Annotated in this window: 98 protein-coding genes, 5 tRNA genes, 2 pseudogenes and 1 riboswitch (2 of these 106 cut by a window edge); of the genes and pseudogenes, 70 read left to right on the top strand and 35 right to left on the bottom strand. The window is 72.0% G+C overall.

All coding sequences use genetic code 11. The features are described from left to right. The 3 genes in view from M3677_RS04205 to M3677_RS04195 are tightly spaced (at most 46 nt apart) and all read right to left on the bottom strand, a layout consistent with a single transcriptional unit that may run on beyond the window. Positions 1 to 459: the 5' portion of an ABC transporter ATP-binding protein gene (locus M3677_RS04205; RefSeq protein WP_251159855.1), read on the bottom strand. The gene continues 312 nt to the left of window position 1, outside the view; the window shows 459 of its 771 coding nt (coding positions 1-459); its start codon is at positions 457 to 459; the stop codon falls past the left edge of the window. Continuing rightward, the gene (locus M3677_RS04200) at positions 459 to 1283 is read right to left on the bottom strand and encodes an ABC transporter permease (RefSeq protein WP_209683593.1); all 825 of its coding nucleotides are present in this window, start codon (positions 1281 to 1283) and stop codon (positions 459 to 461) included. Before M3677_RS04200 ends, M3677_RS04205 begins: the two co-directional genes overlap by 1 nt. A 46-nt stretch (positions 1284 to 1329) precedes the next feature. Beyond that, a complete protein-coding gene (locus M3677_RS04195) occupies positions 1330 to 2025 on the bottom strand; it encodes an NTP transferase domain-containing protein (RefSeq protein ID WP_066652912.1) in 696 nt (231 codons plus the stop codon). Between the two features lie 333 nt (positions 2026 to 2358). Between M3677_RS04195 and M3677_RS04190 the strand changes: the two genes are divergently transcribed. The 3 genes from M3677_RS04190 (at position 2359) to M3677_RS04180 (ending at position 5705) form a co-directional block, all read left to right on the top strand. Then, entirely contained in the window at positions 2359 to 3705 is a 1347-nt protein-coding gene (locus tag M3677_RS04190) for an ABC transporter ATP-binding protein (RefSeq protein ID WP_251159854.1), read from the top strand. Then, positions 3681 to 5252, top strand: coding sequence for an ABC transporter permease (locus M3677_RS04185; protein ID WP_251159853.1), 1572 nt, complete (start codon positions 3681 to 3683; stop codon positions 5250 to 5252). The genes M3677_RS04190 and M3677_RS04185 overlap by 25 nt, the downstream gene beginning before the upstream one ends. Before the next feature lie 192 nt (positions 5253 to 5444). Further along, complete coding sequence (locus M3677_RS04180; protein ID WP_144411249.1) at positions 5445 to 5705, top strand: DUF3039 domain-containing protein; 261 nt, start codon at positions 5445 to 5447, stop codon at positions 5703 to 5705. Positions 5706 to 5709: 4 nt separating this feature from the next. On the opposite strand, the pseudogene M3677_RS04175 reads toward M3677_RS04180, so the two are convergent. Further along, positions 5710 to 7008: pseudogene (locus M3677_RS04175) on the bottom strand (nicotinate phosphoribosyltransferase); the annotation flags it as partial. Between the two features lie 154 nt (positions 7009 to 7162). Between M3677_RS04175 and murI the strand changes: the two are divergent. Genes murI through rdgB form a run of 3 tightly spaced genes read left to right on the top strand, consistent with a single transcriptional unit; the run spans position 7163 to position 9326 of the window. Continuing rightward, the gene (gene murI, locus M3677_RS04170; protein WP_066652917.1) at positions 7163 to 8008 is read left to right on the top strand and encodes a glutamate racemase; all 846 of its coding nucleotides are present in this window, start codon (positions 7163 to 7165) and stop codon (positions 8006 to 8008) included. Continuing rightward, positions 8005 to 8736: a ribonuclease PH gene (rph, locus tag M3677_RS04165; protein ID WP_066652919.1), complete on the top strand. Its 732-nt coding sequence runs from the start codon at positions 8005 to 8007 to the stop codon at positions 8734 to 8736. The genes murI and rph overlap by 4 nt, the downstream gene beginning before the upstream one ends. Beyond that, positions 8733 to 9326, top strand: a complete 594-nt coding sequence (gene rdgB, locus M3677_RS04160; protein ID WP_251159852.1) for an RdgB/HAM1 family non-canonical purine NTP pyrophosphatase — start codon at positions 8733 to 8735, stop codon at positions 9324 to 9326. Before rph ends, rdgB begins: the two co-directional genes overlap by 4 nt. A 190-nt stretch (positions 9327 to 9516) precedes the next feature. On the opposite strand, the gene M3677_RS04155 is transcribed toward rdgB, so the two are convergent. The 3 genes from M3677_RS04155 to M3677_RS04145 all read right to left on the bottom strand — a co-directional run bounded on the left by M3677_RS04155 (position 9517) and on the right by M3677_RS04145 (position 11884). After that, positions 9517 to 10257, bottom strand: coding sequence for a DedA family protein (locus M3677_RS04155; protein ID WP_066652928.1), 741 nt, complete (start codon positions 10255 to 10257; stop codon positions 9517 to 9519). Positions 10258 to 10375: 118 nt separating this feature from the next. Continuing rightward, positions 10376 to 10456, bottom strand: a tRNA-Leu gene (locus M3677_RS04150). Positions 10457 to 10522: 66 nt separating this feature from the next. Beyond that, a complete protein-coding gene (locus M3677_RS04145; protein ID WP_066652930.1) occupies positions 10523 to 11884 on the bottom strand; it encodes an MFS transporter in 1362 nt (453 codons plus the stop codon). Positions 11885 to 11937: 53 nt separating this feature from the next. Between M3677_RS04145 and mnmA the strand changes: the two genes are divergently transcribed. The 10 genes from mnmA (at position 11938) to M3677_RS04095 (ending at position 25709) form a co-directional block, all read left to right on the top strand. Further along, positions 11938 to 13044 (top strand): tRNA 2-thiouridine(34) synthase MnmA, encoded by a 1107-nt coding sequence (mnmA, locus tag M3677_RS04140; protein ID WP_209683573.1) that lies wholly within the window; start codon positions 11938 to 11940, stop codon positions 13042 to 13044. 127 nt (positions 13045 to 13171) lie between these two features. Next, complete coding sequence (gene ligA / locus M3677_RS04135; protein ID WP_209683570.1) at positions 13172 to 15562, top strand: NAD-dependent DNA ligase LigA; 2391 nt, start codon at positions 13172 to 13174, stop codon at positions 15560 to 15562. A 229-nt stretch (positions 15563 to 15791) separates the two neighbouring features. Next, positions 15792 to 17231 (top strand): alpha/beta hydrolase, encoded by a 1440-nt coding sequence (locus M3677_RS04130; protein WP_209683567.1) that lies wholly within the window; start codon positions 15792 to 15794, stop codon positions 17229 to 17231. Positions 17232 to 17347: 116 nt separating this feature from the next. After that, positions 17348 to 19756, top strand: a complete 2409-nt coding sequence (locus tag M3677_RS04125) for a transglycosylase domain-containing protein (RefSeq protein WP_251159851.1) — start codon at positions 17348 to 17350, stop codon at positions 19754 to 19756. Positions 19757 to 19919: 163 nt separating this feature from the next. After that, positions 19920 to 20219 carry an Asp-tRNA(Asn)/Glu-tRNA(Gln) amidotransferase subunit GatC gene (gatC, locus tag M3677_RS04120; protein ID WP_058728900.1) on the top strand — a complete coding sequence of 100 codons (300 nt, stop codon included), beginning with the start codon at positions 19920 to 19922 and terminating at the stop codon, positions 20217 to 20219. Continuing rightward, entirely contained in the window at positions 20216 to 21763 is a 1548-nt protein-coding gene (gatA, locus tag M3677_RS04115) for an Asp-tRNA(Asn)/Glu-tRNA(Gln) amidotransferase subunit GatA (protein WP_251159850.1), read from the top strand. Before gatC ends, gatA begins: the two co-directional genes overlap by 4 nt. After that, positions 21763 to 23268 carry an Asp-tRNA(Asn)/Glu-tRNA(Gln) amidotransferase subunit GatB gene (gene gatB / locus M3677_RS04110; RefSeq protein WP_066652943.1) on the top strand — a complete coding sequence of 502 codons (1506 nt, stop codon included), beginning with the start codon at positions 21763 to 21765 and terminating at the stop codon, positions 23266 to 23268. Before gatA ends, gatB begins: the two co-directional genes overlap by 1 nt. Positions 23269 to 23338: 70 nt before the next feature. Next, complete coding sequence (locus tag M3677_RS04105; protein ID WP_251159849.1) at positions 23339 to 24424, top strand: type III polyketide synthase; 1086 nt, start codon at positions 23339 to 23341, stop codon at positions 24422 to 24424. Beyond that, on the top strand, positions 24421 to 25167 hold the full coding sequence (locus M3677_RS04100; protein ID WP_308201964.1) for a methyltransferase domain-containing protein: 747 nt from the start codon (positions 24421 to 24423) through the stop codon (positions 25165 to 25167). Before M3677_RS04105 ends, M3677_RS04100 begins: the two co-directional genes overlap by 4 nt. A gap of 35 nt (positions 25168 to 25202) precedes the next feature. Next, complete coding sequence (locus M3677_RS04095) at positions 25203 to 25709, top strand: hypothetical protein (RefSeq protein ID WP_066652955.1); 507 nt, start codon at positions 25203 to 25205, stop codon at positions 25707 to 25709. Positions 25710 to 25748: 39 nt separating this feature from the next. On the opposite strand, the gene M3677_RS04090 is transcribed toward M3677_RS04095, so the two are convergent. After that, the gene (locus M3677_RS04090; protein WP_066652958.1) at positions 25749 to 26801 is read right to left on the bottom strand and encodes a zinc-dependent alcohol dehydrogenase family protein; all 1053 of its coding nucleotides are present in this window, start codon (positions 26799 to 26801) and stop codon (positions 25749 to 25751) included. Between the two features lie 95 nt (positions 26802 to 26896). On the opposite strand from M3677_RS04090, the gene M3677_RS04085 reads away from it, so the two are divergent. The 8 genes from M3677_RS04085 to M3677_RS18320 all read left to right on the top strand — a co-directional run bounded on the left by M3677_RS04085 (position 26897) and on the right by M3677_RS18320 (position 35834). Then, positions 26897 to 27829 (top strand): DUF3097 domain-containing protein, encoded by a 933-nt coding sequence (locus M3677_RS04085; RefSeq protein ID WP_251154738.1) that lies wholly within the window; start codon positions 26897 to 26899, stop codon positions 27827 to 27829. A 685-nt stretch (positions 27830 to 28514) separates the two neighbouring features. After that, complete coding sequence (locus M3677_RS04080; RefSeq protein WP_066652971.1) at positions 28515 to 29168, top strand: spermidine/putrescine ABC transporter substrate-binding protein; 654 nt, start codon at positions 28515 to 28517, stop codon at positions 29166 to 29168. A 124-nt stretch (positions 29169 to 29292) separates the two neighbouring features. Then, positions 29293 to 29694: a DUF3054 domain-containing protein gene (locus M3677_RS04075; RefSeq protein ID WP_209683558.1), complete on the top strand. Its 402-nt coding sequence runs from the start codon at positions 29293 to 29295 to the stop codon at positions 29692 to 29694. Between the two features lie 221 nt (positions 29695 to 29915). Next, the gene (locus tag M3677_RS04070; protein ID WP_251159848.1) at positions 29916 to 30791 is read left to right on the top strand and encodes a hypothetical protein; all 876 of its coding nucleotides are present in this window, start codon (positions 29916 to 29918) and stop codon (positions 30789 to 30791) included. Positions 30792 to 30850: 59 nt separating this feature from the next. After that, entirely contained in the window at positions 30851 to 31927 is a 1077-nt protein-coding gene (locus M3677_RS04065; RefSeq protein WP_251159847.1) for an ATP-binding cassette domain-containing protein, read from the top strand. Between the two features lie 26 nt (positions 31928 to 31953). Next, positions 31954 to 32769 (top strand): ABC transporter permease, encoded by an 816-nt coding sequence (locus M3677_RS04060; protein WP_200884159.1) that lies wholly within the window; start codon positions 31954 to 31956, stop codon positions 32767 to 32769. A 150-nt stretch (positions 32770 to 32919) separates the two neighbouring features. Beyond that, the gene (locus M3677_RS04055) at positions 32920 to 34821 is read left to right on the top strand and encodes an amino acid transporter (protein WP_251159922.1); all 1902 of its coding nucleotides are present in this window, start codon (positions 32920 to 32922) and stop codon (positions 34819 to 34821) included. 32 nt (positions 34822 to 34853) lie between these two features. Continuing rightward, on the top strand, positions 34854 to 35834 hold the full coding sequence (locus M3677_RS18320) for an EamA family transporter (RefSeq protein ID WP_251154741.1): 981 nt from the start codon (positions 34854 to 34856) through the stop codon (positions 35832 to 35834). Here the strand turns inward: M3677_RS18320 and M3677_RS04045 are convergent. Next, on the bottom strand, positions 35821 to 37503 hold the full coding sequence (locus M3677_RS04045; RefSeq protein ID WP_066652982.1) for a long-chain-fatty-acid--CoA ligase: 1683 nt from the start codon (positions 37501 to 37503) through the stop codon (positions 35821 to 35823). The two genes, M3677_RS18320 and M3677_RS04045, sit on opposite strands and share 14 nt — an antisense overlap. A 59-nt stretch (positions 37504 to 37562) precedes the next feature. Here M3677_RS04045 and M3677_RS04040 point away from each other — a divergent pair, with 59 nt between their 5' ends. Beyond that, a complete protein-coding gene (locus tag M3677_RS04040; protein ID WP_251159846.1) occupies positions 37563 to 38492 on the top strand; it encodes an oxygenase MpaB family protein in 930 nt (309 codons plus the stop codon). Between the two features lie 100 nt (positions 38493 to 38592). Here M3677_RS04040 and M3677_RS04035 read toward each other — a convergent pair whose 3' ends face one another. The 4 genes from M3677_RS04035 to M3677_RS04020 all read right to left on the bottom strand — a co-directional run bounded on the left by M3677_RS04035 (position 38593) and on the right by M3677_RS04020 (position 42677). Then, the gene (locus tag M3677_RS04035; protein WP_251159845.1) at positions 38593 to 39576 is read right to left on the bottom strand and encodes an aldo/keto reductase; all 984 of its coding nucleotides are present in this window, start codon (positions 39574 to 39576) and stop codon (positions 38593 to 38595) included. Between the two features lie 380 nt (positions 39577 to 39956). Beyond that, entirely contained in the window at positions 39957 to 40523 is a 567-nt protein-coding gene (locus tag M3677_RS04030) for a TIGR03086 family metal-binding protein (RefSeq protein ID WP_251159844.1), read from the bottom strand. A 528-nt stretch (positions 40524 to 41051) separates the two neighbouring features. After that, complete coding sequence (locus M3677_RS04025; protein ID WP_066652989.1) at positions 41052 to 41612, bottom strand: YceI family protein; 561 nt, start codon at positions 41610 to 41612, stop codon at positions 41052 to 41054. 120 nt (positions 41613 to 41732) lie between these two features. Further along, the gene (locus tag M3677_RS04020; RefSeq protein ID WP_251159843.1) at positions 41733 to 42677 is read right to left on the bottom strand and encodes a hypothetical protein; all 945 of its coding nucleotides are present in this window, start codon (positions 42675 to 42677) and stop codon (positions 41733 to 41735) included. Positions 42678 to 43177: 500 nt separating this feature from the next. Here M3677_RS04020 and M3677_RS04015 point away from each other — a divergent pair, with 500 nt between their 5' ends. From M3677_RS04015 to M3677_RS03980, 8 genes are all read left to right on the top strand, one after another. Beyond that, a complete protein-coding gene (locus tag M3677_RS04015) occupies positions 43178 to 44182 on the top strand; it encodes an aldo/keto reductase family protein (RefSeq protein ID WP_209683542.1) in 1005 nt (334 codons plus the stop codon). Positions 44183 to 44468: 286 nt separating this feature from the next. Then, positions 44469 to 44999 carry a GtrA family protein gene (locus tag M3677_RS04010; protein ID WP_235426514.1) on the top strand — a complete coding sequence of 177 codons (531 nt, stop codon included), beginning with the start codon at positions 44469 to 44471 and terminating at the stop codon, positions 44997 to 44999. Continuing rightward, a complete protein-coding gene (locus M3677_RS04005) occupies positions 44996 to 46519 on the top strand; it encodes a glycosyltransferase (protein WP_251159842.1) in 1524 nt (507 codons plus the stop codon). Before M3677_RS04010 ends, M3677_RS04005 begins: the two co-directional genes overlap by 4 nt. Next, complete coding sequence (locus M3677_RS04000) at positions 46516 to 48504, top strand: glycosyltransferase family 39 protein (protein WP_251154745.1); 1989 nt, start codon at positions 46516 to 46518, stop codon at positions 48502 to 48504. The genes M3677_RS04005 and M3677_RS04000 overlap by 4 nt, the downstream gene beginning before the upstream one ends. Before the next feature lie 293 nt (positions 48505 to 48797). Further along, positions 48798 to 49646, top strand: a complete 849-nt coding sequence (locus tag M3677_RS03995; protein ID WP_209683533.1) for a DUF4397 domain-containing protein — start codon at positions 48798 to 48800, stop codon at positions 49644 to 49646. Positions 49647 to 49777: 131 nt separating this feature from the next. Continuing rightward, positions 49778 to 50929: a glycosyl hydrolase family 8 gene (locus tag M3677_RS03990; RefSeq protein ID WP_251159841.1), complete on the top strand. Its 1152-nt coding sequence runs from the start codon at positions 49778 to 49780 to the stop codon at positions 50927 to 50929. Next, positions 50926 to 51639: a class F sortase gene (locus M3677_RS03985; protein WP_209683529.1), complete on the top strand. Its 714-nt coding sequence runs from the start codon at positions 50926 to 50928 to the stop codon at positions 51637 to 51639. The genes M3677_RS03990 and M3677_RS03985 overlap by 4 nt, the downstream gene beginning before the upstream one ends. A 45-nt stretch (positions 51640 to 51684) precedes the next feature. Further along, on the top strand, positions 51685 to 52479 hold the full coding sequence (locus M3677_RS03980; protein WP_200884134.1) for a polyprenol monophosphomannose synthase: 795 nt from the start codon (positions 51685 to 51687) through the stop codon (positions 52477 to 52479). Between the two features lie 166 nt (positions 52480 to 52645). Here M3677_RS03980 and treZ read toward each other — a convergent pair whose 3' ends face one another. From treZ to glgX, 3 genes are read right to left on the bottom strand one after another with little or no spacing between them, the layout of a single operon-like run. Continuing rightward, positions 52646 to 54400, bottom strand: coding sequence for a malto-oligosyltrehalose trehalohydrolase (gene treZ, locus M3677_RS03975; protein WP_066653008.1), 1755 nt, complete (start codon positions 54398 to 54400; stop codon positions 52646 to 52648). Continuing rightward, on the bottom strand, positions 54397 to 56844 hold the full coding sequence (treY, locus tag M3677_RS03970; protein WP_066653011.1) for a malto-oligosyltrehalose synthase: 2448 nt from the start codon (positions 56842 to 56844) through the stop codon (positions 54397 to 54399). The genes treZ and treY overlap by 4 nt, the downstream gene beginning before the upstream one ends. Continuing rightward, entirely contained in the window at positions 56841 to 59255 is a 2415-nt protein-coding gene (gene glgX, locus M3677_RS03965; RefSeq protein ID WP_066653022.1) for a glycogen debranching protein GlgX, read from the bottom strand. Before glgX ends, treY begins: the two co-directional genes overlap by 4 nt. Positions 59256 to 59384: 129 nt before the next feature. On the opposite strand from glgX, the gene M3677_RS03960 reads away from it, so the two are divergent. The 5 genes from M3677_RS03960 to M3677_RS03940 all read left to right on the top strand — a co-directional run bounded on the left by M3677_RS03960 (position 59385) and on the right by M3677_RS03940 (position 63912). Next, positions 59385 to 59705: a hypothetical protein gene (locus M3677_RS03960; RefSeq protein ID WP_058727630.1), complete on the top strand. Its 321-nt coding sequence runs from the start codon at positions 59385 to 59387 to the stop codon at positions 59703 to 59705. Between the two features lie 78 nt (positions 59706 to 59783). Continuing rightward, positions 59784 to 59895: riboswitch (TPP riboswitch) on the top strand. Beyond that, complete coding sequence (locus M3677_RS03955; protein ID WP_209683523.1) at positions 59891 to 60640, top strand: ECF transporter S component; 750 nt, start codon at positions 59891 to 59893, stop codon at positions 60638 to 60640. (Overlaps the previous riboswitch by 5 nt.) A 5-nt stretch (positions 60641 to 60645) precedes the next feature. Next, complete coding sequence (locus tag M3677_RS03950; RefSeq protein WP_251159840.1) at positions 60646 to 62475, top strand: ABC transporter ATP-binding protein; 1830 nt, start codon at positions 60646 to 60648, stop codon at positions 62473 to 62475. Continuing rightward, on the top strand, positions 62472 to 63278 hold the full coding sequence (locus M3677_RS03945) for an energy-coupling factor transporter transmembrane component T (protein WP_308201963.1): 807 nt from the start codon (positions 62472 to 62474) through the stop codon (positions 63276 to 63278). The genes M3677_RS03950 and M3677_RS03945 overlap by 4 nt, the downstream gene beginning before the upstream one ends. Beyond that, a complete protein-coding gene (locus M3677_RS03940) occupies positions 63271 to 63912 on the top strand; it encodes an ATP-binding protein (RefSeq protein WP_251159839.1) in 642 nt (213 codons plus the stop codon). Before M3677_RS03945 ends, M3677_RS03940 begins: the two co-directional genes overlap by 8 nt. 69 nt (positions 63913 to 63981) lie before the next feature. Here M3677_RS03940 and M3677_RS03935 read toward each other — a convergent pair whose 3' ends face one another. Next, complete coding sequence (locus tag M3677_RS03935) at positions 63982 to 65397, bottom strand: MFS transporter (RefSeq protein ID WP_251159838.1); 1416 nt, start codon at positions 65395 to 65397, stop codon at positions 63982 to 63984. 100 nt (positions 65398 to 65497) lie between these two features. Here M3677_RS03935 and M3677_RS03930 point away from each other — a divergent pair, with 100 nt between their 5' ends. Both M3677_RS03930 and M3677_RS03925 read left to right on the top strand, forming a co-directional pair. Next, positions 65498 to 66925: an LLM class flavin-dependent oxidoreductase gene (locus M3677_RS03930; RefSeq protein ID WP_066653028.1), complete on the top strand. Its 1428-nt coding sequence runs from the start codon at positions 65498 to 65500 to the stop codon at positions 66923 to 66925. Next, positions 66922 to 68079 (top strand): annotated as a pseudogene (locus M3677_RS03925) (acyl-CoA dehydrogenase family protein); the annotation flags it as partial. The gene M3677_RS03930 and the pseudogene M3677_RS03925, both read left to right, overlap by 4 nt. A gap of 330 nt (positions 68080 to 68409) precedes the next feature. On the opposite strand, the gene M3677_RS03920 reads toward M3677_RS03925, so the two are convergent. The 5 genes from M3677_RS03920 to M3677_RS03900 all read right to left on the bottom strand — a co-directional run bounded on the left by M3677_RS03920 (position 68410) and on the right by M3677_RS03900 (position 72290). After that, complete coding sequence (locus M3677_RS03920) at positions 68410 to 68754, bottom strand: metallopeptidase family protein (protein WP_066653030.1); 345 nt, start codon at positions 68752 to 68754, stop codon at positions 68410 to 68412. Positions 68755 to 68829: 75 nt separating this feature from the next. Then, positions 68830 to 68905 (bottom strand) — tRNA-His (locus M3677_RS03915). Positions 68906 to 68980: 75 nt separating this feature from the next. Next, positions 68981 to 69619: an oligoribonuclease gene (gene orn, locus M3677_RS03910; RefSeq protein ID WP_251159837.1), complete on the bottom strand. Its 639-nt coding sequence runs from the start codon at positions 69617 to 69619 to the stop codon at positions 68981 to 68983. Between the two features lie 986 nt (positions 69620 to 70605). Next, positions 70606 to 71844, bottom strand: a complete 1239-nt coding sequence (locus tag M3677_RS03905) for an MFS transporter (protein ID WP_066653039.1) — start codon at positions 71842 to 71844, stop codon at positions 70606 to 70608. Further along, positions 71841 to 72290 (bottom strand): MarR family winged helix-turn-helix transcriptional regulator, encoded by a 450-nt coding sequence (locus M3677_RS03900; RefSeq protein ID WP_251159836.1) that lies wholly within the window; start codon positions 72288 to 72290, stop codon positions 71841 to 71843. Before M3677_RS03900 ends, M3677_RS03905 begins: the two co-directional genes overlap by 4 nt. A 61-nt stretch (positions 72291 to 72351) precedes the next feature. Between M3677_RS03900 and M3677_RS03895 the strand changes: the two genes are divergently transcribed. From M3677_RS03895 to M3677_RS03885, 3 genes are all read left to right on the top strand, one after another. Continuing rightward, on the top strand, positions 72352 to 72642 hold the full coding sequence (locus M3677_RS03895) for a hypothetical protein (protein ID WP_066653044.1): 291 nt from the start codon (positions 72352 to 72354) through the stop codon (positions 72640 to 72642). 29 nt (positions 72643 to 72671) lie between these two features. Further along, on the top strand, positions 72672 to 72932 hold the full coding sequence (locus tag M3677_RS03890; RefSeq protein WP_066653047.1) for a co-chaperone YbbN: 261 nt from the start codon (positions 72672 to 72674) through the stop codon (positions 72930 to 72932). A 460-nt stretch (positions 72933 to 73392) separates the two neighbouring features. Beyond that, positions 73393 to 73465, top strand: a tRNA-Arg gene (locus M3677_RS03885). Between the two features lie 59 nt (positions 73466 to 73524). Here M3677_RS03885 and M3677_RS03880 read toward each other — a convergent pair. Together M3677_RS03880 and M3677_RS03875 are read right to left on the bottom strand one after the other, a co-directional pair. Beyond that, on the bottom strand, positions 73525 to 74694 hold the full coding sequence (locus M3677_RS03880; protein ID WP_251159835.1) for a hypothetical protein: 1170 nt from the start codon (positions 74692 to 74694) through the stop codon (positions 73525 to 73527). Between the two features lie 169 nt (positions 74695 to 74863). Further along, on the bottom strand, positions 74864 to 75229 hold the full coding sequence (locus M3677_RS03875) for a hypothetical protein (RefSeq protein WP_251159834.1): 366 nt from the start codon (positions 75227 to 75229) through the stop codon (positions 74864 to 74866). 73 nt (positions 75230 to 75302) lie between these two features. Here M3677_RS03875 and msrA point away from each other — a divergent pair, with 73 nt between their 5' ends. The 5 genes from msrA to M3677_RS03850 all read left to right on the top strand — a co-directional run bounded on the left by msrA (position 75303) and on the right by M3677_RS03850 (position 79287). Beyond that, entirely contained in the window at positions 75303 to 75830 is a 528-nt protein-coding gene (gene msrA / locus M3677_RS03870; protein WP_251159833.1) for a peptide-methionine (S)-S-oxide reductase MsrA, read from the top strand. Between the two features lie 37 nt (positions 75831 to 75867). Next, positions 75868 to 76071, top strand: a complete 204-nt coding sequence (locus M3677_RS03865) for a methyltransferase (RefSeq protein WP_251159832.1) — start codon at positions 75868 to 75870, stop codon at positions 76069 to 76071. A gap of 117 nt (positions 76072 to 76188) precedes the next feature. Then, positions 76189 to 76899, top strand: coding sequence for a single-stranded DNA-binding protein (locus M3677_RS03860; RefSeq protein ID WP_251159831.1), 711 nt, complete (start codon positions 76189 to 76191; stop codon positions 76897 to 76899). A 216-nt stretch (positions 76900 to 77115) separates the two neighbouring features. After that, complete coding sequence (ettA, locus tag M3677_RS03855; protein WP_209683500.1) at positions 77116 to 78801, top strand: energy-dependent translational throttle protein EttA; 1686 nt, start codon at positions 77116 to 77118, stop codon at positions 78799 to 78801. A gap of 3 nt (positions 78802 to 78804) precedes the next feature. Beyond that, on the top strand, positions 78805 to 79287 hold the full coding sequence (locus M3677_RS03850) for a thioesterase family protein (protein ID WP_251154763.1): 483 nt from the start codon (positions 78805 to 78807) through the stop codon (positions 79285 to 79287). 122 nt (positions 79288 to 79409) lie between these two features. On the opposite strand, the gene M3677_RS03845 is transcribed toward M3677_RS03850, so the two are convergent. Continuing rightward, on the bottom strand, positions 79410 to 80267 hold the full coding sequence (locus M3677_RS03845; protein ID WP_209683497.1) for an acyl-CoA thioesterase II: 858 nt from the start codon (positions 80265 to 80267) through the stop codon (positions 79410 to 79412). A gap of 43 nt (positions 80268 to 80310) precedes the next feature. Here M3677_RS03845 and M3677_RS03840 point away from each other — a divergent pair, with 43 nt between their 5' ends. Both M3677_RS03840 and M3677_RS03835 read left to right on the top strand, forming a co-directional pair. Beyond that, on the top strand, positions 80311 to 81012 hold the full coding sequence (locus M3677_RS03840; protein ID WP_066653076.1) for a hypothetical protein: 702 nt from the start codon (positions 80311 to 80313) through the stop codon (positions 81010 to 81012). 109 nt (positions 81013 to 81121) lie between these two features. Further along, on the top strand, positions 81122 to 81964 hold the full coding sequence (locus M3677_RS03835; RefSeq protein WP_209683491.1) for an NAD-dependent epimerase/dehydratase family protein: 843 nt from the start codon (positions 81122 to 81124) through the stop codon (positions 81962 to 81964). A 225-nt stretch (positions 81965 to 82189) separates the two neighbouring features. Here the strand turns inward: M3677_RS03835 and M3677_RS03830 are convergent, their stop codons facing one another. From M3677_RS03830 to pepN, 3 genes are all read right to left on the bottom strand, one after another. Then, on the bottom strand, positions 82190 to 82648 hold the full coding sequence (locus tag M3677_RS03830; RefSeq protein ID WP_307810370.1) for a globin: 459 nt from the start codon (positions 82646 to 82648) through the stop codon (positions 82190 to 82192). Further along, positions 82645 to 83730, bottom strand: a complete 1086-nt coding sequence (locus M3677_RS03825; protein ID WP_245171570.1) for a mechanosensitive ion channel family protein — start codon at positions 83728 to 83730, stop codon at positions 82645 to 82647. The genes M3677_RS03830 and M3677_RS03825 overlap by 4 nt, the downstream gene beginning before the upstream one ends. An 81-nt stretch (positions 83731 to 83811) precedes the next feature. Continuing rightward, positions 83812 to 86391: an aminopeptidase N gene (gene pepN, locus M3677_RS03820; RefSeq protein ID WP_251159830.1), complete on the bottom strand. Its 2580-nt coding sequence runs from the start codon at positions 86389 to 86391 to the stop codon at positions 83812 to 83814. A 204-nt stretch (positions 86392 to 86595) separates the two neighbouring features. Between pepN and M3677_RS03815 the strand changes: the two genes are divergently transcribed. Beyond that, the gene (locus M3677_RS03815) at positions 86596 to 87156 is read left to right on the top strand and encodes a disulfide bond formation protein DsbA (protein ID WP_200884161.1); all 561 of its coding nucleotides are present in this window, start codon (positions 86596 to 86598) and stop codon (positions 87154 to 87156) included. Between the two features lie 91 nt (positions 87157 to 87247). Here the strand turns inward: M3677_RS03815 and M3677_RS03810 are convergent, their stop codons facing one another. Then, complete coding sequence (locus M3677_RS03810) at positions 87248 to 87775, bottom strand: GNAT family N-acetyltransferase (RefSeq protein ID WP_251159829.1); 528 nt, start codon at positions 87773 to 87775, stop codon at positions 87248 to 87250. On the opposite strand from M3677_RS03810, the gene M3677_RS03805 reads away from it, so the two are divergent. Genes M3677_RS03805 through M3677_RS03795 form a run of 3 tightly spaced genes read left to right on the top strand, consistent with a single transcriptional unit; the run spans position 87774 to position 89874 of the window. Further along, positions 87774 to 88427, top strand: a complete 654-nt coding sequence (locus M3677_RS03805) for a helix-turn-helix domain-containing protein (RefSeq protein ID WP_251154768.1) — start codon at positions 87774 to 87776, stop codon at positions 88425 to 88427. The genes M3677_RS03810 and M3677_RS03805 overlap by 2 nt on opposite strands. Before the next feature lie 10 nt (positions 88428 to 88437). Beyond that, the gene (locus M3677_RS03800; RefSeq protein ID WP_251159828.1) at positions 88438 to 88926 is read left to right on the top strand and encodes a ribose-5-phosphate isomerase; all 489 of its coding nucleotides are present in this window, start codon (positions 88438 to 88440) and stop codon (positions 88924 to 88926) included. A gap of 18 nt (positions 88927 to 88944) precedes the next feature. After that, entirely contained in the window at positions 88945 to 89874 is a 930-nt protein-coding gene (locus M3677_RS03795; RefSeq protein WP_251154770.1) for an Fpg/Nei family DNA glycosylase, read from the top strand. Between the two features lie 46 nt (positions 89875 to 89920). Here the strand turns inward: M3677_RS03795 and M3677_RS03790 are convergent, their stop codons facing one another. After that, positions 89921 to 91399, bottom strand: a complete 1479-nt coding sequence (locus tag M3677_RS03790; RefSeq protein WP_251159827.1) for an amidohydrolase family protein — start codon at positions 91397 to 91399, stop codon at positions 89921 to 89923. Then, positions 91396 to 92049 (bottom strand): FMN-binding negative transcriptional regulator, encoded by a 654-nt coding sequence (locus M3677_RS03785; RefSeq protein ID WP_066653091.1) that lies wholly within the window; start codon positions 92047 to 92049, stop codon positions 91396 to 91398. The genes M3677_RS03790 and M3677_RS03785 overlap by 4 nt, the downstream gene beginning before the upstream one ends. A 33-nt stretch (positions 92050 to 92082) precedes the next feature. Here M3677_RS03785 and M3677_RS03780 point away from each other — a divergent pair, with 33 nt between their 5' ends. The 4 genes from M3677_RS03780 to M3677_RS03765 all read left to right on the top strand — a co-directional run bounded on the left by M3677_RS03780 (position 92083) and on the right by M3677_RS03765 (position 96833). After that, positions 92083 to 93489: a serine hydrolase gene (locus M3677_RS03780; protein WP_251159826.1), complete on the top strand. Its 1407-nt coding sequence runs from the start codon at positions 92083 to 92085 to the stop codon at positions 93487 to 93489. Between the two features lie 94 nt (positions 93490 to 93583). After that, positions 93584 to 95200, top strand: coding sequence for a sensor histidine kinase (locus M3677_RS03775; RefSeq protein ID WP_251159825.1), 1617 nt, complete (start codon positions 93584 to 93586; stop codon positions 95198 to 95200). 60 nt (positions 95201 to 95260) lie between these two features. After that, positions 95261 to 95923, top strand: a complete 663-nt coding sequence (locus M3677_RS03770; protein ID WP_066653098.1) for a response regulator transcription factor — start codon at positions 95261 to 95263, stop codon at positions 95921 to 95923. 22 nt (positions 95924 to 95945) lie between these two features. Beyond that, positions 95946 to 96833: a DMT family transporter gene (locus M3677_RS03765; protein ID WP_081984730.1), complete on the top strand. Its 888-nt coding sequence runs from the start codon at positions 95946 to 95948 to the stop codon at positions 96831 to 96833. A gap of 36 nt (positions 96834 to 96869) precedes the next feature. Here M3677_RS03765 and M3677_RS03760 read toward each other — a convergent pair whose 3' ends face one another. From M3677_RS03760 to M3677_RS03750, 3 genes are all read right to left on the bottom strand, one after another. Further along, positions 96870 to 97022, bottom strand: coding sequence for a hypothetical protein (locus M3677_RS03760; protein ID WP_158407736.1), 153 nt, complete (start codon positions 97020 to 97022; stop codon positions 96870 to 96872). Between the two features lie 100 nt (positions 97023 to 97122). Further along, a complete protein-coding gene (locus M3677_RS03755) occupies positions 97123 to 97440 on the bottom strand; it encodes a hypothetical protein (protein ID WP_066653100.1) in 318 nt (105 codons plus the stop codon). Between the two features lie 48 nt (positions 97441 to 97488). Next, positions 97489 to 98547: a LacI family DNA-binding transcriptional regulator gene (locus M3677_RS03750; protein ID WP_251159824.1), complete on the bottom strand. Its 1059-nt coding sequence runs from the start codon at positions 98545 to 98547 to the stop codon at positions 97489 to 97491. A 103-nt stretch (positions 98548 to 98650) separates the two neighbouring features. Between M3677_RS03750 and M3677_RS03745 the strand changes: the two genes are divergently transcribed. From M3677_RS03745 to M3677_RS03705, 9 genes are all read left to right on the top strand, one after another. Then, entirely contained in the window at positions 98651 to 99946 is a 1296-nt protein-coding gene (locus tag M3677_RS03745) for a sugar ABC transporter substrate-binding protein (protein WP_251159823.1), read from the top strand. Next, on the top strand, positions 99946 to 100818 hold the full coding sequence (locus M3677_RS03740) for a carbohydrate ABC transporter permease (RefSeq protein WP_251159822.1): 873 nt from the start codon (positions 99946 to 99948) through the stop codon (positions 100816 to 100818). The genes M3677_RS03745 and M3677_RS03740 overlap by 1 nt, the downstream gene beginning before the upstream one ends. Beyond that, positions 100815 to 101780 carry a carbohydrate ABC transporter permease gene (locus tag M3677_RS03735; RefSeq protein WP_200884135.1) on the top strand — a complete coding sequence of 322 codons (966 nt, stop codon included), beginning with the start codon at positions 100815 to 100817 and terminating at the stop codon, positions 101778 to 101780. Before M3677_RS03740 ends, M3677_RS03735 begins: the two co-directional genes overlap by 4 nt. After that, a complete protein-coding gene (locus tag M3677_RS03730) occupies positions 101780 to 103159 on the top strand; it encodes a cellulase family glycosylhydrolase (RefSeq protein WP_066653108.1) in 1380 nt (459 codons plus the stop codon). Before M3677_RS03735 ends, M3677_RS03730 begins: the two co-directional genes overlap by 1 nt. Positions 103160 to 103225: 66 nt before the next feature. Then, a complete protein-coding gene (locus M3677_RS03725; RefSeq protein ID WP_251159821.1) occupies positions 103226 to 106255 on the top strand; it encodes a glycoside hydrolase family 38 C-terminal domain-containing protein in 3030 nt (1009 codons plus the stop codon). Positions 106256 to 106341: 86 nt separating this feature from the next. Continuing rightward, a complete protein-coding gene (locus M3677_RS03720; RefSeq protein WP_066653112.1) occupies positions 106342 to 107304 on the top strand; it encodes an endo-beta-N-acetylglucosaminidase H in 963 nt (320 codons plus the stop codon). Positions 107305 to 107317: 13 nt separating this feature from the next. Next, positions 107318 to 110509: a GH92 family glycosyl hydrolase gene (locus M3677_RS03715; RefSeq protein WP_251159820.1), complete on the top strand. Its 3192-nt coding sequence runs from the start codon at positions 107318 to 107320 to the stop codon at positions 110507 to 110509. 137 nt (positions 110510 to 110646) lie between these two features. Beyond that, entirely contained in the window at positions 110647 to 111813 is a 1167-nt protein-coding gene (locus M3677_RS03710) for a hypothetical protein (RefSeq protein WP_251159819.1), read from the top strand. After that, entirely contained in the window at positions 111810 to 113522 is a 1713-nt protein-coding gene (locus tag M3677_RS03705; protein ID WP_251159818.1) for a glycosyltransferase, read from the top strand. The genes M3677_RS03710 and M3677_RS03705 overlap by 4 nt, the downstream gene beginning before the upstream one ends. 75 nt (positions 113523 to 113597) lie before the next feature. Here the strand turns inward: M3677_RS03705 and M3677_RS03700 are convergent. Further along, positions 113598 to 113671: transfer RNA gene (locus M3677_RS03700), tRNA-Gly, on the bottom strand. Between the two features lie 55 nt (positions 113672 to 113726). On the opposite strand from M3677_RS03700, the gene M3677_RS03695 reads away from it, so the two are divergent. The 3 genes from M3677_RS03695 to tig form a co-directional block, all read left to right on the top strand. Then, a complete protein-coding gene (locus M3677_RS03695) occupies positions 113727 to 114050 on the top strand; it encodes a hypothetical protein (RefSeq protein WP_251154783.1) in 324 nt (107 codons plus the stop codon). Positions 114051 to 114103: 53 nt separating this feature from the next. After that, positions 114104 to 114180 (top strand) — tRNA-Pro (locus tag M3677_RS03690). A 36-nt stretch (positions 114181 to 114216) separates the two neighbouring features. Continuing rightward, positions 114217 to 115343 carry the 5' portion of a trigger factor gene (tig, locus tag M3677_RS03685; RefSeq protein WP_251159817.1) on the top strand. It continues 217 nt past the right edge of the window, so the window shows 1127 of its 1344 coding nt (coding positions 1-1127); its start codon is at positions 114217 to 114219; the stop codon falls past the right edge of the window.

The following is a 115343-nucleotide window of genomic DNA, read 5'->3' as shown; positions in this document are numbered from 1 at the left end:
GACGAAGTCGCCGATCTCGGCGAAGTCGATGATCTCGTCGAAGGCGTCGCGGATCTCGGCCCGGGACATCCCGTGCAGACCCGCTGTCAGGTACACGTTGTCCCGGACGGTGAGGTCGCCGACGAAGCCGCCGGTGATCTCGATGAGCGGAGCGACACCCGCACCGACACGGACCCGTCCCTCGTCCGGCAGCATGACCTGCGCGACGAGCTTGAGCAGGGTGGACTTCCCCTGACCGTTGCGTCCGACGACGCCGATGGCCTCGCCCGGTCGGACGTCGAACGACACGTTGCGGAGCGCCCAGAACTCGTCCGCGCGCTTGCGGCGGTTGCTCCCGGCGAACAGGTCCTTGAAGCTCCGGCTCGCGCGGCGGTTGCGCTTGAACCGGATGCCGGCGTCGCGCACGGAGATCACGGGCGCCACGCTCGTGGACGGCGCGGTCCGGTCGGTCGCGGTCATCACAGCTCCTTCAGGACGCGGTGCTCGCTCCGGCGGAACACGAGGAGGCCGACGACGAGGACCACGGCGGTGACCACCACCGACACCCCGACCTCGAGCCAGTCGAGCTGGCCGGGGAAGAACGCGGAGCGGTACAGGCCGAAGATGCCGCTGAGCGGGTTCAGTGCGGCGATGTCGTGCAGCCGGTCGGGCAGGGCCTGCGTGCCGTAGATGATCGGCGACGCGTAGAACAGGAACCGGAGGACGAGCTTCACGGCGCGTTCCAGGTCACGGAAGAAGACGACCAGGGGTGCGACGATCAGCCCGATCCCGTAGACCAGGGCGCACTGCAGCACGATGGCCAGCGGGTACAGCGCCAGTTCCCAGTGCAGGTGCGCACCGGCGGCGATCGCGAAGACCGCGAGCACCGGCAGGCTCAGCAGGAACTCGATGCCCTTCGAGGCGTTCACCCGGGCGACCCAGATGCTCCGGGGGATCGTCGTCGACCGGATCAGCTTCGCCTCCTTCGTGAAGGCCCGCGTCGAGTCCGACACCGCTCCGGTGAACCACATCCACGGCAGCAACGCCGACAGCAGGAAGACGATGTACGGTTCCTCGCCCACCGATCCCCGGTGGAAGACCTGGGTGAAGACGAACCAGTAGATCGCCGACATCACCAGCGGGTCGAGGATCGACCACAGGTACCCGAGCGCGGACGTCGAGTACCGGACGCGCAGGTCCCGCACGGTCAGCAGCCAGAGTGCCTGGCGGTACCGCCGACCGGCGCTCCGGGACGACGTCGATGCAGTCGTCGCGGGCGCGGTCGGCGCACTCGCTGTGGTCACGCGGCTTCCCTCCGGGCGGAACCGCCGAGGGGGTCCTGACGGTGGTTCAGGCGAACAGGTCGTTCGCGCGCTGGAGGTCCTCGGCGAAGTCGATCTCGACCGCGTACAGGTCGGAGATGTCGATCGGCGACCAGCGTAGCCCGTCCTCGGCGATGGCAGCCTCGATGCCGCCCTCGAAGTACTCCTGGTCGTCGACGCGGCCGAGCTGGCGGATGAGTGCCTGCTTGTCGCGCGAGGAGACGTAGTTGATGCCGACGGCCTCGCCCAGTCCGCCCACGACCCGCTTCGAAAGTTCCTTGATGCAGCCGTCGGCGTCGACCGTGTACTTGACCTCCTCGTCGGAGACCTTCTCGGTGTTGACGCTGACGAACGAGCGGTCCTGGTCCATCATGTCCGCGGCACGGACGAGGGCGCGCGGGTCGAAGACGACGTCGCCGTTCATCCACAGGACGCCGCTCTTGCCGGTCGCCTTGAGCGCGCGCAGCAGGCTCTTCGACGTGTTCGTCGAGTCGTAGGACTCGTTGTAGACGAAGTTCGCCTCGGGGAACGCCTCGACGATGTACTCGGACTTGTAGCCGACGACGATCGTGACGCGGGCGCTCGAGCCGAAGGCGGCTCGGATGTTGTCGAACTGCTGCTGCATGATGGTGCGGCCGTCGCTGAGTTCGGTCAGCGGCTTCGGCAGGCTCCGACCGAGTCGGCTGCCCATCCCCGCTGCGAGGATGACGATCTGCGTGGTCATGCTGGTCCCTTCTGGTGTCCGCCCGCGCGCCGCGTGGGGCACGGGCGGGCCTCGTCGAGTGTGCCCGCTCCGGGTCCGAGTTCGCCGTGAGCGTGCGCTTCTTGCACCTTCGTGCGGGGGACGAGCGGCCACGGGCGCCCGTCCGGGCAGGTTTCCATGTGGTGAACACTCCGTCGTGCCCTGGTGAATGATACGGAACGAGTGCGCTCCGGGGTACACCCCCGCGTGCTTCGTGCTCATTTCGTGATCCTGTGACCGGTTCGGTACCGAGGCCCTCGCGGACGCGCCGCCGGTCGGGGTCGGCCGCGTCCGGCGCGTTGGTACGGTGGGGCGGTGGCTGCAGCTGATGACGACGACGTGTACGCGACGTCCGACGCCGCCTGGCTGGCGGACGCGGACGGACCGTCCGGTGACGCGGCCGACGACGACACGGGGGACGAGGATGCGCGCGACGACGCCTCCGATGATGACGAGATGACCGACGACACGACGGGTGCGGCCGTCGCGGTCGGTCACGACGAAGGGGCACCCGACCAGGGCGCCGACCCGGAGACCGCCGTCGCCTCGCGACCGGCAGCTGCTGCGACGAGCGCACCCGCCACCGCTGCTGCGGCGACCGGCACACCGACGGCCACGGCCGCCGCGTCGGACCGCACCCCCCGCAAGGGCAAGGGCAAGGGCAAGGGCAAGGGCAAGGGGCGTGCCGCACGACCCTCGGGCCCCGCGACGCCCGCACAGCCCACCGACACGACCGCCACCGGCTCCGGCGCGGCCGGGGACGACGCGTCGAGCACGGGGACGACCCAGCGTGCGGGCACGCCGAAGACCGCTGCGGCCGGCTCCACGGCGAAGGAGAAGCGCGCTCCCGGACGCCAGCCGACCGCCACCGCCGCCGCGACGCAGACCGCACAGGCGCAGCAGCCCGTCGTGCTCCGCGCGAGCGGCCTCGTGAAGCGGTACGGCCAGACCCTCGCCGCGGACGAGGTCGACCTCGAGATCCGCCAGGGTTCGATCTTCGGCGTCGTCGGACCGAACGGCGCCGGCAAGACCACCACGCTCTCGATGGTCACCGGTCTCCTCCGGCCCGACGCGGGCACCGTGACCGTCCTCGACCACGACGTCTGGTCCAACCCGACGGCGGCCAAGCGCGCCCTCGGTGTGCTGCCCGACCGGCTCCGGCTGTTCGACCGGCTCACCGGCGCGCAGCTGCTGCACTACTCGGCCACGCTCCGTGGGCTCGACGGTGCGACCGCACGGAAGCGCAGCACCGACCTGGCCGAGGCGTTCGGTCTCGGCGAGGCGCTCGGGCGCCAGGTCGCCGACTACTCGGTCGGCATGGCGAAGAAGATCGCGCTCGCCGCGACCCTGATCCACTCGCCGCGCGTCCTCGTGCTCGACGAGCCGTTCGAGTCGGTCGACCCGGTGAGCGCGGCGACGATCACGGACATCCTGCGGCGGTACACCCGCGGCGGCGGCACCGTGGTGCTCTCCAGCCACTCCATGGAGCTCGTGCAGCGCACGTGCGACTCCGTCGCGATCATCGTCGGCGGCAAGGTCCTCGCCTCCGGCACGATGGCGCAGGTCCGCGGGCGCAAGAGCCTCGAGGACAAGTTCGTCGAACTCGCGGGCGGCCGCGTCGTGGCAGAGAGCATGGAATGGTTGCACAGCTTCTCCGACTGAGGGTCGACCTGCTCGCGGGCGAGGTCCGTGGGGGAGCCCGACGGTCGGTCCTCGTGGTGCTCGGGTCCCTGCTCGGCCTGGTCGCCGCCGTGGTGGTGGCCGGCGAGCTCCTCGCGCTGCGGCAGGCACCCGTCGAGGTCGCGCGGTCGGTCGCGGTCCCCGTCGGCACGTTCGTCGCCCTCGCACTCACGCTGGTGCCGCTCGTCGTCGGCCGCAGCGACCAGTTCGACCCGCGCCGCTTCGCCGTGTACGGGATCGATCGCCGTCACCTCGCCGTCGGTCTCGGCGTCGCCGGACTCGTGGGCGTCCCGGTGCTCGCCGTCGCGGTCGTCGCGGTCGGGCAGGTCGGCGCGTGGTCGCGCAGCGGCGGCACCGCGGTGCTGGCCGTCGTCGCCGCACTGCTCGGCACCCTGACCTGCGCCCTGCTGCTGCGGGTCGGCAGCGCCGTCGGTGCGACCTTCGTCGGACCGCACCGGTCGCGCGACGCCGGCTGGCTCGCCGCCCTCGTGATCGTCGTGCTGGGACTGCCGGTGGCGTCGCTGCTGTTCCGCAGCGACTGGCTCGACCCCGCCAGCACCGAGCTCCAGCGGATCGCCGACGTCGCCGGTTGGACGCCGTGGGGTGCCGCCTGGGCGGTCCCGGCGGACGTGGCGAGCGGTCGCGTCGGCGAGGGGCTCCTGAAGCTGCTGGTCGCCCTGGTCACCGTCGCACTGCTCGCGTCGGCCTGGTGGGCGCTGGTCGGCGCCGCACTCGAGGCCGCGGACGGACGCGCCGGCACCCGCCGCTACCGCGGGCTCGGCTGGTTCGCCGGCCTGGGCTCGACGCCGGTCGGCGCGGTCGCCGCCCGGGCGCTGACGTACTGGGGCCGTGACCCGCGCTACCGGATGTCCTACCTGGTCATCCTGTTCGTGCCGCTCGTGGTGCTCCCGCTCGGGGTCGCCGGCGTGCCGTGGCACTGGACCGCGCTGGTCCCGCTGCCGCTCATGGCACTCATCGCCGGGTTCCTGCCCCACAACGACGTCTCCTACGACAACACCGCGGTCTGGCTGCACGTCGCGTCGGGCGCTCCCGGTTGGACCGACCGGCTCGGGCGACTCGTGCCCCTGCTCGTCGTCGGACTGCCGCTCGTCGTGGCGGGCGCCGCCGTGTCCGCCGCGCTCTTCGGGGACCCCACGGCCTTCCCGGTGCTCACCGGCATCGCAGTGGGTGCACTGCTCGCCGGGCTCGGGCTGTCGAGCGTCGTCTCCGTCCTGCTGCCGTACCCGACCGTCCGCCCCGGCGACCACCCGTTCCAGCAGCCGCAGGCCGCCGGGACGACGGCCGCGGTCGCGCAGACGACGATGATCGTCGGCATCCTGGCGTCGCTCGTCCCCGCGGGCTGGCTGGCGGTGCTCACCGCGGTCGAGGGCCCGGAACCCTGGGCACTCGCGACGCTCCTCGTCGGCATCGCCGTCGGTGTCGTCGTGCTCGTGACCGGCGTGGCCGTCGGCGGTCGGCTCTTCGACCGGCGTGGTCCCGACCTGCTCGCTGCGGCGCAGCGGAACTGAGCGCCTGCCGGCCGGGAGGCACGCTGTGGCCCGACGCCGTGCCTCCCGTCGGTACGCACCGTCGGACGGGAGGCGCGTGGCGGGACCGTCCCGCGCCTCCCGTCCGTCCTCGGTGCAGGTGAGCCGCGTGGCGGGGCGGACCCGCGCCTCCCGTCCGTCGCGGCGTCGGCCGCATCGTCGTACCCTGGACCCATGAGCATGACGGAACCCGGCGGCGGCCTCGACGTGATGGACCGCGAGCTCGAGAAGCTCCTCGAGGAAGAGGCGATCGAGCCCGGCGACCACGAGCGGTTCTCGCACTACGTGAAGAAGGACAAGATCCTGCAGTCCGCACTCTCCGGCAAGCCGGTCAAGGCGCTCTGCGGCAAGAAGTGGGTGCCGGGCCGTGACCCCGAGAAGTTCCCGGTGTGCCCGGACTGCAAGGCCATCTACGAGAAGATGAAGTCCGAGTAGTCCGCTAGACCACCAGGGTGGGGATCGCCGGGTCGCCGCGTCCGATGCGGGACGCGTCCACCGGGAGCTCCGCCTTGGCGCGCTCGTGGTGTGCGCGCGCGGCCTCGACACCGGCGACCCCGAGGAACGCCGGGTCGACCTCGCCGTGGTCCACCACGGGGACGAGCAGGGGTCGCTCGTCGGGGCCGAGGCGACCGGAGGTCAGGACGACCTCGGCGGTGGCGATGCCGTTGCGGAGGCGCCGGCCGGCCTCCTTGCGCCCACCGGTCGAGGCCTTGTCCGCGGACTTCTTCGCGACGGGGACCCACTCGTCGCCCGCCGGGGTCTGGTGCGCGACGAGCTTGAACACCATGCCGGCCGCCGGGTGGCCCGAACCGGACACGACGCTCGTGCCGACACCGTAGGAGTCGACCGGCGCGGCCCGGAGCGCGGCGATCGTGTACTCGTCCAGGTCGTTCGTCACGGTGATCTTCGTCGCCGGGGCACCGAGCCGGTCGAGCTGCGCGCGGACCGCGGCGACGACGCTCGGCAGGTCACCGCTGTCGATGCGGACCGCGCCGAGCCGGCCGTCGGTGAGCCGGACGGCGGTCTCCACCGCTGCCTCGATGTCGTACGTGTCGACGAGCAGCGTGGTGCCGTCGCCGAGGGCGTCGAGCTGCGAGCGGAACGCGGCCTCCTCGGAGTCGTGCAGGAGCGTGAACGCGTGCGCGGCGGTGCCCATCGTCGGGATGCCCCAGGTGCGGCCGGCCTCGAGGTTGCTCGTCGCGCCGAAGCCCGCGATGTACGCGGCGCGGGCGGCGGCGACGGCGTTCCACTCGCCGGTGCGTCGCGAGCCCATCTCGGCGAGCGGACGGCCGTCGGCGGCGGACACCATGCGGGCGGCTGCGCCGGCGATGGCGGAGTCGGCGTTGAAGATGCTCAGCGCGAGGGTCTCGAGGACCACCGACTCGGCGAACGTCCCCTCGACCTGCAGCACGGGGGAGTTGGGGAAGAAGACCTCGCCCTCGCGGTAGGCGCGGACGTCCCCGGTGAACCGGTAGTCCGCGAGCCACCGAGCCGTCCCCTCGTCGATCACGCCGCGGTCGCGGAGGAAGCCGATCTCCTCGTCGCCGAAGCGGAACTCCGTGAGCGCCGTGAGGAAGCGCCCGAGACCGGCGGCGACACCGTAGCGGCGGCCGTCGGGGAGGCGGCGGGCGAACACCTCGAACACACAGCGTCGATCGGCGGTGCCGTCCTTGAGGGCGGCGTCCACCATGGTGAGTTCGTACTGGTCCGTGAGGAGCGCGCTGGTCACGCGTCCGACACTAGTGACCTCCCGGTGCCGAGGTGACGTCGGTGTGCCACGGTGACGTCGCGGAGCCGGGGCGACGTCGCGGAGCCGGGGCGACGTCGCGGTGCCGAGGCGCGGGGCGCGCGTGGTCGGGCGCCGGGTGAGTGCGGCTCGGTACGCTGGGCGGGTGACGGATGCACCGATCGGAGTCTTCGACAGCGGGGTCGGTGGACTGACGGTCGCGCGGGCGATCATCGACCAGCTGCCGCGCGAGAGCATCCGCTACGTCGGGGACACCGTGCACTCGCCCTACGGCCCGAAGCCGATCGCCGACGTCCGGCGGTACGCGCTCGAGGTGATGGACGACCTCGTCGACCAGGGCGTGAAGGCGCTGGTGATCGCGTGCAACACCGCGTCCTCCGCCGTGCTCCGCGATGCTCGGGAACGCTACGAGCAGGCGTACGGCATCCCCGTCGTCGAGGTGATCCAGCCGGCCGCCCGTGCCGCCGTGAAGCAGACCCGGACCGGTCGCGTCGGGGTGATCGGGACGGTGGGGACCATCGCCTCGCGGGCGTACGAGGACGCGTTCGCCGTGGCTGCCGACGTCACCCTGTCCCTCGCAGCGTGCCCGCGCTTCGTCGAGTTCGTCGAGGCCGGGGACACCTCGTCGCCGGCGCTCCGTGAGGTGGCGGCGCAGTACCTCGCGCCGATCCGCGCCGCCGACGTCGACACGCTCGTGCTCGGGTGCACCCACTACCCGCTGATGTCCGCGGCGATCCAGTACGTGATGGGCCCGGACGTCACGCTCGTGTCGAGCGCCGAGGAGACCGCGAACGACGTCTACCGTCGGCTCGTCGAGCACGGGCTCGAACGCACCACCCCGGAGCCGCCGACCTACGCGTTCGAGGCCACCGGCGACGACAAGAACGGCTTCATCCGGCTCGCCCGGCGCTTCCTCGGTCCCGAGGTCTCGAGCGTCGGACACCTCCAGACCGGGGCCATCACGCTGCCCCGAACCGAAAGGACCCCATGAGCACCCGCATCGACGGCCGCAGTGCCACCGACCACCGTCCGGTCAGCATCGAGCGGGGGTGGAGTTCGCAGGCCGAGGGCAGCGCACTCATCTCGTTCGGCAACACGAAGGTGCTGTGCACGGCGTCCTTCACCAACGGTGTGCCGCGCTGGATGGCCGGCAAGGGCACCGGCTGGGTCACCGCCGAGTACTCGATGCTGCCGCGGTCGACGAACGAGCGCATGCAGCGCGAGTCGATCAAGGGCAAGGTCGGCGGACGGACGCACGAGATCTCGCGGCTCATCGGGCGGTCGCTCCGAGCGGTCGTGGACATGAAGGGCCTCGGCGAGAACACCCTCGTCCTCGACTGCGACGTGCTGCAGGCCGACGGCGGGACCCGCACCGCGTCGATCACCGGCGCCTACGTGGCGATGGTGGACGCGATCGAGTGGGGCCGCGACAAGGGCTTCATCGCCAAGAAGGCGACGCCGCTCACCGACAGCGTGCAGGCGATCTCGGTCGGCATCGTTGGGGGGGAGCCGATGCTCGACCTCGCGTACACCGAGGACTCCGCGGCCGACACCGACATGAACATCGTGACGACCGGCTCCGGCAAGTTCATCGAGGTGCAGGGCACGGCGGAGCACGCGCCGTTCGATCGCGACGAGCTGGACACGCTGCTCGACCTCGGCCTCGCGGGCAACCGGTCGCTCGCGGCGATCCAGCGCGACGTGCTGGGCCTCGCGTGACCGGCCACACCGTCGTCCTGGCGACGCACAACCAGGGCAAGGTCGTCGAGCTGCGCGGGATCCTCGGCGAGGCCCTCGGCGCGGGCGTCGAGCTCGTCGGGTACGACGGTCCGGAGCCCGTCGAGGACGGCGACACCTACGCGGCGAACGCGCTCATCAAGGCGCGTGCGGCGGTGGAGCACACCGGGCTGCCGGCGCTCGCCGACGACTCCGGGATCGCCGTCGACGCGCTCGGCGGGGCACCCGGCATCCACTCCGCCCGGTACGCCGGGACGCGCGTGGACGCGGACAACATCGCGCTGCTGCTCCGGAACCTCGAGGGGGTCGTGGAGCGGACCGCTGCGTTCGTGTGTGCCGCCGCCTTCGTCACCCCGGACGGCACGGAGCACCTGTTCGAGGCGGTGTGGAACGGCGAGGTCCTGACCGAGCCGGTCGGGGACGGCGGACACGGGTACGACCCGGTGTTCCAGCCGGACGACGCCGACCGTTCGGCAGCACAGCTGACGCGCGACGAGAAGAACGCACTGTCGCACCGGTCGAAGGCGTTCCGGGGGATCGCACCGATCGTCCGCGAGTACTTCGGGGTCTGACCACACCGGTCGGAGGGCTCCGCGGGACGCCGGCGTCAGCGCGGCGTTCCGTGCCCAGGCACAACGAGCGACACCTCGCGCCACGGGTTCCCGTGGCGCGAGGTGTCTTCAGTTGTGCGACGCCGCCGCTGCAGCGCCGTGTGCGGACGGTCAGCGCCGCCAGGCCGCCGGAGCGCCGACGGCCCGCCGACTACTGCTCGGCCGGGCGACCCGCGCCGTCGGCGGTACCCCGCTCGGCGCCACCGCGCTGCGCTGCCTCCTCGGCCTCGGCGGCGTGCTTCGCCTTGCGCGCGGTCCGCCAGTAGTGCAGCCCCGCGGGGACGACCGTGACGAGCACCGCGAGGATGAGGATCACGTCGATGTAGTTCCGCACGACGTACGCGATCGGCGGGATGTACCCGAGGAAGTACCCGAGGAAGGTCACGCCAACACCCCAGACGACCGCACCGATGGCGTTGTACAACGAGTACTTCTTGTAGTTCATGCGCCCGACCCCGGCCGCGATCGGCAGGAAGGTCCGGACCACGGGGACGAAGCGGGCGAGGATGACCGCGAGCGGGCCGAAGCGGTGGAAGAACGCGTTCGTGCGGTCGACGTTCTCCTTCGAGAAGAGTCCGCTCTCCTTGCGCTCGAAGATCGGGGGCCCGGCCTTCTTGCCGATGTAGTACCCGAGCTCACCGCCCAGGAACGCCGCCGCGCCGATCATCAGCGCCGCCGCCCAGATGGGGATGCCGCCGATCTGGCCGCCGCGGTCGAAGGCGAAGAGCCCCGTGATGACGAGCAGGCTGTCGCCGGGGAAGACGAAGCCGATCAGCAGGCCCGTCTCGGCGAAGACGATGGCGCAGACGATGAGCACGGCGATGGCCCCGAAGTGGTCGAGGATGTACTGCGGGTCGAGCCACGGGATCAGGGCGAGTGCGACGGAGTGCATGGTTGTTCCGGTCGTGTCGGGGCGGGGCACGGGGAAGCTCCCGCCTGACGAGGGTACCGCCCGGCGGTGACCGCCCCATCCTCCTGTGGTGTGACTCCACCCGGCGAGCCGACCATCGTGCGGAAGGAGGGACTCGAACCCTCACGCCTGGGGCACAGGAACCTAAATCCTGCGTGTCTACCGATTCCACCACTCCCGCGAGCAGCGGCAGTCTACCGAGGCGTGGACGCGGGGCAGGCGGGAGCCGCGCCTCCAGGCCGTCCGCTCAGCGCAGCCGACGAGGCAGGTACCGCGGCACGTACCGCAGCAGCACCCCCGCGCCGACCAGGCCGAGCACCCCCATCACCCCGCTCGCCAACGCCAGCGAGGCGACTGCGGTGACGCCCGAGATCAGCAGTGGCGCCGCAGCCGACCCGAAGTCCCCCGTGAAGCGCCACGCACCGAGGAACGGTGCCGGGTTCCCCCGCGGCGCGAGGTCCGCACCGAGCGTCATGAGGATGCCGCTGCCGACACCGTTGGCGAGGGACATGCCGATCGCGATGCCGACGAACCACCCGACCCTCGCGTCGAGGTGCCCGCTCCAGGCGAGCAGGAAGTAGCTCACGGCGAGCCCGAGCATGCACGGCAGGGCGCTCGCGAGTCGGCCCCAGCGGTCCATGATCTGCCCGCTCGTGTAGAAGAGCGCGAAGTCGACGGCGCCGGCGATGCCGATGACGAGCGCGGCCGAGGCGTCGTCGAGACCGACGCTGACCGCCCAGAGCGGCAGGATCACCTGCCGTCCGGCGCGGAGCGCGCCGATGAGCGCCGCTCCGCTGCCGAGCCGTGCCAGGACGGCGCGGTTCTCGCGGATGGTGCGGAAGAGGCCGTGTGCCTCGCGTTCGACGAACTGCGCGCCCGTGTCGGTGGGCGGCTCGTCGGGGTGCCGCGCGGGTGCCGTGCGCCGTGCCGCGTCGGCCGCGTCCGGTCCGCGGGTCGCGTCCGTCCCGTCGGTCGCGCTCGTCGTGTCCGGCCTGGAGGCCCTGCTCGGCAACCGCAGACCGCGTGCGCCCGTCGCGGGGTCGCGCAGGACGAGGAGCACGACCGCCGCCGCGAGGCAGCACACCACGTGGATCCAGAAGGCGCTCTGCGTCGTGCCGGTCAGGTGGACGACGCCGGCCGAGAGGAAGGGCCCGACGAAGTAGCCGAAGCGGAACACGCCGCCGAGGCTCGACAGGGCGCGGGCCCGGATCCGCAGGGGGATCGCGGTCGTCATGTAGGCGTGCCGGGCGAGGGCGAAGACGGCGGTCGAGACACCGACCAGGAACACCCCGACGGCGAGCACCCAGGGGCTCGGTGAGACGACGCAGACGAGCAGCCCGACGACGGACACCACCGCGGCGCCGATCATCGCGTTCCGTTCACCGATCCGCCCGACCACGACGCCGGAGGGCACGTCACCGATGAGCTCGCCGACGAGGATGAGCGCGGCGACGAACCCGGCGAACGCGAGGCTCGCGCCGAGGGAGTCGGCGGCGATCGGGATGATCGGGATGATCGCTCCCTCGCCGATCGCGAAGAGCGCCGCGGGCAGGAAGCCGGACAGCAGGACGCCGCGGCGGTCGAAGGCGTCGTTCGTGGTGCTGGTCATCGTCGAGCAACGGTACGCCTGGACTCGTCGGGGGATGCGCTTACCCTGGATGCATGCGTGTACTTGCGGCGATGAGCGGTGGGGTCGACTCGGCGGTGGCCGCGGCGCGGGCCGTCGACGCCGGGCACGACGTGGTCGGTGTGCACCTGGCGCTGAGCCGGATGCCGGGCACGCTCCGCACGGGGAGCCGTGGCTGCTGCACGATCGAGGACTCGATGGACGCGCAGCGGGCAGCCTCGGCACTCGGGATCCCGTACTACGTGTGGGACTTCTCGGCGCGCTTCAAGGAGGACGTCGTCGACGACTTCGTCGCGGAGTACCAGGCCGGCCGCACCCCGAACCCCTGCATGCGGTGCAACGAGCGCATCAAGTTCGCCGCCCTGCTCGAGAAGGCGCTCGCCCTGGGCTTCGACGCCGTGTGCACCGGCCACTACGCCTCGGTCGTGACCGGGTCGGACGGCGCCCGTGAGCTGCACCGTTCGGCGGCGTGGGCGAAGGACCAGTCGTACGTGCTCGGCGTGCTGACGGCCGAGCAGCTGGAGCACGCGATGTTCCCGCTCGGTGCGACACCGTCGAAGGACGAGGTCCGTGCCGAGGCGGCGGCGCGCGGGCTGACCGTCGCGCAGAAGCCCGACTCCTACGACATCTGCTTCATCCCGGACGGGGACACCCGCGGGTGGCTGGCCGACCGCGTGGGGACCGCGCCGGGCTCGGTCGTGGAGCGCGACGGCACCGTGGTCGGCGAGCACGAGGGTGCCACGGGCTACACCGTCGGGCAGCGCCGCGGACTGCACCTCGGACGCCCGGCACCGGACGGCAAGCCGCGCTTCGTGCTCGAGATCCGGCCGAAGGACAACACCGTCGTCGTCGGACCGAAGGAGGCGCTCGACGTCCGGTCGATGGCCGGCTCGCGGTTCACCTGGGCCGGGACCGCTCCGGCCGACCCGGCGACGCCGTTCGCGTGCGACGTGCAGATCCGGGCGCACGCCGATCCGGTCCCGGCGACGGCGCGGGTGACGGACGGCGAACTCGTGATCGACGTCGACGAGCCGCTGTCCGGTGTGGCTCCCGGTCAGACTGCGGTGGTCTACGTCGGCACCCGGGTGCTCGGGCAGTGCACGATCGACCGCACCGTCTCGGCGGTGCCCGCGACCGTCTGAGCCTGCGGCCCGGGGCCGGGCAGCCCGCTGCTGCCGGGGCCGGGCAGCGGGGTGCTGCCGGGGCCGGGCGGCTGGGGTCGGGGAGCCGGCTGCGGCCGGGGTCGGCGGTGCACGGTAGAACTGAGGCATGAGCGACACGACCCCCGACTCGGCCGACTCGACGTTCGAGACGCTGGCCCCGGCCGACCTCGACGCCGCGCAGGCCCAGCGGGAGGTCGACCGGCTCCGGGTGCGCATCGGCGAGCTGCGCGACCAGTACTACGAGGGCAACGGCTCGACGGTGTCGGACGGCGACTACGACGCGATGGTCCGTCGCCTCGACGCGATCGAGCAGCGCTTCCCGGACCTGCGCACCCCGGACAGCCCGACCCAGACCGTCGGCGGCCAGGCGCAGACGGTGCAGTTCGCGCCGGTCGAGCACGCCGAGCGCATGCTGAGCCTCGACAACGTGTTCAGCCCCGAGGAGCTGACCGAGTGGGCCGACAAGGTGCAGCGCGACGCCGGCTCCGAACGGGTCCGGTTCCTCACCGAGCTGAAGATCGACGGGCTCGCGATCAACCTGCGGTACGAGCACGGTCGCCTCGTGTCGGCGGCGACCCGTGGTGACGGCGTGGTGGGCGAGGACGTCACCGGCAACGTGCGCACCATGGGCACGATCCCCGACCGGTTGTCCGGCGAGGGACACCCGGCCATCGTCGAGGTCCGCGGCGAGATCTTCTTCCCCGTCGCGCAGTTCGACGAGCTGAACGCCCGGCAGCGCGAGGCGGGGGAGCGGGTGTTCGCGAACCCGCGCAACGCGGCTGCCGGATCGCTCCGCCAGAAGGAGGAGGGCAAGTCCGAGGCGAAGCGCGCGCTCATGGTCGACCGCCTGCGACGCCTCCGCATGCTCGTGCACGGCATCGGCGCGTGGCCGGTGCGCGAGCTCGAGCGCGACACCGAGGTGCACTCCCAGTCCGAGGTCTACGAGCTGCTGCAGACCTGGGGCCTGCCGACGAGTTCGCACTACCGGGTGTTCGACACCGTGGACGAGGTCATCGGCTTCGTGCGGACGACCGGCGAGCGTCGTGCGTCGGTCGAGCACCAGATCGACGGCGTCGTGGTGAAGGTCGACGACCTGGCCCTGCACGAGGAACTCGGCTCGACCTCCCGTGCACCGCGCTGGGCCATCGCGTACAAGTACCCGCCGGAGGAGGTCCACACGAAGCTCCTCGACGTCGTGGTCAGCGTCGGGCGGACCGGACGTGCGACGCCCTTCGCGGTGATGCAGCCGGCCGAGGTCGCGGGGTCCGTGGTGCGGCAGGCGACCCTGCACAACCAGGACGTCGTGAAGGCGAAGGGCGTCCTGATCGGCGACACCGTCGTGCTCCGCAAGGCCGGCGACGTCATCCCCGAGGTGCTCGGCCCGGTCGTCGAGCTGCGCGACGGCACCGAGCGCGAGTTCGTCATGCCCGCCGCGTGCCCGGAGTGCGGGACGCCCCTCGCACCGGCGAAGGAGGGCGACAAGGACCTCCGCTGCCCGAACGCCCGGAGCTGCCCCGCCCAGGTCCGTGGCCGGGTCGAGCACATCGCCTCGCGCGGCTCGCTCGACATCGAGGGCCTGGGCGAGGTCGCCGCCGCGGCGCTCACGCAGCCGCTGCACCCCGAGCAGCCGCCGCTCGTCACCGAGGCCGGGCTGTTCGACCTGACGATGGAGGACATCGTCCCCATCGAGGTGATCGTCCGCGACGCCGAGACGGGCATGGAGAAGTCCGACGACGACGGCACACCGAAGCGCGTCACGCCGTTCAGCCGTGCCCGCAAGAAGACCGATCCGCCGTTCGACCCCGACGCGCGCGGAGCCGACCACACGGGTGAGCCGAGCCGCTACCCGTCGAAGAACGCCTTCGAGATGCTGGCGAACATCGAGGCCGCGAAGACCAAGCCGCTCTGGCGCATCATGGTCGGGCTCAGCATCCGGCACGTCGGCCCGGTCGCCGCACGGGCACTCGCGAACCACTTCGGGTCGCTCGACCGCATCCGGGAGGCGTCGCGCGAGGAGCTCGCGGCGGTCGACGGGGTCGGCGGGATCATCGCGGACGCCCTGCTCGACTGGTTCGCCGTGGACTGGCACCGCGAGATCATCGACCGCTGGACGGCCGCGGGGGTGCAGTTCACCACGCCGGACCACCCCGGTCCCGGCGCCGCCGTCGAGGGGGGCGTCCTCAGCGGGGTCACCGTCGTCGCGACGGGCTCGCTCGAGGGGTACACCCGTGAGGGCGCGCAGGAGGCGATCATCGCCGCCGGCGGCAAGGCTGCGTCGAGCGTCAGCAAGAAGACGGACTTCGTCGCCGCCGGTCCCGGTGCCGGGTCGAAGCTCACGAAGGCCGAGCAGCTCGGGCTCCGCATCATCGACGCGGAGCAGTTCCGCCTGCTCGTGACCGAGGGGCCCGGCGCCCTGGAACCGGACCGGGCGGACGGACGGGAGCCGTCCGACGGCGCCGACGGCCAGGCGACCGACGACGCGGACGCAGGGAGCTGAGCAGCACGGCGGAGCGCGGCTCGCCGTGAGCGACGCGCCGTCTTCCGCGGGGGACCGTCGACGATCCGCACCCAGTTCGAGGGGCAAGTTGCACCGCGCACCCCCTCGTGAGCGCATTCTCCTTACACTCGAGAGGGCATCAATCGTCGGCTGAGGGGGTCGACGACACGGCCTTCCCGGGGAGACCTGATTGCTGCTCATCGCCGCGGCCCTGCTACTCACCGCCTCGATGCACTCGCTGGGAGTGGTCGAGGCCCCTGCCGTGCCCGTCCCGGGAGCGTCCGGCGTGGGCGTCCCGGCAGCGGCCGAGGCGCCCGTCGCGGAGGTGTCCGGGGTCCGGGACCCCGTGGCACGCGACGCTCCGCCCGACGCCCCGACGACCGCTGCCGGCGGTCACGTCGACCTCGAGCGGTTGGCGCAGGCGCGCGGCACGGCGTTCCTCGACGCACTCGTCGCGGTCGGTCCCGGCGACCTGGCACGCGCCGACGAGGACGATCGGGTGCTCGCGACCGCCCAGGACCGGCCACCCACCGCGGCCGCCGTCGCACGGTGGTGGGACGCGCTCGGCACCGCCGCACAGGAGCGCCTGGTCGCCCTCGCCCCCGCGGTCGTCGGCAACCTGGACGGGGTGCCGTACGACGTCCGTGACCGCGCCAACCGGACCACCCTCGCCGACGGGGTCGGCACCGACGACCAGGACTCCGACGACCAGGACTCCGATGCCCAGGACTCCGGCGCCGGGTCCGACCGTGCCGCCGCCCGCACCGCGTTGCTCGCGCAGGTCCGGGACTCCCTGCACCGCGAGTCGGGCCAGGCCCCCCGGCGCCTGATCGTCCTCGACACCCGGGGCTCGGGCCGCGCGGCGATCGCGGTGGGGGACCTCGCGACCGCCCGGGACGTGACGGTGGTCGTCCCGGGGATGTTCTTCACCGTGACCGGGCAGATGCACGACTTCACCGACACCGCGAGCGACCTGTACGACGAGCAGACCACCGTGTCGGCGCTCGCCACGACGCAGACCGCCCGAGGCGTCGCGGACCACGCGTCGAGCGGCACCGCCGTGCTCGCGTGGATGGGCTACCGGACGCCCGACATGTCCAACATCCTGTCGCTCGGACTCGCCCGCACCGGTGCCGAGCGGCTCGAACGGGTGGTCGACGGTCTCGACGCCGTCCGCGGCGACGACCGGCCCCGGTTGAACGTCGTCGCGCACTCCTACGGGTCGACGACGGCGCTGATGGCGCTGTCGTCCGGCCGCATGCAGGCGGACTCGCTCACCGTGCTCGGCTCGCCGGGCAGTGCGGTGCAGACCGCCTCCGAGCTCGCGGTGGGACCCGGGCAGGTCTACGTCGGCGACGCGCACAGCGACCCGATCGCCGGCTCCGGGTACTTCGGGACCGACCCGGGTTCGGCGGGGTTCGGGTCGACGCTCCTCGACCTCTCCACGGACACCGTCGAACCGGACGCGGGCGTGTTCCGCCGACCTGTGGGTCACAACGACTACCTCAAGCCGGGGACGGCATCGCTGCACGACGTCGCCCTCATCGGGGTCGGCCGCGGTGACCTCGTCCGGCACCAGGCCCGGCGCGGCCAGGGTGGCGGCGGGACCGCGCAACCGGTGCCCGACATGTACCTCCTGCGACCCCAGGACCTGCAGCCCCGCGACTGAGCGGACCCGCCCCGTGGGCGATGCACGACCCTCCCTGTGGGTGATCCTGTGCGCCGCCGCAGCCCCTGACCTCAGCACGGCAGAAGCACCCCAGTCCGGGCCCGTACCGTGCCGCCATGCGTGCGATGCGGTGGTCCGGTGCCCTCACGACCTTCCTCGCCATGTCCGGCCTCGCAGGACTGCTGGTGGCGGTCGCGGTGACCCCGGCCGTGGCGGTGGCGGGCGAGGCGACGTCCGGAGCGGTGTCGTTCTTCGAGGACCTGCCGAGCTACCTCGACATCCAGACCCCGCAGCAGGTGTCGTCGGTCTACGCCACGAAGGACGGCCAGCAGGTCAAGATCGCGTCGTTCTACGCCGAGAACCGGACCGACGTCGCCTCGGACGCCATGGCGGAGTCGCTCAAGCGCGCGGCGATCGACACCGAGGACCCCCGCTTCGAGGACGAGGGCGGCATCGACGTGCTCGGGACCGTCCGCGGCGTCGCGGCGACCGTCGTCGGGGGCGACGTGCAGGGCGGTTCGAGCATCACGCAGCAGTACGTGAAGAACGTCCTCGTGCAGCAGTGCGAGCAGCTCACCGGCGCGACCGCGGCCGCCACCCAGGCCAAGGTCGCGGCGTGCTACCAGGACGCCGCCGGGGTGACACCGCAACGCAAGCTGCAGGAGATGCGCTACGCCATCGCGGTCGACAAGAAGTACACGAAGGACCAGATCCTCACCGGCTACCTGAACCTCGTCGGGCTCGGCGGCCGCGTCTACGGCGCCGAGGCGGGTGCCGAGTACTACTTCGGCGTGCACGCGAAGGACCTGTCGCTCCCGCAGTCCGCGACGCTCGTCGCCATCCTCAACAACCCGGCGAACCTGCGCATCGACGAGCCGGACGACGAGGACAACGGCGCGGCGAACGGCTACGCGGCGACGAAGACGCGGCGCGACTACGTCCTGCAGCGGATGTACGTGCACCACGACATCTCGAAGGCGCAGCTCGACCAGGCGGAGGCCACCCCGGTCACGCCGCGGATCACCGACACCGCGAACGGCTGCTCGGCCGCGGCGAGTGCGTACGACGCGGGGTACTTCTGCGACTACGTCCGCGACCAGGTGCTGCAGGACCCGGCGTTCGGCAAGACCGCCGCGGAGCGCATCGAGACCCTCGACACGAAGGGCCTCGAGATCCACACGTCGCTCGACCTCGACCTGCAGGCCCAGGCCCAGTCCGCACTCTCGTCCTACGTGCCCGCGACGATGACCGGTGTCGACCTCGGCGGCACGAACGTCACCGTCCAGCCCGGCACCGGACGCATGCTGTCGATGGTGCAGAACACGACGTACACGCAGCGCGACAACGCCGGCCCCGGTGCGACGGCCATCGACTACAACGCGGACACGGCCTACGGCAACTCCGGGGGGTTCCAGACCGGCTCGACCTACAAGGTCTTCACCCTGGCCGAGTGGCTGGCGTCCGGACACACGCTGTCGGAGTCGGTGCCGACTGGCGAGCACCTGTTCCAGCAGTCCGAGTTCACGAACTCGTGCGAGGCACTCGGCGGGTCCCCCTGGCCCGTCTCGAACGCCGAGACCGTCCCGGCGAGCATGAGCGTCCAGGCGGCGACCTCGGAGTCGATCAACACCGCGTTCGGCGCGATGGCGAAGCAGCTCGACCTCTGCAAGATCAAGGACCTCGCGCAGGCCATGGGCATCCACCAGGCGGACGGCTCGGCCCCGGCGTCGAACCCGGCGTCCGTGCTCGGCACGAACCCGCTCTCGCCGATCGACCTGGCCGAGGCGTACGCCGGCTTCGCGAACGGCGGCGTCGTGTGCACGCCGACCGTCATCGACTCGGTGCGCGAGGCCGACGGCACGACGGTCACGCCCACGCCGTCCAGCTGCACCCGGGGCGTCTCCGCCGAGGTCGCCGGGACGGTCGACCACGCACTGCAGGGCGTCCTGACCGGCAGCGGCACCGCGGCCTCGGCGAACCCCGGTGACAGCACCCCGAAGTTCGCCAAGACCGGCACGACCGACGCCGACACGCAGAACTGGCTCGTCACGTCGAGCACGAAGTACACCAACGCGACGTGGATCGGCAACGTCAGGGGGCTCGTCGGTCTCGCGAACACGTCCTTCCCGCAGGGCACGACCGGGTACAGCGCGAAGTTCGGCGTCGGCCGCTCGATGATGTCGTGGCTCGACCAGCGCTACGGCGGGGGAGCGCTGCCCGAGCCCGACCCGGCGATGATCGGCTCGACGCCGCGGTCCGTCGACGGTTCGGCCTCGGACGCGGCGACGGGCGGGGACCAGGCGACGCCGGGGACCAGCGCCCAGGCGCCCGCCGCGCCGGGATCGTCCACCGCGGACACGACCGGCGGCACGACGACGGGCGCGCCCGCACCGGGCGGGGCGGCGGGTGCCGGCTCGCAGCCGGGCGCGGGTGCCGGCGCGACGTCGACCGGGACGGGCCCCGGCGGCGGCGCGCAGGGCACCGGAACGGGCGAGGCGACCCAGCAGCCACCGTCGCACGGGTAGGCGGCGACGGCGAGCACGCGACAGTCTGGAGGCCCGGTGCCGGTCCGCCGGACCGGCACCGGGCCTGGCGTGCCGGTTCTCCACAGCCGCGGTGACCGTGGTGCCGCCGCCGGACGCGGCCAATAGACTGGTGCGCATTCCACGAACCGATCGACGGAGCACCATGCCTGACATCACGAGCGAGCAGGTCGCCCACCTGGCGAACCTCGCACGTATCGCACTCACGCCCGACGAGATCGAGAAGCTGACCGGGGAGCTGTCGCACATCGTCGAGAGCGTCGCCAAGGTCGCCGAGGTCGCGACCGACGACGTCCCGGCGACGAGCCACCCGGTGCCGCTCGGCAACGTCACCCGACCCGACGTGGTGGGGCAGACGCTGACCCAGGAGCAGGCGCTCTCCGGCGCGCCCGACTCCGACGGCGAACGGTTCCGCGTGACGGCAATCCTGGGAGAAGAGCAGTGACCGACGACCTGACCCGCCTCAGCGCGGCCGCCCTCGCCGACGCCCTGGTGGCGCGCGACGTCTCGAGCGTCGAGGCCACGCAGGCCCACCTCGACCGGATCGCCGCGGTCGACGGCGACGTGCACGCGTTCCTGCACGTCAACGAGAACGCCCTGGCGGCAGCGCGGTCGATCGACTCGCGTCGCGCCGCGGGCGACGACCTCGGCGCGCTCGCCGGTGTGCCGATCGCGATCAAGGACGTCCTGTGCACGCAGGACATGCCGACCACCTCGGGGTCGAAGATCCTCGAGGGCTGGCGGCCGCCCTACGACGCCACCCCGGTCGCGAAGCTCCGCGCCGCCGGTCTCGTGCCGCTCGGCAAGACCAACATGGACGAGTTCGCGATGGGCTCGACGACCGAGTTCTCGGCGTACGGTCCGACGCGCAACCCGTGGGACCTCGACCGGATCCCCGGCGGGTCCGGCGGGGGATCGGCGGCAGCGGTCGCCGCGCACGAGGCCCCCTTCGCCCTCGGCTCCGACACCGGTGGCTCGATCCGCCAGCCGGGTGCCGTCACGGGCACGGTCGGTGTGAAGCCGACCTACGGCGGGGTCAGCCGGTACGGCGCGATCGCACTCGCGTCGTCGCTCGACCAGATCGGTCCGGTGTCCCGCACGGTCCTCGACGCCGCGCTGCTGCACGACGTCATCGGCGGGCACGACCCGAAGGACTCGACGTCGATCCCTGACGCCTGGCCGTCGATGGCCGCCGCTGCGCGCGAGGGCCTGCAGGCCGACACGCTCCGCGGGCTCAAGGTCGGCGTCGTCAAGGAGCTCGCGGGGGGCGAGGGCTTCCAGGCCGGCGTCACGCAGCGCTTCCAGGAGACGGTCGCGATCCTCGAGCAGGCGGGCGCCGAGGTCGTCGAGATCGCCGCGCCGTCGTTCGCGTACGCGATCAGCGCCTACTACCTGATCCTGCCGGCCGAGGCGTCGTCGAACCTCGCCAAGTTCGACTCGGTGCGCATCGGCCTGCGCGTCACGCCCGAGAACGGTGCGACCGTCGAGGACGTCATGGCCGCGACGCGTGAGGCCGGCTTCGGCCCCGAGGTCAAGCGCCGCATCATCCTCGGCACCTACGCGCTCAGCGCCGGCTACTACGACGCCTACTACGGGTCCGCGCAGAAGGTCCGCACCCTGGTGCAGCGCGACTTCGCGGCGGCGTTCGACCAGGTCGACCTGCTCATCAGCCCGTCGGCGCCGACGACCGCCTTCCCGCTGGGGGAGCGCCTCGACGACCCGCTGTCGATGTACCTCAACGACCTCACGACCATCCCGGCGAACCTCGCCGGCGTGCCCGGCATGAGCATCCCGAACGGCCTCGCGCCCGAGGACTCGCTGCCGACCGGTGTGCAGCTCATGGCGCCGCAGCGCGAGGACGCCCGCCTCTACCGGTACGGCGCCGCGCTCGAGCGCCTGCTCGAGCAGCAGTGGGGCCGTCCGCTCATCGACAGCATCCCGGACCTCGACCAGTCTCAGCAGTCCGCTGCGCAGGAAGGTGTGATCTGATGGCGCAGAAGGACGCGCTGATGGACTTCGACGAGGCGCTCGAGCGCTTCGAGCCGGTGCTCGGCTTCGAGGTCCACGTCGAACTCGCGACGAAGACCAAGATGTTCTCGGACGCCCCGAACTTCTTCGGTGGCGAGCCCAACACGAACGTGACCCCGGTCGACCTCGGGCTGCCCGGGTCGCTGCCGGTCGTCAACGAGCAGGCCGTGCGCTACTCGATCCAGCTCGGGCTCGCGCTCGGCTGCTCGATCGCGGAGTCCTCGCGGTTCGCCCGGAAGAACTACTACTACCCGGACAACCCGAAGAACTACCAGATCTCGCAGTACGACGAGCCGATCGCGTTCGAGGGCGAGGTCGAGGTCGAGCTCGCCGACGGCACCATCTTCCAGGTGCCGATCGAGCGCGCCCACATGGAGGAGGACGCGGGCAAGCTGACGCACGTCGGTGGTGCCACCGGTCGCATCCAGGGCGCCGAGTACTCGCTCGTCGACTACAACCGCGCCGGCGTCCCGCTCGTCGAGATCGTCACGAAGCCGATCTTCGGCGCGAAGGACCGTGCTCCCGAGCTCGGCGCCGCGTACGTCCAGGTCATCCGTGACCTGGTCCGCGCGCTCGGCGTCTCCGAGGCCCGCATGGAGCGCGGCAACCTGCGCTGCGACGCGAACATCTCGCTGCGCCCCTGGGGTCAGGAGAAGCTGGGTACCCGCACCGAGACGAAGAACGTCAACTCGTTCCGCGCCGTCGAGCGCGCCATCCGCTACGAGATCCAGCGCCAGGCCGCGATCCTCGCCGCGGGTGGCACGATCACTCAGGAGACGCGGCACTGGCACGAGGACACCGGGCGCACCTCGGCCGGCCGCCCGAAGTCGGACGCCGACGACTACCGCTACTTCCCGGAGCCCGACCTGCTGCCGGTCGTGCCGGACCCCGCGGTCATCGAGGAACTCCGGGCATCCCTGCCCGAGGCGCCCGTCGCACGTCGCCGCCGTCTCAAGGGGGACTGGGGCTTCAGCGACCTCGAGTTCCAGGACGTCGTCAACGGCGGGCTGCTCGACGAGGTCGAGGCGACGGTCGCCGCCGGTGCCTCCCCGCAGGCCGCGCGCAAGTGGTGGACGGGCGAGATCAGCCGCGTCGCGAACGCGCAGGACGCCGCAGCGGGTGACCTCGTGTCGCCGCAGCACGTCGCCGAGACGATCGCGCTCGTCGAGTCCGGTGACCTGACCGACCGTCTGGCGCGCCAGGTGCTCGAGGGGGTCATCGCGGGCGAGGGGTCGCCGGCGCAGGTCGTCGAGGCCCGAGGGCTCAAGGTCGTCTCCGACGACTCGGCCCTCACCGCAGCGGTCGACCAGGCGCTCGCCGCCCAGCCGGACGTCCTCGCCAAGATCCAGGACGGCAAGGTCCAAGCAGCCGGCGCGATCATCGGCGCGGTCATGAAGGCGATGCAGGGACAGGCCGACGCGGCTCGCGTCCGCGAGCTGGTCCTGGAGCGCGCGCAGCAGTCGTAGCGTCCGTCGCGGCACCGACCGGACCGGACCAACCTGGGGACGTGTCAGCGACCCGGTGACAGGATGGGTCGTGACCGCAACGATCCGCGCCATCGGGACCGCCGTCCCCGACACCACCCTCGACCAGGGTTCGGTGCGTGACCTGTTCGCCGGGCAGCCCGGCCTCGGCCGCCTCGGCGCACGGATCGTGCCCGCGGCGTTCGACGCATCCGCCGTGGAGCACCGGCACACGGTGATCGAGGAGCTCGACACCTCGCGGCCCGGCGGCCTCTTCCGACAGGACTCCGGAACGCTCGTCTCACCGTCCACCGGCACACGCAACGACCGCTACCGGGACCTCGCTCCGGCGCTCTTCGTCGCGGCCGCCCGTGACGCCGTCGAGCGCGCCGGGGTGGCACCGGACCACGTCACCCACCTGGTGACCGTCTCGTGCACGGGGTTCACGCAGCCCGGACCGGACATCGACGTCGTCGACCAGCTCGGACTGCCCGCCGGGGTGTTCCGACACCACATCGGCTTCATGGGGTGCTGCGCCGCCTTCCCGGCGCTGCGGATCGCGGCGGCCTTCGCCGAGGCGGACCCCGACGCGGTCGTGCTCGTCGTCTGCGCGGAACTCTGCACCCTGCACGTCCGCGCGTCGGACGACCCGGACCAGATCGTCGCGAACAGCGTCTTCGGCGACGGCGCGGCGGCAGCGGTCGTCGCGGCGGGCGGGCCGGGCCTGCGCATCGAGCGGTTCGCGACGGCGACGGTGCCCGAGGGTGCGTCCGAGATGGCGTGGAACATCGGTGACGAGGGCTTCGAGATGGTGCTCTCCACCGCCGTCCCGAAGCTCGTCGGGGTGCACGTGCCGGCTGCCGTCACCGCGCTGCTCGGCGAGGGCGAGACCTTCGCCGACGTGCCGGTGTGGGCGGTGCACCCCGGTGGACGGGCGATCCTGGACCGGGCGCAGGACGCCCTCGAGCTGCCCGACGGCGCGGTCGCGTCGAGCCGCGCCGTGCTCCGCGACCACGGCAACATGTCGAGCGCGACGGTGCTCTTCGTGCTCCGCGACGCCGTCGAGCAGGGCCTCGCGCCCGGATCGCCGGTCGCGGCCGTCGCGTTCGGTCCCGGGCTGACGGTGGAGAGCGCGAGGCTCACGGCGGTCGAGGCGTGACGGACCGGCCACGGACCGTGCGCGGTACGGACGGCGGACGTGAGCCCGGCGCCCGAGCGGTCGACCTCCGACAGCGGGACACGGTCCTGCAGGAGCTGATGGACGACCCCGGGTGCGACCCGCGGGTGCTCGACCGGACGTTCCGGCGGTTCGCCGTGGTGAACGCGCTGGTCAGCGGGTGGCGGGCGGTCTGGCGGACGCACGTCGTCCCCGCGCTGCCACCGAGCGGTCGTGCGCGGGTGCTCGACCTCGGCTGCGGTGGCGGCGACCTGGCACGCTCGCTCGTGCGGTGGGCGGGCAGTGACGGGCTCTCGCTCGAGGTCGTCGGGGTCGACCCGGACGATCGCGCCATCGCTGCAGCCCGACGGTCGACAGCGCGCGGGGTGACCTTCCGGCAGGCGTCGAGCACGGACCTCGTCGCCGCGGGGGAGCGGTTCGACGTCGTCGTGTCGAACCACGTGCTGCACCACCTGGACGACGACGCCCGAGCGGCCTTCCTGTCGGACTCCGAGCAGCTGGCCACCGGTCGGAGCCTCCACTCGGACATCCGTCGGTCGCGGCAGGCCTACCGCGCGTACGCGCTGGCATCCCCGCTCGTGTCCGCCGGGACGTTCGTCCGGGTGGACGGGCTCCGCTCCATCCGCCGGTCGTTCACCGTGCCGGAGCTGCAGGAGGCGCTCCCCGCGGGGTGGACCGCCGAGCGGGCGGCGCCGCACCGGGTGCTCGCGGTCCGCGACGCGTAACGCTCGCGAAACAGCCGCTGCGGGACGCTCGACCCGTGACTCCCTCGCTGTTCCGCCGCGCTGCGCGCGACGCCGTCCTGCTGACCTCGATCATCGCGGCGTCGGCCGCGCTGACCGCGTGTGCGGGCACTGCCCCGCCGCCGGACGACCGCGCGACCGCCGGGGCCGGTGAACGGTGGTCCGCCTGCATGCGCGGGAAGGGCTACGACGTCGAGGACGTCACCGACCGTCAGGCCGAGTCCGGTCTGTCGAAGGTACCCTCGGGAGCCGACGAAGCGGCGTTCTCGGAGGCAGCGGGAGCCTGCTCGACGGCAGTGGGGATCCCGCGTGCGGACGAGGCGCAGCTGCGGGAGTGGGATCGCCAGTACGAGGCCGCGGACGCCTGCATCCGCGAGCGCGGCTACCCGGACTTCCCCGGACAGCACGGCAGCGGCCGGTTCGACCGTGAGGACGAGCCGGAGTTCACGGAGGTGGCATCGGCGTGCCTCCGGGAGTTCGCGCCGGACGTCCAGCAGATCACGGTCCCGCCGCCCGGCGACTGAGCACCGAGCGGCGGGACCGGACCTGCGACGCGGCCGGTGCTACGGACGCAGCAGCACCTTGATCGCGCGCCGCTCGTCCATCGCCGCGTACGCCTCGGCGGCCTGGTCGAGGGGCAGCTCGAGGTCGAACACCCGGCCCGGCTCGATCGTCCGCGAGAGCACGTCGGGCAGCAGCTCCTCGATGTACGCGCGGGCGGGGGCCATCCCGCCACCCACGGTGATGTTCTTCGCGAACAGGAAGGGCATCGGCAGCTCGGGTGCACCCGCGGGGACCCCGACGTAGCCGACGTTGCCGCCGGGGCGGACGACCCGCAGCGCCTGGTCCATGCTCTCCGCGGTACCGACGGCCTCGAGGGCGCAGTCGGCGAGCTCCCCGCCGAGCAGTTCGCGCACGGCGGCGATGCCCTCCTCGCCGCGGGTCTCGACGACGTCGGTCGCCCCGAACTCCCGCGCCAGTGCCTGGCGGTCCGCGTGCCGGCTCATCGCGATGATGCGCTCGGCGCCCAGGCGCGCGGCGGCGAGCACCGCGGACAGGCCGACCGCGCCGTCGCCGACGACCACGACGGTCTTCCCCGGGCCGACCTCGGCCGACACGGCGGCGTGGTGTCCCGTCGAGAAGACGTCGGAGAGCGTGAGGAGCGACGGCACGAGGTCGTCGTCCACCGGGCCCGGGACCTTCACGAGCGTCGCCGCGGCGTCGGGCACCCGGACGTACTCCGACTGGGCGCCGCCGATCGGGTGGCCGTAGGCGTCGGTCGTGCCGCCGAAGATCGAGCTGTGCTCGCAGCCGCTCGTCATGCCGTGCGTGCACGCCTGGCAGGTGCCGTCGTTCGTCGTGAACGGCGCGATGACGAAGTCGCCGGCGGACAGGCCCGTGACGTCGGCGCCGACGGACTCGACGACGCCCACGAACTCGTGCCCGATGGTGTGGGCCTGCTCGGTCCCGCGGACGCCGCGGTACGGCCAGAGGTCCGATCCGCAGACGCAGGACGCGGTCACCTTGACGACGGCGTCGGTGGGCTCGATGAGGACGGGGGTGTCGCGCTCCTCGACGCGGATGTCGCGAGGGGCGTGGATGACGGTTGCGCGCACGGTGTGGCCTTCCGATCGGGGGTGGACGCGGCGCGTACCGTGACGCGCCAGGGTGCCGGCGCCGTTGCGGGACCCGTCGACACTACGCTTCCCGGGTGGACGACGACCGGTACGGCAGTGACGTGCTCTCGGGCGACTGGCGCTCGAAGGGCGTCAAGAAGGTGCGGCAGGTGCCGCTCGAACGCGACATGGTGCTCGAGGACCCCGACTCCGGGTGGGCGGGCGCCGTCGTCGGGCTCGAGGCGGGCAACGTCGCCCTGGAGGACTGGAAGGGTCGCACCCGCGCCTTCCCCTTCACCGGGCAGTTCCTGCTCGAGGGCGAACTCGTCACCCTCGGTCGTCCGCAGGCGCCGGTCGGTCGTTCCGCCGCGGCTGCACCCCCGGCTCGCGCCGCCGGTGCGGACGGGAGGCCCGGGGCCGCGCCCGCCGTGCGGCACACGACCGACGGTGGTCGCCTCCGGACCGCGTCGGGTTCGTTCGCCGTCGAGCAGCAGCGGGCACGAGTGGCGCTGCCCTCGCGGATCATGGTCGAGGGCAGGCACGACGCCGAGCTCGTGGAGAAGGTCTGGGGCGCCGACCTCCGTGTCGAGGGCGTCGTCGTCGAGTACCTGGAGGGCGTCGACAACCTGGCCGACGTGCTCGACGAGTTCCGGCCCACCCGAGAGCGTCGCGTCGGGGTGCTCGTCGACCACCTCGTCCCGGGGTCGAAGGAGTCCCGGTTCGCCGACGCCGTGATGCGCGGGAAGTGGGGCGCGCACGTCCTCGTCGTCGGGCACCCGTTCGTCGACGTCTGGCAGTCGGTGAAGCCGGCGCGCCTCGGGCTCGAGGCGTGGCCGACGATCCCGCGCTCGATCGAGTGGAAGAAGGGCATCCTGCAGCACCTCGGGTGGCCCGCCGCGGAGCAGGCCGACGTCGCCCGTGCATGGCAGCGGATCCTCGGGCAGGTCCGGACCTTCAACGACCTGGAGCCACAGCTGCTCGGGCGCGTCGAGGAGCTCATCGACTTCGTGACCGAGCCGCGGGCCTGAGCACGGCACCACCCGGGGCCGGATCGACCGAGGCTGGGCCGACCCGCGCCTCCCGTCCGTCCCGTTCGCCGAGCGGGCGGAACCGGCGGGGGCGGACCACCCCTGCTGCCGTTCCTTCCCGCTCGCCGGCGCCCGCGTCCGGCGGCCATCGCGAGCGGGCGGATCGCGTACTCCCGCGCCCGGTCCGGTCGCCGGTTCCTTCCCGCTCGCCGGCCCCCGCGTCCGGCGACCATCGCGAGCGGGCGGAACGCGTACTCCCGCGCCCGGTCCGGTCGCCGGTTCCGTCCGTTCGCCGGCCCCCGCGTCCGGCGGCCATCGCGAGCGGGCGGAACGCGTACTCCCGCGCCCGGTCCGGTCGCCGGTCCCGCCCGCTCGCGCGACGTGTCCGCTCGCGCGTCCGGTACCGAGCGCGAGAGGGCGGAACGCGCAGGTCCGCGCAGGGCTGCTCGGCCGTTCCGCCCGCTCGCCGGGTGGTGCCGGACGCTCACCCGAGCGGGCGGAACTCGCACCTGCGCGACCGGTCCGGCAGGCGTTTCCGCCCGCTCGCGGCACACCTGGCCGCTCGCCGCACCGCGCCGGGCCGACGAGGGGGCGGAACGTGCGGGCCGCTCGGCGAGCGCGGCGCGTTTCCGCCCGCTCGGGCGCGCTCCGGGGGCAACCGCGCCGCGCGGCCTACTGTTGAGGGATGGACGGCATCGACGGTCGCGTGCGGAGCGCGGTCGACGTGTGGTTGCGCTGGCTGCCGCGCTGGCAGATCGGGACCGCCCGCCCGCGGACGCGGATCTGCCGGAAGTGCACCGGTTCTCCGATCGCCTCGGCAGCGGGCTTCGGCCCGGACGTGCCGCACGCCGTCCAGCACGCGTTGATCGGTCGGATCTCGACCATCGTCGAGGACGCCGTCGACGAGTACACCGCGAAGAACCTCCCGCTGCTGCACCGTGAGCTCGAACGGGCCGCCGCGCGGAAGCGGCACGCGGGCTACCAGCCGACCGAGGGCCTGTCGCCGGAGTTCCAGGGACTCGACGTGGACCCGGAGCCGTCGCCCGGGGAGCCGTTCCTGTTCACCCTCGACGAGATGACCGGCACGGGGGCGGGGGAACAGACGCCGCGCGAACCGCTGTCCGACGAGGCGAAGGCCGCACTGCGGCACGAGATCGCCCTGTCCGACGAGTGTGCGCGCGCCACGGGGACGGCCGTGTGCCTGGCCCTCGTCGAGCACCGTCCGCGGATCGCCGAGGCCGTCGAACGCCTGGTCGAACCGCAGATCGCGGCGCTCGTGTCCGACATGTTCCGCGGGTTCGACCTGCCGGAGGAGAACGGTCGCCCCGGGCTGTTCTGAGCGCGGGCCCCGGCAGGACTGGGTCACGACGGGCAGGGCAACGACGGCGCAGGGTCACGACGGGGTGGGTGCGACGACCGGGCGGGGGTCACGAGCAGCGCTCCGACCGCGCGAGAATGGTCGGGTGACTCGCACCTGGGGCTGGCTCGCAGCCGTCGTCGACATCGTCCTCATCGTCGCCTTCGCGCTCATCGGGCGGTCCTCCCACGCCGAGGCCTCGTCGCTCACCGGACTGTGGACGACGGCGTACCCGTTCCTGGCCGGCTGGCTCGTCGGGTACCTGGTCGTGCGCGGTTGGCGGCGTCCGCTCAGGGTGTGGCCGACCGGTGTGGTGGTGTGGGTGGCGACGGTCGCGATCGGGATGCTGCTCCGCGTGCTGACCGGGCAGGGCGACGTCGCGGGGGATCCGCTGCCCCTGTCGTTCGTCATCGTCGCGACGATCTCGCTCGCGGTCTTCCTGCTGGGGTGGCGGCTGCTCGTCGGGCTCGTCCTCCGCACCGGGCGGCGGGGTCGCGGGCGCGCCTGAGCAGTCGCCGGCGCTCGTGGCCGTGGCGGGAGCCCCGTCCTCGTCGCCCGCCCGGGTGCCGCCGACGCGCGCTCCACGGCCGGGTCGACGGCGCTCGGCGCGCGCTGACACCGCTCTCGGCCAGTTCTGTGCGGTCGCACAGTCAGCGGTCGCCGGCGCTCCCTAGGGTGGCACCGACGGACCCTCCCGACCGGGGCGGACCGCACCGAAGGAGCAACGACATGGGATTCCTCGACCGACTGCTCGGCCGTCCCGAGCGCGACCGCGACCAGCAGGGCGGGTGGGGCCAGCCGCAGCAGCAGCCGCAGCAGCAGGGCTACCGGTACGGACAGCAGTCGTACCAGGTGCCGCCCGTCCAGCAGGGACAGCAGTACGGGACCCAGCAGGGCCAGCAGTACGGCGGCCAGCAGTACGGGACCCCGCAGTGGGGCGGTCCCGCTCAGCCCAGCGGACAGCAGTACGGCGGCCAGCAGTACGGCGGACAGCAGCCGGGCGGACCGCAGGGTGCAGCGTCCACCGACGACGAGCGCGCCGTCGAGCGCTACCGCTACCTGCTCCGCACGGCGCCGCCGGAGCGCATCGAGGAGGTCCACGCCGAGGCCTTCGCGACCCTGACGCCCGAGCAGCGTCGGATGGTCTACGACGAGTTCACCCGCAGCGCCCCGGACGGCGAGGCCCCCCGCGGGGACGACCCGCGGTCCCTCGCCCAGGCGGCGACCCGCTCGGAGATCCGGCAGCCCGGCTTCATGGAGCGCTCGCTCGGTGGCATGAACGGCGGCGCGGGAGCGATGGGTCAGCGCGGTGGTCCGTCGTTCGGCCGGATGATCGGCGCCTCGATCCTCGGCACGGTCGCCGGGTACGTCATCGGCTCGGCGATCATGAGCGCCTTCCTGCCCGACGCCGGATCGTTCGACGGCGGTACCGATGCTGCGGGCGACGGCGGTTCGGAGGACACTGGTGCCGACTCCGGTGACGGCGGGGCGTCCGATGCGGGCGCGTTCGACGGCGGCGGGTACGAGAACGCGGGCTGGGACGACGGCGGCGGAGACTTCGGCGGCGGCGGCTTCGGCGACTTCGGTGGTGACTTCGACGTCTGAGTGACGTCGTCGCTCCCTCCGACCCCACACCACACCGACGTGGCCGACGAGGGAGCGACATGGCCATCATCGAAGCCTCCGGGCTGACCAAGACCTACCGATCGCGCTCGGGTCCGGTGCACGCACTGGCCGGGCTCGACCTGTCCGTCCCCGAGGGCACCGTCACGGCGCTGCTCGGACCGAACGGCGCGGGCAAGACCACCACCGTGAAGGTCCTCACGACGCTCGTCACCCCGGATTCCGGCCGGGCGACGATCGACGGCATCGACGTGGTCGCCGACCCGCAGGCCACCCGCCGGTCCATCGGTGTCTCGGGGCAGTACGCCGCTGTCGATGAGAACCTCACCGGGGCCGAGAACCTCGAGATGATCGGCCGGCTGTACCACCTCGGTCGACGGGCAGCGCGGCAGCGGGCGCGCGAACTCATCGAGGTGTTCGACCTGTCCGAGGCCGGAGACCGACCCGTGAAGGGCTTCTCCGGCGGCATGCGTCGGCGCATCGACCTCGCCGGTGCGCTCGTCACGAACCCGCGCGTGCTGTTCCTCGACGAGCCGACCACCGGACTGGATCCCCGGAGTCGCCTGGCCCTCTGGGCGATCATCGAGGGCCTGGTCGGCGACGGCGCCACCGTGCTGCTCACGACGCAGTACCTCGAGGAGGCCGACCAGCTCGCCGACGACATCGCCGTGATCGACGACGGACGGGTGATCGCCGAGGGCACCGCCGACCAGCTCAAGGCACAGGTCGGTGGACACCGCGTGGTGGTCACCCTGGTGGACGAGGACGACCGGGAGGCCGTGGTCACCGCCCTGCGCCGCCACGGCGTCGGGGACGTGGAGACGTCGGCCGACGGGCGCACCTCCGGCATCGCGGTCGAGGCCGGACCGCAGGCGCTCCAGCGGGTCCTCGCCGACCTGGGCGAGGCGGGCATCCGGCTGCACGACGCCGGCATGCGACGCCCGACGCTGGACGACGTCTTCCTGCGCCTGACGGGACACGCCGCCACGGCGGACGAGGAGGACGCGCCGGACGGTGGCGGCGGGGCGGGGGCGGGACGTGCCTCCCGGCCGGGGCGACGCGACACGGTGGGAGCCGCGGGGGACATGAGCGACAGCACCCCGGAGCGTGTCCGGTGACCGCCGTCGGCGCGTCGCGGCAGCAGCTGCCGGTGGTCGTGACCTCGCCCGTCGCGATCTGGTTCGAGGACGGCTGGACCGTCACGCGACGGAACCTGACGAAGATCAAGCGGTCCCCGGACATGCTCGTCTTCGCGGTGCTGCAGCCGATCATGTTCGTGCTGCTCTTCAGCCAGGTCTACGGCGGGGCGATCCAGGTGCGGGGGACCGACTACACGCAGTTCCTGATGGCGGGGATCTTCGCGCAGACCGTCGTGTTCGGGGCGACCTTCTCGGGGTCGGCGATGGCGCAGGACCTCAAGGAGGGCCTGATCGACCGCTTCCGGACCCTGCCGATGTCGGCGTCGGCGGTGCTCGTCGGGCGCACGAACTCGGACCTGGTGCTCAACGCGATCTCGATGGTGATCATGATGCTGACCGGGCTGGCGGTCGGGTGGCGGGTCGGGTCCGCACCGCACGAGTTCCTCGCCGGGGTCGGGCTGCTCCTGCTCTTCAGCTACGCGTTCAGCTGGGTGATGGCGCTGCTCGGGATGAGCGTCCGGACGCCGGAGGTCATCAACAACGCGTCCTTCATGGTGCTGTTCCCCCTGACGTTCATCTCGAACGCCTTCGTGCCGAGCGAGACGATGCCGCTCGTGCTGCGGGTGTTCGCCGAGTGGAACCCCGTGTCGTCGCTCGTGCAGGCCGCACGGGAGCTGTTCGGCAACGTCGGCACGGCTCCCGTCCCCGACGTCTGGACGATGCAGCACCCGGTCGTGACGGTGCTGATCGGGATCGTGGTGCTGCTCGTGGTGTTCGTGCCGCTGTCGGTGCGGAAGTACACCAGGATCAGCGCGGGCTGAGGCGCCGTCCACAGACCCGGTCGTGGGGTGCCCGAGGGTCGTCGGGACCGCTTACCATCGACTCTCGTGACCGCGACCGAAGCCGAGCGTGCCGCCCAGGGCGGCGCCACCGGGCGACCCTCCGACCGCAGCGAGCGGCTGCGCCGCTGGATGCTGCACGGAGCCGACCAGGGTGCCTCGCACCAGGGCCCCCACCAGGTCGAGGTCGAGAAGACCCACTCGTGGTGGCGGGTCATGTGCCTGACCGGCGTCGACTACTTCTCGACGCTCGGATACCAGCCCGCCATCGCGGCGCTCGCCGCCGGGCTGCTGTCGCCCGTCGCGACGATCGTGCTCGTGCTCGTGACCCTGTTCGGCGCCCTGCCCGTGTACCGACGGGTCGCGTCGGACAGCTTCAAGGGTGCCGGCTCGATCATGATGCTCGAGAAGCTGCTGCCGTGGTGGGCCGGCAAGCTCTTCGTGCTCGTGCTGCTCGGGTTCGCCGTGACCGACTTCATGATCACGATGACGCTCTCGGCCGCCGACGCCACCGCGCACATCGCCGAGAACCCCTTCACGCCGCACTGGTTCACCGAGATCCCGGTGCCGATCACGCTCGTGCTGCTGCTCCTGCTCGGCGTCGTGTTCCTCCGCGGGTTCAAGGAGGCCATCGGCATCGCCGTCGGGCTCGTCGCGGTGTTCCTCCTGCTCAACGCGGTCGTCGTCGTCGTGGCGCTGTGGCACGTGTTCGAGCGTCCCGTCGTCGCGAGCGACTGGTGGTCGAACCTCACTGCGCAGCACAGCAACCCGCTCGTGATGATCGGGATCGCGCTGGTCGTGTTCCCGAAGCTGGCGCTCGGCCTCTCCGGCTTCGAGACGGGCGTGGCGGTGATGCCGCAGGTGCGCGGCGGGGCCGGTGACGACCCGGACGGCCGCCCCGAGGGACGGATCCGCGGCACGAAGCGCCTGCTGACGACCGCCGCGATCATCATGAGCACGTTCCTCATCACGTCCTCGATCGCCACGACCTTCCTCATCCCGCAGCAGGAGTTCCAGCCGGGCGGCGGCGCGAACGGTCGCGCCCTGGCGTTCCTGGCGCACGAGTACCTCGGCAACGTCTTCGGGTCGGTCTACGACGTGTCGACGGTGGCGATCCTGTGGTTCGCGGGCGCGAGCGCGATGGCCGGTCTGCTCAACCTCGTGCCGCGCTTCCTGCCCCGCTACGGCATGGCGCCGCAGTGGGCGCGTGCGACCCGGCCGCTCGTGATCATCTTCACGCTCATCGCCTTCGCGATCACGATCATCTTCGAGGCGAACGTCGACGCGCAGGGCGGCGCCTACGCCACGGGTGTCCTCGTGCTCATCACCAGCGCGGCCGTCGCGGTGACGCTGTCGGCTCGGCGGCGGCAGCAGAAGAAGCGGACGATCGGCTTCGGGGTCATCGCGGTGGTGTTCGTCTACACCACGGTCGCGAACGTCATCGAACGTCCGGACGGTGTCCGCATCGCCGCGGTCTTCATCATCGCCATCGTCGTCGTGTCGCTGGTGTCCCGTGTGCGGCGGTCGTTCGAGCTCCGGGCGTCGTCGATCGAGCTGGACGCGACCGCCCGGCAGTTCATCGAGGCCGACGCCGACCAGTTCAGCTCCGTCTGCATCATCGCCAACGAGCCGGGCGCCGGGACCGCCGAGGCCTACCGGTCGAAGGGGCGCGAGGAACGCCGCGACTCGGGCATCCCCGCGCGCGTGCCGACGATGTTCCTCGAGGTGCTGCCAGCCGACTCGTCCGACTTCGAGGAGGACCTGGTCGTCGAGGGACACGTCGTGCAGGGCCACCGTGTCCTGCGCGTCCGGTCCGGCAACGTGCCGAACACCATCGCGTCGACGCTGCTCGCCGTGCGGGACATCGCCGGCGTCGTGCCGAGCATCTACTTCGAGTGGAACGAGGGCAGTCCGATCCAGAACGCCCTGCGCTTCGTGTTCACCGGGGTCGGCGACGTCGCCCCGGTGACGCGCGAGGTCCTGCGCGAGGCGGAGCCGGACGTGCACCGGCGGCCGACCGTCCACGTGTCGTGACCGACCCGGCGGCGGCCGACGGTCCACGTGTCGTGACCGACCCGGCGGCGGTGGGTCGTGCCTCCCGTCCGGTGGGCGGCCCCGTGGCGGTCCTCGTCGCCGCCGCCGTGTGGGGGACGACGGGGACCGCGACCCACTTCGCACCCGGCGTTCCCGCGTTCGTCTTCGGTGCGGTCACGTTCGGTCTCGGCGGGCTCGTCCTCGCCGCGACGACGGGTCGCTCCGCGCTGCGCGCGGTCGTCCGACCCGGTGCACGGAGCTGGGTGCTGCTCGGCGCGGTCTCGCTCGTCGTGTACGCGGTCGCGTTCTACGCAGCGCTCGCGGACGCGGGGGTCGCGCTCGGCACGACGGTGGCCATCGGGTCGTCGCCGCTCTTCGCGGGCATCGTGGAGTGGGCGGCGGACGGGAGGCGCGTCACCGGTCGCTGGGTCGTCGCCACCCTGGTGGGCGTGGTCGGCATGGTCGTCGTGACGCTCGCGAGGACGGCGGCGCCGGGCGACGGGTCCCTGCTGCTCGGGCTCGGCAGCGCACTGCTCGCCGGACTGACGTACGCCACCTACTCGTGGGCGGTCGCGCGGGGGATGCACGCGGCGACCCGGCCGGCCCCGGTGCCGCCGGCACTGCCGACCGCCGTGTCGGGCAGTGCGGCCGGTGCCGGCGGGCGCGGGGTGGTCGGCGCCGTGTTCGGGCTGGCTGCCGTCCCGCTCGTGGTGCTCGCGGCGGTCGCGGGACGTGACGCGCTCGTCGTCGGGGCGAACTGGCCCGTGTTCGTGTACCTCGCGCTCGTGCCGACGGTGCTCGGACACTCGCTGTACGCGGTCGGGCTGCGGCGGGTCAGCGCCTCGGTCGCGACACTGCTGTCGCTGTTCGAGCCCGTGGTCGCCGCGGTGCTCGCCGTGCTCGTGGTCGGCGAACACCTCGGCGGTGCCGGGTGGCTCGGGGTCGCGCTCGTCGTCGTCGGCCTCGCGCTGCTCGCGGTCCCGCGACGGAGCGGCCCGCCTACTTCGCGGTGATCTGGTCCCGCACCTTGCGGCGGAGCACCTTGCCGATCATCGAGCGCGGCAGGTCATCCACCACGACGATGCGCCGCGGCACCTTGTAGGCCGCGAGCTGCTCGCGCGACCACGCACGGAGCGCCTCGGCGTCGAACGACGCCCGGTCCTTCGGCACGACCGCCGCGACGACCTGCTCGTTGCCGCCCTGCGTGATGCCGACGACGGCGACCTCGCGCACGCTGGAGTGCTTGAGCAGGGCGTCCTCGACCTCGGACGGCGAGACGTTGAAGCCGCCGGTGATGATGAGCTCCTTGAGCCGGTCGACGATGCTGACGAAGCCGTCCGCGTCGATCGACACGACGTCACCGGTGCGGAACCAGCCGTCGGGCGTGAAGACCTCGTCGGTGGCCTCGGCCTTGCCCCAGTAGCCGCGGAACACCTGCGGGCCCCTGACCTGCAGCTCGCCGGCCTCGCCCGTGCCGAGCACCTTCGTCTGGTCGTCCGGGTCGACCACGCGGGCCTCGGTGGACGACAGCGGCAGTCCGATCGCGCCGAGGCGACGCTCCGGGGAGACCGGGTTCGCCATGAGGACGGGGGAGCACTCGGACAGGCCGTAGCCCTCGACGAGGTAGCCGCCGGTCCGGGCCTCCCACGGCTCGACGACGCTCTGCGACAGCGGCATGGCGCCCGAGATGCCGATCTCGATGCCCTGCAGCGACACCTTCGCCGAGTCCGCCGCGTGCTGCAGTCGGGTGTAGATCGGCGGCACGGCCGGCAGGAACGTCGGCGGGTGCTTCTTCATCGCCTTGAGGACGAGTGCCGGGTCGAACGCCGGGAAGAGCACCAGCCGCGAGGCCATGCTCATCGCGAAGGTCAGGCACAGCGTCAGGCCGTAGGCGTGGAACATCGGCAGCACCGCGTACACCGTGTTGTCGCCCCGGCGGATCGTCGGGACCCACGCCCGTGCCTGCGCGGCGTTGGCGAGCAGGTTCCGGTGGCTCAGCACCGCACCCTTCGGCACCCCGGTGGTACCGGACGTGTACTGGATGAGCGCGACGTCGGTGGTGGCCGGGCGCGGGTGACGCTTCGACAGCTTGCGCGTCGAGACGAGGTCGTCCCACTTCGTCGTGCCACGCACGCTCGTGGTGAGCTTCGCGCGCGACTCGCGGGCCTTGGCCACCGGCAGCGACAGGGCGATGCGGGTCGCACGGGGCATCGCGCGCGTCAGGTCGACGGAGACGATCGCGTCGAGGCGCAGGTCTGCGGGGAAGTCCTGGAGCGTGGAGACGGACTTGTCCCACGCGATCGCGACCTTCGCGCCGTGGTCCTCGAACTGGTGCCGGAGCTCGCGCGCCGTGTAGAGCGGGTTGTGCTCGACGACGATCGCGCCGAGTCGGAGCACCGCGTAGAACGCCACCACGTGCTGCGGGCAGTTCGGCAGCACGATCGCCACCCGGTCGCCGGCACCGACGCCGAGCTTCCGCAGGCCGTTCGCGGCCCGCAGGATCTGCTCCTGCAGGTCGGCGTACGACGTCGTCCTGCCGAAGAACTCGAGCGCCACCTTCCCCGGGAAGCGGTCCGCGGACTGCTCCACGATGTCGGAGAGCGAGCCCGTGGGCTCGTCGATGTCGTGCGGGACCCCCGGGGCGTACGAGGCAAGCCAGGGACGAGGCGTGTCGATGCTCACTCGGCCAACCTACCGGCGGAGCCGTGCTCGTTGTCAGGGGCACGACGGACGATGGGTGCATGGCTTCCGTGTCCGACGCGTTCCGCTCCCGCCTCAACGACACCTTCACCAACGGCGCGACCGAGCGTCCCGCCTGGATCGACGAGCTCGAACAGGGCTCCGACGCGGGCTTCTTCGGCCCGGGCTCCGCGACCTGGGCCGTGCACGGCGGCAACCACACCGTGCTCGCGGGGGTCCGGGCGCTGCTCGTGCAGGCGCTGCACCCCGGGGCCCTCGCCGGGGTGGCCGACCACTCGCGCTACCGCGAGGACCCGTTCGGCCGCCTCGCCGGCACCATCCGGTGGATCTACACGGTCTCGCACGGCGACACGCAGCAGGCCACGCACGCCAGCCAGTGGGTGCGGAAGCTCCACGAGCGGGTGGTCGGCGAGTACGTCGACGGCCACGGCGTGACGAGGCCGTACGCCGCGAACGACCCCGACCTGGCGCGGTGGGTGCACCTCGCCTTCACCGATGCCTTCCTGCGGAGCGCCCAGGTGTGGGGCAAGCCCATCCCGGGCGGCGCCGACGCCTACGTGCGCGAGTGGGCGGTCGCCGGGCGACTGATGGGGGTCGAGGACGCTCCGGAGTCGGACGCCGAACTCCGGGCACAGATGAACGGGTACCTCGACCGCGGCGAACTCAAGGCCGACGCCCGGACGCACGACGTGGTCCGGTTCATCAAGGACCCCCCGCTCGCCAGGCTCCTCCGACCGGGCTACCGGGCGTTGTTCGACGGAGCGGTCGCATCGCTCGACCCGCGGCACCGGTCGATGCTCGCGCTGCGGACGCCCGGGGTCGGGCCCGTGCAGCTGCCGGTGCGGCAGGTCGCCGGCGTGGTGCTCGACGGCATCGGCGCGGTGCTGGGGACGACCCCGGGCACCGAGCGCGCGGCACTCGTCCGGATCGCCCGGTTGGAGCAGGAATCGCGTCAGGACGCGACCGCCTGAACGGTGCGCCGTCCGTGCGGCGTTGCCGGACTGACTGACCTGACGGACGGGAGGCGCGGTGCCAGCTGGCACCGCGCCTCCCGTCCGTCGTCGGGTCGCGTCAGAAACCGGACGGCACCCGCGGGGTGTAGGCGGACTCGAGTCGCGACACCTCATCGGGCGTCAGCTCCATCGCGACCGCCGCCACGGCGTCGTCGATGTGGTGCTCCTTCGTCGCGCCGATGATCGGCGCGGTGACGGCGGGCTTGCCGGCCACCCACGCCAGGGCGACCTGCGCCATGCTCGCGCCGCGGGCCTCGGCGACCTGCTGGACCGCGTCGACGACGGCACGGTTCGCGTCCTCGTCCTGGCGGTACAGCGTCTTGCCGAACTCGTCCGTGTCCGAGCGGCTGCCCGAACCCTGGGCGTCCCACGGGCGGGTCACCTTGCCGCGGGCCAGTGGGCTCCACGGGATGACACCGACGCCGGTCGCCTGCGCGAACGGGTGCATCTCGCGCTCCTCCTCACGCTCGAGGAGGTTGTACTGGTCCTGCATGCTGACGAACTTCGTCCACCCGTGCAGCTCGGCGGTGTGCTGCATCTGCGCGAACTGCCACGCCCACATGCTGCTCGCGCCGATGTAGCGCGCCTTGCCGGCCTTGACGACGTCGTGGAGCGCCTCCATGGTCTCCTCGATCGGCGTGTGCGGGTCGAACCGGTGGATCTGGTACAGGTCCACGTAGTCCGTGCCGAGCCGGGTCAGCGAGGCGTCGATCTCGTGCATGATCGCGGCTCGGGAGAGCCCGGCGCCGTTCGGACCGGGGCGCATGCGGTTGAAGACCTTGGTGAAGACCTGGACCTCCTCCCGCGGGGCGATCTCCTTGAGGAGCTGCCCGGTGATCTCCTCGCTCGAGCCGGCCGAGTAGACGTTGGCGGTGTCGAACGAGGTGATGCCGGCCTCGTAGGCACGGCGGACGAACGGGCGGGCGTCGTCGATGTCGACGCTCCACGGGTGGGCACCCTGGTCCGGCTTGCCGTAGGACATCATGCCGAGGACGATGCGGCTGATCTCGAGGCCCGTGCGCCCGAGGCGGGTCGTGCGCACCGAGGACCCGGCGGCGTCGGGGGCGTCGGTCGAGGCGGTGGTTCCGGTCGTTCCGGGGGTTCCGGTCGTTCCGGGGGTTGCGGTCTCTTCGGCGGCTCCGTGGCGTCCGTGGGCGTCGGTCGAGGCGGTCGAGCGGGCGTTGTCTGCTGCGTTCGTGATGGCTCCTTCGTCGATTCCGCCCGCCGGGTGTCCGGCGGGCGGTTCCTGTTGGATGAGTGCTGTCATCGTCGTCGTGTCGGGCTGCCAGGCGTCAGGCGTCAGGCCTGCCGAACGACGAGCGGGCGGATATTCCTCGCGTGCGCTCACGCTGCCGCTGGTTCCGCCCACTGGCGTGCTGCCGCCGATTCCGTCCCTCGGTGTCGAACGGGCGGAAAGACGCGTCAGGCGTTCACCCTGGCATCGCGACCTGTGACCGCGAGCAGGCGGATCTGCAGCGGCGCATCCTCGTCGACCTCGACCGGCGCGGCGTACAGCCCGGTCGCCGCGAGGTCCTGGATCTGCGGCTCGAAGTACTCCCACACAGCGCGGACGAGTTCATCGGGCAACGCTTCGTCGGTCCCCGTCGCGCGCGCGAGGTCCCACGTGTGGATGGTGATGTCGCTGGTCTGCTCGGTCAGGTACTCGTCTGCACGGACCACGTCGGTGCTGAGGTGCACGGGAGTGTCAGCGGGCGCGTTCTGCCATGCGCTCGAAGCTGCCGCCGCGAACTTCGCCCACTCGTCGACGAGGTCCTGCCCGATGGGTTCGAGGTCCGCCTCGGCCTGCGCGTAGTCGCACCCCGTCAGGAGCTTGGGGATCCATCGCTGTTCGTCGATGACGTGCGTCACCAGGTCGCGCGTGGTCCACTCCGAGTCGGGAGTGGACGCTTCCCAGTCGGTCACTGCAGCGACGCGGCGTCCGAACTCGGCTGCGGCGAGGGACTGCAGCGCGATCCAGTCGGTGGCCATGGTGGTGCTCCTCTTCGGTCGGGGCGGGTGCGAGGTGCAACGGGACCGACGGACGGGCGATTCCCGCGCTGAACAGGCGACACGCTACGCCCGCTCGCTAGCTCTGTGCGCGTGCGGGGCAGCGCTCGGTGTCGTCTGCGGGCCGAAAGCGGTCGGTCATCGCGACGGTCGGGCTAATCCGGCGTCGAGGTCGAGCCGGCAGCGACGGAAACACCCGCTCGTGCTCGGGCGGGCGGAATCGGTACGCGGCGGCGGGGACGGCTGCGGGAATGGCCCGCTCGTGCCTGAGCGGACGGGATCGGCGCATGCAGGGCAACGGTGGTCACAGGAATGGCCCGCTCGAGTTCACGGGCGGGCGTCCGGCCGGCTCACCGATCACGGACCGGGCCATCGGGAACGCGGAACGGCCCGGCTCCGTGGGGGAGGAGCCGGGCCGTTCGCCGGGTACTGCAGGTACTTCGTTCGGTGTCCGCGGCCGTCGTCCCCGCGCTCGGGCGGGGCGACAGCCGTGGTTCAGTGACCCGGAGGTCAGGCCGCCTGGAGGACGAACTGCACGTCGAGGTTGATGGTGACGTCGTTGCCGAGCGTGAAGCCGCCGGCCTCGAGCGCCGCGTTCCAGTTCACGCCGAACTCGGTGCGGTCGATCTTCGTGGTCGCCTCGGCGCCGAGCTTGACCTGGCCGTAGCCGTCGGTGGTCACGCCACCGAACTCGGTCTTCAGCGTGACGTTCTTGGTCACGCCGCGGAGCGAGAGCTCACCGTCGATGAGCATGTCGTCGCCGTCCTCGCGGATGCCGGTCGACTTGAAGGTCATCTGCGGGTGCTCCTCGGTGAGGAAGAAGTCACCGGTGGCGAGGTGCTGATCGCGCTGCGCCTGGTTCGTGTTGATGCTCGCGACATCGATCGAGGCCTCGAGGGTCGTGTCGAGCGGGTTCTCGGCGGTGACGAGCGTCGCGTCGAAGCGCTCGAAGGAGCCCTTGACCTTGCTGATCGCGAGGTGGCGAACGGAGAAGGTGACCTCGGAGTGGGTCGGGTCGATCTTCCAGGTACCGGTCTGGTAGCCCGGGATGGCGGAGGCGTTGAGCGTCATGGTGACTCCTTACGAGAGCGTTGGTCTGCGGTTCCCGACCAGGCGAGCATCTTCATGCGCCTGCATCGATTCGAACTGTAGCCCATTGTGCACCTGTTTGGTTGAAGCGTCAACCAATGTTCACGTGAACGTCGCAACGGGATGTCGGGACCGCGTGTCGTGCCTCCCGGCCGTGCCCGTCGTGAGCAGCCGCCGGATGCGCTCCACGAAGTCGTCGGCGAGCGGACCGACGTCATCCGCTGTGGCCCGGATCAGCCACCAGTCGACGTCCTTCAGTCGCTCGCCGCGTGTCAGGTCCTTGCGGAACACCTGCGGGTCGGATCGGTGGAGGTCGCTCTCGTACTCGATCGCGACCCTCGCGTCCGGGTAGGCCAGGTCCACGCAGGCGACCCATCTGCCTCCGACGACGACGTCGTGGTTGAGCGACGGAAGGGGGAGTCCGCGCCGGACCAGGACCAGTCGGAGACGTGTCTCGCCCGGGCTCCGCGAGCCCGGGCGCACCTCGGCGAGCGCGGCGCGTGCCTTGCGGACGTGCCGCCCGCCGCGGTGGCGGCGGACGACGGCCCTGAGTTCGTCGACCGTGCACCAGTTCAGCCATCCGACCAACGCGTCGCCGGCGATGACGAGTTCGTCGACCGTGAGGAACGCTGCCAGCACGACGAAGGTGGTGGCCGGGTCCACGATCGGGGTGGTCCCGGAACGGACGACGTTCGCGAGGTGTGCCCTGGTTCGGTGGCCGACGGTCCCGCGCACGCGGATGGCCTGGTCCTTGCCGATGGTGGTCACGTGGATGCGTCGGTCTGCCTCGAGTCTGCGTGGGAGCGGTATGCCGAGGAGGTGCGCTGCGGTCGTGTGACTGAACGCCTGGTCGTACCGGAGCCGTGGAGCGACCGCGCGTGCACGGTCCGCGTGGGAGGTGGGTGGGGTCCAGCACCGTGTGCCGTGGAAGGGGCGGCAGAGCCGTCGTGAGCGGAGTCGGCTCGCCGGGACACCGCGGTGCAGTGCCTCGCGGACGCGGAAGGGGCGTCCGCGGAGCGGCGGCGGGAAGTGGTCGGCGATGGACATGCGGGCAGCGTGCCTGATCGTCCAGGTCGGCCGTGGCGGGTGCTGTCGAGCTGTGGATGGGCGCCGGACGGAGCGAGGTGTGCAGGACTCGTGCCTTGCCGAGGACCGGTGCGTGCGGCCCGGAGCGGGCGGATCCGGTCTGTTGCTGCTCTCACCCCGAGCGGGCGGATCCGGATGAGGTCGGGAGGCGCACGTCGCGTGTTCCGCCCACTCGCGCCAGCACCCGATCCGATTCCACCCGACCACACCGCGTCGCGTGTTCCGCCCGCCCACGCATGCGGCGCCCACGCCGGCGGCGCCCGTGCCGGCGGCGCCCGTGCCGGCGGCGCCCGTGCCGGCGGCGCCCGTGCCGGCGGCGCCCGTGCCGGCGGCGCCCGTGCCGGCGGCGCCCGTGCCGGCGGCGCCCGCGCCGGCGGCGCCCGTGCCGGCGGCGCCCGTGCCTCTCCACAGGTACTCGCACACCCCCTCACGAGAGCGCTCACTCCACTAGCGTCAGGAGCATGGAATTCAGGTACCTGGGCAACTCCGGACTCAAGATCTCCGAGATCACCTACGGCAACTGGCTGACGCACGGCTCGCAGGTCGAGAACGACGTCGCCACCCAGTGCGTGCGGGCAGCGCTCGACGCCGGCATCACCACGTTCGACACCGCCGACACGTACGCCAACACCGCGGCGGAGACGGTCCTCGGCGAGGCGCTCAAGGCCGAGCGTCGCCAGTCGCTCGAGATCTTCACGAAGGTCTACTGGCCGACCGGGCCGAAGGGGCACAACGACGTCGGCCTCTCCCGCAAGCACATCACGGAGTCGATCGACGGCTCGCTCGAGCGCCTGCAGACCGACTACGTCGACCTCTACCAGGCGCACCGCTACGACCACGAGACGCCGCTCGAGGAGACCATGCAGGCCTTCGCGGACGTCGTCCGTCAGGGCAAGGCGCTCTACATCGGCGTCAGCGAGTGGAACGCGGAGCAGATCCGCGCCGGTGCCGCGCTGGCGAAGGAGCTCGGCTTCCAGCTCATCTCGAACCAGCCGCAGTACTCGATGCTGTGGCGCGTCATCGAGGGCGAGGTCGTCCCCGCCTCGAAGCAGCTCGGTCTCAGCCAGATCGTCTGGTCCCCGATCGCACAGGGTGTCCTCACCGGCAAGTACAAGCCGGGTCAGCCGGCCCCCGAGGGGTCCCGCGCCACGGACGAGAAGGGCGGCGCGGACATGATCAAGCGGTTCATGCGCGACGAGGTCCTCGAAGCCGTGCAGCGCCTGCAGCCCGTCGCCGACCAGGCCGGCCTCACGCTGGCCCAGCTCGCGATCGCGTGGACGCTGCAGAACCCGAACGTCGCCTCGGCGATCGTCGGCGCGTCCCGCCCCGAGCAGGTCACCGACAACGTGAAGGCCGCGGGCGTGACGCTCGACGCTGATGCGCTCGCCGCCATCGACGAGGCGCTCGGCGACATCCCGGAGCGCGATGCCAGCAAGACGGTCAGCCCGGAGCAGCGCCCCGCGTAGCGCGCGACCGACCGACGGACGGGAGGCACGGTGCCAGCTGGCACCGTGCCTCCCGTCCGTCGTACAGCAAGCTCACGACGAGCGCGACCGTCCGGACGGACTGCCCTTCTGGCACCTGATCAGCAAAAACGCTGAAGGATGTTCACTGATGAACGGCAGGTGTCGCGGAACTGGCAGAGTCCTGGCAGGGGCTGTACCCCGACCAAACCACTCCGCAACGTGCCCCCGAAGAGGGGGCATGACCCGAACCGTCACCCCCGTTCTGGTGCCACCAGGCACAGGCTCGGTGCCGACCTCCACCGCCTCGACCGCCCACCCAGCGGCGACCGGCGTCCCTGCGGCGAGCGTCGCACGACCGGCCCTCGGCCCGCGGCTCCGCGCCACCATGACGCAGCTCGCGTCGTTCGGCGCCATCGGAGCGATCTGCTTCCTCATCGACCTCGGCGTCTACAACCTCCTGCGCGCGACCGTCCTGCCCGACGGTCCGATCGCCGCGAAGATCGTCTCCGCCGTCATCGCCACGGTGGTCGCGTGGCTCGCGAACCGCTCGATCACGTTCCGTTCGCAGCGGCAGGTCGGCCGGAAGGAGACCCTCCGCGAGGGACTCCTCTTCGCCGTCACGAACGTCATCGGTCTCGGCATCGCCGCGGCCTGCCTGTTCGTCTCGCACTACGTCCTCGGCTTCACCTCGACCCTCGCCGACAACGTCGCCGGCAACGGGGTGGGTCTCGTCCTCGGCACCGTCTTCCGGTTCGCCGCGTACAAGGCCCTCGTCTTCCGTTCCACCGACGCTCACGCGAAGGAGCACGCCGCATGACCATCACCACCACGCTGCTGACGGCCGCCGGGCCGCTGCTGCAGCCGAACGAGGGGACCGGTCCCGCCGGGGACCTCCCGAACCGCGGGACCACGGACGTCCCGACGGGAGGCTCGGGACAGGCTCCGCAGGTCGCCTGGTCGCTGGGCGAGTGGGTCGGCTACTCGGCGCTCATCGCGGTCTCCGTGCTGCTCACGGTGATCGCGCTCACCACGCTGTGGTGGATGCTGCACGCCTGGCGCTCACGTGACGCGCTGAAGTCGACGAGCTTCAGCCAGACCCCGCTGCCGGCCGCCCACCGCTTCACCCTGCTGGTGCCCGGTCGGCACGAGCAGGACGTGATGGGCGAGACGCTCGACATGCTCGCGACGCAGGACCACCCGGACTTCGAGATCATCGCGATCGTCGGCGAGGACGACCCGGAGACGGACGCCGTCGTGCGCGCGGCTGCGGAGCGTCATCCGGGACTGATCCGCGTGGTCGTCGACGACACCGCACCGAAGAACAAGCCGAAGGCGATGAACCTCGCGCTGCAGTACGCGACGGGCGACATCGTCGGGGTGTTCGACGCCGAGGACGAGGTCTACCCGAAGCTGCTGTCGCTCGTCGACTCGCGCTTCCAGGAGACCGGCGCTGACGTCGTGCAGGGCGGCGTCCAGCTGATGAACTTCAAGTCGAGTTGGTGGTCGCTCCGCAACGTGCTCGAGTACTACTTCTGGTTCCGCTCGCGCCTTCACTTCCACGCGGGCTCGAAGTTCATCCCGCTCGGCGGCAACACCGTCTTCGTGACGAAGGAGCGCCTCGAGTGGTCGGACGGCTGGGATGCGCACTGCCTCGCCGAGGACTGCGAGCTCGGCGTCCGGCTCTCCGCCGACGGCGCGAGGGTCGTCGTCGCCTACAGCCCCGAGGCCGTCACCCGCGAGGAGACGCCGCCCACGTTCGCGTCCCTGCTCAAGCAGCGGACCCGCTGGAACCAGGGCTTCCTGCAGGTGCTCGGCAAGGGGGAGTGGAAGAAGCTGCCGTCCTTCCGCCAGCGCTTCTTCGCCCGCTACATGCTGACCATGCCGTTCATCCAGGCGGCGACCGGTCTGCTCATCCCGCTCAGCGTCCTGATGATCCTCTTCGTCAAGGTGCCGACGGCGATCGCCCTCGTCTCGTTCATCCCGGTGGCGCCCACGCTCATGCTGCTCGCCGTCGAGGTCGTCGGACTCAACGAGTTCGGTCGCATATACAAGGAGAAGGTCCGCATCCGCGACTACGTGAAGCTCGTCCTCGGCCTGGTGCCGTACCAGGTGTTCCTCGCCGCAGCGGCGGTCCGTGCCGTCGTCCGCCACGTCAAGGGGCAGAACGGGTGGGAGAAGACCGAGCACACGGGCCAGCACCGCACCGGTGGCGCTCAGCCCGAGGTCGTCGGGTTCGCGTCCGAGCTGACCGGCTCGGCTGCGTCCGCATCATCGGCTGCGTCCTCGTCCTCGTCTGAGCGTGCGCTCGCCGGTTCGTCTGCAGGAGGTGCCCGATGACCGCCACCATCACCCACACCACCGGGATCCCCGTCCGGGGTGCCGCCTCCCTGTCCGGCGTGCGCGGTTGGTTCCGTGTCCACGCGGCGAGCATCGGTTGGCTGGTGCCCGTCCTCATCGTGACCGTCGTGGTGCAGGCGTGGAACATGACCGGTACCCCGCAGCGCATCGACGACGAGGGGACCTACACCGCCCAGGCGTGGGCGATCGCCAACCTCGGGGAGATCACCCACTACACCTACTGGTACGACCACCCGCCGCTGGGGTGGATCCAGATCGCGGCGTACACGTCGCTGACCGGGGCGTTCGCGCGCTACCCGTTCGCCGTCGAGGCCGCCCGCGAGGCGATGGTCTTCTTCGCCGCCGTCTCCAGCGTCCTGCTCTTCGTCCTCGCGCGTCGACTGGGCGCAGGTCGCGTCACGGCCGCGGTCGCGGGGCTCGTCTTCGCCCTCTCACCGCTGGCCCTGCAGTACCACCGCACGGTCTACATCGACAACGTCGCGACGCCGTGGCTCCTCGCCGCGTTCGTGCTGGCGCTCAGCCGACGCCAGCAGCTCGCCGGGTTCGCCGGAGCGGCCGCGTGCCTCGGCGTCGCGGTGCTCTCCAAGGAGACGTACCTGCTCGCGCTGCCGTTCCTGATCTGGATCGCGGTCCGTCGGGCCGACAGGAGCACCCGTCGGTACACGCTGAGCGTCGCCGGGGCCGTCCTGGTCGTCATCGGTGGCGGCTACCTGCTGCTCGCCGCGGTCAAGGGTGAGCTCCTGCCCGGCGCCGGGCGGGTGAGCCTCTTCGAGGGCATCACCTACCAGCTCGGTTCGCGCACCGCGTCGGGATCGATCTTCGACGGAGGCAGCCTGGCGAACCAGGCCGCCGCACAGTGGTGGGCGCTCGACCCCGTCTTCATCGTGCTCGGTTCGGCCGCCGCGGTCGTCGGGCTGTTCCTGCGCCGGGTCCGCCCGATCGCCGCGATGCTCGTCTTCCTGCTCGCGATGATGTTCCGCCCGAACGGGTACCTGCCGGTGCCGTACGTCATCGTGCTCGTGCCCTTCGCAGCGCTGCTCGTCGCGTACACCGCCGAGCGAGCGGTCCTCGCGCTCGCCGGACGGATCCGGTCCAACGCCCGGACCCGCGTGCACGGAATCGCTCGACGTGGCTTCGGTGCCGCCTGGGCCGTGGTCACCGCAGCGGCCGTCGTCGTGGCGGTGCCGCTCTGGGGCACGCAGCTGCGCGGGTTCACGTCGGCGAACCTCGACCTGCCGATGCAGCAGGCCGAGCAGTGGGTCGGCGACAACGTCCCGAAGTCCTCGCGGCTACTCGTGGACGACGCCATGTGGGTCGACCTGGTCCGCGACGGGTACGCCCGCAACAACGTCATCTGGTACTACAAGCTTGACACCGACGCCGCCGTCCAGCGCCAGTCGCCGAACGGGTGGAAGGACTCCGACTACGTCGTCACGACGGACTCGATGCGCACCGGCGGGAACTCCTCGCAGGACGTGTCGCTCGCCATCCGGAACTCGACGAGCGTGGCCACGTTCGGCACCGGTGACCAGCAGGTCGACGTCCGTCGCATCCACTCCGAGGGCGAGGCGGCCGCGAACGACGCGATCACCGCCGCGACGAACGGGCGGAAGACGATGGGGACCGAGCTCGCGCAGAACCCGGCGCTCCGGGCCGACGCCGGCACGAAGTCGCAGTTCCGAGCGGGTCAGGTCGACTCGCGCGCGATGCTCGCCCTCGGCCAGGTGCTCGCCGACCAGTCGGTGACGGTCGAACGGTTCCGCCCGCTCACTGGGGAGGACGGGCAGCCCTTCCGCCGGCTCGTCGTGCAGACCGCCGACCGGGCGGATGCTGCTCGTGCCGTCGCCACCTTCGATGCCATGAGCGACGGGATCCGCCCGGCCGACGTCGAGCGCGACGGGGAGCGGGTCGTCGTGACCTACACCCCGGCCGATCCCACGACGACGCCGACGAGCGCCTCCTGACCCCGGCCCCGTCGTGAGCGGGCGGAACCGGTAGCCGAACCGGCAGCCCCCGAGCAGGATCCGCCCGCTCGCGGAACGGCGAGCGCCTCCTGACCCCGGCCTCGTCGTGAGCGGGCGGAACCGGCAGCCGAACCGGCAGGCCCGAGCAGGATCCGCCCGCTCGCGCACCGCCACCGGCCACCAGCCCCGCTCCCCACCTCCACCCCCCACACGCTGCCCAGCCCCACGCTCCGCAGCACCAGCACCAGCCCCAGCACCAGCACCAGCACCGCCCGAACCGAAGGAGCACCACGATGCACGCACGCACCTCCGCGCCCACCGTCACCCGCCGCGCCACCCGCCGCCCGGTCGTCGTCGCCGGGATCGCCGCCGCCGTCGTCGCCGCCACCGTCGGCCTCGCCGCACCGCAGACCGCCTCGGCCGCGACCGGCTCCGACGAGGGCTGGCTCCGCGTCGGCCACCTCTCCCCGGACACCAAGGGCGTCGACGTCGAGCTGACCAGCCTGTCCGGCGGCAAGACGGTGTTCGAGCTCGACGACGTCACGTACGGCCAGGTCAGCCCCTACCAGGAGCTCCCCGTCGGCACCTACGTCCTCTCGATGCGCGCTGCCGACGCCCCCGACTCCACCCCGGTGATCTCGACCGACGTCCAGGTCCAGCAGGGCGACGCGAACACCGTCGTCGCCTACGGCAAGAACGACGACCTGCAGACCAAGGCGTTCACCGACGACCTGCAGCAGCCCGGTGACGGCAAGGCCAAGCTCCGCCTCGTCCAGGCCGCGACCACGGCGAAGGAGGTCGACGTCAGCACGACCGACGGCACCGCCATCGCCGAGGACGCCTCCTTCGGCACGGCCACCCGGTACGCGACGGTCGGCGCCGGCAAGTGGTCGCTCGACGTCTCCGGCAGCGGCCAGCGCGGGACCGCCGAGGTCGACCTCGCCGGCAACACCGTCTCGACGCTCTTCGTCCTCGACGACAGCAAGGGCGACCTGACCGTCGTGCCCGTCACCGACGCGGCCGCCACGGCAACGACCCCGTCCGGTGGGGTCCAGACCGGTGGTGGCGGCGCAGCCGCCGACCGCCCCGTCACCGAGTTCACGCACGCGATCGTGGCGGCGTTCCGCTCGCTGTTCCACTGACCGACGGGCAGCCGACGGGTCGCGTGACCCGTCGGGCCCGGCCTGGAGGCGCGGATCACCGCAGCCCGAGCGCCCACCTGGTGCGCGCCTCCCGTCCGACCGTCCCCGACCACCCCGGAAGAGGTGCCGGCATGACCCGCAGGACCTGGATCCCCATCACCGCCGCAGCGGCGGTCGTCGTCGCCGTCGGCGTCGCCCTCGTCGCCGTCCGTCCGTGGAGCGACGCCGTGCCGCAGGCAGGAGCGACCTCGAGCGTGACCTCGTCGCCCGCCCCGGACGTCGACCGCAGCGCCGCCGAGCTGCGGCAGGACTTCCTCGACGACTACGTGCAGGACGGCCGGGTCGTCCGCACCGACCAGGGCGGCGACACCGTCAGCGAGGGGCAGGCCTACGGTCTGCTCATCGCCTACGCGGACGACGACCGTGAGACCTTCGGCGACATCTGGTCGTGGACGAAGCGGCACCTGGTGACCGACGACGACCTGCTCGCGTGGCGGTGGACGCCGGAGGACGGGGTCGTCGACGGCCAGTCCGCGAGCGATGCCGACCTCGACGCCGCCCGGGCACTCGTGCTCGCCGGCGACCGGTGGGGCGACGCGCGGTACACCGCCGCGGGCAGGGCGATGGCGTCGGCGATCCTCGAGCACGAGACGGCGGAGACCGACCTCGGGACGATCCTGCTGCCGGGGCCGTGGGCGGACACCGAGCCGTACCGGTACGACGCGTCCTACGCGTCACCCGCCGCGTTCCGGGTGCTGGAGCGGGCGACCGGCGACCGCCGCTGGGCGGAGCTCACCGAGGGCTCTCGTGCGGTGACCGCCGCCGTGCTCGACGTCAGCGACCTGCCGAGCGACTGGTCCCAGGTGCACGCCGACGGCACGGTCGAACCGATGCCCGCGAACGGCGACCAGGGCAGCGTCGTCTACGGGTGGGACGCGATGCGGCTGCCGCTGCGCTACGCCGAGGCGTGCTCGGCCGAGGACCGCACGCTCGCCGGGTCGATCGCGCCGACCCTGCGCCGGAGCACCGAGCTCGCAGCCCAGCTCGACCTGGGCGGCACGGCCGTGACCGGGGACACCAGCGCGCTCGCCTACGCCGCACGGGCAGCGGCCGAGCACGCGGCCGGCTCGTCGGCGGCGGCGTCGGCCGACCTGCGGCGGATGGACCGGACCTCGGCGACCACCCCGACCTACTACGGCGACGCGTGGGCAGCGCTCGGCGCGACCATGCTCACGTCCGACGTCCTCGGTGGCTGCGCGACCGACGCGGGAGGCGCCTCGTGACCGGGCGTCGAACCGCGACCGGACCGAGCCGGTGGTGGTCCGGCCGCCCCGGCGTGCTCGTCGGTGGAGCGGTGGCGGCGGTCCTCGTCGGCGGCGGCATCGCCGGGGTGGCCGTCGCCACCACGGGGACCGACGCCGCGGGGACCCGGACGGCGGCGACCAGCAGCCCGTCCGCGAGGACTGACCCGGGTGCGGCGGCGAACGGCTCCGGGGCAGGCGAGACGTCGGGCTTCCAGGACCCCGCTGCCCCGGCGGCACGCTCGACCGCCACGCCGGTGCGGGTGGAGATCCCGGCGATCGGTGTGTCCTCGGGCCTCGAGGACCTCGGCCGCGGTGCCGCTGGGGAGCTCGACCCGCCGGAGGACTGGGACAGCGCGGGCTGGTTCGCCGACGGCATCGTGCCGGGGCAGGTCGGGCCGGCCGTGATCGCCGGGCACGTCGACAGCCCGACGAGCGCAGCCGTCTTCTTCCGGCTCGACGAACTCGTGGCCGGGGACGAGATCCACGTGGCGATGTCCGACGGCACGACCCGCACCTTCACGGTCGACCGTTCGGAGCGCGCCGCGAAGTCGGCCTTCCCGACGAGTGACGTGTACGGCAGCGCACCGACCCCGCAGCTCCGGCTGATCACGTGCGACGGTACGTTCGACACCGCGACCGGGCACTACACGGACAATCTGATCGTGTTCGCAGACCTGACGTCGGGCTGACGCAGGGCGACCCGATACCCTTCGATGCGAACCGCGAGGAGCACCATGAGCACGTCCCTGGTCATCATCCCGACCTACGACGAGGCGGAGAACGTCCGCCCGATCGTCGCCCGCACCCTGGCCGCGACCGACGACAGCGTCCACGTGCTCGTCGTCGACGACAACTCCCCGGACGGTACCGGCGACATCGCGGACGAGATCGCGCGTGAGACCGACCGGGTCCACGTGATGCACCGGACGGTGAAGGACGGCCTCGGCGGCGCGTACCTCGCGGGGTTCGCCTGGGGCCTCGAGCACGGCTACGACAAGCTCGTCGAGATGGACGCGGACGGCTCGCACCACCCGGAGTACCTCCCGTGGATGCTCGAGCTCGCCGACTCGAACGACCTCGTGCTCGGCTCCCGCTGGATCAAGGGTGGCGAGGTCGAGAACTGGCCGTGGTACCGCGAACTGCTGTCCCGCGGCGGGAACCTCTACACGCGGATGGCGCTCGGCATCGCGGTGCGTGACGCGACCGGCGGCTTCCGGGTGTTCACGTCGAAGGCGTTCGAGCGGATCGACCTGGCCGGGGTCGCGTCGAAGGGGTACTGCTTCCAGGTCGACCTGTGCTGGCGTGCGCTCGAGGCCGGGTTGCGGGTCGTCGAGACGCCGATCACCTTCACCGAGCGCGAGTTCGGCGTCTCGAAGATGAGCGGCAACATCGTCCGTGAGAGCCTGACGCTCGTGACGAAGTGGGGCATCGACCGGCGGGTGCGCGAGGTGCGCTCGGTCGTGAAGGACCACCGCCGACTGCCCTCGGTGCGCAAGAACGCGCACGCGGTCGGAGACCAGTCCGCCTGACCCGCAACGGCCCGGGACCGGTGCCGGTGATGGCCCGGTACCGGTAGCGGTTCTGCCGCGCCGTGCCCGGCCGGTGTCGTGGCCACTCTGCTCCGCGCAAGCGACAGTCCCCCGTGGGGGTTCCACGGGGGACTGTCGCTCACGCAGATCGGTCAGGGGACGTCCGTCAGCGCAGGACCACCACGCCGCGCGACGCGAACCGGACCACACCGGCGTCGACGCTCGCCTCACCGAAGCGGTAGAGCTCCTCACCGGTCGCGTCCGGGACGGACACCTCGGCAGCGTCGTCGGCGAAGTTCACCACGACGTGCACCGGCGCCGCGTCGGGCCCGAGCAGACCGCGGGTCAGCACGAGCCAGCGGTCGTCCCCGTCGAAGCGGACGGCGTTCGCCTCGTAGCGGTGGTCGACGAAGGCCTGCTCGGTGCGGCGCAGCGCGACGAGCACGCGGTAGGCCCGGAGGATCCGCGCACCCCGCTCCGAGGTGACGTCGGCCCAGTCGAGCTTCGAGTTCGAGAACGTCGTCGGGTCCTGCGGGTCCGGGACGACCGATTCGTCCCAACCGTGCTCCGCGAACTCGGCGATCCGACCCTTCGCCGTGATCTCGCCCAGCGCCTTCTCCGGGTGGGAGGTGAAGAACTGCCACGGCGTGGTCGCGGCGAACTCCTCGCCCATGAACAGCATCGGCGTGAACGGGCCGAGCAGCGTCAGCGCCGCGGCGATGACGAGCGACTCGTCGTCGAGTGACGCCGCGAGCCGGTCGCCCGCGGCGCGGTTGCCGATCTGGTCGTGGTTCTGGTTCGCGACGACCAGCGCCGTCGCGGGCGACGTCCCGCGGTCGATCGGTCGACCGTGCCGCTTCCCGCGGAACGACGACCAGGTGCCGTCGTGGAAGAACCCGTGCTCCAGGACCTTCGCCAGCGCCGAGAGCGGTGCGAAGTCGGCGTAGTAGCCGTTCGTCTCGCCGGTGAGCGCCACGTGGACGGCGTGGTGGAAGTCGTCCGACCACTGTCCGGTCAGGCCGTACCCGGAGGCCTCCTGCGGACGGAACATGACCGGGTCGTTGAGGTCCGACTCGGCGATGAGCGAGAGCGGGCGCCCGACGAACTCCGAGTACGACTCGGTCTCGGAGGCCATGACCTGCAGCACGTGCGGGCGCGTGGTGTCCCGGATCGCGTGCACCGCGTCGAGCCGGAGTCCGTCGACGTGGTGGTCGCGGAACCACATCCGCACGTTGTCCAGCACGTACCGGCGGACCTCGGGGTGCTCGACGTTGACCGAGTCGCCCCAGGTGTTCCCGAGCCCCTGCAGCAGGTACGGACCGTACAGCGGCAGGTAGTTCCCGCTCGGGCCGAGGTGGTTGTAGACGACGTCCTGGATGACCCCGAGGCCCAGCGCGTGGGCGGTGTCGACGAAGCGGTCGTAGGCGTCGGGACCGCCGTAGGGGTGGTGCACGGCGAACCAGCCGACCCCGTCGTAGCCCCAGTTCCACTCGCCGTTGACGGCGTTGACGGGGAGCAGCTCGACGAACTCCACGCCGAGCTCGACGAGGTGGTCGAGCTTCGCGGCCGCAGCGTCGAGGGTGCCCTCGGGCGTGTAGGTGCCGATGTGCATCTCGTAGATCACACCGCCGCGGGCGGGACGGCCCGTCCAGGCCTCGTCGGTCCACGCGAAGCGCTCCGGGTCCACGACCTCGGACGTGCCGTGCACCCCGTCCGGCTGGTACCGGCTGCGGGGGTCCGGGCGGACGTCCTCGTCGTCGTCGATACGGAAGCCGTAGCGCGCGCCGACGACCGGGGCGACCTCGTCGGTGCTCCACCAGTCGTCGTCACCGCGGGTCAGGGCGTACTCGACGTCGTCGACGACCAGGCGCACGCGCTCGGGGTTCGGCGCCCAGACGGCGTAGCGGGCGGGAACGGTCATGCGTGACCCTCCAGGATCTCGATCTCGGCCTGCTGGTCGGAGACGGCGGTGCCGTCCGACCCGGAGGCCGCGGGGGTGGTCGTCGACGTGGACGAGGAGGCAGCGGCCGCCCCGGCGTCGGCGAGGTCGGCGGGCACGAGGAGCGCAACCGGCAGGTCCGTGAGCAGCTCGGCGAGCGCGATGCCGCGGGACGCGGGGAACCGTCGACCGGTGAGCAGGTCGACCCGGTCGAGCGGCACCGGGTGCACCAGGGTGTCGCCCCAGCCCCCGACCCGCTCGAGTCCGACGGGCAGGCGTGTCGCGACGGTCACGGCACCGCCACGGTCGAACGCCAGGACGTGGTCGGCGGCGCTGCCCGTGGCCTCGAGCCCCAGGTAGCGGGTGAACAGCTCGGGGTGGTCGCGGCGCAGGCGCAGGGCCCGGCTGACGACGAGGGTCTTCACGGCACCGTCGAGTCCGACGGCCGGCAGCCGCTCGGGGCCGTCGTCCTCGGGGCCGTCGAGCCCGGCGAGCACGTGCCGGAGCTCGGCGTAGTCGACCGGTCGGCGGTTGTCGGGGTCGACGAGCGACCGGTCCCAGCCCTCGGTGCCCTGGTAGACGTCCGGCACGCCGGGCATCGTCAGCTGCACGAGCTTCTGGGCCAGCCCGTTCGACCACCCGGCAGCGTTGATGACCTGGTCGAGCTCGTCGAGCACGGCCACGACCTGCGGATCGTCGAACGACGCGTCGACGAGCGCGTGCATCTGCTCCTCGAACGCCTCGTCCGGCTCGGTCCACGTCGTGCTGTCGCCGGCCTCGCGCGACGCCTTCTCGGCGTAGGCGTGCAGGCGATCGCGGCTCGCAGGACGTGCACCGACGATGGCCTGCCACAACAGGTCCGCCATCACGGCGTCGTCGAGCGGGGCCAGGGATCGCAGCCGCGCGAGCGCGTCGGCCCACTCGGAGCCGAGCTCGGCGAGCACGCTGATGCGCGCACGGGTGTCCTCGCTGCGCTTCGTGTCGTGCGTGGTGAGCGTCGTCATGGTGTGCGGCCAGCTGCCCTGGCGGTCGCGCTGGGCCTGGTGGAAGTCCTCCACCGAGACGGCGAACAGGCTCGGGTCTGCGCCGACCTCGCTCAGGGTGGTCAGGCGCGACGTGCGGTAGAACGCGGTGTCCTCGACGCCCTTCGCCATCACCATGCCCGACGTCTGCTGCAGCCGGACGGCCGCGGCGTGACCGGGGTCGACGAGCGCCGGTGCGATGCGGTCGATCACGTCGTCGAGGTCCGGGCGGGCCTCGGCGGCGCGTTCGAGGGCGTCGATGAGGTGGTGGACGCCCTCGGGCAGGTACGTCCGGTAGACCTCGAAGGACGCGACGATCTCGGCGACGGCGTCGACGACGCGGTCCTCGGGCACGTCGGGTGCCACGGGGGCGAGGAGCCGTGCGAGCCGGCGGACCTCGCTGCCGAGGATGCCGTCGGCGATCCCGCGCCGGGTGTCGTGCGTGAGCTGCTGCCAGTCGGCGGGCTCGGCACCGGACGCGGCGGTGAGCGCCGGTTCACCCGCGGGGTCGACGAAGACACGGTCGACCACGGCGAGGGCGTCGTAGCCGGTGGTGCCGTCGACCGGCCACGACGACGGGAGCTGCTCGCCGGGCTCGAGGATCTTCTCGACGAGCGTGTACGCGCCGCCGGTGAGGTCGTGCAGGTCCTGCAGGTACCCGGCGGGGTCGTACAGGCCGTCCGGGTGGTCGATGCGCAGGCCGTCCACGAGCCCGTCGCGGAACCAGCCGCCGATCGTCGCGTGGGACGAGGCGAACACTTCGGGCTCCTCGACGCGGATCGCCGCGAGGGTGTTGACCGCGAAGAAGCGACGGTAGTTGAGGTCGTGGTCCGCGCGCTTCCAGTGCACGAACTCGTAGTGCTGACGGGCGTGCACGGCTGCGACGTCGTCACCGTCCTGCACGGTCCCCTCGGCCGCCGGGTAGGCGGTCTCGCCGACGTACAGCCGGCCGTCCCGCAGCTCGACCGCGTCGAGCAGCCGGTCGTCGAGCACCGGGATCCGGATGCGCCCGTCCCCGGCCTGCCAGTCCACGTCGAAGGCCCACGCGACGGGGGAGCCCTGTCCGGACTCGAGCAGGGACCACCACCACGGGTTCGCCTCGGGAGTGGCGACGCCGACGTGGTTCGGCACGATGTCGACGAGGACGCCCAGCCCGGCGGCGTGCGCGGCCTCGGCGAGGGCTCGGAGCGCGGCGTCGCCGCCGCGCTCGGTGTCGACGTGCGAGTGGTCGACGACGTCGTAGCCGTGCTGCGACCCGGGCTCGGCCTGCAGCACGGGGGAGAGGTAGACCCAGTCGGCACCGAGGGTGCGGATGTGGTCGACCACGCCCCGGGCGGCGTCGAGGTCGAAGTCTGCGGTGACCTGCAGCCGGTAGGTGGACGTGGGGACGCGGCGAGCGCTCACGCGGTGGCTCCTGTGGGATCGGGTTCGGGTTCGGTGTCAGGGGAGTCGGGGTCGGCGTCGGTCTCGTTGACCGGGTCCGTTGCGGACGTGCCCTCGGCCGACGCCGTCAGCTGTTCCGCCCCGGACGGAGCAGCGTCGGACGGTTCCGCGCCGGACGGTGCAGCGTCGGACGGTGCAGCGTCGGACGGTTCCGCCCCGGACGGTTCCGGGTCGGTGGCGGACGCCGCCGTGGACGCCGCGGGGTTGGTCGGGGTGGACTGCCGCCCGCCCTCGACCGACTCCACCTGCGTGGTGGTGACCTCGTGGTCGGGCTCGGCACGGAGCACGATCATCGAGCGCGCCGGCACGTCGAGCGGGGTCCCGGCGTCGAGGACCGTCTCGCGGGCGCCGGGTTCGGCCGTGTCGATCCGGACGGTCCACCCGGGCGAGTACTCCTCGGGCGGCAGGGTGAAGGTCACGACGTCGTCGTGTGCGTTGTAGTACGTCAGGAACGCCACGTCGGTCACACGCTCGCCCCAGCGGTCGCGGCCGCGGATGCCCTCGCCGTTCAGGTACATGCCGACGCTCTTGCCGAAGCCGGAGTCCCAGTCCTCGGGGTCCATCGCGTCGCCGGACGGGGTCAGCCACACGACGTCGGGCAGTGGCTCGCCCTCGCCCCGGCGCACCGGACGACCGTTGAAGTACCGGGTGCGGCGGAAGGTCGGGTGGTCGTGCCGGAGCTTCACGACGTCGGCGGTGAACTGCACGAGTTCGTCGTCGGCGTGCTCCCAGTCGATCCAGCTGATCGCGGAGTCCTGCGCGTACACGTTGTTGTTGCCGTGCTGGGTGCGGCCGAGCTCGTCGCCGTGGGCGATCATCGGCACGCCCTGGCTGAGCAGCAGGGTGGCGAGGAAGTTCCGCCGGCGCTGCAGTCGGAGCGCGGCGACCTCCGGGTCGTCCGTCGGCCCCTCGACGCCCGAGTTCCACGACCGGTTGTGGCTCTCGCCGTCGTTGTTGTCCTCGCCGTTGGCGTCGTTGTGCTTCTCGTTGTACGCGACCAGGTCGTACAGCGTGAAGCCGTCGTGGGCGGTGATGAAGTTGATGCTCGCCTTGGGCGTCCGGCCGTCGTGCTCGTACAGGTCGGCCGACCCGGAGATGCGCGAGGCGAACTCGCCGAGCGTCGAGGGCTCGCCCCGCCAGAAGTCACGCACGGTGTCGCGGTACTTGCCGTTCCACTCGGACCACTGCGGCGGGAAGTTGCCGACCTGGTACCCGCCGGGCCCGACGTCCCACGGCTCGGCGATGAGCTTGACCTGGGACACGATCGGGTCCTGCTGGACCAGTTCGAAGAAGGCCGCGAGCCGGTCGACCTCGTAGAACTCGCGGGCCAGGGCCGCGGCGAGGTCGAAGCGGAACCCGTCGACGTGCATCTCGGTGACCCAGTACCGCAGCGAGTCCATGATGAGCTGCAGCGAGTGCGGGTGCCCGACGTTGAGCGAGTTCCCGGTGCCCGTGGTGTCCATGTAGTACCGCTTGTCGTCCTCGACCAGGCGGTAGTACGCCGCGTTGTCGATGCCGCGGAAGGACAGCGTCGGCCCGAGGTGGTTGCCCTCTGCCGTGTGGTTGTAGACGACGTCGAGGACGACCTCGATGCCGGCACGGTGGAGCTCGCGCACCATCGCCTTGAACTCCTGCACCTGCTGCCCGCGGTCGCCGGACGACGAGTAGTGCGAGTGCGGCGCGAAGAAGCCGATCGTGTTGTAGCCCCAGTAGTTCGACAGCCCCTTCTCCTGCAGCGTGGAGTCGTTGACGAACTGGTGCACCGGCATGAGCTCGAGCGTCGTGATCCCCAGGCGCTTGAGGTGCTCGATGACCGCCGGGTGCGCGACACCGGCGTAGGTGCCCCGTTGCTCCTCGGGCACGTCGGGGTGCGTCTCGGTGAGGCCCTTGACGTGCGCCTCGTAGATCACCGTCTCGCCGTAGGGGACCCGGGGAGCCCGGTCACCCTGCCAGTCGAAGAACGGGTTGATGACGACGCCCTTCATCATGTGGGACGCCGAGTCCTGGTCGTCGGTCGAGTCCGGGTCGCCGAACGTGTACGAGAACAGCGCCTGGTCCCAGTCGATGTCCCCGCTGGTCGCCTTGGCGTACGGGTCGAGGAGCAGCTTGTGCGGGTTGCCGCGCAGTCCGTTCGCCGGGTCGTACGGGGCGTGCACGCGGAAGCCGTACTCCTGCCCCGGGGCGACGTTCGGCAGGTAGGCGTGCCAGACGTGTGCGTCCACCTCGACCAGGTCGACGCACTCCTCGTTCCCCGCGTCGTCGAAGAGGCACAGTTCCACGCGGTCGGCGACCTCGCTGAACAGGGCGAAGTTCGTGCCGCTGCCGTCGTAGGTCGCCCCGAGGGGGTACGGGTTGCCGGGCCAGGTGTGCAAACAGTCCTCCAGGTGTGGGTTCCGCCACGGTATCGGCGCGGGCCGTCCGCGTCCGCAGACAAGCCCCAGGGGTGGACGGCCGCCGGTGCTCGCCGGCCTGTGGAGGAACCGCCGAGTAGCCTCGCGCGCATGGCCAACATCGTGAGTCAGATCGCAGACAAGGTGCGCCCCGTGGGCGTCTCGACCAACTACGGCGAACCGGTCGAGGTCGGGGACCAGACCCTCATCCCGGTGTCCATCGGCTGGTTCGGCTTCGGCGCCGGCGGGGACGACGAGAACGGCGGCGGCGGTGGCGGCGGGGCGTCGATCCCCGTCGGTGCCTACGTGCGTCGCCCGGGGCAGGACCTGCAGTTCGAGCCGAACCTGATCTCGCTGCTCGCGGTGAGCATCCCCACCATCTGGGTGACCGGCAAGGCCCTGAGCAAGGTGATCCGCGCCCTCAAGAAGTGACCCACCGGACGGGAGGCCCGTGGCGACGCCGCCACGGGCCTCCCGTCCGTCACGCGGTCGCGACCGCGTCTAAACTGCTGCCACACACACGGGAGTCCGGGACCGCCGGGCTGAGAGGGAGCGAACGGCGCTCCGACCGTCGAACCTGATCCGGGTCATGCCGGCGCAGGGAGGAGTCAGCAACCATGCCTGCAACCACGCAGTCCGCAGCACCGTCCACCACCGTCAGGCGCTCGTTGCGCTGGCGGGTCGTCGACATCGTCGTCGCGAGCGTCCTCGCCGTCGCGATCGGTGTCGTCTTCAAGCTCTGGGAGTTCGGCTACGAGCCGATCAGCGCCGTCGCCGCCCTGGTCCTCCCCGGCACCCAGGCACTCTTCGGCGGGGTCTGGCTGCTCGCCGGGCCGCTCGTCGCCATCGTCGTCCGGAAGCCCGGGGCCGCACTCTACGCCGAGATGGTCGCCGCCAGCGTCGAGGCACTGCTCGGCACCCAGTGGGGGTGGCTGACGCTCGAGGCCGGTCTCGTGCAGGGCCTCGGGGCCGAGGTCGTGCTCGCACTGTTCCTCTACCGGGCCTACCGGCTGCCGGTCGTCGTGCTCGCCGGTGCCGCCGCGGGGCTCGCCCTCGGCATCAACGACACGGTGCTCTGGTACCCGGGGCTCGACGCGGCGTTCAAGACCGTCTACGTCGTGTCCGCGGTGGTGTCCGGCGCCGTGATCGCCGGGCTCGGTTCGTGGCTGCTCGTGCGGGCGCTCGCCGCGACCGGCGTGCTGTCCTCGTTCGCCGCAGGGCGTGAGCACGCCCGACGGACGCACGCGACGACCCCGCAGGACTCGTCCGCCCCGACCGGCGCGACCGTTCCGCTCGACGGAGCGCAGTCCGGCACCGCGACGCCTGCTGCCGAGCAGGCCGAGCGCGGGTCCCGCGCCGCTCGGTGACGGCCGTGTCGTCCTCGGGGGCGGCGCGGATCGCCTTCCGTGACTGGGGCTGGCGGTACGCCGGGCGCGACGCGTGGGCGGTGCGCGGTCTCGACCTCGTCGTCGAGCCGGGTGAGCGCGTCGCGGTCGTCGGCCCCTCGGGCGCCGGCAAGTCGACGGTGCTCCGCGCGGTCGCAGCGGTGCTGGCGGACGAGCCGGACCCCGACGACGACACCGCCGCAGCCGTGCAGGGCTCGGTCCTGGTCGACGGCGCCGACCCCCGCGCGGTCCGCGGGCGCGTCGGCCTCGTCATGCAGGACCCCGAGGCCCACACGGTGATGTCGCGCATCGGCGACGACGTGGCCTTCGGGTGCGAGAACACCGGCGTCCCGCGGGCCGAGACGTGGGAACGCGTCCGGCACGCGCTCGGGGTCGTCGGCCTCGACCTGCCGCTCGACCGGTCGACGAGCCGGCTCTCCGGCGGGCAGCGGCAGCGTCTGGCGCTCGCGGGCGTGCTCGCGATGCGCCCCGGCGTGCTCGTGCTCGACGAACCGTGCGCGAACCTCGACCCCGAGGGCGTGGCGCAGGTCCACGACGCCGTGCGGGCGCTGCTCGACACCAGCGGTGCGACGATGCTCGTGGTCGAGCACCGGATCGGCACCTGGCTCGACCTGGTCGATCGACTCGTGCTCCTCGAACCCGGGGGCGGGGTCGTCGCGGACGGGACCCCCGCGTCGGTGCTCGCCGAGCACGGTCCGGCGCTGACGGCGGCCGGCGTGTGGGTGCCCGGTGCCGAGCCGGCGCGGGGATCGTCCCGGGCCGGCGGCGGACGTCCGGTCGCGCCGTCGACCGGTGCCGGACGTCCGGTCGCGCCGTCGACCGAGCGAGCGGGCGGATCAGCACCGGGAGCACCGGTGGCCGGGGGCGCCTTCCGCCCGCGCGACGATGAGACGGCGCTGCTCGAGGCGCGGGGACTCGCGACGGCGCGCGGGGGCATCCTCGGACGTGCCGGCGGGGCCCGTGTCGGCAGCGGCATCGACCTCGGGATCCGTCGCGGTCGGGTCCTCGCGGTCACCGGTCCGAACGGCGTCGGCAAGTCGACGCTCGGCCTCACCCTCGCCGGGCTCCTGCGTCCGTCCGGAGGGACACTCCTCGCGACGCCCGACCTGGCCGGGGAGGCCGGTGACGCGCCGATCCGGTGGACGAGCCGGCAGCTCGCGGCCCGGATCGGGTCGGTGTTCCAGGACCCCGGACACCAGTTCGTGGCGCGCAGTGTCCGCGAGGAGCTCGGTGCCGGACCGCGCGCGCTCGGGCTGTCGGACGCTGACGCGCGGGTGGAGGAACTCCTCGACGCGTTCGGGCTCCGGCACCTCGCCGACGCCAACCCCTTCACGCTGTCCGGCGGTGAGCAGCGGCGGCTCGCGATCGGTGCCGTCGTCGCCTCGCGGCCGCCCGTGGTCGTGCTGGACGAACCCACCTCGGGCCAGGACCGTGCGACCTGGCAGGCCGTGGTCGACCTGCTCGGGGCGCTGGCGGACGCGGGGACGGCGCTCGTCGTGGTGACGCACGACCGTGACCTCGTCCGTGCGCTCGACGCCGACGAGGTCGTGCTCGCCGCCGACGGTGCGAGGGCCGTGCCGCCGGCCGGAACCGCCGTGCCGCCGGCCGGAACCGCCGTGCCGCCGGCCGGAACCGCCGTGCCGCCGGCCGGAACCGCCGTGCCGCCGGCCGGAACCGCCGTCCCGCCGGACGGACGCGGTGACCCCTCGGCCGGACCCGGCGCTCCGTCGGCCGGACCGGACGCCCCGTCGACCGGACCCGGCGGACCCCGACCGACCACGGAGGTGCACCGGTGACCACCCCGACGACCCGCGCCGGTGCGGGCGGGCGAGCCGAGCCTCCCGGCCGGACGCGTCGCGGTGTCGCCGGCGTCCAACCCGTCGCCCCGATGCTCGGCGTGCTCGCACTCGGCCTGTGCCTCGTGACGAGTCTCGACGTCGTCTCCGCGGCCGTCGCGCTCGCGCTGGAGCTGCTGCTCCTCCCGGTGCTCCGGATCCCGCCGCGGACCCTGCTGCTGCGGGCGTCACCGGTGCTCGTCGCCGTGCCCCTGACGGCGCTCAGCATCGCGCTGTACGGGCGGCCCTCCGGGCGGGAGTGGTTCGACCTCGGCTTCGTCCACGTCACCGACGGGTCGCTGACGCTCGCGGTGGCGACCGCGCTGCGGGTCCTCGCGGTCGGGCTGCCGGCCGTCGTGCTCTTCGTCGGGGTCGACCCGACCGACCTGGCCGACGGGCTCGCACAGCTGCTGCGGCTGCCGGCCCGCTTCGTGCTCGGGGCCCTGGCCGCGGTGCGGATGACGACCCTGCTCGGCGAGGACTGGCGCCAGCTCGCCATGGCACGCCGCGCACGGGGGCTCGCCGACCACGGACGGCTGCGGCGCGGAGCGTCGATGGCCTTCGCGCTGCTCGTGCTCGCACTCCGCCGGGCGACCACGCTGGCGGTGGCGATGGAGTCGCGCGGCTTCGGCGCTCCCGGTCCCCGGACGTGGGCGCGGCAGGCGCGGTTCGCGGGACCGGAGTGGGCGATGGTCGCCGTGCTCGTGGGGATCGGTGTCGCGTCGATCGGGGTGGCCGTGGCCGCGGGGACGTGGCGTGCCTGAGCGCGCACGGCTGCACGCGACCGCCGGGGGAGCGGTCGCCGGGGGAGCGGTGCCGGACGTGACCGCCGGAGGTGCGCGGCTGGACGTGACCGCCGGGGGAGCGGCACCGGACGCGGCGCTCGTCGAGGGGATCGCCGCGGCCGCGGCCGGCGCTGCTGCCGCCACCGGTCGACGGCTCGTCGTGCTGGTCGACGGGCGCTCGGGCACCGGGAAGACCACGCTGGGCGACGCCGTGGCGGCACGGCTCGGCGCACGGGTCGTGCACCTCGACGACGTCTACCCCGGGTGGGACGGCCTGCGCGCGGCCGCCGACGCGGTCGTGTCCGACGTGCTCGGGACGCCGTCGGGGTACCGGCGCTGGGACTGGGAGCGGTCCGAGCCGGCGGAGTGGGTGTCGATCGAGTCGCACGTGCCGCTGGTGGTCGAGGGGTGCGGGGCGCTCTCCCGGGGGTCCGCTCCACACGCGACCCTCCGGGTGTGGCTCGAGGCGGACGACGACGTCCGACGCGACCGGGCGATCGGCCGCGACGGCGAGGTGTTCGCCCGCGAGTGGGAGCGCTGGGCTGCCCAGGAGCGTGCCTTCATCGCCGCGGAGGCGCCCGCGGAGCTCGCGGACCTGGTGCTCAGGACGTAGTCGGCGGGGTCGACGGCGAGACCCGGGCTGACCGACGTCCCTCGCGGCCCGGAGCCCGAGCCCCGTCGCTCAGCCCGATACTGGCCCACCGGCACCGGCACCGGCACCGGCACCGGCACCGGCACCGGCACCGGCACCGGCCGCCCGGGCGTCCGCCCGCCGCGCGTCGCGCACCGGGTCGACCGCGAACACCGCGGCCACGACCGACAGCACCGCGTACACGCCGAGGTACGCGCACAGGATCCACGGCGAGCCCCCGCCCACCTCGACGAACACCGCCGCGAGCAACGGCGTCAGTCCCACCGAGAAGATCGACCCGATCTGGTACCCGAGGCTCATGCCCGAGTAGCGCCGCCCGGTCGGGAACTGCTCCGCGAACCACGCCGCCTGCGGACCGTAGATGCTGTCGTGGAACACGCTCATGCCGATCAACGCCACGAACGGCAGCAGCACCAGGGGCCCGGCGTCGAGGAACGCGAAGAACGGCCAGATCAGCACGCCGATCCCGATCGCCGACCCGATCGCGAGCGGCCGGCGCCCGACCCGGTCGGACAGCCACCCCCAGAACGGCGTCGACACGAGCGACACCGCCGAGATCACGAGCACCGCCTGGAGCCCGGCGGCCGAGCCCTCCTCGCCGCGCTTCGCCCCGAGGTAGGTCAGCGAGTACGTCGTCAGGATCGAGTAGAGCGCCGGCTGGACGAGCCGCAGCCCTGCGGTGACGAGGATCGACCGCGGGTGCCGACGGACCGCCTGCCACACCGGGAACCGCTCGACACCGCCGGACGCGCGCAGCGCCTGGAACACCGGGGCGTCCTGCACGCCGAGCCGGATGACGAGTCCGACCGCGACGATGACCGCGGAGAACAGGAACGGCAGGCGCCACCCCCAGGCCAGGAACGCCTCGTTGCCGAGCAGGGTCCGTACGAGCGTGAATACCCCGGTCGCCAGCAGCATGCCGCCCGCGGACCCCATCTGCGTGAACGCCCCGAACAGTCCCCGGTGCCGCGTCGGCGCGTGCTCGACCGACAGCAGCGCCGACCCGCCCCACTCCGCTCCGGCTGCGACGCCCTGGAGCAGTCGCAGCACCACGAGTGCGACCACCGCACCGACCCCGATCGTCGCCGCCGAGGGGATCACCCCGATGAGCGTCGACGCGATGCCCATCAGCACCAGGGACGCCACGAGCAGCTTCTTCCGCCCGATCCGGTCGCCCAGGTGCCCGGCCACGATGCCGCCGAGCGGCCGCGCGACGAAGCCGACACCGTAGGTCGCGAAGGACGCGATCACACCGACGGCCGGCGTGACGGACGGGAAGAACGTCGGGGCGAACACGAGCGCCGAGGCCGTCGCGTACAGGTAGAAGTCGTAGTACTCGACGGTCGTCCCGACGAACGACGCGAGCGCGACGCGACGTCGGGTCGCGTTCGTGGACGGAGACGGTGGACGGACGGGAGGCGCGGCTGCGGTCGTCTGGGTCGGCATGCCTCAGGAGCATGGTCGCCGCCCGGCCGCCGCGGAACCGCGCCCGTAACGCGAGGTCACGTCATGACCGTCGGCGGCGGCTCCCCAGACACCATGGGGCATGAGCGATGCACCGACCCGTCCGCTGCGCTTCGCGGCCTTCGTCATGAACACGACGTCGCACATCCAGCACGGCCTCTGGCGGCACCCGGACGCCCGGCAGGCGGACTTCGACGACGTCACGCTGTGGACCGACCTCGCCCGGACGCTCGAGCGCGGGAAGTTCGACGCGATGTTCTTCGCGGACGTCGTCGGCACGTACGGCCCCGCCCGCGGCGACTACGCGACGAACCTCCGCGAGGGGCTGCAGATCCCCTCGAACGACCCGTCCGTGCTGCTCTCCGCGCTCGCCGTGTCGACCGAGCACCTCGGCCTGGCGTTCACCTCGAGCGTCATCCAGGCGCACCCGTTCGACTTCGCCCGCAAGGTGTCGACGCTCGACCACATCACCCGCGGCCGCATCGGGTGGAACGTCGTGACGAGCGCCCTCGACAGCGCCGCCCGGAACTTCGGCGCCGACCGGCTCGAGGAGCACGACGAGCGCTACGCCTGGGCCGAGGAGTACCTCGAGGTCTGCGCCAAGCTGTGGGAGGGGTCGTGGGAGGACGGTGCCGTGCTCAAGGACCCGGTGCGCGGCTACGCGGACCCGGAGCTGGTGCACCGCATCGACCACCACGGCAAGCGGTACGACGTGCAGGGGCCGCACCTCAGCGCGCCCTCGCCCCAGCGGACGCCCGTGTTGTTCCAGGCCGGGTCCTCGCCGGCCGGCCGGGCCTTCGCCGCGCGGAACGCCGAGGCGCAGTTCATCCTCACCTCGAACCGGGACGCCACCGAGCAGCTCATCCGCGAGACCCGCGACCTCGCTGCCGCCGTGGGCCGACGCCGCGAGGACATCGCGTTCTTCCTCGGCCTGACCTTCGTCACGGGATCCACCGAGGCCGAGGCGAAGGCGAAGGAAGCGGAGATCGACGAGTACCTGGCCGCCGACGGCTTCCTCGTGCACTCGAACCTCGGCTTCGACCCGGACACCGGCGAGCCGCTCGACCCGGCGACGCCGCTGTCCGAGGTCCGGACCCAGGCCGGGCAGTCGCACCTGCAGTGGCTCCGCGAGGCCGCCGGCGACCGCGAGCCGACCATCGCCGACCTCGCCCGGCTCTCCGCCAAGCTCCGCGCACGGGTCGTCGGGACGCCCGAGCAGATCGCGGACGAGCTCGCCGCCTGGCAGCGGGTCGGGGTCGACGGCGTGAACGTCATCAACTGGACGTTGCCCGGCTCGTACGAGGAGTTCGTCGACCACATCGCGCCGACCCTGCAGGAGCGCGGACTCATGCAGTCGGAGTACCGGGAGGGCACCCTCCGCGAGAAGCTCTTCGGCCACGCGCAGCTGCCCGACTCACACCCGGCGAGGCGGTGGCGCGGCGCGTTCTCCGGCGGCGCGGCCGGGACCGGTGCGGACGAGGCGCGCGACGCCGTGGAGGTGACCGCATGACGGACGCGACGACGAGCACCGGGGGTGCGCCGGGCCTCCCGAGCGACCGTCCGGACGACGTGCCAGCGAGCGCCGGGGGTGCGCCGTGCCTCCCGGCCGACCGTCTCGCAGTCCTGCGTGCGCGCTTCGCGCCGGTCGTCGAGGCGATCCGCGAGGGCGCGGTCGCGCGCGAGCTGGCGTCCAGCACCCCTGGCGACCGCGACCTCCCGCACGCCGAGGTGCGCGCGCTGGCGGACGCGGGCTTCGGGCGGCTGCGCGTGCCCGAGGAACGCGGTGGCTTCGGCGTGACGCTCGTCGAGCTCGCGCACCTGGTGGCGGACCTCGCGGCGGCGGACTCGAACATCGCGCACCTGTGGCGGGGACACTTCGGGTACACGGAGCTCGTGCTCCTGCGTCCGGACTCGCCCGCTCGGGACGAGTGGCTCCAGCGCATCGTCGGCGGGGCGATCGTGGGGAACGCGACCTCGGAGCGGACCGGCACGACGCTGGCGGACATCTCGACGACCGTCGCTCCCGACGACTCCGGCACGTGGCGGCTCGACGGGCGGAAGTTCTACTCGACCGGCACGCTCTACGCCGACTGGATCTACCTGGCGGCCGACCGCGACGGCGAGCGGGTGACCTTCGCCGTGCCGACCGGTGCACCGGGTGTGACCGGCGTCGACGACTGGGACGGCTTCGGGCAGCGCCTCACCGCTTCGGGGACGACGGTGTTCTCCGGTGTCGCGGTCGACGAGTCGGTGGTCTCCGCGTACCGGGACGCGCCGCTGTCGCACATCCAGGCCTTCTACCAGCTGTACCTGCTGGCGGTCCTCGCCGGCATCGGACAGGCCGTCGTCGACGACGCCGTGGCGTTCGTCCGGCCGCGGACCCGCACGTACATCCACGCGAACGCCGCCGTACCGGGGGAGGACCCGCAGGTGCTGGCCGTGCTCGGACGGCTGTCGGCGGGGGCGTTCACCGCGCGGTCGCTCGTCGTCGCCGCGGCAGGGCTGCTCGACGGGGTCGTGGCGACGAACGAGCCAGGGGTGGGCGTCGACCACGCACTGCTCGACGCCGCCGAGAACGCCGTCTACCAGGCGCAGGTCGAGGTCGGGCCGCGGGTGCTGCAGGCGGCCACGGAGTTGTTCGAGGTCGGTGGGGCCTCGGCGGCCGACCGGACGCGGGCGCTCGACCGGCACTGGCGGAACGCCCGGGTGGTGGCGTCGCACAACCCTGCCGTCTACAAGGAGCGACTCGTGGGGGAGTACGTGCTGCACGGGCGGGGGCCGGTGGACGCGTGGGAGGTACCACGAGGTGGGGCCGACGCGGTTCTGAGGGCGCCGCGCGCGGCGCGTGCGCGCGGCGCGCCGCGCGCGGCGCGTGCCGCCAGCGCGAGTCTCGGCCCCGCGGACACGTTCGCGTCTTCGGAGCCGCGAAACCGTCCGCCAGCGCGAGTCTCGGCTCAGCGGGAGCCGGAGCCGGCAGCCGGCAGCCGGCAGCCTCTACGCCCAGCCGAGCTCGTGCAACCGAGCGTCGTCGATGCCGTAGAAGTGCCCGATCTCGTGGACGAGCGTGGTGTGCACCTCGTCCCGGAGTTCCTCGACGGTGTCGCACTCCTCGAGGTGCTGCTTCCGGAACACCACGATCCGGTCGGGGAGCTCGCCGAACCCGTACTGCCCGCGCTCGGTCGCGGCGACCCCGTCGTAGTACCCGAACAGGTCGGAGCCGTCCTCGGGCTCGTCCTCGACGACGAACACCACGTTGTCCAGCCCGTCGACCATCTCGTCGGGCAGCCGGTCGAGCTCGTCGGTCACGAGCTGCTCGAACTCGTCGGCGGACATCTCCATCACGGACTCGATGGTGGCACACGACCATCCGAGAACTGCGAAGGCCCCGTCCTGCGGGACGGGGCCTTCGACTTCTGGGGTGAATAACGGGTCTCGAACCCGCGACCTCCTAGACCACAACCAGGCGCTCTACCAACTGAGCTATATCCACCATGTCCGAACCGGCTGACCGGCGCGACCACTCAATAGTAGTACATGCCGGAGGCCGCGACGACCACGCGTGTCGCTACTCCGCCGAGGGCTGCCCGAGCCGCGGCTCCCACTTCTCGACCACCTCGGCCGTGACGGCGCGGACGTCCTCGGTCGTCGGGCCGGGCTCCGGGATGAAGCCGGCGCGGCGGTAGTACTCGAGCTCGCGGATCGACTCGAGGATGTCCGCGAGGGCACGGTGGCCGCCGTGCTTCTCCGGCGCGTTGAAGTACACGCGCGGGAACCAGCGGCGGCAGAGCTCCTTGATGCTCGACACGTCGACGCTGCGGTAGTGCAGGTGCCCGTCGACGCGGGGCATGTACTTCGACAGGAAGGCGCGGTCCGTGCCGATCGTGTTGCCGGCCAGCGGCGCGCTGCCCTCGGCCGGGACGTGCTGGAGGATGTACTCGAGTACCTGGTACTCGGCGTCCGCCAGCGAGACACCGTCCGGGATCGCCTCGGCGAGGCCCGAGGTCGCGTGCATGTTCGTGACGAACTCGTTCATGTTGTCGAGCGCCGACTGGTCGGGCTTGATCACGATGTCGAACCCGGGGTGCACGGGGACGAGGTCGAAGTCCGTGACGACGACGGCCACCTCGACGAGTTGGTCGACCTCGACGTCGAGGCCGGTCATCTCGCAGTCGATCCAGACGAGGCGGTCGTTCGCAGTTGCCATGTCCTCGATCCTATTCCGCACGGGTGACGCTCCCGCGCCCGGACCCGAGGCTGTGGAGCGATCCAGGTCGGCACCGTGCCGGCTCCGCTCGAGGCGACACCGGGACGCCGTGGACACACGGCTGCCCCTGGCCGAGCGGGCGGAACCCGCAGCCGCGAGACGGCCCGTCTGCAGGATCCGCCCGCTCACGGCGCGCGCGGTCCGGATCCAGGTGGGCCGTGCCTCCCGGTCGGTCCGTGAGCGGGCGGAACCCGCACTCGCGATCCGGAACGGCGGCAGGATCCGCCCGCTCGCGGCGCGAGCGGTCCGGATCGACGTGGACCGTGCCTCCCGGTCGGTCCGTGAGCGGGCGGAACCCGCACTCGCGATCCGGAACGACGGCAGGATCCGCCCGCTGGCGACCGGGCTGTCCCTGCAGTGTCGCGTCGTGCCTCCCGGTCGGCCGTTCCAGGCGGGCGGGCGGAATCGTCGATCGGGCGACCACCACGGCGCGCCTTCCGCCCGCTCGCACTCGCGCGGTGCCCTCACCACCGGTCTGGAGGCTCGTCCCGCGTCCGCCGGTCCGCTCCGGCCCGTCATCCGGTTGGCCAGCGGGCGGAACCGGTCGGGCGGACCGCTCGGCCCGTCCTCCGGTTGCCCAGTGGGCGGAAGCGGTCGGGCGGACGGCGCCGGCCCGGCGCATCCTGCCCGCTCGCGCGGCTCGCGCGGCCTGCCGAGCGCACTCGGCCCCGAGGGCCCCCAGTACGCCCGAGGGGCCCACCCCTGGATCTCCATCCACTCGCCCACGCGCGCCCGCACATGACGAACGGGCGAGACCCGCGACCGAACCGGAGTCCAGACCGTAGCCCTCGCCCGCAGCGAAGCGCACCGAGCGCGAGCAGGCTCATCGCCCACCCGCGCTCGCACCGAGCGCGAGCAGGCTCATCGCCCACCCGCGCTCGCACCGAGCGCGAGCGGGCTCACCGCCCACCCGCGCTCGTGTCGACTCAGACCATCTCGCCAGCCGAGATCGCCTCGGCCTCGACACGCTCCGGCTCGGCCCCGTCGTCGACCCGCCGCAGCACCTTGGTGGTCAGCACCACGACCACGAACGCGACCGCCACCGAGACCCCGGCGAACACGTAGGCCGCCGACGGCGAGAACGAGTCGGCGAGCAGCGTCGCCACGGGCGGGGCGATCGCACCGCCGATGAAGCGCACCGCGGAGTACGCGCTCGATGCCACCGAGCGGGGGAGGTCCGTCGCCTCCATCACGCACTCCGTGAGCACCGTGTTGAGGACACCGAGCACGAGGCCACCGATGACCACGCAGATGATGAGCCCGGCCTGCGAGGTCACGACGACCGCCGCGGCGAACAGGTCGAGGGCGAGGAGCGGCAGCGCGATCTTCAGTACGGTCGTGCGGCGCATGCGCGCGGTCAGCATCGGGGCGACCCACACGGAGGTGATCGCGAGCCCGACGCCCCACCCGAAGAAGGTGAAACCGATGCCGAGTGCGCCGAAGCCGAGCGGGAACGGCGTGTACGCGAGCAGCACGAAGAAGCCGATGTTGTAGAAGAGCGCGGTCACCGCGAGGGCCGCGAGCGCCGGCTGTCCGAGGGCGCGGAACGGTGCCGAGAGCTTCGTCGGCGTGGGCTTCTCGAGTCCGGAGGTCTTGAGCAGCGCGACGACGGCGATGAACGCGATCGCCATCAGGGTGGTGACGCCGAAGAAGGGACCGCGCCAGCTCACCGACCCGAGCAGTCCGCCGACCAGGGGCCCGACGGCGATGCCGAGGCCGAGCGCTGCCTCGTAGAGGATGATCGCCGACGCCGTACCACCGGACGCTGCACCGACGATGGTCGCGAGTGCGGTGGAGATGAAGAGCGCGTTGCCCAGACCCCAACCGGCGCGGAAGCCGATGATGTTCCAGACGCTGCCCGAGGTCGCGGCGAGCACCGAGAAGACCACGATGAGCGCGAGCCCGATGAGCAGGGTGTTCTTCGCACCGATGCGGCTCGACACCCAGCTGGTGAAGAACATGGCGACGCCGGTGACGGCGAGGTAGCTCGTGAAGAGCAGTTCGGTCTGCGCGGCGGTGGCGTGCAGCGACGTCGCGATCGCGGGGAGGATCGGGTCGACCAGGCCGATGCCCATGAAGGCGACGACGCAGGCGAACGCGATCGCCCAGACGGCGGACGACTGCTTGAGGATGCTGCCGGACGCAGCGGGTGCGTGGGCGTTCACGCGTGGATCTCCGTTCTGGTGGGGTTCGTGGTGGTGCGCGAGGCGATGATGGCGGCGGCGTCGCGCAGGACGTCCCAGTCGTCGTCGTCGAGGTCGGCGAAGACCGGCCCGACGGAGTCGGCGATCGTCGCGCGCCAGGTGGCGAGCCGCTCGCGCCCCGCATCGGTGAGCTCGATGAGCTGCCCGCGTGAGTCGTCGGGGTCGACGGTGCGCGAGAGCAGACCGTCGGCGAGCATGCCGGCGACGATCCGGGTCATCGTGGGTTGTGCCACACGGGACGCGGCGGCGAGCTCACCGAGGCGCAGCGGCTGCTCGGTCTCGAGGATGCCGAGCGTGCGCCAGACCGCGGCCGAGGTGGCGTCGCCGGAGGCCTGCGCCGCAGCACGGACCAAGCGGTTGACCGAGATGATCAGCGTCTCCAGCGCCTGCGCCCGCGATGCTTCCATGTCTGAACTATATAGCGGTGCTATACATCCGTCAACAGGGCACCCCTGGTAGAAGGGACGCATGAGCGACATCACCATCCACGAGGGCGACGAGTACACCGCGATCTTCCACGGCGGTCCCTTCGACGGCACGACCGACACCCGCACCGCCACGAGCGACGCGGTCGACGACGAGGTCACGGTGTACGCGGACGTCGAGGGCCTGCAGACGGCCTTCGCCTACAAGGCCACCAAGACCCGTCAGGTGCTCGACCAGACCTCGGTCGAGTACGAGTACGACGCCGCGGACTCCGACCCGGTCGACGACCTGCAGGACCGCGGGGACCGCAGCGGCGAGTTCGACCGGGAGTAGATCGCGCGCCGCGCACGTTGCACCGTCCCGTGCAGCTCGACCTCTGGACCTCCGCCTTCTGCGCCCCGTGCGCAGCCGCCCGCCGTGTGAGCGGTGAGGCAGCGGCGCTCGTCCCCGGGCTCCGGGTCACCGAACGCGACGTCGCGGCACACCCTGACACTGCAGAGGACCTCGGTATCCGTTCGACCCCCACGATCATCGTGCGTCGGGACGACGGTGCCGAGGTCTTCCGTTCGCCGGGCGTCCCCTCACGGGACCAGCTGCTGGTGGCGGTCGCGAAGGCGCTCTGAGCGGACCCGGTCGGGAGGCACGGGGTACGTCCGCCTCGTCCGGTCACCGTGCAGGCGTGCTCGGCCAGGAGGCGCGGTGCATGTCCGCCACGTCGGTCGCGCCGGCAGCGCGTGCCCTCACGCGAGCGGGCGTTCCCTGCTGTCCGGCGGTGCTGCGCGGACCGTTTCCGCCCGCTCGGTGCGCCGGTCGTCCGGGCTGCCGGGCTTCTCCGCGCGAGCGGGCGTTCCCTGCTGACCGGCGGTGCTGCGCGGACCGTTTCCGCCCGCTCGGTGCGCCGGTCGTCCGGGCTGACCGGTGCGACCCCGGCGGGCGGGCTCTTCGTGCTCACCGGCGGCACGCGCCGCACCCCTTCCGCCCGCTCGGGACTAACGGAGCAGTCGGGCGCGATCGCCGAGCACCGGCCTCGTGCGTGGCAGTGCAGCGCCCCGACGACCGACGGCGGTAGAATCGTCGCCGCTCGCCTCCGTAGCTCAGTGGATAGAGCAGGTGGTTTCTACCCTCCGTGTCGCGGGTTCGATTCCTGCCGGGGGCACACGCGACGAGAGGCCGCCATCCGTCGGGATGGCGGCCTCTCGTCGAACGGGGGAGGTCTCAGTCGTCCTCGGCTGCTCGGCGTCGCAGCTCGCTCGCGCTGATGGGCTGGGTGTACGGCGAGGCGTCGTCGTCCTCTCGAGCACCCGGCGTCGCGTTCGCCGCCCCGGGCCGGTCGAGCCCGGTCGCTGACGCTGCGGCACGATTCACGTGGGCGTCAGCCGACGTCGGGCTCGCGACCCGGGGCGCGGAGGTCGGCCGGTCGTCGGAGCGGGCATCACCGCCACGATCGGTCACGTCGACCTCGCCGGAGTCCGAGGAGTCGTCGCTGCGAGAGCCGAGGTCGTTCCGAGCGCTCGGAGTCGTGCCGTTGCCCGGACGCGCCGACGCGATCGGCGACCCGAGCGGAGGGCGGACCGGCGTGCCGTCGAGCTGGACCGTCTCGCGGTCGCCGTAGGGGCGCGTCCGGTTGTCGGCAGCACCTCGGACGTCGTCGATGGGGGTGGTGGCGTCCTGGTCGACCGCCGGCGCAACGGTCGGACCCGAGGTGCGGCCCGCCGACGTCGCGGCCGCAGGGGAACCGACGGGAGACTGCTGCGGCGCAGGACGGAGCGAGGTGGTGGTCGGCGTCGGGCGCGACGGGGCCGTGCCGGCGTCTGCCTCGGCCGAACGTTGCTGCTGCTGACCGGCGTTCCAGTCCTGCTGGCGGGCGATGAGGTCGGCGTCGGGGTCCGGGGAGTCGAACTTCCAGCGTTCGAGATCGGCCTTGAACAGCTTCTTCGCGCGTCCTGGCTTGCCGTTCCACTCGAGCAGACGGTCGCGGAGTTCGCCGAGCGACTGGTCTGCCTGCGAGGTGAAGGTCGAGGAGTTCCGCTTGATGTCGGCGATCTCGTGCTGCACCCAGTCGGCGGCCAGCGGAGCACCGCTCACCGGCAGGAGGCGCAGCCGCACGTCGGCATCCTCGGCGAGGTGGTCGGCGTAGGCACGTTCCTCGTGTCCGAGTGCTCCCCAGCGCGAGGCCTTGCGCGCCGCGGTGACCACGCCCGCCACCGCTGCGTTCCGGCTCTCGCGGTCGTGGAGCGCGACGAAGCGCTTCGTTGCCGCGCGTCCGATCAGCGCGGCGATCACTCCGGCGACGACGATCGCGACGAAGGGGATGATCGCGCCGGACAGCACGCGCCATCCCTCGTCGGATGCCGTCCAGTCGGTCAGGTCGTTCCACCAGTCCATGGGCGAACCCTACGCAGCGTGCGACGCAGAACCGCGGAGGTCGGACGGCGTTCCGTCGAGCCGGACCGCGTTCCGTCGAGCCGGGCTGCGCTCCGTCGAGCGGGGCGGCGTTCGCTCACGCGGGACGGCCTCCCATCGAGCGGCGCGGTCGACGGACGCGGCCGGCTGGTCAGCCCCAGCGCAGGCAGTCGACGGCGTCGTCCGCCGACCACACGTTCGGCAGCTCGACGAACCGTCGCTCGACCGCCACGTAGCGACGGGCGCGGTAGGCCGTGCCGCCCGCGACGTCCACGCGGTCGACGTACCCGACGATCTCGCCGTTGGTGCGGGTGACCCGGCTGAGGTCGTCCCGCACGTCGAGCACGCGCAGGTCGCCACGGCTGCGTGCGACCGGCGTGGAACGGATCCGGAACGCTGGTTCGGTGCTGGTCTGCACGGGTGCCTCCTGCTGGTTCGTCGTGGTCTTCGTCGCCTCGACGGTACGGCTGACCACCGACACTCCACGGCCGTGCAGTGACGTCAGGGGAGCGCTCACGGCGAGGACGATGCTGTGCAGGAGACGTACCCCGCCCCGTGCTCCGTGAGCACAGGAGGGTACGGTGGCGCGCATGACGACGTTCGTGCTCGCAGGTGGATGCTTCTGGTGCCTCGACGCGGTGTACCGCACGTTGCAGGGCGTGCAGGACGTGGTGTCGGGCTACACCGGCGGCGTGGTCGAGGACCCGACGTACGAAGCGGTCTGCACCGGTGCGACCGGTCACGCCGAGGCGGTCGCGGTGACCTTCGACGAGTCGGTCATCCCCGCCGACGTCGTCCTCGACGTCTTCTTCACGCTCCACGACCCGCGGCAGCTGAACCGCCAGGGCGCGGACGTCGGCACCCAGTACCGCTCGGCGATGTTCCCGGCGGACGACGAGCAGCGAGCGCTGTTCGAGCACGCGGTGCAGCGCGCTGCAGACATGTGGGACGGCGGGATCGTGACGACGATCGAGCCGCTCGGTACGTTCTTCCGTGCGGAGGAGCACCACCAGGACTTCTTCGCGAAGAACCCCGGTCAGGGCTACTGCCTCGCGGTCGCGCTGCCCAAGGTGAACAAGGTCCGCAAGGCCTACAGTCAGTACATCCTGGCGTCCTGAGGCACGGACGTCGGGGCCACGAGGAGGTGGTCGAACGATGATGGACAACACCGCGACCTGGGTGGCCGTCGGTCCGGCGGGCGCGGTCGGGAGCATCCGCCGCGCGTCGGACGGCTTCCACGTCGAGCTCTACGGTCGGCGGGGCCGAGGTGGGACCTACCCGTCGCTGGAGACCGCGAAGGGTGCGGTCCACGCGGCGCTCGGACCCCTCGCCGACCGTCCCGAGTTCCGCGCGCACTGACCCGCCGGCCCGGAGGCTCGGGGGAGTATTCCTCCACAGCCCACCTCGACGAGTCGGCTGCTCACAGATCGAGCCCCGGGCCGCCAGTGCGGCCCGGGGCTCGCAGACGATCGAGTCATGAACGACACGATCACCGTCTGCGGCATCGTCGCGACCGAACCCCGGCACCTCGTCACCGACACCGGCATCGCCATCTCGAGCATGCGTCTGGCGTCCCCCTCCCGTCGCTGGGACCGCAGCACGTCGTCATGGACGAACGGTTCGACGAACTGGTACACGGTCACCGCCTTCCGGTCCCTCGCGGCGAACGTCCACAAGTCGCTGAAGAAGGGCGATCGCATCCTCGTGACCGGACGCGTCCGGATCCGCACCTGGGAGCGTGACGGACGGAACGGGACCGCGGTCGAGATCGACGCCGACGGCATCGGGCACGACCTCGCCTGGGGCATCAGCAACTGGATCCGCGTCCCGCGGCACGTCGGCGACTCCAACGCGGGTCCCGGGGTGCCGCCGGGGGTGCCGACGGTGGACCCGGACACCGGCGAGGTGACGGGCACGGTGCCCGAGGACGACCACGCGACGCCCGTGCTCGGCGGGGACGGCGACGATGCGCTGCCCGGGGCAGCAGACGGGACCGTGCTGGCGCGCCACGGCGTCCGGGACGGCGGCGTCCTGAGCGACGGCATCCCGGGCGGCGGCGTCGCGGACGGCGGCGACCCGGGTGACAGCGGGGCGCGGGCAGCCGGAGGGGTCGCCCCGGTCGTGCCCGGATCCCGAGCGCCCGAGCCGGGGGCAGACGGCGACGCCGACGCCCGTGCCGTCGCATGAGTCGTCGCACGGGTCATCCCCGGGACCGTCGGCGGCGCACGACAACCGCGCCCTGCCCATGCCGGCCGTCTCGGCGCGAGGCACACGCGTCCTGCCGGTGCCGGCCGCCTCGGCGCGCGCCCCACCGTGGTCCTGTCGGCGCCGCCGACCCGCGCGCCCTGCGCCGCGGCGCATGGGGGAGCGGTGACGTGCCCGGGTCAGTAGACTTGCGCCGATATGGCTGAGTACATCTACCAGATGGTCCGCGCCCGCAAGACGGTCGGCGACAAGCTGATCCTCGACGACGTCACGATGTCGTTCATCCCCGGCGCCAAGATCGGCGTCGTGGGGCCGAACGGCGCGGGCAAGTCGACGATCCTGAAGATCATGGCGGGTCTCGACCAGCCGTCCAACGGCGAGGCGAAGCTCACGCCGGGCTTCTCCGTCGGCATCCTCATGCAGGAGCCCGAGCTCGACGAGTCCAAGACCGTGCTCGAGAACGTCCAGATGGGCGTCGGTGCGATCAAGGGCAAGCTCGACCGCTTCAACGAGATCTCCGCGCTGATGGCGGAGCCGGACGCCGACTTCGACGCCCTCCTGGCCGAGATGGGCACCCTGCAGGAGGAGATCGACGCGGCCGACGCGTGGGACCTCGACTCCCAGCTCGAGCAGGCCATGGACGCGCTGCAGTGCCCGCCGGCTGACGCGCAGATCGCCAACCTCTCGGGTGGCGAGAAGCGCCGCGTGGCGCTGTGCAAGCTGCTCCTCGAGAAGCCCGACCTGCTCCTCCTCGACGAACCCACCAACCACCTCGACGCCGAGTCCGTGCTGTGGCTCGAGCAGCACCTGTCGAAGTACCCCGGCGCAGTGCTCGCCGTCACGCACGACCGGTACTTCCTCGACCACGTCGCACAGTGGATCGCCGAGGTCGACCGTGGTCGCCTGTACCCGTACGAGGGCAACTACTCGACCTACCTCGAGAAGAAGCGCGAGCGTCTCGAGGTCCAGGGCAAGAAGGACGCCAAGCTCGCCAAGCGTCTGTCCAGCGAACTCGAGTGGGTCCGGAGCAACTCGAAGGGCCGCCAGGCGAAGTCGAAGGCCCGTCTCGCCCGGTACGAGGAGATGGCTGCCGAGGCCGAGCGCACGCGGAAGCTCGACTTCGAGGAGATCGTCATCCCCGTGGGCCCGCGTCTGGGCTCGCAGGTGATCGACGCCGAGAAGCTCCAGAAGCAGTTCGGTGAGCGCGTCATCATCGACGGCCTGTCCTTCACGCTGCCCCGCAACGGCATCGTCGGGGTCATCGGTCCGAACGGCGTCGGCAAGACCACGCTGTTCAAGACCATCGTCGGCCTCGAGCCGCTCGACGGCGGCCAGCTGCGGATCGGCGACACGGTCGACATCTCGTACGTCGACCAGAGCCGCGGCGGCATCGACCCGAACAAGAACCTGTGGGAGGTCGTCTCCGACGGCCTGGACTTCATCCAGGTCGGCAAGACCGAGATCCCGTCCCGCGCCTACGTCTCGCAGTTCGGGTTCAAGGGTCCGGACCAGCAGAAGAAGGCCGGTGTGCTCTCCGGTGGTGAGCGGAACCGCCTGAACCTGGCGCTCACGCTCAAGCAGGGCGGCAACCTCCTGCTCCTCGACGAGCCGACCAACGACCTCGACGTCGAGACCCTCGGCAGCCTCGAGAACGCCCTGCTCGAGTTCCCCGGCTGTGCCGTGGTCATCACCCACGACCGGTGGTTCCTCGACCGCATCGCGACGCACATCCTCGCGTGGGAGGGCGTGAACGAGGACGGTACCCCGAACTGGTACTGGTTCGAGGGCAACTTCGAGGCCTACGAGGAGAACAAGCTCGTGCGCCTCGGCCCGGACGCGAACAAGCCCGGTCGCTCGACGTACCGCAAGCTCACCCGCGACTGACCCGTGGCGAGGCTGCACGCTCCCGTCCGCATCCGGTGGAGCGACATCGACGCGTACGGCCACGTCAACAACTCCGCGATGCTGCGCCTCCTCGAGGAGGCGCGCATCGCGGGGTTCTGGGGCCACGACCCCGCCGACGTCGCGCCGGAGGACGACCTGCCGGACCCGATCATCGACGGCCGGCCCGGCTCCGGGACGATGACGGTCATCGCTGCACAACGTCTCGAGTACCTCGCATCGATCCCGTACCTGCGCCGGCCGCTCGACGTGCAGATGTGGATCGGACGCATCGGTGGCGCGAGCATCGACGTGTCGTACGAGATCTGGTCACCCGTCGGAGTCGAGCCGCAGGTGCTCTACACGCGCGCCACGACCGCCTTGGTGATGGTCGACGCGGCCTCGAACCGGCCTCGGCGCCTGTCCGAGGCCGAGCGCGCCGCCTGTGCGCCGTTCGTCGAAGCGCCCGTGCAGTTCTCCCGCCCGTAGCGGCGGGACCACCGGTGCAGTTCTCGAGCCCGTAGCCGGCTGGACCGCCGGCGCAGTTCTCGAGCCCGTAGCGGCCAGGACGGGCGGCACCGTGTGTCCGCCAGGAGCGGGCAGGGCAGCCGTCAGCGCGGCACGCGCAGCATCCCCTCCTGCGCCACCGAGGCCAGCAGCCGACCGTCGCGCGCGAACATCCGCCCGAACGCCAGTCCCCGGCCGCCCTGGGCGCTCGGGGACTCCTGTGCGTACAGGACCCAGTCGTCGGCACGGCCGTCGCGGTGCCACCACATCGCGTGGTCGAGGCTCGCGCTCTTCACTCCCGGCGTGCCCCAGGCGACGCCGTGCCGCCGCATGATCGGCTCCAGGATCGACATGTCGCTCGCGTAGCCGAGCACGGCCCGGTGCAGCGACGGGTCCTCCGGCAGGTCACCGTCGACGCGGAACCACACCGCCTGGTGCGGGACGCGCTCGCCCTGTACGTCGACGAACACCGGGCCCTCGACGTGCCGCAGGTCGATCGAGCGTTCCGCCCAGGCCTGCGCCACGGGGTGGTCGATCGCGGACAGGATCGACGCAGCCGAGGGCAACGACTCAGGATCGGGGGTACCGACGGGGAACGGGTCCTGGTGCTCGAGTCCGTCGTCCGGTCGCTGGAAGGAGGCGATCATCGAGAAGATCGGCACACCGCGTTGGTAGGCCTGGACACGGCGCGTGGCGAACGAGCGGCCGTCGTGGATGCGCTCGACGGCGAAGGTGATGGGCACGTCGATGTCACCGGGACGCAGGAAGTACCCGTGCATCGAGTGGATGTCGCGGTCCTCGATCGTGTGCTGCGCGGCGACGATGCACTGCGCGAGCACCTGTCCGCCGAAGACCCGGCCGCCGGGCGACCAGTGGCTGGCACCGGTGAGGATCGTCTCGCCCGTGCTCGCGCCGGTGTCCTGCAGGCGGAGGGTGCTGAGGAAGTCGGGTTCGCCGTTCACCCCCGCAGTCTACGAACCCGTCGCCGGTAGGATCGGTGTCGACATGGGCACCTCGTTCACGCTTCCCGACGCCGCTTCGCTCGGCGACCTCCGCACCTACCTCGGACGCGCTGCCCGGATCGAGGACGGCTCCGTGCGGCTCATCGCCGACTCCGGCGTCCTCGCCGTCTACGCCGCGATCCTCTACCCGGTCGGGCTCCTCGACGAGCTGCCGACCGTGCTCGGTCTCCGCACCTTCTCGCTGACCGAGCCGGCGACGATCGACGCGGTCGTCCCGCTCGCCTCCCTGCGGGAGCGGCTCCGTGTGCTGGCCGAGGAACACGACGCCGCCGGTGCCGACGGTGCCGACCCGACGCGACCGACCCCGATCGAGGTCGGGCTGCCGCACGAGGTGCACACCGTGACGTGGGCCGCGATCTCGCCGCCCCGCGGGGGATGGGTGCCGCTGCCCGACGTCTCGCCGGAGCTGCTCCGCCGCGCTGCCCGCGACGGGATCGCCGAGGTCGCGGACGCCGTCCCGTCGAACGCCGGTGACGCCATCGTCCGCCGCATCCGCGCCGAGGTCTGGGGCCGTCCCGTCCCCGGGATCGAGCACGTCCCCGCAGCAGCCGGGTTCGCGGGGGAGAGCCTCGGCTTCCTCGGGCACGATCCGGTCCGGCTGTTCGAGACCGGCCCCTGGAGCCGCTTGACGACGTCGCGCGGGCACATCCTGGTGAAGCGACGCGCCTGGAGCCTCGACCACTAGTGCCGCCGCGGCACTGCCGATCCCTGCACGGTCGCGCACGAGCCCTCGTCCGTCCACACCTCCGACGGGCACCCGGTCAACGCCGTGAGCGGCATGGTTGGGTTGCGTCATGCACGTCTTCCTCACCGGCGCATCCGGGTACATCGGGTCATCAGTCCTCCGCGCACTCCTCGCCCACGGGCACCAGGTCACCGCGGTCGTCCGTTCCGACCAGAAGGCGCAGGCGGTCCGTGAGGCAGGCGGCCAGGCGGTCGTCGGCGACCTGTCCGACACCGAGCTCGTGCGCCGACTCGCGCACGAGAGCGATGCCGTCGTCCACACCGCGTCGGCCGAGTCGGTGGACCCGGACTTCACGGCGACGGTGACCGAGGCGTTCTCGGGGACGTCGAAGCCGTTCGTGCACACGGGCGGCATCTTCACGTTCGGCGACTCGACCGACATCTCGGAGCAGTCGCCCGTCGACCCGCCGGAGCTCACGGCGTGGCGCGCCCCGATCGAGGCGCGGGTCCGCGCGAGCGACGCACGGACGACGATCGTCGCACCGGGCATCGTGTACGGCCGTGGCGCGGGCATCCCGGCGATGTTCGTCGGCGACGGGGAGCACGAGGTCCGGCTGGTGGGCGACGGGTCACAGCGGTGGACGACGGTGCACGTCGACGACCTCGGCGATCTGTACGTCCTCGCCGTGCAGCGCGGGGAGCAGGACGGCTACGTCGTCGCCGCGACCGGTGACAACCCGACCGTGCGCGAGATCGCCGAAGCGGGCGCGCACGGGTCGCCGGTCGTCGCCGAGAGTGCCGGCGACAGTCGGGAGCGGCTCGGGCGCACGTACGCAGACGCCCTGCTGCTGCACCAGGAGGCCTCGGGCGCGCACGCGCGTGCCGCCTTCGGCTGGAACCCGACCCGACCGACACTGGTCGAGGACCTCGCCAGCGGGTCCTCCGCCCGCTGAACCCAGGTGTGGGGCGGACGGGAGGCCCGTGGCGGCCCGCCACGGGCCTCCCGTCCGCGTCCCGCCCGGCAGCGACCGCCACAGGACGAACCCGCTGTCCGGCTCGGCATCGGGCGGACCAGCCGGGTACCGAGCGGACCGGCCGGGTACCGAGCGCACCGGCCCGATACCGAGCGGACCGGCCCGGGTTCGAGCTGACCGGCCCGGCGTCGAGCGAGAGGACGCTCAGTCGAACGTGTTCGTCATCGCGTGTGCCGCCCGGTCGAGGTACGCCCACAGTTCGGCCTCGTCGAGGGGCGCCAACCCCAGCGACTCGACGGCGTCGTGCATGTGGTGGAGCCAGCGCTCCCGGGCTTCGGAGGTGATGCGGAACGGGTTGTGGCGCATCCGAAGCCGGGGGTGCCCGCGCTCTTCGCTGTACGTGCCGGGGCCGCCCCAGTACTGCTGCAGGAACGCCGACAGCCGCCAGATCGCACCGTCGAGATCGTCAGCCGGGTACATCGGCCAGATGACCTCGTCCTGCTGCACCCCCTCGTAGAAGCGTCGGACCAGCCGGTCGAAGGTGGGAGCACCGCCGATGCGTTCGTACAGGGAGCCGGTCGCGCTGGCGCCGTGCTCGCCGACGCGGAGCGTGATCGGCTGCGCCGGTACGCCGCCCCGGTCCGGAGGGGTGAGGTCGCTCACTGGTGGTCCTTCCCGGGGTCCTGGCCGCGGCCGGTGTCGTCGGTGCGGATCGCCCGTCCGAACAGGTTCCCACGCTTCCCACCGCGCGACTTCGTCGGTGCGGGCGTCGGCTGCGTCCGGACCGACCGGAGGCCGTTGATCGAGGTGGCGTTCTCCCACCCCTCGGGCATGATCATCGCCATGGCGGGCAGTGTGACGCCGAGCTCGTCGACGGCGCGCTTCAGCCGCACGCGCATCTCGCGCCCGACGACGTCGAGCTCGGACGCGCGGGTCTTGACGACGAGACGGAACACCATCCCGGCGTCGGAGATCGACTGGAGACCCCAGATCTCCGGCTTCTCGACGATCCGCTGACGCCAGCGCGGCTCCTGGGACATCGTCACCGCGGCACGGAGGAGGGCGTCCTGCACGGCGTCGATGTCGGTGTCGTACGGGACGGTGATGTCGACCAGCACGCGCGACCAGCCCTGGGACAGGTTGCCGACGCGCAGGATCTGCCCGTTCGGGACGAACCACAGGATGCCGTTCACGTCGCGGATCTGCATGACGCGGAGTCCCACGTTCTCGACCACGCCGGTGGCCTGCCCGGTGTCGACGACGTCCCCGACGCCGGCCTGGTCCTCGAGGATCATGAAGACGCCGGAGAGCAGGTCCTTCACGATGCTCTGCGCACCGACGGCGAGGCCCGCGGCGATCAGCGAGGCGCCACCGACGATCCCGACGGCCGCGCCCTGCCACACGGCGGTGACGATGACGATCAGCGCGATGACCACGACGACGACGGTCGCCAGGTTCTCGAGCACACTGCCGAGGGTCCGGGTCCGTTGCACGACGCGGGCGGTCTGCACCGGCGAGGCGATGAGCGCCTGGGTGTCGTCGACGTTCTGGCGGCGCTTCGCCCCGTTGACCACCTGGTCGACGACGCCCTTGATCACGCGCCGGAGGATCAGCCGCAGGACGATCGCCGCGATCACCGTGATGACGATCGTGATCGGTGCTTGCCAGGTGTCGACGAACTGGGTGAATGCGTTCGACGCCCACTTCGAGACGTCGTCGGTCGTGTTCGCTGCCGAGTTCATCATCCGGACGATGCTAGAGGGCGAGGCCTCGGCGACCCTTGAGGATCACCGAGGCCCCGCCCCTGCACTGCCGTCGGACGACGATCAGGCGTCGGCCGCCTGGACCCGCAGCGCGCGCTCGGTACCCGCGAGGTTCTCGGACACGATGCGGCGGAGCGCCGGGGTCTCCGGGTGTGCCTCGAGCCACGCGTTCGCGGCGTCGCGGAGCTCGACCGACGCGAGCGGCGCCGGGTAGAGGCCGCTGACGATCGTGTCGGCGATGTGGTAGCTCCGCTCGGCCCAGATGCGGGTCAGCACGTCGAAGTACCGCGACACGAGCCCCTCCAGGACGACCGGGCTGTTGGTGTGCTGGAAGCCGACGGTCGTCTGGCGGACGATGGCGTTCGGCGCCTCGGACGAGTCGACGAGCGACGAGAACGCCGCGAGCTTGCCCTCGGCGGTCGGGATCGTCGCACGCGCCCGGGCGGCGGCCTGCTCGCCCGAGGCCGTCTTGTCGGCGGCGAGCTCGGCGTCGACCTCGGCGTCACCGGCAGCACCGGCGAGGACGAGGCCCTCGAGCAGCTCCCAGCGCAGGTCGGTGTCGATCTCCAGGCCCTGCAGTGTCACGGACCCGTCGCGCAGGCCCTGCAGGGTCGTGACGTGCTCCGGCGTCGAGGCGATCTGCGCGAAGAACTTCACGAACTGGAACTGGGCGTCGGACCCGGCCTCGGCCGAGGAGGCCAGCTGCCAGAGGGTGTCGCCCACGGTGCGGACGGTGGCGTCGACCTTCGCCGGTGCCACGTAGCTCCGGGCGGTCAGCAGCAGCTGCGAGAGCGTGGTGCGGATCGTCGTCGACTCGGTCTCGGTCGCGATGTTGCCGAGCACCAGGCGGACGTAGTCGCTCGCGGGCGACTCGGCGTCGCGCGTAGCGTCCCACATCGCGCCCCAGACGATGGAGCGGGCGAGCGGGTTCGCGATCGCGGCGAGGTGCTCGATCGCGGTGCGGCGGGACTGCTCGTCGAGACGGATCTTGGCGTAGGCCAGGTCGTCGTCGTTGAGGAGCACGAGGTCGCCGCGGTGCACGCCGACGAGCTCGGGGACCTCGGTGCGGGCACCGTCGACGTCGATCTCGACGCGGTGCGTGCGCTCGAGCTTGCCGCCGGCCGACGCGGTGTCGGCACCGAAGGGCGCCGACTCGTCCGTCGTGAAGCCGTAGACGCCGATCGCCAGGCGGTGCGGGCGGAGCGTCGGGTGGTCGGCCGGAGCCTCCTGCAGCACGGCGAAGGACGTGATCACGCCGGACTCGTCGACCTCGATCTCGGGGCGCAGCGTGTTCACGCCGGCGGTCTCGAGCCACAGCTGCGACCACTCGGACAGGTCGCGGCCGCTGGTCGCCTCGAGCTCGACGAGCAGGTCGCGGAGCTCGGTGTTGCCGTGGTGGTGCTTCGTGAAGTAGGCCGAGACGCCCGCGAAGAACGCGTCGATGCCGACCCACGCCACGAGCTGCTTGAGGACGGAACCGCCCTTGGCGTAGGTGATGCCGTCGAAGTTGACCTGGACGTCCTCGAGGTCGTTGATCGTCGCGACGATCGGGTGCGTCGAGGGGAGCTGGTCCTGGCGGTAGGCCCAGGACTTCTCCATCGCCTGGAAGGTGGTCCACGCCTCGGTCCACTCGGTGGCCTCGGCGGTGGCGATGGTCGACGCCCACTCGGCGAACGACTCGTTCAGCCACAGGTCGTTCCACCACTTCATGGTGACGAGGTCGCCGAACCACATGTGCGCGAGCTCGTGCAGGATCGTGACGACCCGGCGCTCCTTGATGGCGTCGGTGACCTTCGAGCGGAAGACGTAGGTCTCGGTGAAGGTCACGCAGCCCGCGTTCTCCATCGCGCCGGCGTTGAACTCCGGCACGAAGAGCTGGTCGTACTTCTCGAACGGGTACGGGACGTCGAACTTCTCCTCGTAGTAGGCGAAGCCCTTCTTGGTCGTCTCGAACACGTACTCGGGGTCGAGGTACTCGGCGAGCGAGCGCCGCGCGAAGACGCCGAGCGGGATGGTCCGACCGTCGCGGCTCGTGAGCTCGTCGCGGACGACCTCGTACGGGCCGGCGACGAGCGCGGTGATGTAGCTCGAGATCGTCGCGGTCGGGCTGAACGCCCACGTGGCGATCTCGCCGTCGACGTGGGGCTCGGGCGTCGGGGAGTTCGAGACGACCTGCCAGCGCGACGGTGCCGTGACGGTGAAGGAGAACTCGGCCTTGAGGTCGGGCTGCTCGAACACCGCGAACATCCGGCGCGAGTCCGGGACCTCGAACTGGGAGTACAGGTAGACCTCGTCGTCGACCGGGTCGACGAAGCGGTGCAGGCCCTCGCCCGTGTTCGTGTACATCGCGTCGGCGACGACCACGAGCTCGTTCTGCTCCTGCAGGTCGTCGAGCTGGATGCGCACGCCGTCGTTCACCGCGGCGACGTCGAGCGCCGAGCCGTTCAGGGTGATCGAGTGCACGGTCTTCGTGATCGCGTCGATGAAGGTCGAGGCACCGGGCGTCGCGGTGAACCGGACGCGCGTGGTGCTGCCGAAGGTCTCGGCCCCGCGGGTCAGGTCCAGCTCGACGTCGTACGTCTGCACGTCGACGATCGCGGCGCGTTCCTGGGCTTCGGTTCTGGTGAGGTTCTCTCCGGGCACGGACGCTCCAACTTCGCTTGCGGCGCGGACGATCGATGTCCGCGGTGAGGGGATCCCGACAGGCGTCGTGCGCCGTCGGGACGATGGGATCAGCCTAGCGAGCGCGCGTACGCTCGCAGCGTGACCGAGACGACTGTGGACAACACCGAGACCGCCCGCACCGCCGTGGAGTTCTGGTTCGACCCGAACTGCCCGTGGGCCTGGATGACGAGCCGCTGGGTCGGCGAGGTCGAGCGCCAGCGCCCGATCGACGTGACCTGGAAGGTGATGAGCCTCTTCGTCCTCAACGAGGACCAGGACATCCCGGACGATTACCGGGAGCGCATCCACACGGGACAGCTCTACCCGCGCATCGTCACCGCCGCGCTGCTCCGCCACGGCCAGGACGTCGTCAAGCCGCTGTACGACGCGCTCGGCGAGCACGTCCACCACCGCCAGGAGTCCGACCCCGACCAGGTCGTGCCCGCCGTGCTCCGCGAGCTCGACCTCGACGAGGACCTGCTCGAGTACGCGTGGACCGACGAGGTCGACCAGGCCGTCCGTGCGAGCCACCAGGACGGCATCGACCGGGTCGGTCAGGACGTCGGCACCCCGGTCATCGCCGTCGAGGGCACCGCGTTCTTCGGCCCGGTCATCTCCCCGGCGCCGAAGGGCCAGGAGGCGCTCGACCTGTGGGACGGCGTCGTCGCCGTCGCGAAGGTCCCCGGCTTCTTCGAGCTCAAGCGTTCGCGGACGGTCGGTCCGATCTTCGACACCGTCGAGTAGCCCGGCCGGCGTCCACGACGCGACCGGTGGACGGACGGACGGGAGGCGCGGTGCGGCTCCGCCCCGCGCCTGCCGTCCGTCCGACGCCCCGTCAGGACAGGGGCAACCGCATCAAGGTCAGGTCGAGCCACCGGTCGAACTTCCGCCCGACCTCGGGCAGCACGCCGACGGTGGTGAAGCCGAGTCGCTCGTGGAGGGCGATCGAGCCGGTGTTCGTCGAGCAGATGCCCGCCATCAGGACGTGCACGCCGGCCGAGCGGGCGTGCGCGACGAGCGCGTCCATGAGCACGGTGGCGATGCGCCGACCGCGGAACGCCGGGACGACGTAGACGCTGTGCTCCACGGTGTGCCGGTACCCCTGGTGCGGCCGGAAGGCGCTGTAGGTGACGTACCCGGCGACGGCGCCGTCGACCTCGGCGACCAGGACGGGCAGCCCGGCAGCCCGGCGCTCCGCGAGCCAGCCGTCGAAGTACTCCCGCGGGTGCGGCTCCTCCTGCCAGATCGCGGTCGAGTGCAGCACGGCGTCGACGTGCAGGGCGTGGACGACGTCGAGGTCACGCGGCTCGCAGTCGCGGACCGTGACCGAGGACGCCGACTCCGTCGCATATGCTGTCGCCATGTCTCAGATCGTAGACGACTTCTCGGCGACGGTGGAACCGGTCACCGAGCACCCGGACGACGCCGACCAGCGTCGCCTGGGGGAGCGACTGCAGCGCCTCCGCACCGAGCGGAAGTGGAGCCTGACCGAGCTCGCCGAGGAGTCCGGTGTCTCCCGCGCGATGATCAACCGCGTCGAGCGCGGGGTGTCCAGTCCGACGGCGACGATCCTCGGGCGGCTGTCCGGGGCGTTCGGACTCACGATCTCGCAGCTCCTCGACGAGGCACTCGACCACGAGGTGCCCAGGGCGACCGACCCGGACGAGGCGCGTGGCGTCCAGCGCGGGGTGACCGCCGACTCCTGGACCGATCCCGAGACCGGGTACCGCCGTCGTCCGGTCTCGAGTGCCGACTTCCCCGCGGACGTCACCGAGGTGCGCCTCCCGGCCGGTGAACAGGTGGCGTACCCGGCGTCCGCCTACGCGTTCCTCCGGCACTGCATCTGGGTGGTCGACGGCGTGCTCGAGGTCGTCGTCGGCGACGAGCCCACCCGGCTCGGTGCCGGCGACCGCATCGAGCTCGGTGAGCCCGCCGACGTGGTCTACCGGAACCCCGGCGCGGAGCCCGTGCGGTACGTCGTCGTGGTGGTCCGGGCCCCTCGGGGCCGGGAATAGGATCGGAGCCATGCGCATCCACCTCGGAACGGACCACGCCGGCCTCGAGTTCACCAAGACCCTCGCCCAGCACCTCACCGAGGCGGGGCACGAGGTCGTCGACCACGGGCCGACCGAGTACGACGCGCTGGACGACTACCCCTCGTTCTGCATCAACGCCGCGCACGCGGTCGTGCAGGACCAGCGCGCGGGCGTCGAGGCGCTCGGGGTCGTCTTCGGCGGGTCGGGCAACGGCGAGCAGATCGCCGCGAACAAGGTGGAGGGCATCCGCGCTGCGCTGGTCTGGAACGAGTCGACCGCGCTCCTCGCCCGCCAGCACAACGACGCGAACGTCGTCTCGATCGGCGCGCGCCAGCACACCGAGGAAGAAGCGATGCGCTTCGTCGACCTCTTCGTCGCCGAGCCCTTCTCGGGCGAGGAGCGTCACGCTCGCCGCATCGCGCAGCTGGCCGAGTACGAGACGACGGGGCACATCGCCGGTCGGCAGATCGACGAGTAGTCCGGGTAGACAGGACCGATGCCAGAGGGTCACTCCGTCCACCGCATCGCGAACCAGTTCTCCCGGCACTTCGTCGGCAAGCGCTGCGAGGTCTCCAGCCCGCAGGGGCGGTTCGCCGCCGGTGCCGCCCAGCTCGACGGCAAGCGCATGGTCGCCGCCCGGGCCGTGGCGAAGCAGATGTTCCTCGAGTTCGAGGACGACCTGTTCCTCCGCGTCCACCTCGGGCTCTACGGGGCGTGGGACTTCGCGGGCGTGATCTCGTCGGCCGAGGCGCTGTCCGAGGACGGCGACGGCGAGGAGTCGCTGTCGTCGATCGGCGCCCCGCGGCTCGCCCGGTACCGGATGGCCGAGCAGGAGAAGTCGGAGGACCCGATCGAGTCCTTCCCACCGGACCCGGTCGGCCAGGTGCGCGTCCGCATCCTGACCGAGGACACCGTCGCCGACCTCCGCGGACCGACGGCCTGCGTCGTCGAGGACCCGGCCGGGGTGCAGCGCGCGCTCGACAAGCTCGGGCCGGACCCGATCAACGACGACGGCCCGGAGGCCGAGCAGACCTTCGTCGACAACGTCCGGAAGCGGAACGTCGCGATCGGGCAGCTGCTCATGGACCAGGCCGTCGTCGCGGGCATCGGCAACATCTACCGGGCCGAGCTGCTCTTCCGGCAGCGCATCGACCCGTACAAGCCCGGCAGGAAGATCACCGTCGAGCAGGCGAAGGCGCTCTGGCAGGACTGGTCGAAGCTGCTGCACGCGGGGGTCCGTGACGGCCTCATGCTGACGATGGACGACCTGTCCGAGGCCGACCACGCCAAGGCGGTGCGCTCGCGGAAGGACCGCCACTGGGTGTACCACCGCGAGGGGGAGCCCTGCCGGGTGTGCGGCACCGAGATCCGGATGGCGGACATGGCCGGACGCAAGCTCTACTGGTGCCCGAAGGACCAGGAGTAACGCCGGGGACCAGGAGGAGCCAGGGGACCAGGACGAGCCGGCGCCGCTACAGGTCGCGGCGCGTGAACCGTCCCGCGATCGCGGTCCCGAGCACCTCGGCGTGCCGCAGCGACGCCGAGTCGGCGACCGCCAGCGGGTCCGCGGCGAGCAGCACCAGGTCGGCGACGTCGCCGACGGACACGCCGACCCGACCGCCCTCGGTCGAGCCGCGCCACGCGGTCAGCGCCGCCAGCCGCTCGGACGGGTGCCACGGTGTGCGTCCGTCGCGGTCCCGCCCGACCGCGGCCGCCATCGACACCCACGGGTCGAGCGGCGCGACGGGAGCATCCGACCCGAGCCTGAGCTCCGCACCGGCCCGGTGCAGCGACGCGAACGGGAAGGCCCGGTCGGTCATGCCCGCCCAGTACCGGTCCGCGATGTCCCGGTCGTCCATCGCGTGCTCGGGCTGGACGGACGCAGCGACCCCGAGCCGGGCGAACCGGTCGACGTCGGTGTCGACGAGCAGCTGGGCGTGCTCGATGCTGCCCCGCGCGCCCACGGCCTCGAACACGTCGAGCGCCAGGGTGTTCGCCCGGTCGCCGATCGCGTGCACGGCGGGGACGAGTCCGGCGTCGACCGCGCGCCGGACCATCGCGACGAGGTCCTCGAACGGGTACGCGAGCACCCCCTCGCCCGACGTCAACGCGGCGGTCCGGGTGCCGAGCGAGCCGTCGGTGATCACCTTGAACGGACCCGTCCGGACCAGGCCACGGGTACCGTCCACGACGTCGCCGGTCCGGAGGCCACGGGCGATCGCCGCGTCGAGGCCGCCCGGGTACACCCCGCAGTCCACCCGCAGGCCGTCGGTGCCGGCGCGGACCCGTCGCGTCCAGCGGTCGAGTCCGGACACCATCTCGAGGTCGACGACACGCGTCACGCCGCGGGCCGCCGCTGCGTCGACCGCCTCCGCCGCCCAGTCGTCGAGCACGTCGTCCGGCACCCGGGACAGCACCGCGGTCACGTCGAAGGCGTCCTGCTCGCGCAGGACCCCGTCGTCCCCGGCGGTGAGCGGCCGTCCGACGAGCGCCGAGCAGTGGGCGAGCGCGAGCGCGTTGCACCACACGGCGTGCAGGTCGGCGCTGATGACGACGACCGGGAGGCCCGGTGCGGCTCCGTCGAGCAGCTCGCGTCGTGCGGGGCGCGGCCAGGTCCCGTCGCGGTAGCCGTGGCCGACGAGCACCAGGTCCGACACCCCGGTGCGCGCGACCGCGGCGAGCGCCTCGGCCGTCGCCTCCGCCGACGTGCAGGCGGACACGTCGACGCGCCGGCGGACCAGGGCCCACTGGTCGAAGTGCACGTGGTGGTCGACGAGCCCCGGACCGAGCCACGCGCCGTCGGTCTCGACGACGTCGGTGTCGGCGCCCGTGGGCGGGTCGAGCGTGCCGGCGGGGGCGACCGCGTCGACGCGGCCGCCGACGATGCGCACGTCGCACGGCGCGCCGGAGGTGCCCACCCGGCGGACGGTGCGGAGCAGGACGTCGGTCACGATGCCTCCCGGTCGTCCCGGCGCGCCACCTGGGCGCGCTCGACGGCGTCGGCGAGCGCCGGCGAGGCGTACGGGCCGTCGCCGCGGAGCCCGGCGACGATCCGCTCGACGACCTCGGGAGCCTTGTTCTGCGAGAGCTTCGCGCGGGCGTCGAACCGGGTGACCCGGATGCGGATGCCGACGGTGCCCTTCGCCGCGCGGCGGGCGGTCGCGGGGTCGACGTCGAGGGACACCGGCTCGGGCATCACGCGCTCGAAGTGGTCGACCAGCTCGCCGAGCACCCGGAAGTTCTCCTCGTCGGACAGGATCTCCGGCGTGCCCCAGCAGTGCGCCGTCACGTGGTCCCAGGTCGGGACGAACTGCTCCGGTGGGTACCAGGCGGGGGAGACGTAGCCGTGCGGGCCCTGGAACACGACGAGGACCTCGTGCTGGCCGAGCTCGTGCGCGACCTCGTCCGGTCGGCCGACGTGCGACACGAGGACGAAGGCGTCGGGATCGTCGTCCGGTCCCGGCGCCTCGAGCAGGAACGGGTAGTGCGAGGCGACGAGCCCCTGGGCGGTGTGCGACACGATCGTCGCCCACGGGTGCCCGTCGATCAGACGTCGCACCTCGTCGACGTCGGTCATGAGGAAGTGGGGTGTGTGCCGCATGCGACGAGCGTGGCACATGCGAGGCTGGTCGGCATGGAGAAGCGCGCCGCGTACGAGTCCGTCCTGCCCTACGTCCGTGAGTGGATCGACTACAAGGTGTGGCAGCTCCGGCTCCCGGGCGTGCAGGTCGCGATCGGATTCGAGGACGAGGTGCTGTTCTCCGAGGCCTGGGGTCACGCGGACGTCGAGGCCGGACGGCGCCTGACGACCAGGGACCTGTTCCGGATCGCGTCGCACTCGAAGACCTTCACCGCGACCGCGCTGCTGCAGCTCGCCGACGCCGGCGCGCTGCGGCTCGACGACACCGTCGGGTCGTTCGTGCCCGCCCTCGTCGACGCCGGGTCGCCGATCGCCGACGCGACGGTGCGCGAGCTCATGGAGATGGGCGGCGGTGTCGTGCGTGACGGTGCCGACGGCGACCACTGGGCGCTCGACCACCCGTTCCCGGACGCCGACCAGCTCGTCGCGCTCGTGGTCGAGGGCGGCGCGAAGGTCCCCGTCGGCTCGGCCTTCAACTACTCGAACCTCGGCTACGGCCTGCTCGGACTCGTCATCGAGGCCGTCACCGGCACGACCTACGCCGAGCACGTCCGGCGTGCGATCGTCGAGCCGCTCGGACTCACCGGCACCGGGCCGGAGTACGACCCGGCGCGCGAGGACGAGTTCGTCGTCGGCTACACGGGCCTGCACACCGCCCGCACCCGCCAGCGTGTCCCGCACGTCACGACCGGGGCGCTCGCCGCGGCGACGGGCTTCCACGGCACCGCGTCCGACCTCGTCCGGTACTTCTCGGCGCACGTGCCCGGCCGGGGTTCGCTGCTGTCCGACCACGCGAAGCGCCTGGCGCAGCGGAAGGCCTGGAGCGCGCTCGACACCGATCCGGCCGCGCGGGGCTACGGCGCGGGCTTCATCGTCGACCGGATCGGCGGGCGCGAGGTCCGTGGGCACTCCGGCGGCTTCCCCGGCCAGATCACCCAGACGGTGTTCGACCCGGCGTCGTCGCTCGTCGTCTCCGTCCTGACGAGCAGCGCGACCGGCCCGGCGGGGATGCTCGCGACGGGCATCGTGCACCTGCTCGACGCCGCGGCCGACGAGCACGCCCCCGGCCCGGAGCTGCCCGAGGGCGTCGACACCGACCGGTACACGGGACGGTTCACGACGTTCGAGGGCATCACCGACGTCGCACGGGTGGGGGACCGGCTGCTCGCGATCGACCCGACGCAGCCGGTGCCGACCGAGTCCCCGGTGCGCCTGGGCGTCGTCGACGAGGACACGCTCGTGATGGCGGCGGGGAACCGCTTCGGCTCGGTGGACGAGCGGATCACCTACGCGCGCGACGAGACCGGCGCCGTCGTGTCGTTCCGCGGGGACAGCGGCATGACGCACCGCCCGTGGTCGGTCCCCGAGGAGTCCCCGGAGGTCGCCGCCGCCCTCGTCTGACGGCGCGACGGGCGCAGGGGGTGGGGACAACCCCACCCCCGATCCGGGAGACGGCAGGATGGGACGCGGGGACGGGCTCCGTGAGGCTGGACCCATGACCGACACCGACCGCCTCGACCAGGCCGAGACCGTCCCGCTGGACGACCACGCCGCCGATCGTGCACAGACCGTCCCGCTCGACGGAGCCGTGCCCCAGGGAGCCACGAAGCCGATGCCCGAACAGCCCCGCACGCCCGACGGCGGCCCGTCCTCGGCGCCCTCGGGATGGGGTGCGACACCGACCACGGGGCGGGCGTCCGCTCCGGGGGAGCAGCCCTTCGCCCCCGCGGGTGCAGCGGGGCAGCCGCCCTTCGCCGCCGCGGGTGCGCCGGGCAACGGGGGTGGTGCCGGCTCCGGCATGACCGCCGGTCGCTTCTACCGCGAGGCCTGGCGTCGCCTGCCGCGCGACTTCGGCTACATGGCGCTGACGGCCGTGCTGCTCTGCACGCTGTACGCAGCGTTCCCCGCGGCGCTGTTCGGGCGGGGCCTGCGCGACCTGTTCAACCCGTTCGTGCTCCTGATGTTCTTCATCGCGCTGTTCGTGGCGCGGTGGCTCGGCCAGTTCGAGAAGACCCGCATCGGGTGGGCAGACCCCCGGCCGATCCGTCCGGTGGACTGGACGCCACGGTGGCAGCAGAACTGGTGGACGCGCACCGGGTCCGCGGTGGCGAACCCGCACTACTGGCTGTACCTGCTGCACGCGGCCGTGGTCTACCCGCTCGCGGCACTCGTGACCGTGGGAGCCGGTGTCGTGCTCCTCGCCGGGTTCGCCTGGCCGTTCGTGGTCGCCGTCGCCTGGGGCTTCCTCGGCGTGGGCGGCATGTACCTGCCCAGCTCGGACAGTGCCGCGCTGCTCGCGATCGGACTCCTCAGTCTGCTGTCGATGGCCGCGTCGGTGGCGCTCCTGCCCCTCTGGGCACGTGGCTCCGTGCTCGCCCACTACTGGATCGACCTCGGTCTGCTCGGTGGCTTCCGTGCCGAGCAGCTCGAGCAGCGCGTCGCCGGGCTGCAGGCCTCCCGCGCGGGTGCCGTGACGGCCGAGGGCCAGGCACTGCGCCAGATCGAGCGAGACCTGCACGACGGTCCGCAGCAGCGGCTCGTCCGGCTCCGCATGGACCTCGCCGCTGCCGAGCGCGCCTTCGACCGCGACCCGGAGAAGGCGAAGCGGCTCATCGGCGAGGCGACCGAGCACGCGCAGGACGCCCTCGACGAGCTCCGCGCCCTGTCCCGCGGCTTCGCACCGCCGATCCTGCTCGACCGCGGACTCGTGGCAGCGCTCGAGGCACTGGTCGCCCGGACGCCGATCCCCGTCGGGCTCGACGTCCGCCTGCCCGAGGGGCTCGAGCTCGCGACGGAGATCCAGCGCAACGTGTACTTCACGGTGAGCGAGCTCCTGACGAACACGACGAAGCACGCCGGTGCCTCGACGGCCGGCGTGTACCTCGGGCTCATCGTCGACGCCTCGGGCCTCTGGTACCTGACGGTCAGCGTCACCGACGACGGCCGTGGTGGCGCACGACCGCAGGAGGGCCACGGCATCGAGGGCCTGATGGGGCGGATGCGCGCCCTCGACGGCGAACTCGTCGTGAACAGCCCCGAGGGTGGTCCGACCGAGGCCACCGCCCGGATCCCGCTCGGAGCCCTGAACGGCGTCCCCGTCGTCCGCGGGTGACGACGTCGGGAGCGGCCCGGCGCCACGGTCGGCGCACCCGCTCCCACTAGGCTGGTCGGCATGAGCGACGGCCCGGGTGCAGCACGCATCCGGGCCGTCGTCGTCGACGACGCGGTGCTCCTGCGCGAGGGGCTCGCCCGCGTGCTCGACGAGGCCGGCATCGACGTCGTCGGCCAGTACGCCGACGCGGACGCCTTCCTCGCCACGCTGCCCGACGGTGCCCCCGACGTGGTCGTCATGGACGTGCGGATGCCGCCGACCTTCACCGACGAGGGTGTGCGCGCCGCCGTCGCCACCCGCCGCGTCGCACCCCGCACCGGGGTCCTGCTGCTGTCGCAGTACGTCGAGGCCACCTACGCCGAGGACGTCCTGGCCGCCGGGGCGACCGGCATCGGGTACCTGCTCAAGGACCGCGTGACCCGGCTCGAGGAGATCGACGACGCCGTCCGGCGCATCGCCGCGGGCGGCACCGTGCTCGACCCCGAGGTCGTCACGCAGCTCATGGGTCGTCGGCGGGACCCGCTCGCCGCCCTGACGCCCCGCGAGCGCGAGGTCCTCGGGCTGATGGCCGAGGGGCGCACGAACGCCGCCATCGCCCGTGCGCTCGTGATCGGCACCGGAGCCGTCGAGAAGCACGTGTCGAGCATCTTCGGCAAGCTCGCCCTGGAGGACACCGGTGAGGACCACCGCCGCGTCCTCGCCGTGCTCGCGTACCTCGGCTGACCCGACGCATGGCGACCGCACCGTGACCCGCGTCCCCGCACCGGTGCTCGCCCTCGCCGCGATGCTCTCGGTGCAGATCGGTGCCGCGCTGGCGAAGACCCGCTTCGACGAGGTCGGGTCGGTCGGTGCCGCTGCGCTCCGGCTCGTCATCGGTGCGCTCGTGCTCCTGCTCGTCGTGCGCCCGCGCGTCCGGCACTGGACCCGCGGGCAGTGGACGGCGGCGGTGCTGCTCGGCCTCGCGCTCGGCGGGATGAACGTCTTCATCTACGTGGCCTTCGCGAGCATCCCGATCGGCGTCGCCGTGACGATCGAGTTCCTCGGACCGCTCACCCTGTCGCTCGCGCACACCCGACGGTGGCGGGACGTCACGTGGGCGGCCCTCGCGCTCGCCGGGGTCGTGCTGCTCGGTGTCGGTCCGGCCGCGGTCACCGCGGTCGGGGGCGTCGTCGCCGCGATCGCCGCTGCCGCGTGCTGGGCGGGCTACATCGTGATGAACCGTCGGGTCGGTGCCGCCATCCCCGGGGTCGACGGGCTGGCGGTGTCGATGGTCGTCGCGATGCTCGTGTCGCTGCCGACCGGACTCCGTCCGGCCGTCGACGGCGTGGTCGGCGACCCGTCGCTGCTGCTCGTGTTCGCGGGCGTCGCGCTGCTCTCGACCGTGCTGCCGTACGCCCTCGAGATGCTCGCGCTCCGCCGGATGCCCACCCGGGTGTTCGGTGTGCTGCAGAGCCTCGGTCCGGCGATCGCGGCCCTGGCGGGCCTCGTGGTGCTGCACGAGGAGCTCGCGGTGCAGGAGGTCGTCGCCCTGGCCTGCGTGAGCGTCGCCAGCGTCGGGGTCACCCTGTCGGCGCGACGCGGTCGCGCGCGACCTGACGCGGGTCGGACGGGAGGCGCGGGGCAGGTTCCCTGACGTCGGGGACGTCCGTCGTGCCTCCCGGCCGACCGCCTACTCGGCGCGCAGGAAGTCCGCGTACGTGGGTTCCGACTGCACACCCGACAGCAGGGCCGGATCGTTGATCCGGCGCTCGACGTAGGCCGCGATGACCTCCGGCGGGGTGAGCACGTGGGCGACCCAGGACGGCACCTCGTTCCTCTTCACAGTGCCTCCTCTCGTCGGGTCGTGGCCGTCGAACTTCTCGATGATCGTGTAGTTCGACGAAGCGGTACGGGCAGAACGATCCTCGTGATGCGGGTGGAAGTCAATGCGGTGCGTTCCCCGGATGCCGTGGGTCGGCGCGGAGCGTGCGGTGCTTCACGGCCGACCGCCAGACCCAGGCGTCGGCCTGCTGCCCGAACTGCGCCCACTCGACGAGCACGGCGTCACGGGTCCAGCTCTTCGCGAAGCCCTTCACACGGATGTGGAACGTGGGGAACTGGATCCACGCCCACACGGGTGCAGGGGTGACCGCGTGGCAGACGTCGGGCCCGCGGGCATCCTCCGACAGGGAGTAGGCGCGCGGGCGTTCGACCTCCGGGTGTTCCGGGGGCTGCCACCGGTTCTCGCGACGCCGTCCCACAGGGGTATTCGAACGTGTGTTCGAACCGGCGTCAAGTCAGCCGCGCGGTCAGCGTGTGGAACGGCCGCCGTGCGGGCGTGTCGGTGCGCGACCGGTGGAGTCGCGCACGCTCAGGGTCAACGAGGGGCCGGGGCGTGAGGGCAGGACCGCGCCCGAGTCGATCTGCTCGCGCAGGAGCACGGCGGCCCGCTGCCCGAGCTCGACCGTGTCGCGGGTCAGGGACGTGATCGCGGGTCGCACGAGGCGGATCATCGCGGAGTCGTCGAACGAGACGATCGACACCGCGCGGGGGACCGCGATCCCCATCTCGCTCGTGACGCCGAGGCCGGCGACGGCGAGCACGTCGTTGTCGTACACGATCGCGGTCGGCCGGTCGGTGCCGGACAGCAGCGTCCGCGTCGCACGGGCGCCGGCCTCCGCGGAGTAGTCCGTCGGGATCGACACCGTCCGCTCGAGCCCCTCGGTCGCGGCGAACGTCTCGAGGCGCGCCGTGCGCATCGCCGTGTGCTCGAACTCCGGAGGACCGGCGACGTGGGCGATGCGGCGGTGACCGAGGGCGTGCAGGTAGCGCAGGACGGTCTCGGTGGCGTCGGAGTCGTCGATCCAGACGCTCGGCGCCGCACCCGCCGGTGACGGGTGGGATCCGACGACGACGGCCGGCATCCCGAGCTCGGCGAGCAGGGCCAGGCGGTCGTCGTCCTGTCTCGGGTCGATCACGACGACGCCGTCGACCCGGTGGCCTCGCCACCAGTCCCGGTACGTCTGGAGCTCCTCGTCCGCATCCCGCGCCACGAGCAGGGTCATGCCGACGTGGGTGCCCGCGAGACCGAGCTGGATCCCGGAGATCAGGTCGCCGAAGAACGACTCCGTCCCGAGGGTGCGTGCGGGCCGGTTCAGCACGAACCCGATCGAGCCCGCCCGGGCTCCACCGAGCGCGCGCGCCGCGGTGTGCGGCTGCCAGTCGAGCTCGCGCGCGATCTCCTGCACCCGTCGACGGGTCTCCGGGGAGACGCCCGGTCGGTCGTTGAGCGCGAACGACACCGCGCTGATGGACACGCCGGCTCGGGCGGCGATGTCGGCGATCGTCGTCCGACGCTTCGGTTGCACGGGGTTGACTATAACGCTTTAGTCCCGCACAGTGGCACGCAACCCGGTTGCAGCACACGACGGCTGAACCGCTTGAGCAGGATGACGAAGGAGTCACAACGCCATGAGGACCACACCACGACCGACGAGGGGCCGCGCGGCAGCGCTGCTCGCGACCGCGGCGGCCACCGCCCTCGTCCTGACCGGCTGCTCGAGCGGCAGCAGCGGCGCGACCGGCGGAGGGAACGGCAAGGTCGAGGGCACCATCACCCTGCAGACCTGGGCGCTCACGCCGACCTACACGGACTACCTGCAGGGCGTCATCGACGGCTTCGAGCAGGAACACCCCGACGCGAAGGTGAAGCTGCAGGACCAGCCGGGCGACGGCTACGCGGACAAGGTGCTCAGCCAGGCGTCGTCGAACTCGCTGCCGGACGTCATCAACCTGCCGCCGGACATCGCGCTGCCGCTCGCGAAGCGCGGGTTCCTGCAGGACGTCTCGAAGGACGACAGCACGCTGAGCAGCACGTACGTCGCCGGCGCGTTGGACTCGTACGAGTACAAGGGACTCGACGGCACCTACGGCTACCCCTGGTACCTCAACACCGACGTCGACTACTGGAACTCGACGATGTTCGCGAAGTGCGGGCTCGACGCGAACGACCCGCCGAAGACCACCGACGAGCTGTTCACGCAGGCGAAGACCATGCACGAGAACTGCCCGGACGACTACCTGATGAGCCGGAAGCCCGGGCTCGGTGACTTCACGCTCGCCGGCGTCAAGGTGGTCAACGGGGACGGGACGAAGTTCACGTTCGCGGACTCGTCGAAGGCCGCCGACCTGATCGACCGGTACAGGACGGCGTACCAGGACGGCTACATGCCGTCGAACGTCCTCAACAGCGACTACCTCGGCAACTCGACGCTCTTCACCCAGGGCAAGGTCGCCTGGACCACCGGTGGTGCGACCGCGCTCGCCGACATGGAGAAGAGCAACCCGTCGCTCACGGGCAACGTCACCGTCAGCCCGGCGCTCGACACCCCGCCGCTGTACGTGCAGGGCCTGTCGGTGTCCAGCAAGTCGAAGCACCTCGCCACCGCCGAGGCGTTCGCGCAGTACATGACGAACGCGAAGAACCAGGAGGCGTTCGCCCACCAGGTGAACATCTTCCCGTCGACCGTCTCGTCGCAGGCCGACCCGTACTTCTCGAAGGACGACGGCACCGTGAACGGCAAGGCCCGCGTGCTCGCGAACGAGGCGCTCAAGGAGGCGAAGGTCCTCAACCCGGTCGAGGCGAACTCCGCGATGACGGACTTCCTCGACCAGCAGATCGCCCTCGCCATGAAGGGGCAGGTCTCGCCGGAGAAGGCCCTGCAGACCGCGCAGGACAAGATGAACTCGCTCCTGGCCAACGGCTGATGCGCGCCAACCGCTGGTTCACGCCCTGGCTGCTCGTCCTGCCGGCACTCGTCTGGCTCCTCGCGTTCAGCCTCTGGCCGTCGATCAACACCGTCCGGTTGTCGTTCACGAACGCCAGCCCGCTCGGGGGCGTGAGCCAGTGGGTGGGCGTCCGCAACTTCCAGACCCTGCTCGCCGACCCGCAGGTGTGGGAGGCGTTGCTCAACAGCGTCATCTACATGGCGATCTGCCTGCCGCTGCTCACCGTCCTGCCGCTGCTCATCGCGGTGCTCGTGCAGCAGAAGCTCCCCGGGATCGCGTTCTTCCGTACGGCGTACTACACGCCCGTGATCGCCTCGGCCGTCGTGGTCGGGCTCATCTGGACGTGGATCCTCGACGACCGCGGCGTGGTGAACGAGATCGTGAAGGCGCTCGGTGGCGCGGGCATCCCGTTCCTCACCGACCGGTGGCTGCTGCTCATCAGCGCGATCAGCCTGACGGTCTGGAAGGGCCTCGGCTACTACATGATCATCTTCCTCGCGGCGCTCGGGAACGTCGGCAAGGACCTGCACGAGGCCGCCGCCCTCGACGGTGCCGGGTCGGTCCGCCGCTTCTGGTCCGTGACCATGCCCGGTGTCCGCGGCACCACGACGCTCGTCGGCATCCTGGTGTGCGTCAGCGCGCTCCGCGTGTTCAGCGAGCTCTACATCCTCACCAACGGTACCGGCGGACCCGGCGGGCAGGACAACTCGCTCGTCATGCTCATCCAGCAGTACGCCCGCGGCTTCACCGGCAACCTCGGCTACGCGTCCGCGCTCAGCCTGCTGCTCTTCGTGGTGACGCTGGTGCCGATGCTCGCCCTGGCGCGCATGAACAGCAAGGCGGACAAGTGACGAACACGACCAGCACCACGGAACCCGTGATCGGGGGCGCCGCCGGCGTCGCCGCACCCGCACCGGACGTGACCGGCGCGACGGCACGCGGACGCGCCTCCGGTCCGACACCGCGGAAGCGCCGCCGGGTCTGGGGCGTCATGTCCACCCGTGAGAAGGTCGTCCGCTACGTCCTGCTCGTGGTCGTCCTCTTCATCACGATCGGCCCGTTCCTCTGGCAGTTCTCCACCTCGCTCAAGGGTGCGGGCGAGGACATCTACACCGCGAACCCGTCGTTCATCCCGAGCGAGCCGACGTTCGACAACTACCTCAAGGTGGCGGCGGCGATCCCGGTCTTCCGGTACATCGGCAACTCGCTGCTCGTCGCCGCGATCGACGTGTTCGGCAACATCGTGTTCGCCACCCTCGCCGGGTTCGCCCTCGCCCGCCTGCAGTGGCGCTTCCGGAAGCTCGTGCTCGGCCTCTTCCTGGCCACCCTGGTGCTGCCGGGCGAGGCGACGATCATCAGCCAGTTCGTCACGGTCAAGGACCTCGGGCTCGCCGACAACCTGGTCGGCGTCGCGCTGCCGGGCATGATCGCCGCACTCAACGTGCTGCTCATGTTCAACGCGTTCCGGCAGATCCCCGAGGAGATCGACCAGGCCGCGGTGGTGGACGGCGCGAACGCGATGCAGCGCCTCCGGTACATCTCCCTGCCCGCCGTGCAGGGGACCATCGCGGTGATCGCGATCTTCTCGTTCATCGGTGCGTGGGACGACTTCCTCTGGCCGCTCATCGTGCTGCAGTCGCCCGAGAACCTCACGCTGACGGTGGGACTCCAGTACCTGCAGGGCACGTTCGCGACCGACCAGCGCATGATCGCCGCCGGCACCATGATCGCCTTCATCCCGATCGCCGTGATCTTCGCCGTCCTGCAGCGCTTCTTCTTCAAGGGCGTCGAAGAGGGCGGGGTGAAGGGCTGATGCGCTTCGGTGTCAACCACACCCCGTCGGTCGGCTGGTTCCACTCGTGGCTCGACTTCTCGCCGGCGGACACCGCGCGGGACATGGAGCAGATCGCCTCGCTCGGTGCCGACCACGTGCGGATCTTCCCGCTGTGGCCGGTCGTCCAGCCGAACCGGACGCTCATCCGGGAGGCGGCGTTGCGCGACGTCGCCACCGTCGTCGACATCGCCGGCTCCTTCGGGCTCGACGTGAACGTCGACGCGCTGCAGGGGCACCTGTCGAGCTTCGACTTCGTGCCGTCGTGGCTCGACAGCTGGCACCGCCGGAACATGTTCACCGACCCGGACGTGGTCGCGTCGACGGCCGCGTACGTCGAGGCACTCGCCGCGGCGGTCGCCGACAAGCCGAACCTGCTCGGCATCTCGATCGGCAACGAGGTCAACCAGTTCGCGCACGCACCGCACCCCGCACCGCACGACATCACCGCGGAACAGGGACACGCGTGGGCCGCGGCGATGGTCGCGGCGGCGCGGCGCGGGCTGTCCGGTGGGTCCACGGTCGGGTCGTCGGCCGGCCGGGAGGCACCACCCGCGTCCGCCTCGTCGGCTCCTGCCGCCCCCGGGTCGCGTCCTGCGCCGCTGGTCACCGTCGCGCAGTACGACGCGGCCTGGTACGACGACACGCAGCCCTTCGGTCCGGCCCACGCGGCGGACCACGGCGACGCGACGGTCACGCACTCGTGGGTGTTCAACGGGTCCGCGGCCCTGCACGGCGCACTCGGCGCCGGGTCGGTGCGGCACGGGGAGTACCTGCTCCAGCTCGCCGCGGCCTGGAACCGTGAGCCCGGTCGACCGAACTGGCTGCAGGAGGTCGGCGCCCCGACGAACGTCGTCGACCCGGCCGACGCCGCCGCGTTCACCGACCGGACCATCCGGCACGTCGCCGGCGCCCAGGACCTGCTCGGGGTGACCTGGTGGTGCTCGCACGACGTCGCACGGTCGCTCGCCGACTTCCCGGAGCTCGAGTACGACCTCGGGCTGTTCACGAACGACGGCCGGCTGAAGCCCGCGGGCGAGGCGTTCGCCGCCCTGGCCCGGACCGGTCTGCCCGCCCCCGCGGCGCCGCCGACCACCGCGGTCGTGCTGGACGACGTGCTCCCGGACGGCTCGCCCCGGTACGGGGTGCGTGCGGACTGCGCCCCCGGTGGCCGGTTCGCGGCCGCGTGGCTCGCGTGCGCCGAGTCCGCCACGGACGGCCGCGGACCCCAGGTCGTGCTGCGCTCCCGGCTGCCCGACACCGCGCACACCGCGGCCAGGGGCATCAGGAGCACCGTGGAGGTGCCGGACGACCTCGCCGGCACCGCGCTGTCGATCGCCCACCCCGCGACGATGCCCTGACCCCGGCCCACCACGGCCCACCGCCCCGCCCGACCACGCCCCGATCCGTCCACCCGGAAGGACCCCATGCACGACGACATCCCCCTCACCACCGGACGCGCCCGACGGGTCCTCGACGAGCGGATCCTGCCCGCGGTGCACGCGACCGCGGTGCCGCTCGGAGCCGCCTGGCACGAGCTGCCCGGTGAGCCGGTCCCGCCCGCCGCCGGTCTGCAGCTCGACTTCACGCCGTACGAGGTGGGGACGCCGTGGGGCGCGGCCTGGGGCACGACGTGGTTCCGGCTGTCCGGCACGATCCCGCAGGAGTACGCCGGGCAGCGCGTGGAGGCGGTGATCGACCTCGGCTTCGACGAGAACATGCCCGGGTTCCAGTGCGAGGGGCTCGTGTACCTGGCCGACGGCACGCCGGTGAAGTCGATCAACCCGCGGAACCAGTGGGTGCTCGTCACCGAGCGGGCCGAGGGCGGCGAGACCGTCGAGCTCTTCGTCGAGGCCGCGTCGAACCCGGTGCTGCTCGACTACCACCCCTTCCTGCCGACGCAGGAGGGCGACGTGCAGACCTCGTCGTCGAAGCGGCTGTACACGAGCCGCCGGATGGACCTCGCGGTGTTCGCGTCCGAGGTGCACGACCTGTCGCTCGACCTCGAGGTCCTCCTCGAACTCCAGGCCCAGCTGCCCGACGGCCCGCGGCGGATGCGGATCCTGCAGGCACTCGACGACGCCCTCGACCGGCTCGACCTCCAGCACATCGTCGGGACGGCAGCGGACGCCCGCGCCGCACTCGCCGACGTGCTCGCCGCGCCCGCAGCGGCCTCGGCGCACACGATCTCGGCGATCGGGCACGCACACATCGACTCCGCGTGGCTGTGGCCCGTCCGCGAGACGATCCGGAAGGTCGCCAGGACGACCTCGACGATGACCGAGCTCATCGACCAGACCGACGACTTCCTCTACGGCATGTCGAGCGCGCAGCAGTACGCCTGGATCAAGGAGCACCGGCCCGAGGTCTACGCGAGGGTGCAGGCCGCGGTCGAGGCGGGTCGCTTCCTGCCCCTCGGCGGCATGTGGGTCGAGTCCGACACCGTGATGCCGACGGGCGAGAGCATCGTGCGGCAGTTCTCGCAGGGACAGCGGTTCTTCGAGCGGGAGTTCGGCATCCGGCCGAAGGGCGTCTGGCTGCCGGACAGCTTCGGGTACTCGCCGGCGCTGCCGCAGCTCATGCGCCGCGCGGGCTTCGAGTGGTTCTTCACCCAGAAGATCTCGTGGAACCAGGTGAACAAGTTCCCGCACCACACCTTCCTCTGGGAGGGCATCGACGGGTCGCGGGTCTTCTCGCACTTCCCGTCCATGGACACCTACAACTCCCGGCTCTCCGGGGAGGAGGTCGCGAAGGCCTCCCGCCAGTTCCGTGAGAACCGCCTCGCCACGGGGTCGATCGCCCCGGTCGGGTGGGGTGACGGTGGCGGGGGCACGACGCGCGAGATGACCGGCACGGCCGAACGCCTCGCCGACCTCGAGGGCAGCGCGAAGGTCCGGTGGGAGCACCCGGACGCGTTCTTCGACCGGGCGAAGTCGGAGCTGCCGGACCCGCCGGTGTGGGTGGGGGAGCTGTACCTCGAGCTGCACCGCGCCACGCTCACCAGCCAGCACCAGACGAAGCAGGGCAACCGCCGGTGCGAGCAGCTGCTCATCGAGGCCGAGCTCTGGGCCACGACCGCCGCGGCACGCACCGGGTTCGTGTACCCGTACGACGAGCTCGACGCGCTCTGGCAGCAGGTCCTCCTGCAGCAGTTCCACGACATCCTCCCCGGCACCTCGATCGCCTGGGTGCACCGCGAGGCGGTCGCGAAGTACGCGGAGACGGCCGCGGCCCTGACCGCGATCATCGAGGACGCGCTGTCGGCACTCGCCGGCCCCGGGACGGAGACCGTCGTCGTCAACCCGGCCCCGGTCCTCCAGGCCGGTGCTCCCGCGCAGGGTGCGCTCCCGGCGACCGACGTGCCCACCGCGGAGCCGGTCTCGCTGGCCCAGCAGGACGGCGGGTACGTGCTCACCAACGACCTGGTGCGGATCGTCGTGACCGCACAGGGGCTCGTCACGAGCGCCGTCGACCTGGCCACCGGACGCGATGCGATCGCCCCGGGGCAGGCCGCGAACCTGCTGCAGCTGCACCAGGACTTCCCGAACATGTGGGACGCGTGGGACGTCGACCGGTACTACCGGAACCGGGTCGAGGACCTGGTCTCCGTCGACTCGCTCGACGCATCGGTCGACGCCGCCGGGATCGCGCGCATCGTCGTGTCGCGCTCGTTCGGGGACTCCACCGTCACGCAGGAGATCGTGCTCGCGCCCGGTTCCCGCACGCTCGAGTTCGACCAGACGACCGACTGGCACGAGACCGAGAAGTTCCTCAAGGTGGCGTTCCCGCTCGACGTCCGCGCCGAGCACACGGTCGCCGAGACGCAGTTCGGCGCGCAGAAGCGCGTCACGCACACGAACACCTCGTGGGAGGCCGCGAAGTTCGAGACGTCGATGCACCGCTACGTGCTGGTGGAGGAGCCCGGGTTCGGGGTCGCCCTCGTGAACTCCTCGATCCACGGGTTCGACACCACCCGTGACGCCGTCGACGGGCACGTCACCACGACCGTCCGGCTCTCGCTGCTCCGCGCACCGCGCTTCCCCGACCCGAAGACCGACCAGGGCGTGCAGACCCACCGGTACGGCATCGTCGTCGGGACGGACCAGCTCGGCGCGACCGCGGCCGGCATCGTGATGAACGCCCCGGCACGGCGCATCACGGGCGCCCACGGGTTCGAGCCGCTCGTGCAGGTGTCGGGCGACGTCGTGCTGTCGAGCGTCAAGCTCGCCGACGACCGCTCGGGCGACCTGGTCGTCCGCGTGTACGAGCCGAGCGGGCGGCGGGGGACCGGCGGCATCGCCGTGGCCGAGCCCGGCGTCTTCGGCGACCCGGTCGAGGTGACGCTGCTCGAGGAGGTCGACGACGCCCTGCCGGGCGTCGCCGCGCTCACCGACGGTGTCGCGGCCTTCCCGGTCGACGCGTACGAGGTCCGGACCTTCCGCTACCCGCGCGCCTGAGACCCCCGCCGCCGGGGGTTCGGGATCCCCGGCGGCGGTCCCCGGTCGGCACCGGTCGACCGGGCCACCACTCGATGAGGAGTGACATGAAGCAGTCCGTGAAGATCGGCATCGTGGCGGCGCTCGCCGCGATGCTCGCAGCACCGATGGTGCCGGCCGCAGCGTCGGCGGCACCGTCCCCGACCGGCCTCTCCCACGGGGTCGGCGCGTACCACGGTGTCGGCCACGGGAAGCAGCCGCACGACGTCCCCACGAAGGACGGCCCGACGAGCATCGCCTACGTCGAGGTCAACAACGACCAGCTCGCGAACGTCGGCCGCTACCGGCTCGCGAACGGCGCGAACGCCTTCGACGTGGCGATCATCTTCGCGGCGAACATCAACCGCGACGCGGACGGCAACGCGGTGCTGTACGCCAACGAGAACGTGCAGCGCACCCTCGACGACGCCGCCACGCAGATCCGGCCGCTGCAGGCGAAGGGCATCAAGGTGTCGCTGTCGATCCTCGGCAACCACCAGGGCACCGGCATCGCGAACTTCCCGACGCAGGCCGCCGCCGAGGACTTCGCGGCCCAGGTCTCCGCGACCGTCGCGGAGTACGGCCTCGACGGGGTCGACCTCGACGACGAGTACTCCGACTACGGCACGGACGGCACCCCGCAGCCGAACCAGCAGTCGATCGGCTGGCTCGTCAGCGCCCTGCGCGCCGACATGCCCGACAAGCTCGTCTCGTTCTACGACATCGGCCCGGCGTCCGACGCCCTGTCGTCGTCGAGCAGCGCGATCGGCTCCCAGCTCGACTACGCCTGGAACCCCTACTACGGCACGTACTCGGCGCCGTCGATCCCGGGGCTCGGCAAGGACCGGCTCTCGGCGGCGGCGGTCGACATCCAGAACACCCCGCAGTCGACGGCGGTGTCGCTCGCGCAGCGCTCGAAGGCCGACGGGTACGGCGTCTTCATGACGTACAACCTGCCGGACGGCGACGTCAGCGGGTACGTGTCCGGGCTGACGAACGTGCTGTACGGGCAGAGCACGACCCACGAGTGAGGACGACCGACCGATGAGTGCTGAACGCCGTGGCGGCCCGACCGGCCCCGTGACCGCGGTCGCGGCCCGGAACGGGGTCGGGTTCGTCTCGCAGCAGGCGACCCCGATCGAGCAGACCGACCCGACGGGGACCGTGCAGGTCCTCGACGGGCACCGAGGTCACGACGTCGGGCCGACCGACGTCCTGACCTGGGTCTGGTTCCCGGAGCGGTCGCTGCCCGACGGGCGGACCGAGCCGACGACCACGGACCTCGACCGGTTCTGGGCCGCCACGGCGTTCGCACTCGACGTCGTCTTCACCGACGGCACCCGACTCAGCGCGGGCGGCGCCCGCGACCAGTACGGCGACCTCGTCACCCCCGAGGCGCAGGACGACGCCCGCAAGCAGTGGGTCGACCAGTGGAACCGGCGGACCGTCGACCTGTCGGCGCACGTCGGCCGGACGGTGGACCGTCTGGAGGCCCGGCTCGGCCGGGCGGACCGGCCCGCGCCCGACGGTGACCCCGGCACCGCCGTCCGCGGTTGGCTCGACGACGTCCGGATCGGACCCGCCGGGCGCGCGACCGGCCACCTGCCGGAGGGTGCCCGACCGCTCGACCACGTCCGCACCACGCGTGGCACCCACTCGTCCGGCACGTTCTCGCGCGGCAACACCGCGCCCCTCGTCGGGCTCCCGCACGGAGGTGTCTTCGGCCTGCCGATGACCGACGCTGCCGACAGCCGGTGGCCGTACGCCTACCAGGAGCACAACCGGCGGAGCGACAACCGGCCCACGATCCAGGCGTTCGCGACGAGTCACCTGCCCTCGCCGTGGATGGCCGACCGCGGGGTGTTCCAGGTCATGCCCTCCCCGCTCGCCGACCCCGACCTCGACCGGACCGCCCGCGCGCTCGGCTTCGACCACGTCGACGAGGCCGACGGCCCGCACCGCTACCGGGTCACCCTCGACGCAGGCGTCACCGCCGAGATGACCGCCGGGGAGTTCGCCCTCGCGTGGCGGTTCACCGGCGTCCGCAGCATCGTCCTCGACCACCACGGCGTCCTCCGCTCGTGCACGGTCCGCATCGAGGACGGCACCGCGGTCGTCGACGCCCTGCTCGACGACCGGGCCGAGACGCCGCCGCACCACGTGCACGTGCGGATCGGGAACGCCCTCGCCGACCGGACGACGTTCGTCGACGGCGAGCTCCGCGGACGGGTCGAGGTCGCCGGTGACACCGACGTGCTCCTCGGCATCTCCACCGTGTCCGCCGAGGACGCGGTCGCGAACCTCGACGCCGCCGGTGACTTCGACGCGATGTACCAGCACGCCGAGGAACGCTGGACCGCCGAACTCGACACACTGCAGGTCGAGGGTGCCACCCCGGACCAGCTCGTCTCGCTGTACTCCGGCCTGTACCGGGCGTTCCTCCACCCGACCCGGGCGGGGGAGACCGCGCTGACCGGGAGCCCGCGACACCGTTCCCCGTACGGCGGCGTGCTGACCGTGCCGATCCGCGACGAGCCCGGGCCCGAGGTCGTCGACGGCCCGCTCACCACCACGAACGGGTTCTGGGACACCTACCGGACCGCCTGGCCGCTGCTCGCGCTGCTCACGCCCGACACCGCCGCCGACCTCGCCGAGGGGGTCGTCGGCCACTTCACCGACGGCGGGTGGACTCCGCGGTGGAGTGCGCCCGGGGCCGAGGACGTGATGACCGGCACGACGAGCGACACCGTCCTCGCCGATCTCGTGGCGAAGGGTGTCGACGGCTTCGACGTCGAGCAGGCGTACCGGTCCGCGGTGCGGAACGCGACCGTCCCGTCACTGGACCGACGCGTCGGGCGGAAGGGGAGCCTCCCGGGCGACCTCCGCGGGTACGTCGACACGGCGACCGACGAGGGGATGTCGTGGACCCTCGACGCCGCGATCAACGACTGGGGCGTCGCCGTCCTGGCCGACGCGATGGCCACGCGAGCCGCGGCCACCGGTGACGCGGACGGCGAGCGACGGTACCGGGCCGAGCACGAGTGGTTCGCACGCCGCTCGCTCCGCTACAGGAACGTCTTCGACCGGGAGCGCGGGTTCTTCATCGGCCGCACGCCGGACGGCGCCTGGCGGTCCGGGGACGACTTCGACCCGGACGTGTGGGGGAGCGACTACACCGAGACCAACGCCTGGGGCACGATGTTCACCGCGCCGCACGACGGCGCCGGGATCGTCGACCTGCACGGTGGACCGGCCGGCTTCGACGACGCCTTCCAACGGTTCCTGCAGCGGCCCGAGACCGGCGCCACCGACCGGTCCGGGTCCTACGGGTTCGCCATCCACGAGATGACCGAGGCGCGCGACGTCCGCACGGGGATGCTCGGCCTGTCGAACCAGCCCGCGCACCACATCCCGTTCTTCCCGATGTTCACCGGACGGCACGACGACGCGCACCGCATCGTCCGCGAGTGCCTCGACCGGCTCTTCGTCGGCTCCGACCTCGGTCAGGGGTACCCGGGCGACGAGGACAACGGCGAGATGAGCGCCTGGTACGTCCTCGCCACGATCGGCCTGTACCCGCTGGCACCGGCGACCGGCACCTACGTGCTCGTCCCGCCGTCGGTCCGGCGGACGGTCCTGCGACGGCCGGGAGGCGCGTCCACCGTCATCGAGACCGCCGGGGACGGACGGTTCATCGCGTCCGTCACGGTCGACGGTGAGCCGTGGGACTCGATCAGCATCCCGCACACGGTGGTCGCCGCCGCGGAGCGGATCGTCGTCACCCTGGCGGAGGCCCCGACGGGGTGGGCTGCGGACACCCGACCGGTCTCGGCGTCCGAGCTGCACGGCTTCCGGGACACCCCCGACGACGTCCTGCCCGTGGGGGCGTCGCCCCTGACCGACGACACCGGACTGACCCCGGTGGCGCTCGCCGCAGGGGAGTCGGTGACGGTGCCGGTCACCGCGGCAGGGACGTCCCTGTACACCGTGACCGCGGCAGTGCCGGTGACGGCCTCGTGGCGTGCGGTGCTCCGGAGTGCGGACGGCACGGTGGTGCACGCCGTCGAGGAGCGGGACGCGGCGTTCACCTGGGCCGGGCAGACCCGGATCTTCCGGTTCGCGGGCGGAGTGACCGGCGGGACGCTGGCGTTCGAGGCTGCCACACCCGTGGTGCTGACGCAGCTGCAGCTGATCGCGGCCGACAGCACGGTCACGGACGGGACCGACGTGCACTGACCCGGCGCACCCGGTGCTGGTCGGTCCGCCACGAGGGGGACCGGCTTGTACCCCGTTCGTGGGCTGTCGCGCTCCGGGGACACGGGGTGGAATGGACGGTGCAGGACACCCCTGCGTGCTTCACCCGGAGGAGCCGCATGACCGTCACGCTCTCCCGCTCGCACCCGGCGCCGACCGGTGCGGTGCCGGCACCCGCACCGCTGCGGCCCCTGCCGTCCGTCGCCGTCCGGTGGCTGCTCCGCGCCGCCTTCGCGCTGCCCTACGTGGCCCTCGCGCTCGTGGCGTCGCGCATCACGACGACGCCGCTCATCGGGCTGACCGGCAACCAGGTGACGCTCGACCGGGCGACGGCCGCGCTCGACGGCGGCGTGGTGCCGGCCATCGGGCAGCTCTGGCCGCTGCTCTCCGGGGTGCTCCTGCGCTTCATGCCCTTCGGTGTGCAGGGTGCCGCGGTGCTCGGCGGGATCGTCGCCGGCGTGCTGCTCCAGCTCCTCGCGCAGGACATGCTGCGCCGCGGCCTGCGCATGCGCGAGGTCGTCGCGTTCACCATCGCGCTCGGCGCCAACCCGCTGTACGCCTTCCTCGCGCTCGACGACCTGCAGGCGTTCCTCGGCATCGCCCTCTTCGCCCTGGCCGTCGTCGACATGGTGCGGTTCTTCGCGTGGGGGGACACGCAGGCGGGGTTCCGCGCCGGCCTCGCGCTGATGCTGTCCACGCTGGTCGACCCGATGGGCTTCGTCTACGTCGGCATCGCGGCGCTCGCCGCCCCGTTGCTCGACCTGGCACGGCACGACCAGCGCGGCATCCGGCGGGCGAACGTGCTCGTCCTGGTGTTCCCGAGCCTCGCCGTCGCGCTCTCGACGGCCGTCCTCGACCTCATGGTGCTCCACGACCCGTTCGCGGCGCTGCGCGGGACGATCAGCGTGTCCGAGGAGCGACTCGACGGCCTGCGCCACCTCTTCGCCTCGACGGACGGCCTGCTCCTGGTGACGATGCTCGTCGCCGGGGCCACCCTGGCCCTGCTCGTCCGCCGGCCCGGCGCGATCGCCCTCGTCGCGGCGCTCTTCGTCGGGACCGTGGGCGGGTACGCGATCGGGCTCGTGCCGGTCGCGACGGCCGGCAACGTCTTCGTCACGATGCTCAGCGTCGCGATCGCGATCCTGCCGCCGGTCGCCGGCCGGGTCACCAGCACCCTGGTCGTCGTCCTCGCCGTCCTGCAGGTCCCGCTCGCGTGGGCCGCGGCCTCCGAACGCCAGGTCGTCGTCGAGTGGATGCACGCCGTCGCGGCGGTGGTGCTCCGGTGACCGCCGTCGGAGCGCGGCCGCCGGTGGACGCCGAGCCGACCGTCGTGGTCGGTGGGACCGGTCGGCACCGCGGCGAGGACGTCGACTGGCGACCGCGGCACCGGTGCTCCGTGCAGCGGCACGTCGAGGAGGGCTGGGTCGCGTCCGCCCGCATCCGCGAGGGCGTCCTCGTCCTGACCAGCGGTCGGTCGGACCCGGACGTCCTCCGGGCGGCGCTCACCGAGGAGTTCGGCGAACCCGTCGTCCTCCGCAGCGCGTCCGAGGCGGACGTCCGGCAGCGCATCGCGTACGAGCTCGAGGAGGAGGTCGCCGACCTCGCCGCCCACGGTCTCGCCCGGACGAACCCGGCCCTGTCCGCACGGACCGTCCTCTCACGAGGACAACGGGTCGGCGGTGCGGTCGCCCTGCTCCTGTTCGCGGTGTGCCTCGTCCTCGCACCGGGCAGCACGGTCGCGGTCGCGACGGCGGTGCTCTCCCTGGGGTTCCTGGCCGGGATCCTCTTCAAGTTCTGGGTGTCGATGGTCGGGGCCCGCTTCGACCTGGTCGAGCAGGTCTCGGCCGAGGACGTCGCCGCCCTGGACGACGACGCCCTGCCGACCTACACCGTGCTCGTGCCCGTGTTCCGCGAGGCGAACATCGTGCACGACCTCGTCCGGAACCTCGAGGTGCTCGACTGGCCGAAGGACCGGCTCGAGGTCCTGGTGCTCGTCGAGGCCGAGGACCACGAGACCCGCGAGGCCGTCATCGACGCAGCCCCGCCGGACTGGATGCGCATCGTCATCGTCCCGCCGGGGTCACCCCAGACGAAGCCGCGCGCCTGCAACGTCGGCCTCGCCATCGCGCAGGGGGAGTACGTCGTCATCTACGACGCCGAGGACCGTCCCGACCCCGACCAGCTCAAGAAGGTGTTCCTGACCTTCGACCGCGCCGGGGACGACACCGTGTGCGTGCAGGCGGCGCTGAGCTACTTCAACGCCGACGAGAACGCGCTCACGCGCATGTTCACGCTCGAGTACTCGTACTGGTTCGACTACATGCTCGCCGGCCTCGACGCGCGACAGCTGCCGATCCCGCTGGGCGGGACGTCGAACCACTTCCGCGCCGAGCTGCTCCGTGAGCTCGGCGGGTGGGACCCCTACAACGTGACCGAGGACGCCGACCTCGGCATCCGCGCGTCCGCCGTCGGGTACCGCGTCGCCGTCGTCAACTCCACGACGATGGAGGAGGCGAACACCTCGATCCCGAACTTCGTCCGGCAGCGCTCCCGGTGGATCAAGGGCTACATGCAGACCGCCCTCGTGCACGCGCGCAGGCCCCGGGCGCTCGTCCGCGAGATCGGCCCGCGTCGCGCGGCCGCGTTCGCCCTGCTCATCGCGGGGACCCCGCTGACGTTCCTCGGGATGCTGCCCGGCGTCCTCGTGACGATCGCGACGCTCGTGCTGCCGGCCGACTGGACCGCGCCGCTGTTCCCGGCGCCGGTGCTGTGGCTCTGCGTGCTCGACTTCCTGCTCGGCAACGCCACGATGATCTACCTGACGATGATGGGGCCGTACAAGCGCGGTCGGTTCGACCTGATGGGCTGGGCGCTCCTCAACCCGCTGTACTGGATCCTGCACTCGGTCGCCGCGTACAAGGGCCTGTGGCAGCTGATCACCCGGCCGCACTACTGGGAGAAGACCGAGCACGGCCTGACGAAGACGACCGCCTGATCGCGACGACGGTGTGGAGGGGATGACGGGAATCGAGTTTCGGCGCAGCGCCGGTCGGAAGCCGTGAAGAGGACGTGGAGGGGATGACGGGAATCGAACCCGCGTGGCCAGTTTGGAAGACTGGGGCTCTACCATTGAGCTACATCCCCGCACTGCGGCACCAGTCCGCAGCGCCACCATCGTAGCGGACGAACGGCCTCCGACATGCCATCGAACGTGCTGCCGCAGCCGGACGGCTCCGACACGCGCCGGATCAAGCGCTCGCGGGTGCTCTCGTTCGTGCTGCTCGCCGTCGCCGCCGTGGTGTTCTCGCTCCGTCCCGAGGCCTTCGGCGACCCGCAGGCCCAGCCCTGGCACGCCCTGCTGCACGTCTGGCGCATCGTCCTCGGCGTCGCGCTCATGGTCGCCGCGCTCGGGGTCCAGGTCGCCGTCGGGGTGCGGTGGCGACGGGGCCTGCGGCGCAGCGCCGAGCAGGAACCGTCCACACGCGGCACGCCGCCCGGGAACCAGGCAGCGGGGGACCGCTAGACTCGTCGCGGTCGTGCGTGCCCTCGGGCGTGCGCGGTCACCTGGCCCAGTCACGGGGCGTAGCTCAGCTTGGTAGAGCGCCCGCTTTGGGAGCGGGAGGTCGCAGGTTCGAATCCTGTCGCCCCGACCAGGTCCACTCGAACGTCAACCAACAGGAGTACATCCCTTGGCCACCAGCACCGTCGACAAGGTGAGCGACACCCGCGTCAAGCTCACCGTGAACGTGACGCCGGACGATCTCAAGCCGAGCATCGACCACGCCTACAAGCACATCGCCGAGCAGATCAACATCCCCGGCTTCCGCAAGGGCAAGGTCCCGCCGGCGATCGTCGACCAGCGCGTCGGCCGCGGCGAGGTCCTGAACCACGCCGTCGGTGACGCCATCGACACCTTCTACCGCCAGGCGGTGGAGGAGCAGGAGCTGCGCATCCTCGGCCGTGCCGAGGCCGACGTCGCCGAGCTCCCGGACGTCGCGGACTTCTCGGGCGACCTCGTCCTCACCTTCGAGGTCGACGTCCGTCCCGAGTTCGACCTCCCCGCGTACGACCAGTACGAGCTCACGGTCGACGCCGTCGAGGTCTCCGACGACGAGATCGAGGAGGAGCTGCAGAACCTGCGCACCCGCTTCGGCACGCTCGTGACGGTCGACCGCCCGGCCGAGACCGGCGACTTCGCCCAGATCGACCTGACCGCCACCATCGGTGACGACGAGGTCGACTCGGCCACCGGCGTCTCCTACGAGATCGGCTCGGGCGACCTGCTCGAGGGCATCGACGAGGCGCTCGAGTCGCTCACCGCCGGTGAGTCGACCACCTTCGAGTCCACGCTGGTCGGTGGCGACCGCGAGGGCGAGACCGCGCAGATCGCCGTCACCGTCACCGCCGTCAAGGAGCGCGAGCTCCCCGAGGCCGACGACGAGTTCGCCCAGATCGCCAGCCAGTTCGACACCATCGACGAGCTCAAGGCGGACCTGAAGGAGCAGATCGCGAAGTCCAAGACCTTCGGTCAGGGCGCCGCGGCTCGCGACAAGCTCGTCGAGAAGCTCATCGAGGACGTGGACATCCCGATCTCGGAGCAGCTCATCGAGGACGAGGTGCACCGTCACCTCGAGCAGGAGAACCGTCTCGAGGACGAGGAGCACCGCAAGGAGGTCTCCGAGTCCAGCGAGAAGGCCTTCCGCTCGCAGCTGCTCCTCGACGCCATCGCCGAGAAGGAGGAGATCCAGGTCTCCCAGGAGGAACTCACGCAGTACCTCATCCAGGCGGCGTCGCAGTACGGCATGGAGCCGGCCGA

It is taken from the genome of Curtobacterium sp. P97, assembly GCF_023712445.1.
In the GTDB taxonomy this organism is placed as follows: Bacteria; Actinomycetota; Actinomycetes; order Actinomycetales; family Microbacteriaceae; genus Curtobacterium.
The sequence above is the reverse complement of the archived record's forward strand: the minus strand, read 5'-3'. Positions and strand labels throughout refer to the sequence as shown.

Excerpts from the sequence above, each read along its gene's own strand:
- M3677_RS04195 (WP_066652912.1), bottom strand. The coding sequence starts at position 2,025 with ATGACCACGCAGATCGTCATCCTCGCAGCGGGGATGGGCAGCCGACTC.
- M3677_RS04185 (WP_251159853.1), top strand. The coding sequence starts at position 3,681 with ATGGTTGCACAGCTTCTCCGACTGAGGGTCGACCTGCTCGCGGGCGAG.
- M3677_RS04180 (WP_144411249.1), top strand. The coding sequence starts at position 5,445 with ATGAGCATGACGGAACCCGGCGGCGGCCTCGACGTGATGGACCGCGAG.
- rph (WP_066652919.1), top strand. The coding sequence starts at position 8,005 with ATGAGCACCCGCATCGACGGCCGCAGTGCCACCGACCACCGTCCGGTC.
- M3677_RS04155 (WP_066652928.1), bottom strand. The coding sequence starts at position 10,257 with ATGCACTCCGTCGCACTCGCCCTGATCCCGTGGCTCGACCCGCAGTAC.
- M3677_RS04145 (WP_066652930.1), bottom strand. The coding sequence starts at position 11,884 with ATGACCAGCACCACGAACGACGCCTTCGACCGCCGCGGCGTCCTGCTG.
- mnmA (WP_209683573.1), top strand. The coding sequence starts at position 11,938 with ATGCGTGTACTTGCGGCGATGAGCGGTGGGGTCGACTCGGCGGTGGCC.
- ligA (WP_209683570.1), top strand. The coding sequence starts at position 13,172 with ATGAGCGACACGACCCCCGACTCGGCCGACTCGACGTTCGAGACGCTG.
- M3677_RS04130 (WP_209683567.1), top strand. The coding sequence starts at position 15,792 with ATGCACTCGCTGGGAGTGGTCGAGGCCCCTGCCGTGCCCGTCCCGGGA.
- M3677_RS04125 (WP_251159851.1), top strand. The coding sequence starts at position 17,348 with ATGCGTGCGATGCGGTGGTCCGGTGCCCTCACGACCTTCCTCGCCATG.
- gatC (WP_058728900.1), top strand. The coding sequence starts at position 19,920 with ATGCCTGACATCACGAGCGAGCAGGTCGCCCACCTGGCGAACCTCGCA.
- gatB (WP_066652943.1), top strand. The coding sequence starts at position 21,763 with ATGGCGCAGAAGGACGCGCTGATGGACTTCGACGAGGCGCTCGAGCGC.
- M3677_RS04080 (WP_066652971.1), top strand. The coding sequence starts at position 28,515 with ATGGACGGCATCGACGGTCGCGTGCGGAGCGCGGTCGACGTGTGGTTG.
- M3677_RS04070 (WP_251159848.1), top strand. The coding sequence starts at position 29,916 with ATGGGATTCCTCGACCGACTGCTCGGCCGTCCCGAGCGCGACCGCGAC.
- M3677_RS04065 (WP_251159847.1), top strand. The coding sequence starts at position 30,851 with ATGGCCATCATCGAAGCCTCCGGGCTGACCAAGACCTACCGATCGCGC.
- M3677_RS04055 (WP_251159922.1), top strand. The coding sequence starts at position 32,920 with ATGCTGCACGGAGCCGACCAGGGTGCCTCGCACCAGGGCCCCCACCAG.
- M3677_RS04040 (WP_251159846.1), top strand. The coding sequence starts at position 37,563 with ATGGCTTCCGTGTCCGACGCGTTCCGCTCCCGCCTCAACGACACCTTC.
- M3677_RS04030 (WP_251159844.1), bottom strand. The coding sequence starts at position 40,523 with ATGGCCACCGACTGGATCGCGCTGCAGTCCCTCGCCGCAGCCGAGTTC.
- M3677_RS04025 (WP_066652989.1), bottom strand. The coding sequence starts at position 41,612 with ATGACGCTCAACGCCTCCGCCATCCCGGGCTACCAGACCGGTACCTGG.
- M3677_RS04020 (WP_251159843.1), bottom strand. The coding sequence starts at position 42,677 with ATGTCCATCGCCGACCACTTCCCGCCGCCGCTCCGCGGACGCCCCTTC.
- M3677_RS04015 (WP_209683542.1), top strand. The coding sequence starts at position 43,178 with ATGGAATTCAGGTACCTGGGCAACTCCGGACTCAAGATCTCCGAGATC.
- M3677_RS04005 (WP_251159842.1), top strand. The coding sequence starts at position 44,996 with ATGACCATCACCACCACGCTGCTGACGGCCGCCGGGCCGCTGCTGCAG.
- M3677_RS04000 (WP_251154745.1), top strand. The coding sequence starts at position 46,516 with ATGACCGCCACCATCACCCACACCACCGGGATCCCCGTCCGGGGTGCC.
- M3677_RS03995 (WP_209683533.1), top strand. The coding sequence starts at position 48,798 with ATGCACGCACGCACCTCCGCGCCCACCGTCACCCGCCGCGCCACCCGC.
- M3677_RS03990 (WP_251159841.1), top strand. The coding sequence starts at position 49,778 with ATGACCCGCAGGACCTGGATCCCCATCACCGCCGCAGCGGCGGTCGTC.
- M3677_RS03980 (WP_200884134.1), top strand. The coding sequence starts at position 51,685 with ATGAGCACGTCCCTGGTCATCATCCCGACCTACGACGAGGCGGAGAAC.
- treZ (WP_066653008.1), bottom strand. The coding sequence starts at position 54,400 with ATGACCGTTCCCGCCCGCTACGCCGTCTGGGCGCCGAACCCCGAGCGC.
- M3677_RS03960 (WP_058727630.1), top strand. The coding sequence starts at position 59,385 with ATGGCCAACATCGTGAGTCAGATCGCAGACAAGGTGCGCCCCGTGGGC.
- M3677_RS03955 (WP_209683523.1), top strand. The coding sequence starts at position 59,891 with ATGCCTGCAACCACGCAGTCCGCAGCACCGTCCACCACCGTCAGGCGC.
- M3677_RS03935 (WP_251159838.1), bottom strand. The coding sequence starts at position 65,397 with ATGCCGACCCAGACGACCGCAGCCGCGCCTCCCGTCCGTCCACCGTCT.
- M3677_RS03930 (WP_066653028.1), top strand. The coding sequence starts at position 65,498 with ATGAGCGATGCACCGACCCGTCCGCTGCGCTTCGCGGCCTTCGTCATG.
- M3677_RS03920 (WP_066653030.1), bottom strand. The coding sequence starts at position 68,754 with ATGGAGATGTCCGCCGACGAGTTCGAGCAGCTCGTGACCGACGAGCTC.
- orn (WP_251159837.1), bottom strand. The coding sequence starts at position 69,619 with ATGGCAACTGCGAACGACCGCCTCGTCTGGATCGACTGCGAGATGACC.
- M3677_RS03900 (WP_251159836.1), bottom strand. The coding sequence starts at position 72,290 with ATGGAAGCATCGCGGGCGCAGGCGCTGGAGACGCTGATCATCTCGGTC.
- M3677_RS03895 (WP_066653044.1), top strand. The coding sequence starts at position 72,352 with ATGAGCGACATCACCATCCACGAGGGCGACGAGTACACCGCGATCTTC.
- M3677_RS03880 (WP_251159835.1), bottom strand. The coding sequence starts at position 74,694 with ATGGACTGGTGGAACGACCTGACCGACTGGACGGCATCCGACGAGGGA.
- msrA (WP_251159833.1), top strand. The coding sequence starts at position 75,303 with ATGACGACGTTCGTGCTCGCAGGTGGATGCTTCTGGTGCCTCGACGCG.
- M3677_RS03865 (WP_251159832.1), top strand. The coding sequence starts at position 75,868 with ATGATGGACAACACCGCGACCTGGGTGGCCGTCGGTCCGGCGGGCGCG.
- M3677_RS03860 (WP_251159831.1), top strand. The coding sequence starts at position 76,189 with ATGAACGACACGATCACCGTCTGCGGCATCGTCGCGACCGAACCCCGG.
- ettA (WP_209683500.1), top strand. The coding sequence starts at position 77,116 with ATGGCTGAGTACATCTACCAGATGGTCCGCGCCCGCAAGACGGTCGGC.
- M3677_RS03840 (WP_066653076.1), top strand. The coding sequence starts at position 80,311 with ATGGGCACCTCGTTCACGCTTCCCGACGCCGCTTCGCTCGGCGACCTC.
- M3677_RS03835 (WP_209683491.1), top strand. The coding sequence starts at position 81,122 with ATGCACGTCTTCCTCACCGGCGCATCCGGGTACATCGGGTCATCAGTC.
- M3677_RS03825 (WP_245171570.1), bottom strand. The coding sequence starts at position 83,730 with ATGATGAACTCGGCAGCGAACACGACCGACGACGTCTCGAAGTGGGCG.
- M3677_RS03815 (WP_200884161.1), top strand. The coding sequence starts at position 86,596 with ATGACGAGCCGCTGGGTCGGCGAGGTCGAGCGCCAGCGCCCGATCGAC.
- M3677_RS03805 (WP_251154768.1), top strand. The coding sequence starts at position 87,774 with ATGTCTCAGATCGTAGACGACTTCTCGGCGACGGTGGAACCGGTCACC.
- M3677_RS03810 (WP_251159829.1), bottom strand. The coding sequence starts at position 87,775 with ATGGCGACAGCATATGCGACGGAGTCGGCGTCCTCGGTCACGGTCCGC.
- M3677_RS03800 (WP_251159828.1), top strand. The coding sequence starts at position 88,438 with ATGCGCATCCACCTCGGAACGGACCACGCCGGCCTCGAGTTCACCAAG.
- M3677_RS03795 (WP_251154770.1), top strand. The coding sequence starts at position 88,945 with ATGCCAGAGGGTCACTCCGTCCACCGCATCGCGAACCAGTTCTCCCGG.
- M3677_RS03785 (WP_066653091.1), bottom strand. The coding sequence starts at position 92,049 with ATGCGGCACACACCCCACTTCCTCATGACCGACGTCGACGAGGTGCGA.
- M3677_RS03780 (WP_251159826.1), top strand. The coding sequence starts at position 92,083 with ATGGAGAAGCGCGCCGCGTACGAGTCCGTCCTGCCCTACGTCCGTGAG.
- M3677_RS03775 (WP_251159825.1), top strand. The coding sequence starts at position 93,584 with ATGACCGACACCGACCGCCTCGACCAGGCCGAGACCGTCCCGCTGGAC.
- M3677_RS03770 (WP_066653098.1), top strand. The coding sequence starts at position 95,261 with ATGAGCGACGGCCCGGGTGCAGCACGCATCCGGGCCGTCGTCGTCGAC.
- M3677_RS03745 (WP_251159823.1), top strand. The coding sequence starts at position 98,651 with ATGAGGACCACACCACGACCGACGAGGGGCCGCGCGGCAGCGCTGCTC.
- M3677_RS03740 (WP_251159822.1), top strand. The coding sequence starts at position 99,946 with ATGCGCGCCAACCGCTGGTTCACGCCCTGGCTGCTCGTCCTGCCGGCA.
- M3677_RS03730 (WP_066653108.1), top strand. The coding sequence starts at position 101,780 with ATGCGCTTCGGTGTCAACCACACCCCGTCGGTCGGCTGGTTCCACTCG.
- M3677_RS03725 (WP_251159821.1), top strand. The coding sequence starts at position 103,226 with ATGCACGACGACATCCCCCTCACCACCGGACGCGCCCGACGGGTCCTC.
- M3677_RS03720 (WP_066653112.1), top strand. The coding sequence starts at position 106,342 with ATGAAGCAGTCCGTGAAGATCGGCATCGTGGCGGCGCTCGCCGCGATG.
- M3677_RS03715 (WP_251159820.1), top strand. The coding sequence starts at position 107,318 with ATGAGTGCTGAACGCCGTGGCGGCCCGACCGGCCCCGTGACCGCGGTC.
- M3677_RS03710 (WP_251159819.1), top strand. The coding sequence starts at position 110,647 with ATGACCGTCACGCTCTCCCGCTCGCACCCGGCGCCGACCGGTGCGGTG.
- M3677_RS03695 (WP_251154783.1), top strand. The coding sequence starts at position 113,727 with ATGCCATCGAACGTGCTGCCGCAGCCGGACGGCTCCGACACGCGCCGG.